The sequence below is a fragment of the Rhodopirellula bahusiensis genome (assembly GCF_002727185.1).
Classification (GTDB): Bacteria; Planctomycetota; Planctomycetia; order Pirellulales; family Pirellulaceae; genus Rhodopirellula; species Rhodopirellula bahusiensis.
In genome coordinates, this window is record NZ_NIZW01000008.1 from 115,344 (window position 1) to 230,686 (window position 115,343).

106 protein-coding genes and 1 tRNA gene (2 of these 107 cut by a window edge) are annotated in these 115,343 nt (G+C 55.3%); 59 read left to right on the forward strand and 48 right to left on the reverse strand.

The window, feature by feature from the left end:
• On the forward strand, window positions 1-193 hold the final stretch of the coding sequence (locus CEE69_RS11705; RefSeq protein WP_099260823.1) for a hypothetical protein. It extends 503 nt beyond the left edge of the window; 193 of the gene's 696 nt are visible here — the last part of the coding sequence; the start codon falls outside the window, past its left edge; it ends in the stop codon at window positions 191-193.
• A 315-nt stretch (window positions 194-508) separates the two neighbouring features.
• Window positions 509-1,522 (forward strand): DUF1559 domain-containing protein, encoded by a 1,014-nt coding sequence (locus tag CEE69_RS11710; RefSeq protein WP_099261005.1) that lies wholly within the window; start codon window positions 509-511, stop codon window positions 1,520-1,522.
• A 109-nt stretch (window positions 1,523-1,631) separates the two neighbouring features.
• Here the strand turns inward: CEE69_RS11710 and rpe are convergent, their stop codons facing one another.
• From rpe to CEE69_RS11725, 3 genes are all read right to left on the reverse strand, one after another.
• Window positions 1,632-2,282 (reverse strand): ribulose-phosphate 3-epimerase, encoded by a 651-nt coding sequence (rpe, locus tag CEE69_RS11715; protein WP_008671132.1) that lies wholly within the window; start codon window positions 2,280-2,282, stop codon window positions 1,632-1,634.
• Window positions 2,279-2,491 (reverse strand): hypothetical protein, encoded by a 213-nt coding sequence (locus CEE69_RS11720; protein WP_099260824.1) that lies wholly within the window; start codon window positions 2,489-2,491, stop codon window positions 2,279-2,281. The genes rpe and CEE69_RS11720 overlap by 4 nt, the downstream gene beginning before the upstream one ends.
• 64 nt (window positions 2,492-2,555) lie before the next feature.
• Window positions 2,556-3,527: a cation diffusion facilitator family transporter gene (locus CEE69_RS11725; protein WP_099260825.1), complete on the reverse strand. Its 972-nt coding sequence runs from the start codon at window positions 3,525-3,527 to the stop codon at window positions 2,556-2,558.
• A gap of 329 nt (window positions 3,528-3,856) precedes the next feature.
• On the opposite strand from CEE69_RS11725, the gene CEE69_RS11730 reads away from it, so the two are divergent.
• A complete protein-coding gene (locus CEE69_RS11730; RefSeq protein ID WP_233215157.1) occupies window positions 3,857-5,014 on the forward strand; it encodes a tetratricopeptide repeat protein in 1,158 nt (385 codons plus the stop codon).
• A gap of 29 nt (window positions 5,015-5,043) precedes the next feature.
• On the opposite strand, the gene CEE69_RS11735 is transcribed toward CEE69_RS11730, so the two are convergent.
• The 4 genes from CEE69_RS11735 to CEE69_RS33475 form a co-directional block, all read right to left on the reverse strand.
• Window positions 5,044-5,325 (reverse strand): hypothetical protein, encoded by a 282-nt coding sequence (locus CEE69_RS11735; RefSeq protein ID WP_099260826.1) that lies wholly within the window; start codon window positions 5,323-5,325, stop codon window positions 5,044-5,046.
• 60 nt (window positions 5,326-5,385) lie between these two features.
• A complete protein-coding gene (locus CEE69_RS11740) occupies window positions 5,386-6,057 on the reverse strand; it encodes a carbonic anhydrase (RefSeq protein ID WP_099260827.1) in 672 nt (223 codons plus the stop codon).
• Window positions 6,058-6,093: 36 nt separating this feature from the next.
• On the reverse strand, window positions 6,094-7,662 hold the full coding sequence (locus tag CEE69_RS11745) for a SulP family inorganic anion transporter (protein WP_099260828.1): 1,569 nt from the start codon (window positions 7,660-7,662) through the stop codon (window positions 6,094-6,096).
• 249 nt (window positions 7,663-7,911) lie between these two features.
• Window positions 7,912-8,034 (reverse strand): hypothetical protein, encoded by a 123-nt coding sequence (locus CEE69_RS33475; RefSeq protein WP_261341339.1) that lies wholly within the window; start codon window positions 8,032-8,034, stop codon window positions 7,912-7,914.
• Window positions 8,035-8,422: 388 nt separating this feature from the next.
• Here CEE69_RS33475 and CEE69_RS32495 point away from each other — a divergent pair, with 388 nt between their 5' ends.
• The 12 genes from CEE69_RS32495 (at window position 8,423) to CEE69_RS11800 (ending at window position 24,217) form a co-directional block, all read left to right on the forward strand.
• Window positions 8,423-8,563, forward strand: coding sequence for a hypothetical protein (locus tag CEE69_RS32495; RefSeq protein WP_158231001.1), 141 nt, complete (start codon window positions 8,423-8,425; stop codon window positions 8,561-8,563).
• 55 nt (window positions 8,564-8,618) lie between these two features.
• Window positions 8,619-8,753: a hypothetical protein gene (locus CEE69_RS33480; protein WP_008663239.1), complete on the forward strand. Its 135-nt coding sequence runs from the start codon at window positions 8,619-8,621 to the stop codon at window positions 8,751-8,753.
• A gap of 341 nt (window positions 8,754-9,094) precedes the next feature.
• Entirely contained in the window at window positions 9,095-9,760 is a 666-nt protein-coding gene (locus tag CEE69_RS11755; protein ID WP_233215158.1) for a hypothetical protein, read from the forward strand.
• 319 nt (window positions 9,761-10,079) lie between these two features.
• Window positions 10,080-11,633, forward strand: a complete 1,554-nt coding sequence (locus CEE69_RS11760; RefSeq protein ID WP_008663242.1) for a TolC family protein — start codon at window positions 10,080-10,082, stop codon at window positions 11,631-11,633.
• 275 nt (window positions 11,634-11,908) lie between these two features.
• The gene (locus tag CEE69_RS33155) at window positions 11,909-12,280 is read left to right on the forward strand and encodes a hypothetical protein (RefSeq protein WP_008663244.1); all 372 of its coding nucleotides are present in this window, start codon (window positions 11,909-11,911) and stop codon (window positions 12,278-12,280) included.
• A 188-nt stretch (window positions 12,281-12,468) separates the two neighbouring features.
• On the forward strand, window positions 12,469-14,043 hold the full coding sequence (locus tag CEE69_RS11770; protein WP_099260831.1) for an efflux RND transporter periplasmic adaptor subunit: 1,575 nt from the start codon (window positions 12,469-12,471) through the stop codon (window positions 14,041-14,043).
• Between the two features lie 40 nt (window positions 14,044-14,083).
• On the forward strand, window positions 14,084-17,461 hold the full coding sequence (locus CEE69_RS11775) for an efflux RND transporter permease subunit (RefSeq protein WP_099260832.1): 3,378 nt from the start codon (window positions 14,084-14,086) through the stop codon (window positions 17,459-17,461).
• A 131-nt stretch (window positions 17,462-17,592) separates the two neighbouring features.
• The gene (locus tag CEE69_RS11780; protein WP_099261007.1) at window positions 17,593-17,937 is read left to right on the forward strand and encodes a hypothetical protein; all 345 of its coding nucleotides are present in this window, start codon (window positions 17,593-17,595) and stop codon (window positions 17,935-17,937) included.
• A gap of 93 nt (window positions 17,938-18,030) precedes the next feature.
• The gene (locus tag CEE69_RS11785; protein WP_099260833.1) at window positions 18,031-18,555 is read left to right on the forward strand and encodes a hypothetical protein; all 525 of its coding nucleotides are present in this window, start codon (window positions 18,031-18,033) and stop codon (window positions 18,553-18,555) included.
• A 204-nt stretch (window positions 18,556-18,759) separates the two neighbouring features.
• The gene (locus CEE69_RS11790) at window positions 18,760-20,289 is read left to right on the forward strand and encodes an efflux RND transporter periplasmic adaptor subunit (protein WP_099261008.1); all 1,530 of its coding nucleotides are present in this window, start codon (window positions 18,760-18,762) and stop codon (window positions 20,287-20,289) included.
• A 6-nt stretch (window positions 20,290-20,295) separates the two neighbouring features.
• The gene (locus CEE69_RS11795) at window positions 20,296-23,445 is read left to right on the forward strand and encodes an efflux RND transporter permease subunit (protein WP_099260834.1); all 3,150 of its coding nucleotides are present in this window, start codon (window positions 20,296-20,298) and stop codon (window positions 23,443-23,445) included.
• Window positions 23,446-23,455: 10 nt separating this feature from the next.
• The gene (locus CEE69_RS11800) at window positions 23,456-24,217 is read left to right on the forward strand and encodes a methyltransferase family protein (protein ID WP_099260835.1); all 762 of its coding nucleotides are present in this window, start codon (window positions 23,456-23,458) and stop codon (window positions 24,215-24,217) included.
• A gap of 98 nt (window positions 24,218-24,315) precedes the next feature.
• Here CEE69_RS11800 and CEE69_RS11805 read toward each other — a convergent pair whose 3' ends face one another.
• The gene (locus CEE69_RS11805; protein WP_099260836.1) at window positions 24,316-24,687 is read right to left on the reverse strand and encodes a hypothetical protein; all 372 of its coding nucleotides are present in this window, start codon (window positions 24,685-24,687) and stop codon (window positions 24,316-24,318) included.
• Window positions 24,688-25,445: 758 nt separating this feature from the next.
• On the opposite strand from CEE69_RS11805, the gene CEE69_RS11815 reads away from it, so the two are divergent.
• From CEE69_RS11815 to CEE69_RS11845, 7 genes are all read left to right on the forward strand, one after another.
• Window positions 25,446-26,057, forward strand: coding sequence for a carbon storage regulator (locus tag CEE69_RS11815; protein ID WP_099260838.1), 612 nt, complete (start codon window positions 25,446-25,448; stop codon window positions 26,055-26,057).
• Window positions 26,057-27,523 (forward strand): PP2C family protein-serine/threonine phosphatase, encoded by a 1,467-nt coding sequence (locus CEE69_RS11820; protein ID WP_099260839.1) that lies wholly within the window; start codon window positions 26,057-26,059, stop codon window positions 27,521-27,523. The genes CEE69_RS11815 and CEE69_RS11820 overlap by 1 nt, the downstream gene beginning before the upstream one ends.
• On the forward strand, window positions 27,520-27,723 hold the full coding sequence (locus CEE69_RS11825) for a BON domain-containing protein (protein ID WP_099260840.1): 204 nt from the start codon (window positions 27,520-27,522) through the stop codon (window positions 27,721-27,723). The genes CEE69_RS11820 and CEE69_RS11825 overlap by 4 nt, the downstream gene beginning before the upstream one ends.
• A 26-nt stretch (window positions 27,724-27,749) precedes the next feature.
• Window positions 27,750-28,190 carry a universal stress protein gene (locus CEE69_RS11830; protein ID WP_099260841.1) on the forward strand — a complete coding sequence of 147 codons (441 nt, stop codon included), beginning with the start codon at window positions 27,750-27,752 and terminating at the stop codon, window positions 28,188-28,190.
• Window positions 28,187-29,794, forward strand: a complete 1,608-nt coding sequence (locus tag CEE69_RS11835; protein ID WP_099260842.1) for a cation:proton antiporter — start codon at window positions 28,187-28,189, stop codon at window positions 29,792-29,794. The genes CEE69_RS11830 and CEE69_RS11835 overlap by 4 nt, the downstream gene beginning before the upstream one ends.
• A gap of 121 nt (window positions 29,795-29,915) precedes the next feature.
• Window positions 29,916-31,349, forward strand: coding sequence for a trypsin-like peptidase domain-containing protein (locus CEE69_RS11840; protein WP_099260843.1), 1,434 nt, complete (start codon window positions 29,916-29,918; stop codon window positions 31,347-31,349).
• Complete coding sequence (locus CEE69_RS11845) at window positions 31,342-33,816, forward strand: heavy metal translocating P-type ATPase (RefSeq protein WP_099260844.1); 2,475 nt, start codon at window positions 31,342-31,344, stop codon at window positions 33,814-33,816. The genes CEE69_RS11840 and CEE69_RS11845 overlap by 8 nt, the downstream gene beginning before the upstream one ends.
• A 14-nt stretch (window positions 33,817-33,830) precedes the next feature.
• On the opposite strand, the gene CEE69_RS11850 is transcribed toward CEE69_RS11845, so the two are convergent.
• Window positions 33,831-34,307, reverse strand: a complete 477-nt coding sequence (locus CEE69_RS11850) for a DUF305 domain-containing protein (RefSeq protein WP_099261009.1) — start codon at window positions 34,305-34,307, stop codon at window positions 33,831-33,833.
• Between the two features lie 210 nt (window positions 34,308-34,517).
• On the opposite strand from CEE69_RS11850, the gene CEE69_RS11855 reads away from it, so the two are divergent.
• Entirely contained in the window at window positions 34,518-35,069 is a 552-nt protein-coding gene (locus CEE69_RS11855; protein ID WP_099260845.1) for an RNA polymerase sigma factor, read from the forward strand.
• A 66-nt stretch (window positions 35,070-35,135) separates the two neighbouring features.
• Entirely contained in the window at window positions 35,136-35,816 is a 681-nt protein-coding gene (locus CEE69_RS11860) for a hypothetical protein (protein ID WP_099260846.1), read from the forward strand.
• Window positions 35,817-35,822: 6 nt separating this feature from the next.
• On the opposite strand, the gene CEE69_RS11865 is transcribed toward CEE69_RS11860, so the two are convergent.
• Together CEE69_RS11865 and CEE69_RS11870 are read right to left on the reverse strand one after the other, a co-directional pair.
• Complete coding sequence (locus tag CEE69_RS11865) at window positions 35,823-37,214, reverse strand: hypothetical protein (RefSeq protein ID WP_099260847.1); 1,392 nt, start codon at window positions 37,212-37,214, stop codon at window positions 35,823-35,825.
• A 95-nt stretch (window positions 37,215-37,309) separates the two neighbouring features.
• Entirely contained in the window at window positions 37,310-38,869 is a 1,560-nt protein-coding gene (locus tag CEE69_RS11870) for a TolC family protein (protein WP_449314203.1), read from the reverse strand.
• Between the two features lie 280 nt (window positions 38,870-39,149).
• Between CEE69_RS11870 and CEE69_RS32825 the strand changes: the two genes are divergently transcribed.
• The 7 genes from CEE69_RS32825 (at window position 39,150) to CEE69_RS11910 (ending at window position 48,756) form a co-directional block, all read left to right on the forward strand.
• Complete coding sequence (locus CEE69_RS32825) at window positions 39,150-39,704, forward strand: hypothetical protein (protein ID WP_233215159.1); 555 nt, start codon at window positions 39,150-39,152, stop codon at window positions 39,702-39,704.
• A 277-nt stretch (window positions 39,705-39,981) separates the two neighbouring features.
• Window positions 39,982-42,117, forward strand: a complete 2,136-nt coding sequence (locus tag CEE69_RS11885; RefSeq protein WP_099261010.1) for an efflux RND transporter periplasmic adaptor subunit — start codon at window positions 39,982-39,984, stop codon at window positions 42,115-42,117.
• Window positions 42,114-42,632 (forward strand): four helix bundle protein, encoded by a 519-nt coding sequence (locus CEE69_RS11890; protein ID WP_099260850.1) that lies wholly within the window; start codon window positions 42,114-42,116, stop codon window positions 42,630-42,632. The genes CEE69_RS11885 and CEE69_RS11890 overlap by 4 nt, the downstream gene beginning before the upstream one ends.
• Window positions 42,625-46,173, forward strand: coding sequence for an efflux RND transporter permease subunit (locus CEE69_RS11895; protein ID WP_099260851.1), 3,549 nt, complete (start codon window positions 42,625-42,627; stop codon window positions 46,171-46,173). Before CEE69_RS11890 ends, CEE69_RS11895 begins: the two co-directional genes overlap by 8 nt.
• Before the next feature lie 114 nt (window positions 46,174-46,287).
• Window positions 46,288-47,667, forward strand: a complete 1,380-nt coding sequence (locus CEE69_RS33160; protein ID WP_233215160.1) for a hypothetical protein — start codon at window positions 46,288-46,290, stop codon at window positions 47,665-47,667.
• 134 nt (window positions 47,668-47,801) lie between these two features.
• Entirely contained in the window at window positions 47,802-48,077 is a 276-nt protein-coding gene (locus CEE69_RS11905) for a hypothetical protein (RefSeq protein WP_143549204.1), read from the forward strand.
• 19 nt (window positions 48,078-48,096) lie between these two features.
• Window positions 48,097-48,756 (forward strand): GNAT family N-acetyltransferase, encoded by a 660-nt coding sequence (locus CEE69_RS11910; RefSeq protein WP_099260853.1) that lies wholly within the window; start codon window positions 48,097-48,099, stop codon window positions 48,754-48,756.
• Window positions 48,757-48,832: 76 nt separating this feature from the next.
• On the opposite strand, the gene CEE69_RS11915 is transcribed toward CEE69_RS11910, so the two are convergent.
• Complete coding sequence (locus tag CEE69_RS11915; RefSeq protein ID WP_233215161.1) at window positions 48,833-49,969, reverse strand: mercuric transporter MerT family protein; 1,137 nt, start codon at window positions 49,967-49,969, stop codon at window positions 48,833-48,835.
• A gap of 225 nt (window positions 49,970-50,194) precedes the next feature.
• On the opposite strand from CEE69_RS11915, the gene CEE69_RS11920 reads away from it, so the two are divergent.
• On the forward strand, window positions 50,195-50,599 hold the full coding sequence (locus CEE69_RS11920) for a MerR family transcriptional regulator (RefSeq protein ID WP_099260854.1): 405 nt from the start codon (window positions 50,195-50,197) through the stop codon (window positions 50,597-50,599).
• Window positions 50,600-50,607: 8 nt separating this feature from the next.
• On the opposite strand, the gene CEE69_RS11925 is transcribed toward CEE69_RS11920, so the two are convergent.
• The 3 genes from CEE69_RS11925 to CEE69_RS11935 all read right to left on the reverse strand — a co-directional run bounded on the left by CEE69_RS11925 (window position 50,608) and on the right by CEE69_RS11935 (window position 53,105).
• Window positions 50,608-52,083 (reverse strand): PP2C family protein-serine/threonine phosphatase, encoded by a 1,476-nt coding sequence (locus CEE69_RS11925; RefSeq protein ID WP_099260855.1) that lies wholly within the window; start codon window positions 52,081-52,083, stop codon window positions 50,608-50,610.
• Between the two features lie 175 nt (window positions 52,084-52,258).
• Window positions 52,259-52,639 (reverse strand): hypothetical protein, encoded by a 381-nt coding sequence (locus CEE69_RS11930; RefSeq protein ID WP_233215162.1) that lies wholly within the window; start codon window positions 52,637-52,639, stop codon window positions 52,259-52,261.
• Between the two features lie 187 nt (window positions 52,640-52,826).
• A complete protein-coding gene (locus CEE69_RS11935; RefSeq protein WP_099260856.1) occupies window positions 52,827-53,105 on the reverse strand; it encodes a metal-sensitive transcriptional regulator in 279 nt (92 codons plus the stop codon).
• A gap of 174 nt (window positions 53,106-53,279) precedes the next feature.
• Between CEE69_RS11935 and CEE69_RS11940 the strand changes: the two genes are divergently transcribed.
• Window positions 53,280-53,975, forward strand: coding sequence for a VIT1/CCC1 transporter family protein (locus tag CEE69_RS11940; protein WP_099260857.1), 696 nt, complete (start codon window positions 53,280-53,282; stop codon window positions 53,973-53,975).
• Between the two features lie 34 nt (window positions 53,976-54,009).
• Here CEE69_RS11940 and CEE69_RS11945 read toward each other — a convergent pair whose 3' ends face one another.
• From CEE69_RS11945 to CEE69_RS11955, 3 genes are all read right to left on the reverse strand, one after another.
• Complete coding sequence (locus tag CEE69_RS11945; RefSeq protein WP_099260858.1) at window positions 54,010-55,527, reverse strand: copper oxidase; 1,518 nt, start codon at window positions 55,525-55,527, stop codon at window positions 54,010-54,012.
• Window positions 55,528-55,581: 54 nt separating this feature from the next.
• Entirely contained in the window at window positions 55,582-57,036 is a 1,455-nt protein-coding gene (locus CEE69_RS11950; protein ID WP_099260859.1) for a TolC family protein, read from the reverse strand.
• Window positions 57,037-57,243: 207 nt separating this feature from the next.
• The gene (locus CEE69_RS11955) at window positions 57,244-59,691 is read right to left on the reverse strand and encodes a heavy metal translocating P-type ATPase (RefSeq protein ID WP_099260860.1); all 2,448 of its coding nucleotides are present in this window, start codon (window positions 59,689-59,691) and stop codon (window positions 57,244-57,246) included.
• Between the two features lie 117 nt (window positions 59,692-59,808).
• On the opposite strand from CEE69_RS11955, the gene CEE69_RS11960 reads away from it, so the two are divergent.
• Window positions 59,809-60,141: a ferredoxin gene (locus tag CEE69_RS11960; protein WP_099260861.1), complete on the forward strand. Its 333-nt coding sequence runs from the start codon at window positions 59,809-59,811 to the stop codon at window positions 60,139-60,141.
• 541 nt (window positions 60,142-60,682) lie between these two features.
• Here CEE69_RS11960 and CEE69_RS11970 read toward each other — a convergent pair.
• Both CEE69_RS11970 and CEE69_RS11975 read right to left on the reverse strand, forming a co-directional pair.
• Complete coding sequence (locus tag CEE69_RS11970; protein WP_099260863.1) at window positions 60,683-61,897, reverse strand: aminotransferase class V-fold PLP-dependent enzyme; 1,215 nt, start codon at window positions 61,895-61,897, stop codon at window positions 60,683-60,685.
• Between the two features lie 39 nt (window positions 61,898-61,936).
• Complete coding sequence (locus tag CEE69_RS11975) at window positions 61,937-62,854, reverse strand: hypothetical protein (protein WP_143549205.1); 918 nt, start codon at window positions 62,852-62,854, stop codon at window positions 61,937-61,939.
• Window positions 62,855-63,409: 555 nt separating this feature from the next.
• Between CEE69_RS11975 and CEE69_RS33485 the strand changes: the two genes are divergently transcribed.
• Window positions 63,410-63,997 carry a JAB domain-containing protein gene (locus tag CEE69_RS33485; RefSeq protein WP_261341341.1) on the forward strand — a complete coding sequence of 196 codons (588 nt, stop codon included), beginning with the start codon at window positions 63,410-63,412 and terminating at the stop codon, window positions 63,995-63,997.
• 81 nt (window positions 63,998-64,078) lie between these two features.
• Here the strand turns inward: CEE69_RS33485 and CEE69_RS32500 are convergent, their stop codons facing one another.
• From CEE69_RS32500 to CEE69_RS12050, 15 genes are all read right to left on the reverse strand, one after another.
• Window positions 64,079-64,249 carry a hypothetical protein gene (locus CEE69_RS32500; RefSeq protein WP_158231002.1) on the reverse strand — a complete coding sequence of 57 codons (171 nt, stop codon included), beginning with the start codon at window positions 64,247-64,249 and terminating at the stop codon, window positions 64,079-64,081.
• On the reverse strand, window positions 64,227-64,460 hold the full coding sequence (locus tag CEE69_RS11990) for a hypothetical protein (RefSeq protein WP_099260867.1): 234 nt from the start codon (window positions 64,458-64,460) through the stop codon (window positions 64,227-64,229). The genes CEE69_RS32500 and CEE69_RS11990 overlap by 23 nt, the downstream gene beginning before the upstream one ends.
• Before the next feature lie 164 nt (window positions 64,461-64,624).
• A complete protein-coding gene (locus tag CEE69_RS11995) occupies window positions 64,625-65,716 on the reverse strand; it encodes a DUF4062 domain-containing protein (protein WP_099260868.1) in 1,092 nt (363 codons plus the stop codon).
• 92 nt (window positions 65,717-65,808) lie between these two features.
• A complete protein-coding gene (locus tag CEE69_RS12000; protein WP_099260869.1) occupies window positions 65,809-69,234 on the reverse strand; it encodes a class I SAM-dependent DNA methyltransferase in 3,426 nt (1,141 codons plus the stop codon).
• A gap of 269 nt (window positions 69,235-69,503) precedes the next feature.
• Complete coding sequence (locus CEE69_RS12005; RefSeq protein WP_099260870.1) at window positions 69,504-70,109, reverse strand: HNH endonuclease signature motif containing protein; 606 nt, start codon at window positions 70,107-70,109, stop codon at window positions 69,504-69,506.
• Entirely contained in the window at window positions 70,109-72,733 is a 2,625-nt protein-coding gene (locus CEE69_RS12010; RefSeq protein ID WP_099260871.1) for an HsdM family class I SAM-dependent methyltransferase, read from the reverse strand. The genes CEE69_RS12005 and CEE69_RS12010 overlap by 1 nt, the downstream gene beginning before the upstream one ends.
• Before the next feature lie 43 nt (window positions 72,734-72,776).
• Complete coding sequence (locus CEE69_RS32505; protein ID WP_158231003.1) at window positions 72,777-72,944, reverse strand: hypothetical protein; 168 nt, start codon at window positions 72,942-72,944, stop codon at window positions 72,777-72,779.
• A gap of 721 nt (window positions 72,945-73,665) precedes the next feature.
• Window positions 73,666-73,998 carry a hypothetical protein gene (locus CEE69_RS12015; RefSeq protein ID WP_199169856.1) on the reverse strand — a complete coding sequence of 111 codons (333 nt, stop codon included), beginning with the start codon at window positions 73,996-73,998 and terminating at the stop codon, window positions 73,666-73,668.
• An 81-nt stretch (window positions 73,999-74,079) separates the two neighbouring features.
• Window positions 74,080-74,466 carry a hypothetical protein gene (locus CEE69_RS12020; protein WP_233215164.1) on the reverse strand — a complete coding sequence of 129 codons (387 nt, stop codon included), beginning with the start codon at window positions 74,464-74,466 and terminating at the stop codon, window positions 74,080-74,082.
• Window positions 74,467-74,535: 69 nt separating this feature from the next.
• Window positions 74,536-74,871 (reverse strand): YkgJ family cysteine cluster protein, encoded by a 336-nt coding sequence (locus CEE69_RS12025; RefSeq protein ID WP_099260873.1) that lies wholly within the window; start codon window positions 74,869-74,871, stop codon window positions 74,536-74,538.
• Between the two features lie 3 nt (window positions 74,872-74,874).
• The gene (locus CEE69_RS12030) at window positions 74,875-75,894 is read right to left on the reverse strand and encodes a DUF932 domain-containing protein (protein WP_099260874.1); all 1,020 of its coding nucleotides are present in this window, start codon (window positions 75,892-75,894) and stop codon (window positions 74,875-74,877) included.
• A 321-nt stretch (window positions 75,895-76,215) separates the two neighbouring features.
• Window positions 76,216-77,544: a hypothetical protein gene (locus CEE69_RS12035; RefSeq protein ID WP_099260875.1), complete on the reverse strand. Its 1,329-nt coding sequence runs from the start codon at window positions 77,542-77,544 to the stop codon at window positions 76,216-76,218.
• 6 nt (window positions 77,545-77,550) lie between these two features.
• Window positions 77,551-78,177 (reverse strand): protein-disulfide reductase DsbD domain-containing protein, encoded by a 627-nt coding sequence (locus CEE69_RS33645; RefSeq protein ID WP_099260876.1) that lies wholly within the window; start codon window positions 78,175-78,177, stop codon window positions 77,551-77,553.
• A gap of 308 nt (window positions 78,178-78,485) precedes the next feature.
• Window positions 78,486-78,854: a DUF6573 family protein gene (locus tag CEE69_RS12045; protein WP_099260877.1), complete on the reverse strand. Its 369-nt coding sequence runs from the start codon at window positions 78,852-78,854 to the stop codon at window positions 78,486-78,488.
• 12 nt (window positions 78,855-78,866) lie between these two features.
• Window positions 78,867-79,229 (reverse strand): hypothetical protein, encoded by a 363-nt coding sequence (locus CEE69_RS12050; RefSeq protein WP_099260878.1) that lies wholly within the window; start codon window positions 79,227-79,229, stop codon window positions 78,867-78,869.
• A 452-nt stretch (window positions 79,230-79,681) separates the two neighbouring features.
• Between CEE69_RS12050 and CEE69_RS12055 the strand changes: the two genes are divergently transcribed.
• Window positions 79,682-80,521, forward strand: coding sequence for a hypothetical protein (locus tag CEE69_RS12055; RefSeq protein WP_143549206.1), 840 nt, complete (start codon window positions 79,682-79,684; stop codon window positions 80,519-80,521).
• A 14-nt stretch (window positions 80,522-80,535) separates the two neighbouring features.
• Here CEE69_RS12055 and CEE69_RS12060 read toward each other — a convergent pair whose 3' ends face one another.
• Together CEE69_RS12060 and CEE69_RS12065 are read right to left on the reverse strand one after the other, a co-directional pair.
• Window positions 80,536-80,865, reverse strand: a complete 330-nt coding sequence (locus CEE69_RS12060) for a hypothetical protein (protein WP_099260880.1) — start codon at window positions 80,863-80,865, stop codon at window positions 80,536-80,538.
• Complete coding sequence (locus CEE69_RS12065) at window positions 80,850-81,587, reverse strand: ParA family protein (RefSeq protein ID WP_158231004.1); 738 nt, start codon at window positions 81,585-81,587, stop codon at window positions 80,850-80,852. The genes CEE69_RS12060 and CEE69_RS12065 overlap by 16 nt, the downstream gene beginning before the upstream one ends.
• A gap of 220 nt (window positions 81,588-81,807) precedes the next feature.
• Here CEE69_RS12065 and CEE69_RS12070 point away from each other — a divergent pair, with 220 nt between their 5' ends.
• From CEE69_RS12070 to CEE69_RS31985, 3 genes are all read left to right on the forward strand, one after another.
• A complete protein-coding gene (locus tag CEE69_RS12070) occupies window positions 81,808-83,079 on the forward strand; it encodes a hypothetical protein (protein ID WP_099260882.1) in 1,272 nt (423 codons plus the stop codon).
• A gap of 1,856 nt (window positions 83,080-84,935) precedes the next feature.
• A complete protein-coding gene (locus CEE69_RS12075) occupies window positions 84,936-85,700 on the forward strand; it encodes a hypothetical protein (protein ID WP_099260883.1) in 765 nt (254 codons plus the stop codon).
• 344 nt (window positions 85,701-86,044) lie between these two features.
• Entirely contained in the window at window positions 86,045-86,248 is a 204-nt protein-coding gene (locus CEE69_RS31985; protein WP_143549207.1) for a hypothetical protein, read from the forward strand.
• Here CEE69_RS31985 and CEE69_RS12085 read toward each other — a convergent pair whose 3' ends face one another.
• Both CEE69_RS12085 and CEE69_RS12090 read right to left on the reverse strand, forming a co-directional pair.
• Window positions 86,249-87,220, reverse strand: coding sequence for a tyrosine-type recombinase/integrase (locus tag CEE69_RS12085; protein WP_099260885.1), 972 nt, complete (start codon window positions 87,218-87,220; stop codon window positions 86,249-86,251). It lies immediately after the preceding gene.
• 119 nt (window positions 87,221-87,339) lie between these two features.
• Window positions 87,340-87,900, reverse strand: a complete 561-nt coding sequence (locus CEE69_RS12090; protein WP_099260886.1) for a hypothetical protein — start codon at window positions 87,898-87,900, stop codon at window positions 87,340-87,342.
• 897 nt (window positions 87,901-88,797) lie between these two features.
• Here CEE69_RS12090 and CEE69_RS31990 point away from each other — a divergent pair.
• The 3 genes from CEE69_RS31990 to CEE69_RS31995 all read left to right on the forward strand — a co-directional run bounded on the left by CEE69_RS31990 (window position 88,798) and on the right by CEE69_RS31995 (window position 91,935).
• On the forward strand, window positions 88,798-89,439 hold the full coding sequence (locus CEE69_RS31990; RefSeq protein WP_158231005.1) for a vWA domain-containing protein: 642 nt from the start codon (window positions 88,798-88,800) through the stop codon (window positions 89,437-89,439).
• 19 nt (window positions 89,440-89,458) lie between these two features.
• On the forward strand, window positions 89,459-90,295 hold the full coding sequence (locus CEE69_RS12095; RefSeq protein ID WP_158231006.1) for a protein phosphatase 2C domain-containing protein: 837 nt from the start codon (window positions 89,459-89,461) through the stop codon (window positions 90,293-90,295).
• Window positions 90,296-91,503: 1,208 nt separating this feature from the next.
• A complete protein-coding gene (locus CEE69_RS31995) occupies window positions 91,504-91,935 on the forward strand; it encodes a hypothetical protein (protein ID WP_143549209.1) in 432 nt (143 codons plus the stop codon).
• Here the strand turns inward: CEE69_RS31995 and CEE69_RS12105 are convergent.
• Entirely contained in the window at window positions 91,924-92,217 is a 294-nt protein-coding gene (locus CEE69_RS12105; protein WP_099260889.1) for a hypothetical protein, read from the reverse strand. The genes CEE69_RS31995 and CEE69_RS12105 overlap by 12 nt on opposite strands.
• Before the next feature lie 456 nt (window positions 92,218-92,673).
• Between CEE69_RS12105 and CEE69_RS33650 the strand changes: the two genes are divergently transcribed.
• Window positions 92,674-93,390 (forward strand): DNA-primase RepB domain-containing protein, encoded by a 717-nt coding sequence (locus CEE69_RS33650; RefSeq protein ID WP_390179972.1) that lies wholly within the window; start codon window positions 92,674-92,676, stop codon window positions 93,388-93,390.
• Window positions 93,391-93,443: 53 nt separating this feature from the next.
• On the opposite strand, the gene CEE69_RS12115 is transcribed toward CEE69_RS33650, so the two are convergent.
• Window positions 93,444-94,805 (reverse strand): hypothetical protein, encoded by a 1,362-nt coding sequence (locus CEE69_RS12115; protein WP_099260891.1) that lies wholly within the window; start codon window positions 94,803-94,805, stop codon window positions 93,444-93,446.
• Between the two features lie 108 nt (window positions 94,806-94,913).
• On the opposite strand from CEE69_RS12115, the gene CEE69_RS12120 reads away from it, so the two are divergent.
• On the forward strand, window positions 94,914-95,906 hold the full coding sequence (locus tag CEE69_RS12120; RefSeq protein ID WP_099260892.1) for a serine/threonine protein kinase: 993 nt from the start codon (window positions 94,914-94,916) through the stop codon (window positions 95,904-95,906).
• Here the strand turns inward: CEE69_RS12120 and CEE69_RS12125 are convergent.
• Window positions 95,901-96,908 (reverse strand): CRISPR-associated protein Cas4, encoded by a 1,008-nt coding sequence (locus tag CEE69_RS12125; protein WP_099260893.1) that lies wholly within the window; start codon window positions 96,906-96,908, stop codon window positions 95,901-95,903. The genes CEE69_RS12120 and CEE69_RS12125 overlap by 6 nt on opposite strands.
• The gene (locus CEE69_RS12130; protein WP_158231009.1) at window positions 96,905-97,969 is read right to left on the reverse strand and encodes a protein kinase domain-containing protein; all 1,065 of its coding nucleotides are present in this window, start codon (window positions 97,967-97,969) and stop codon (window positions 96,905-96,907) included. Before CEE69_RS12130 ends, CEE69_RS12125 begins: the two co-directional genes overlap by 4 nt.
• Before the next feature lie 147 nt (window positions 97,970-98,116).
• Here CEE69_RS12130 and CEE69_RS12135 point away from each other — a divergent pair, with 147 nt between their 5' ends.
• The 9 genes from CEE69_RS12135 (at window position 98,117) to CEE69_RS12175 (ending at window position 105,617) form a co-directional block, all read left to right on the forward strand.
• Window positions 98,117-98,506: a hypothetical protein gene (locus CEE69_RS12135; protein WP_099260895.1), complete on the forward strand. Its 390-nt coding sequence runs from the start codon at window positions 98,117-98,119 to the stop codon at window positions 98,504-98,506.
• 24 nt (window positions 98,507-98,530) lie between these two features.
• The gene (locus CEE69_RS12140) at window positions 98,531-99,133 is read left to right on the forward strand and encodes a hypothetical protein (RefSeq protein WP_099260896.1); all 603 of its coding nucleotides are present in this window, start codon (window positions 98,531-98,533) and stop codon (window positions 99,131-99,133) included.
• Window positions 99,134-99,135: 2 nt separating this feature from the next.
• Entirely contained in the window at window positions 99,136-99,900 is a 765-nt protein-coding gene (locus CEE69_RS12145) for a hypothetical protein (RefSeq protein ID WP_099260897.1), read from the forward strand.
• Window positions 99,901-99,904: 4 nt separating this feature from the next.
• Window positions 99,905-102,670, forward strand: a complete 2,766-nt coding sequence (locus CEE69_RS12150) for a TraM recognition domain-containing protein (protein ID WP_099260898.1) — start codon at window positions 99,905-99,907, stop codon at window positions 102,668-102,670.
• A gap of 68 nt (window positions 102,671-102,738) precedes the next feature.
• On the forward strand, window positions 102,739-103,065 hold the full coding sequence (locus CEE69_RS12155; RefSeq protein ID WP_099260899.1) for a hypothetical protein: 327 nt from the start codon (window positions 102,739-102,741) through the stop codon (window positions 103,063-103,065).
• 443 nt (window positions 103,066-103,508) lie between these two features.
• Window positions 103,509-103,733 carry a hypothetical protein gene (locus CEE69_RS12160; RefSeq protein ID WP_233215165.1) on the forward strand — a complete coding sequence of 75 codons (225 nt, stop codon included), beginning with the start codon at window positions 103,509-103,511 and terminating at the stop codon, window positions 103,731-103,733.
• Between the two features lie 85 nt (window positions 103,734-103,818).
• Window positions 103,819-104,169, forward strand: coding sequence for a hypothetical protein (locus CEE69_RS12165; RefSeq protein ID WP_099260901.1), 351 nt, complete (start codon window positions 103,819-103,821; stop codon window positions 104,167-104,169).
• A 26-nt stretch (window positions 104,170-104,195) separates the two neighbouring features.
• Window positions 104,196-105,182: an MT-A70 family methyltransferase gene (locus CEE69_RS12170; RefSeq protein WP_158231010.1), complete on the forward strand. Its 987-nt coding sequence runs from the start codon at window positions 104,196-104,198 to the stop codon at window positions 105,180-105,182.
• Window positions 105,183-105,377: 195 nt separating this feature from the next.
• A complete protein-coding gene (locus tag CEE69_RS12175; RefSeq protein WP_233215166.1) occupies window positions 105,378-105,617 on the forward strand; it encodes a hypothetical protein in 240 nt (79 codons plus the stop codon).
• Here CEE69_RS12175 and CEE69_RS12180 read toward each other — a convergent pair whose 3' ends face one another.
• Entirely contained in the window at window positions 105,618-106,064 is a 447-nt protein-coding gene (locus CEE69_RS12180; RefSeq protein ID WP_099260904.1) for a hypothetical protein, read from the reverse strand.
• A 260-nt stretch (window positions 106,065-106,324) separates the two neighbouring features.
• Here CEE69_RS12180 and CEE69_RS12185 point away from each other — a divergent pair, with 260 nt between their 5' ends.
• Window positions 106,325-106,606, forward strand: coding sequence for a DUF1580 domain-containing protein (locus CEE69_RS12185; protein ID WP_099260905.1), 282 nt, complete (start codon window positions 106,325-106,327; stop codon window positions 106,604-106,606).
• A 46-nt stretch (window positions 106,607-106,652) separates the two neighbouring features.
• Here the strand turns inward: CEE69_RS12185 and CEE69_RS12190 are convergent, their stop codons facing one another.
• Both CEE69_RS12190 and CEE69_RS12195 read right to left on the reverse strand, forming a co-directional pair.
• Complete coding sequence (locus tag CEE69_RS12190) at window positions 106,653-107,927, reverse strand: tyrosine-type recombinase/integrase (RefSeq protein WP_099260906.1); 1,275 nt, start codon at window positions 107,925-107,927, stop codon at window positions 106,653-106,655.
• A gap of 150 nt (window positions 107,928-108,077) precedes the next feature.
• Window positions 108,078-108,151 (reverse strand) — tRNA-Met (locus CEE69_RS12195).
• Window positions 108,152-108,379: 228 nt separating this feature from the next.
• On the opposite strand from CEE69_RS12195, the gene CEE69_RS12205 reads away from it, so the two are divergent.
• The 4 genes from CEE69_RS12205 (at window position 108,380) to CEE69_RS12225 (ending at window position 113,679) form a co-directional block, all read left to right on the forward strand.
• Window positions 108,380-110,269: a prenyltransferase/squalene oxidase repeat-containing protein gene (locus tag CEE69_RS12205; protein WP_261341340.1), complete on the forward strand. Its 1,890-nt coding sequence runs from the start codon at window positions 108,380-108,382 to the stop codon at window positions 110,267-110,269.
• A 278-nt stretch (window positions 110,270-110,547) separates the two neighbouring features.
• Entirely contained in the window at window positions 110,548-111,591 is a 1,044-nt protein-coding gene (locus CEE69_RS12215; RefSeq protein WP_099260909.1) for an ABC transporter ATP-binding protein, read from the forward strand.
• 2 nt (window positions 111,592-111,593) lie between these two features.
• Window positions 111,594-113,048 (forward strand): ABC transporter permease, encoded by a 1,455-nt coding sequence (locus tag CEE69_RS12220; RefSeq protein WP_099260910.1) that lies wholly within the window; start codon window positions 111,594-111,596, stop codon window positions 113,046-113,048.
• Window positions 113,049-113,244: 196 nt separating this feature from the next.
• Entirely contained in the window at window positions 113,245-113,679 is a 435-nt protein-coding gene (locus CEE69_RS12225; RefSeq protein WP_099260911.1) for a hypothetical protein, read from the forward strand.
• A 93-nt stretch (window positions 113,680-113,772) separates the two neighbouring features.
• On the opposite strand, the gene CEE69_RS12230 is transcribed toward CEE69_RS12225, so the two are convergent.
• Window positions 113,773-114,030 carry a hypothetical protein gene (locus CEE69_RS12230; protein ID WP_099260912.1) on the reverse strand — a complete coding sequence of 86 codons (258 nt, stop codon included), beginning with the start codon at window positions 114,028-114,030 and terminating at the stop codon, window positions 113,773-113,775.
• Window positions 114,031-114,042: 12 nt separating this feature from the next.
• Window positions 114,043-114,282 carry a hypothetical protein gene (locus CEE69_RS12235; protein WP_099260913.1) on the reverse strand — a complete coding sequence of 80 codons (240 nt, stop codon included), beginning with the start codon at window positions 114,280-114,282 and terminating at the stop codon, window positions 114,043-114,045.
• 73 nt (window positions 114,283-114,355) lie between these two features.
• Between CEE69_RS12235 and CEE69_RS12240 the strand changes: the two genes are divergently transcribed.
• Window positions 114,356-115,343, forward strand: partial view of a prenyltransferase/squalene oxidase repeat-containing protein gene (locus tag CEE69_RS12240; protein ID WP_099260914.1) — the 5' portion only. 266 nt of this gene lie beyond the right edge of the window; only the first 988 of its 1,254 coding nucleotides appear in the window; the start codon lies at window positions 114,356-114,358; its stop codon lies off the right edge, out of view.

Consider the following 115,343-nt stretch of genomic DNA (forward strand, 5'->3'; position numbering starts at 1 on the left):
CGAGAAGCAAATGATTGAAACGTTGAAGAAGCTCGGGGCCGAAGTTCAAGTGGACCAACACGACGGTCATTCGGATATCGCGTTCCGAGCACCGACCTGGCGTGACGTCCACTTGGCCGACCACGCCGCGGCCGATCAGTTGATAGGTTGGCTGAAGCAACAAGGCTTTGAAACCCAGCACGAAGATCACTAAACGCGAGTTTTGTGGGCCGACGAAACGAGGGGGAAGAGAAAAAGTCTTGTCCCTCGTTTCTGGAGCATGATGATGCCCGCATTGCTGAAGCTAACCGTTTGCCGGATGAGAATTCTGGCAGGTTCGTTTCTGTCGCCCTTGCGACAACCACTCGAATCGGTACAATTCAGCAAGTTGAGATTGATTCTCAATACCAACTAAATAGTAGCCAGCCAGGTCGAGTCTCACCGAAGGCAGTCTGATCCCAGCCAGCAAAAACGTTGTGTCACCGGAAACTAACCGTCTGCACCCTCACGTTTGCTGGATTTCCTCAAAATGAAACTCGCCCAAGTCTCACGCCGCCGAAGCGGCTTTACCCTAGTTGAATTACTAGTTGTCATCGCGATCATTGGCATCTTGGTCGGATTGCTGTTGCCGGCCGTCCAGGCTGCTCGCGAGGCGGCCCGTAGGATGAGTTGCTCCAACAATTTGAAGCAAGTCAGCCTGGCCATGCACAATTATCACGTCGCTTTCAATCAATTTCCTTCTGGTGGTCTGTACCGGACGGATCAACCGAGTGATTCGTGGTCGTTCCAAGCACGTCTTCTTCCTTACCTGGAACAATCTGGCCTGACTGATCTGATCGACTGGACCGTGCCTTACGGGACACAAGGGGAGGTCGCGGGAGTCAGGGTTCCCACCTACCTTTGTCCCAGCGAAGTCAACGACCAATCGCGACCTTCCCCGAAGCCCACTGACCCGGACTTCGCTTACTATCCAATGAATTACGTCGTCAACATGGGCGAGTGGTTCATTTATGATCCGGTTAGCAAACGTTCGGGAACCGGGCTCGTTTATCCAAACAGCAAAACGGGATTTCGAGATGTGCTTGACGGCACCAGCAACACGCTTGCCCTGGCGGAAGTCAAGGCGTTCAATCCTTACCTTCGTGATGGCTTAACTCCGTCGGCGCTTGGCGAAGCGACCCCCACGCTGCCCCAAGCGGTCGTCGCCTATGGCGGTAACTTCAAGATGAACTCGGGACACACTGAATGGATCGATTCGCGTATCCACCAAAGCGGGTTCACAACGACTTTCGGTCCCAACACCAAGCTGTTGTATAACTCGGCAGGGGCGGAGTATGACGTTGATTTTAACTCTTCCCGCGAGGGCAAGACGATTACAGAACCGACCTACGCCGCCGTGACGGCACGGAGCTATCACCCCGGCGGCGTGCCGGCCAGCTTGGTGGACGGATCGGTTCAATTTTTTACAGATTCAATCGACCTAACGATCTGGCACGCATTGGGCACACGAGGTGGCCACGAAGTAATTCCATCAGATCAATGAACGCGGTTCATGGCTTCACTGTTGCCAGGAATCTCGGTTTGAAAAGTAGTACTCAGTTCACGAGGTGATTGGATGTTCTGACGACTGTCTTGCCTTTCAAAACGTGGCTCTAGTGTAGATCGCGGACCGACTCCGCGATGCCCTTGCCCGTCGCGTAGATCGCCGAGCCCGCGACGAGAAGATTGGCACCGGAGTTGATCGCATTTGCCGCGGTATTGGCGTTGATTCCTCCATCGACCATCAATTGACAACTCAATTCCTCGCGTTCGATTCGTTGGCGCAGACGCTCCAGTTTGGGAAGCGTTTCAGGTAGAAATTTCTGGCCACCGAAGCCGGGATTGACGGTCATGATCAAAACAACATCCAACAGCGGAAGCACCTCGTCGATCACCATCGGCGATGTCGCCGGATTGATTGCCACACCGACGTCGCAACCGGTCAAACGCACTGAATCAATCGTACGGTGCAAGTGCCAGTCGGCTTCCGCGTGGACGATTAACCGCGATGCACCGGCGCTCGCGAATGACTTGGTGAACTGATTGCCATCGGTGACCATCAAATGAACGTCGATCGGCAACTGAGTCGTTCTTCGTACCACGCGAACCACCTCGGGACTGAAACCGAGACTCGCCACGAAATGGCCATCCATCACATCGACGTGAAAGCGATCCACGCCCGCCGCTTCCGCTTGACGCACTTGGTCCGCCAGCGACGCCATGTCGGCGGAGAGAATTGAGGCCGCGATTTGGAATGATTTCATGGCGACTGGGTTTCACCGATACTTTGCCACCTTTCGGTGTGGCGTAACCAGGGGCACAGCGCGAACGCGACGTAGGCGAGCATCAGCAGGACGAAGGATGCAAGCCATAGATTGCGCTCTTTGGCACGCAAAGTCGATAACAGATACCAGATGAAGAAATACCATACGATCGCTTCAAGAATACCAATCAATAGATGCCAAGTTGTCATTTGCTATCTCTCCTGATTTCGAGGTGTGTCACAGCTGATATTGAGCTGTCTCCACTCTCCAGTGTTAATCTTGACGACTTGCGGCACCGGCGATGACGGCGGTCTCGCCATCGTCGCAAGTGTGAGCGGTATACTCGAATTCAAGTGTCGAGTGATTGATTTCAAAATCGTGCGCCAATCTTTCCTTGATCCGTTGCTTAATTTCATGGAACTGTTCAATGCTTTCACGATCAATCACGATGTGAGCTTCCAGTGCTCGGTTTTGCTCGTCGAGTTCCCAGACGTGCAGATGATGCAGTCCCTCGACGCCCTCGAGTTTCTCGACTTCGTCAACTAAGTCTTGAACATCTAAATCGACAGGCGTCCCTTCCATCAAGATTCGCATTGCTTTGGGCAGCATTGCGTAGACTTGATAAAGAATATAGGCCGACAGGATCAGCGTCAGAACGGGATCGACCCAATTCCATTGCAACCAGATGATCGCCCCGGCACCGATCAGTACGGCGACTGACCCTGCCGCATCGACGATGTTGTGGACAAATGCAGCCCGCACATTGAGCGACCCTTTGCTCATCGCCCACAATAGCAAGGCGGTTCCGACATCAATGACCAACGCCAAGATGGAAGCGGCCGCCATCAACCAGCCTGTGATCTCTTCGGGCTCAAAGAACCTGCGAATACCTTCGTAGACCAGATACAATCCGATCACAGCAAGCAATGTCAGGTTAATGACCGCGCCGAGAAGTTCGGCACGACGATATCCGAACGTGAATCGCTCCGTGGCTTCTTTCTTGGAGATTTTGCGGGCGATGTACGCGATCAGCAGTGCGTTGGCATCGTTAAAATTGTGGGCCGCATCCGATAACAGAGCGACACTGCCGGAAAAAATGCCAGCGATCACTTCTCCCACAGTTAGAATGTGATTGATGATCACGGCCCAAATCAGCCGCAGGTCGCTCACTCCAGCCAAGTCGTCGCTACGGGTTAGCCCATGGATGTGGCCACCCTCGTCGTGTTGTTGTTTGTGTTCGCTCATCGTTCATGGTGGACGAGTGTCGCCCATGCCCTTTGGCTTTTTGCGGATTTGCTGACGACGTTCTCAACGCCGATACTCGAGGAAATTTGAGCAAGTTTCGTGCCTCTTCAGGCAAATGGGTTTCCTCGCCTCGGTCAAACGGTCCGAGATATGCTCATTGATGGCTCAGCTAGCTAACGATTGCTAATCAAAATCCGCGACACGACCTGTGGATGTTGGTATCATGGAGGTTGAGCGACTTTAAGCGAATGCACTGGAAAAATTTATAGGTGGCCGCATTCAGTCCTGACTCCCGATCACGGAACACCGAAAGCACAAGGAACATCGCCATGACTTTGATTCATCTATCAACCCAAGCTTCGCTTGCGTTTGCTGCGTCCTTAGTGTTGGTGCTTGCTGGAACCGGCAGCGTGCAGGCCCAGCATGGCCATCACGGCGGGGGGCATGGCGGTGGTCATGGCATTGGCCACGGAGGGGGTCACAGCTTTGGACATGGCGGTCATGGCATTGGCCACAGTTTCGGACATGGACATGTTGGCCATGGCATTGGTCACAGCATCGGCCACGGAATCGGTCTTAGCATCGGGCATGGAATTGGACACAGTCTTGGTCACTCAGACGGGCACTACGGCGGACACGTCAGTCACTACTCCGGTCATCACGGAATTGGCCATTCCGGGATCGGGCATTCCTTCTATCCGCACATCGACGTCTATGCTCCGCCTTACTATTCCGGTTACGGCTATTCATCCGTTGGTTCGGCGCATGTCCACACCCCTTATTACGACTACTACACCCAATCGCCATCGACCGTGGTCCCGTCGGTCATCGCTCCGCCAAGTGTTGTGGCAAGCACGCCGAGCACGACGACTTATTCCGTGGCGAAGCCTGCCATTTCACTCGATTCAAATGACGCGGTTACAAGCGTCGGTTCCACTGAAAGTCGGGACAACGCGTATCGTTCGCAAGCCGAAGAAGCGTTCCGAAAATCCAACTACGGTGAAGCGGTGCGGTTAGCTAATCATGCTCTGGTTGAATCACCAAATGATGGAAAGCTGATGCTGCTGTTGGCTCAAGGATTGTTCGCCGTCGGGGACTATCAGGGTGCGGCCGGTGCGATTCATCGAGCGGCGTCGATGCTGAATCCCGAGGACTGGGGCTACGTCGTCGAAAACTATGGCAAGTACTATCAGGGCAACGGATTCGTTGACCAGATGAAGCGGCTGGAGAGCTTCCTCAAAGCAAATCCTGAAGCCGGTTACGCACGCTTCTTGCGCGGTTACCAATTCGGTTACCTTGGGCAAACGGATGTCGCCATCCGCGATCTGAATCGTGCTTTGGAACTCGAGAGCCGCGACCAATTGGCTGCCGAACTCGTCAGCCGATTCGGCGGCACACCGATCACAAATGCTCCTGAGCCTGCAGGATCGCGAAATAAGCCAATCCAGATGGATGGACCGCCACCATCTCTGTCATCGGGCGTGTGATCTCACCGTGCGATCGGGGTAACCGGCTGTCAGTGGCAGCAACCGTCGTTGCAACCACCGCCCGCGCCAGCGACGCGATCCGAAGGGCTGATGACCGGCGGCGGCAGGGTTGAGCCGTCGACGGCGGTGGTTTGATAGGAAGGTTCATAGGATGCGTTAGAAACCGACTGATCCAGGTAGGCTTGGTATTCAGCGGTTTCGACAGGCTTCTTGGAACGCCACGGCAAGGTCGAGCAACCGGCGCTGGATGCAAGCATCGCGACGGCCAACAACAGCGGCGCGGTTCTGATCAGTTTTGGTGTGTAGTTCATTTTGGATTCCGTTGGCGGTTGGAAATTGAGTTCTGGATAGTTGAATGAAAAGGCTTGTGGTCAAGCCGCTGCTTTTACTGATGCTGAAAGATCGCCTTCGGTGCGAGTGATGGGGATGAAAGCGGCATGTTGGGGACTGTAAGTTTCGACACGGCCACTCGCGAAATGATAGACCCAGCCGTGGATGGCAAGTCGTCGTTCCTTCACCGCGAGGGCGACCGTAGGGTGTGTCGCTAGGTTGGCCATTTGCACAAGCACGTTTTCCTCGACCACCGCCTGAAGGCGTTGCGTGGGGTCTTCGATTCCGTCTCGATCCAATTCCGCGAGACAGTATTCGATATTGAGGGTTGCCAAATGACGCCGCATTGCAGGCAACCGGTGTAGTTGGCTTGGTCGCATGACCGCTTGCATTGCTCCGCAGTACGAATGGCCACAGATGATCGCATTGCGGACCTTCAACACCTCCATGGCATACTCGATGGTTGCCGCTGCCGCACGATCATCGCTTGTTCCGTCCACACCGTGGTGCGGAACGAGGTTGCCGGCATTGCGCAGAACGAACAGGTCGCCAGGATCGGACTGAGTCACCAGACTCGGAACGACGTGGGAGTCCGAACAGGTGATCAACAGCGTCCGAGGCTGTTGACCGGAACGAAGCCGCCCGAAAAGGATTCGATGGCTTGGAAATATCTCGTCTTGAAATCGGTACACGCCGTCGACGATCTTTTGCATCAGATTCTCCTGAAGATAAATTGGTAAGAGGTTCGGCTACGCCGCGATGCGACGACGCAAATGCTTGTCGCTTTCGGAATCGACCTTGGTTGATTCGCTAATGCCATGTACCTGAGCGTGCAGGGTGCCCCAGTCGATGATCAACGTGCCGCCGGTTTGCTCGTGTCGCTGTGCAAACGACATCAGCAGGTCCATGCAGGCGTGGTCGATGTGGTCGAGTTGCTCGAAATCCACATGGACTTCTTCTCCGGGCGAGATGCGGTCGAGGGATGACGCCAGGACGGGCAGACGAAGAAACGTTGCCGCTCCACTGAGGTGCAGAAGGCAATAATCGCCTTCGCCATGAACAATGAGTGCATTTAGGTGCGAAAAGCGGATCAGCAATTTGGCGACAGACAATGCAATTCCGACGATCACACCTGTCAACAGATCAGTGGCAATGATCGTGCACAGCGTGGCGGCATAGACGCCGACTTCACTCCATCCGTAACTTTTCAGTCGCTTGATCTCTTGCACGTTGATCAGTTTGAATCCGGTGTAGACCAAGATTGCGGCAAGCCCGGCGGTGGGAATCAAGCGAACCATGGAACCCAACGCGACGACAAAGACGAGCAACCATGCTCCGTGCAAAATCGCCGACGATCGAGTTTGTCCACCGGATTCGACGTTGGCACTGCTGCGAACGATGACGCCCGTCATCGGCAATGCACCCAGTGCGCCACAGACAATGTTGCCAATGCCCTGAGCGACGAGTTCACGGTCGTAATCGGTCTTCACCTCCGGTTTCATTTTCTCCACGGCCGCTGCACACAACAACGTTTCGGCGCTAGCAACAATGGCGATTAAAACACCCGCTTGCAGCAATACGTTGAGCGGTACGGATTGAAGCAGTTCGAGCGATGGAAGATGAATCGCGCTGCTCAGTGAATCTGGCATTTGCACACGAGCGACGGGCAGTCCCATCGTTCCAGCCATCACCGCCGCGACCACGATGGCAATCAGCGGTGCGGGAACCAATGCGAAACGTCCTTTGGCAAGCGTTTTCCATGCCATCAGACACGCGATCGCCATCACACCAATGCCTGCGGCGGCGTTTCGTTCGACCAGCGCGCCGTAGGCCGCAGCGGGAATCGAGGCGAGATTGGCTAGCCCGATTTGTTTGGGCGAATCATCTAACATGACGTGGAATTGGCTCGAAACGATCAGCACACCAACGCCGGCGAGCATGCCATGAATCACCGCCGGTGAAACGGCTCGGAACCACCGTCCCAGCCGTAGTGCTCCGGCGATCAACTGCAACGTTCCCGCGATCAAGACAACCGCTCCGAGAGCAAGCAGGCCGTGTTCATTGACCACTTGATAGACGATCACGGTAAGCCCCGCCGCCGGACCACTGACTTGCAGCGGAGCACCCGCGAACCAGCCGACGACAAGGCCGCCGACGATGCCGGTGATCAATCCAGCAGCGACGGGGACCCCCGAGGCGATCGCGATTCCCATGCACAGCGGCAAGGCGACCAGGAAGACAACGATCGAAGCCAGAAAGTCCTGCTTCGGTGACTTGATGATGGATGACCAATAGGTCGCCCGATGAAAATTGGTCATGTGATTTGTTTTGTGAGAGAAGAGCTTGGCGATTTGTTAAAGTGGTAAAGGGACCAACCGACCGCCAGCACTCCGTTGCTTGGAGCACACGGCGTCCTGGCCGCCAACGATCGGCTGGTCCACTGGGGAATCGAGCCACTGGCGAATTGAGCTGCCGGGGAATCGAGCTGCCGGGGAATCGAGCTGCCGGGGAATCGAGATCGGGCGTGCCGTTTGATGGACAAGCCCAACTCGCTCGTGATGCAACCGCTAGTGACTGTGTCCGGCGTGGCTTCCCCCGCCACCACCTCCTCCGGCGGTTGATGCGCATCCGACGGACGTGACAACGGCCAAGACGGCCACCAACATCAAACTAAAAAGCAACTTGGTCATATCGAGAATCCTTTCTTTCGATTTGGAATTACAAAACTGAAACGGTGATAGTCCGTGGCGGAGTTGCCACGTTATCGGTGATTGCTTGGAGCGCAGCGAGATACGCAATATGCGGTTCACGATACGCTCGCTTCGTGTGAACCGATGCCGGGGCGGGCAGGTTCAATTATCAAAGCGCATGAATCAGCAGTCTTGTTGACCACTGGTTGATTGACGCGACAGAAGGCTCAGAGAGCGGCGTTCAAATCAGAAAACGCGAGAGAGTGGCGCAGCGTTGCTGCGCCGTTTTGGCGTGCGTCAAAGGCGAAGGCTGCGTCCGCATGGACGAACCATTGAAATTTGATGACGGAAGCAGCGTCGCTGATAACGCCGTGACACGCTCAGTCGCTTGGCGAACGACGATTTGATCGCCGCTGTTGATGGCTTGTTCATTCCGCTGATCGCACTGGCACTGACATGGGGAATGTTCGTCGCAGTGACAACCGAAAAGAGCAATCCCACATTCACGCTCGGCGCCCATCTCACTTGAGCGCTGTGGGCGACTGTTGTGACAGCAATCTGATCCCTTCGTTGAGTCGCACTCGGTGACCAGTGCACCGCATCCACACTGGCTTTCGCCGGCGACCGTTGTGCAGGGGCAGATTGGGACCAACGATGTCGGCATCGCAAACATCGCCACCATCAGCCACATCATGGCTGTGCGAGCGATTCGTTTGTGAGGCCTTTTCAACATGAAGAAGCTTCTTGTTGTTTCGTGGGTAGGAAGCAGGAAGCGTTTCAGGGTTGATCGGCATGGATGGCACGCTGGAACAGTCTTTTTGACGATGCCAACGCAGAATTTAATGAACTACGCAATCGACGAATCCCGCGTCAAGGCTTGAGCTGCTGCCTCCCGGCAAAATCTGTACGCCGGACGAATCCAATCCATCTCGGATTGTGGCTTAGTTGCAGGCCGCCGCTCGGGTGGGTACGCTGGGTAGTGCGGGGGGGAGAGACATTGCGCCGCGGAATTGCATTCGACCCCGCTTACACCTTTTACACCTTTCAGGGAGTCGATCAGATGAAATGTTTCTCAATGGCAATGGGGTTGGTGATGGCGTTTTTGGGATCGTCCCAAGCTAGCGCTCAGTGGGTTGTTCCTCACACCACGTCGCATGGGCACAACGTTCAACACACCACCACCCACAACGACAACGTTCGACACCAGGGGCACGTCGACGCGGTTCCTCACACGACAACGCACGTCGATCGAGTTCAACACACGCAGACACATCTTGATCATGTCACACCGCATGGCAGTCACCCCATCGCTACCCAGTCGTACCCGACCCAGCGATATTACTCGGCACGCCCGGTGATTCAGCAGGGCACGGTGATTCAGCAAGGCTATAAGCAGCCAAGCTATCCTCAAGGTCAGTACATTCAGCAGCAAGGTTATGTCCAGCAGGGTTATCCACAGCAGCGGATTGTCTATCCCAGTCAGGGCCAAACGCACATTCACAATGGCGTGCAACAGTCTGGATACGTTCAACCTTACCAGTCATTCCGCCCTAGTTATCAGCAGCCGCACCTGCATACTCAGACCCACACCGATCAGATTCCTCACACCACAACGCACACCGATTATCGGCAGCACGGTGGACACATCGACGCGACGCCTCACACAACGACGCATGTTGATGCAGTCCCTCACACGACGACTCACGTCCACGGCGGCCATCACTGAGCCGATCGACGGCAGCGGTTCGCCGACTGCTCGCTGTTGGGCGATTGCAAGGGATCGGAACGGAATCCGACCTGCGCCCCTCCATCCGGTCTTGCGACTGGTGCAATCCTCATGACCGGTACTTGGTTATAGCGTCCGATGTCGGATTGGGACGATTCTGCTTGAAATTCGGTAGTTGCGGAACCGATGGGTACCGCAGGCTGGTCGTTTTATCTATTTCAAGGAGGAATACTCGGTGACCAATACACGACCATTTCGTACCAGGGCAACCCGCGGCAGGGCAATCTCTACCACAGCGGAGCGGGCTAGGCGTCTGCTGTTGTTGTCCGCATTGGGCTTCACGACCGGCTGTCAGTCTCTTGGGCAACATATCGCTGCGACCCCGAATCTGCACCAAGCGACCGATGCGACCGCAGTGGCAGTTGCGACCAGCGAGCTGCAGCCCCCGGTCCAGCAGCCTCCACATCAAAAACCGCCCGTCCAAACCGTTGCATATACCGAGATCGACACTGAAAGCATTGGCGGTGACGGAGAAGATAGCAACGAGGACGATACGCCGATGTCTCTGCGTGATGCGATGTCGCTTGAGGACTCCGGGACGGCAACAGTGGCTGAACCCATCTTTTTGGACAGCCCGGTCGTAGATTTCGGCCAATCCGCGGGAATGACGCTGGAGCAATTCGAGTCGCTTGCCCTTCAAAACAACCCGACGATTGCGGAGCTGGTTGCGACCACGCAGAAAGCGGCTGGATATCGCACCCAGGTGAGCCTGCGAGCCAATCCGAGCATCGGATACCAAGCGAATCAACTCGCCGATCAGGGAACCGACCAGCACACGTTTTTCATTTCACAAACGATCGTTACGGCCAACAAGTTGGCGCTCAATCGCAGCGTGCTGAATGAATCCATGCGTGCTCAACTGTTTCACTTGGAAGCCCAGAAATACCGAGTTGCCACGGATATTCGCGTTAAGTTTTACGACGCTCTAGCGGCACAGCGTCGCGTGCAATTGGTCGAAAAGTTTCAATCCGTATCGGACCAAGGGCTAGAATTCGCTGAATTGCGGAAAAAGGCCGAAGAAGGCTCTCAGCTGGATGTCGTGCAAGCCAAAGTGCTGAAGAACGAAATCGACTTGCAATTGCGTCAAGCCAAAGTGCGATTTAATGCCGCTTGGCGTGAGTTGGTGGCATTCGCCGGAACACCGCAGATGGCACCAACCGATCTGCAAGGTGAGTTGCCACGAAACGAAACGCCGATGGATTGGAATAGCGTCGCGGCCAACATTGTCGTTTCCAACCCCGAGTACCAAGCAGCCCAGGCGCGGGTGACTCGGGCCAGAGCGTTGATTTGTCGCCACGAAGTTCAGCCGATTCCCAACTTGGATGTCTCGTTGGGTAGTGGTTATGATAACGGGACCAACAACGGCTTGATCAATTTTCAAATTGGTGCACCGATTCCGGTGTTCAACAAGAACCAGGGAAACATCTCTGCGGCCCGAGCAGAATATGTTCGCGCGTCGCGTGAAGTCGAGCGAATTGAAAACGCGATCAAGGCACGGCTGGCGACTGCCGCCGGAGACTTCGACGCCTCCCTGGCCGCCGTCGATCAGTATGCCAGTGATATTCTTCCCAACGCGCAAGAAGGGCTCGATCTGGCGGAGATTGCCTACAAAGCTGGCGAAACCGATTATGTCCAGGTACTGATTGCCCAGCGGACGTATTTTGAGACCAACCTGCAATACATCTCCGCCCAAGCATTGCTCGGCCAAGCCCGTGCCCGCATCGACGGCTATGTCCTGACAGGTGCGTTGGACGCCGTCCCCGACAACAGCGGCGATGACAGCCTACGGGGCTTAACGTTCAGTCAACAGTAGCCCGTTGGCCGTCTGCTTCGACGAGCGACTGTGGTCGCTAAGCCGGAGGCTTGGGAAGTTCAGCGAAAATTTTCCGCCGTCACCTGATCGGTATGGACCTTTTCGCTGTAAGATCCGATAATACCAGAAATCTCACTCTAGAAAGGCTTTTTGTGTCCGCCGTTTGTCGTCTCACCACCGTCGCCGCATTGCTGCTGCACCTGATTTTCGGGTGTTCGCTGCATCACGCTGTTGCTTGTGGGAGCCATGACCATAGCGGTTGCGATCATGCGTGCGTGAGCACCGATCTACCAAGTGTCCAGCCGAGTCATTGCTGTGGTCACGACGACGATTGCTCGGGCGAGGACGAGACGCTCGAAGCTGATAAAAATGCCAGCCAATTGGTGGCTCCGTGTTGTGCTTGCGAGTCACAGCCTTGTGATGGAAACCATCCGGGGTGCCACGGCGAAGTCGAATGCAGCTTTGTGACTTCGAGTGATGTTGTCTTCATCATCGACGCAACGTTGGTTGCGTTTGTGACCTACGAGCACGATTCGACGATGAGTTTGGTCAGGTCGCTCGCGGCCCGTCGATTGCATCAGCGATCGGCAAATGTTGCGACGGACTCGCTCTCCCACTGTGCTTCTCTTTGCACGTGGATCATTTGAATCGGGGAAGTAGGGAATGAGAAATAGGGAATAGGGAAACCGTTCTCGAACTCAACTCATTCCATCTTTTTTCCTCGACCATCCTTTTTAATGAATGAATCGCGGACCACGCTGCGCGCATTGCAACTCGCACTCGCGTAGCAAGTTCTCCATTCCTCATTCCCAATTCCCCATTGCAGGGTCCCCTCATGTCCAAATTGAAAAATTGGCTACAGCGTTTGCTTGGCCCTGTGTTGACGGTCTTCGCGATTGCATTCGCCATCGTCGTCGGTGGGTTTGCCTTCACCGACTTTCCGCAAAAGTTGGGGCTGGTGGCAGCGTCCGAAGAAGCCGGTCATGAAGGACACGACCATAGCGAAGGTGGTCACGACGATCACTCAGGACATGACCATGGCGAAGGCGTTCATGATGACCACGAGGGGCATGACCATGGGCACGAAGGCCACGACGAATCAAATTCGATCGAACTCAGTGCTCAAGCTCGTGCGAACTTAAAACTCACGACGCAAGCCGTCTCTGTCGGTCAGTTCAATGAATACATCGAAGTGCCTGCAGCAGTAGCCGACTGGCCTGGGCGAACACACGTCGCAATCACTTCACCCCTGACCGGTGTGATCAACGCGATCAACGTGTCGCGAGGCGAGTTGCTCAAAAGCGGTCGGCCATTGTTCACCCTGCGGTTGACCCACCAGGATCTTGTCGAAACTCAAGAACAGTTTTTAGCCTCATTAGGCGAACTGGATGTCGAAAAGCGCGAGATCACTCGGCTAACTTCCCTTTCCGGGACGGGGGCCATTGCCGGAAAGACCCTGCTCACGCGTGAATATGAGCGTGACAAGTTGATGGCCAACTTGGGTGCGGCAAAGCAATCCATGCTGTTGCACGGTTTAACCGAAAGCCAAGTTCAGAGTATCGAGCAAACGCGAGAACTGATCCGCGAGGTCACGATTTTTGCCCCCACGCTTCATGCCGATCGGTCACTTCATCACGACTCGCTGCATGAGGCGTCGCCCCAATGGCCATCGGCGAACGCTCAATCGCAGAATCGGACAGTATCGACCAGTGCAAAATTCGCTTCCATGCAGCCCCCGCCAACGGCTCATCCGGCACATATCGACGCAGAGTTCCTGGTAACCCAATTGGATGTCAGCCGAGGTGAATCGGTCCAGGCGGGCCAGAAACTCGGGCAACTTTCTGACTACAGTCAAATTTTAATCGAAGGACACGCCTACCAACGAGACGGTCTCGCTTTGCAGGAAGCGTCGCAAAGCGGAGCAGAGCTGCAGGCCGTCATCGAATCGCGAAAAGGTAAGCCCGAACTCATCAAAGGTTTAAAAATCGTCTACATCGGCAACGAGGTCGATCGCGTTTCGCGGGCTTTACCATTCTATGTTTCGTTGACCAATGAGGTCGAGCGGTCAGAAGAGATTGGTGGCCAGCAGTATGTCAGTTGGCGCTACAAACCTGGCCAACGGTTGCAGGTTCGTGTTCCGGTGGCTGGTTTTGACAATGCGATCGTTGTCCCCAAGGAAGCAGTGGCCGAGGAAGGTCCCGAGCGATTTGTGTTTGTTGAAAACAATGACCACTTTGATCGTGTCGCGGTTGAAGTTCTAGCGTCGGACTCCCTCAACGTCGCCATCAAAAACGATGGCCAAGTTTGGCCGGGACAGTCGATCGCCGTCAGCGGCGCGCACCAGTTGCAAATGGCGCTGAAGAATAAGTCTGGCGGTGCCATTGATCCCCACGCAGGGCACAACCACTGAGTTGTTCGCTTCGCCAAACCAAAACTACTGAGGGATCAAAATGTTAGACAGAATCATTCAATTTTCGTTGAACAATCGCCTGATTGTTCTCGCGGTCGCGGCCATCATGCTCGGTGTGGGGGCGTGGCAGTCGTTGCAGTTGCCGATTGACGTGTTCCCGAACTTGAACCGTCCGCGCGTGGTGGTGATGACCGAAGCGCCTGGAATGGCTCCTGAGGAGGTCGAGGCGCTGATCACCTTTCCTCTGGAGACCGCTTTCAATGGAGCTAGCGGCGTCGAAGCGGTGCGTAGCAGTAGCGGTATCGGATTGTCCGTGATCTACGTGGAGTTCGCTTGGAATACCGACATCTACAACGATCGTCAGATCGTCAATGAACGGTTACAGCTTGCCTCGGAGAATCTGCCTGATGGTGTGAAGCCGACGCTCGCGCCGATCTCGTCGATCATGGGCCAGATTCTGATGTACGGCATGTGGAGTGAAGGCGATGTGACCGAACCGATGGAAGTTCGCACGCTCGCGGACTGGGCTGTGCGTCAACGCTTGCTGACGATTCCTGGTGTCTCGCAAGTCTTCACGATGGGCGGTGGGCGGATGCAGTATCAAGTGCTGGTTGATCCGGATGCACTGCGAAACTTTGGCATTTCGATGGATGAAGTCCACCGAGCCGTCTCGCGGTCAAACTTGAACGCGACCGGCGGATATCTTGACGAACGCGGTGCGAACGAGTTGTTGGTCCGAGGGTTGGGGCGAATCAGCAGCCTTGAAGACCTGCGTCAGGTCACGATCACGATGCGCGAAGGTCGTCCGATCACCCTGGCCGATATCGCGAAAGTCATCGAAGGCCCGCAAGTCATGCGAGGTGACTCGTCGACCTTCCTGCGAACCGAAGATGGTACGGTCGAAGGTGGGCCAGCCGTCGTTTTGACCATCAACAAACAGCCTGGCAGTGACACACGTGCGGTCGACACCGCGATCGCCGCAGCATTGGAAGAACTGAAAGTTTCGTTGCCAGACGATATTCGGATCGCCAACGTTTACTCGCAGCGTTCGTTCATCGACAGAGCAATCGAAAACGTCATTGAAGCTCTCGCCGATGGGGGTGTGCTGGTTCTGGTCATTTTGTTCCTGTTCTTGCTGAACTTCCGCACCACGTTCATCACGCTGACGGCGATTCCGCTTTCGATCATTTCCACTGCTTGCGTATTCGCTGCGTTCGGATTGTCAATCAACACGATGACGCTTGGTGGCCTTGCGGTCGCAATCGGAGAATTGGTTGATGATGCGATCGTTGACGTTGAGAACATCTTCCGGCGGTTAAAAGAAAATCGCCATGCGGAATATCCGCGACCGGTGCTGCGAGTCGTCTACGAAGCCAGCATCGAAGTACGAAGTAGCGTGGTGTACGGAACGGCAATCGTGGTGCTCGTCTTCATTCCACTTTTCGCACTCGAAGGAATGGAAGGCAAGCTGTTCGTGCCGCTTGCGATGGGCTATGTCGTTTCGCTAGTCGCCTCACTGGGCGTTTCATTGACGGTCACACCCGTGCTGGCGTCGTTGTTGCTTGTCGGCAAAAAGGTCTGGCGGTTTGTCGTTCCAGTTTTGGCGTCAGGCATCGCCGCACTCACCATGTACTGGGTCGTGCCGCGAGCGATTCACATTTTGCATTTGCCATTTGAAATGCCCGGTGATCCGTTTTGGTGGACGATCGCTTTGACGCCCGCGGTGTGGGTGCTGCTGCTGGTAACGGAATGGATGCTCGGCGGCGAGGAGGCCGAAGAGGGGCGTTTGCTTGAGGGCCTAAAGGGACTTGCGGGACTCGCTATCGGATTCAGCACGCGATTCGCCGGCCCTGTTCTTGGCGTGGCTGCCGTGATGGTCGCGTTCGCCGTATTTGCGGTGACACAACTGGAGAGTGATTTTCTGCCGCCGTTCAACGAGGGAGCCGTTCAGGTGAACGCTCTGCTCGCGCCGGGAACTTCGTTGGCCACCAGCAACAAGATCGGCGTCACCGTGCAAGAGCGATTGATGGAGATTGAGTCGGTCAAGTCGGTCGCTCGCCGAACGGGTCGAGCCGAGCTAGACGAGCACGCTGAAGGCGTTAACGTGACCGAGTTGTTCCTGGAAATGGAAGACGATGCCGATCGCGAGAAGACGCTCGAAACAATTCGCGAGACGATGGAGGATATTCCTGGCGTCGTCTCCAGCACCGAGCAACCGCTCGCGCACTTGATTAGCCACATGATCTCGGGCGTCAAAGCCCAAATCGGCATCAAACTCTTCGGTGACGATTTGGACGTGTTACGGAACAAAGCCGAAGAGATGAAGCAACGCATCGCCGGTGTCGAGGGATTGACCGACGTCGTCATTGAACAACAGACCAATATTCCGCAGCTTCGTATCGAACTCAATCGTGCGGCGCTGAACCAGAACGGTTTGCAGCCTGCTGACGTAATGGAGTTGGTCGAAACAGCGATGAACGGGACGGTCGTCAGCCAAGTGCTGCTGGGTCAGCGAACCTTTGACCTGATGGTCCGCATGGACGAACCGTATCGCGAAGATGTCAGCAAGCTCAAACGTCTCGCGGTCCCGCTTCCCGACGGCGGGATGGTGCCGCTCGATTCGGTCGCCAATATCTATGAAAGCGGCGGTCCAAACATGATCAAGCGAGAACAGGTTCGTCGCCGGATCGTGCTGCAAGCCAACGTTTCCGATCGCGGGGTCGTCGACGCCGTGGGAGACATTAAAACCGAACTCGCCGATATGGAATTGCCGCCTGGTTATTTTCTCGAATACGGCGGACAGTTTGAGAGCCAACAATCAGCTTCGCGTCGTTTGTTGATTCTTTCGTGCGTTGCGCTGCTGGGTATGTTCCTGGTGTTATACACGCTATTTGGTAACGTCAATTTCTCTATGCAAGTCTTGGTTGCGCTGCCAACTGCGTTCATTGGAGCGGTCGCGGCGCTGGTCATCACGGATCAAAACCTGACGGTCGCGGCGATGGTCGGCTTTATCTCACTATGCGGGATTGCTAGTCGTAACGGCATCTTGTTGCTCAATCACTACATCCATTTGGTCGAGCACGAGGGTGAATCATGGACTCGCGAAATGGTTCGCCGAGCGGGTCAAGAACGGATGGCTCCGGTGCTGATGACCGCACTGACGTCTGGCATCGGTTTGTTGCCGCTGGCACTCGCGGCGGGCGAACCCGGTAAAGAGATTTTGTACCCCATCGCGACCGTGATCGTCGGCGGTTTGCTGACCAGCACACTGGCAGAATTCTTCGTCCGACCTGCCTTATTCTGGACGATCGGTCAAGGTGCCGGAAAGCAAATCGTTCGCGACCACTTGGAAGGGTTGGAGAGTACGGAATCCACCACCACCGTCCACAAACCTGCCGAACCGGTGGTCGCGACATGAAAGATTAAACACTGATACGAGGAACGGTTCCTCGTGATTGCCCGCTTCAATGGGCAAATTGGTTTGCCGTTTCGGTGCGTTGCCGAAACGATGGTTGTTTGTTTCGAGAAGACTCCCACGGAGGAATGTCAATGTTGAATGTACGGATACTTGCAGTCGCGGCTTTGGTCGGATCGGTCGCGATGGGCAGCATGTTGGTTCACGCTAACGAGCCAAACGCTGCGGCAAAAGAACTGGTCGAATACCGTTTGGAAAAGTGGAAAACGACGCATGCCGAAGGTGACCAGGGCGACAAACTGGTCAAAACGCTGAAGACGCTTCGCTGCGAAGTGAAGGTCGGCTCGCACGGCGGTCACACCGACGTTAATTACCGCTGCCCGAAGTGGCAGCAGTTGGCTCTGAAGAGTCATAACGAAGCCCACCAATGGGAGAGCTGGTTGAAGAAGCACGGCTTCGAGACCAAGCACGCTCATTAAGAAATGGGGAACCGGGAATGGGGGACAGGAAACTTCGTCCTATCCCCCGTTCCATTCCTCATTCCCAATTCCTCATTCCCAATTAAGAAGAAAATGAAAACTCATCTACTCACGCTGGCCCTCGCTTGCACTACCTTCGTCGGCTGCTCGGAAAAAGACGTTCAAGTCTCTGAAGCGCCGGAATCATCCGAACCGATCGTGATGGATGAGTTGCCGCCGATGATGGACATGGGCGGACATCCCGAACACGGACCACACGGCGGTGAACTGGTCGAACTCGGCAAAGAAGCGTTTCACATCGAAATGATGCACGGCACCGGTGCGGTGGCGCTCTATGTGCTCGATGGCTCCGCAACCAAAGCGGTCGCGATCGAAGCCGAAAAACTAACCGTCAGCCTGAAGCATGACGGCGAGGTGAAATCGTTCGAGCTTCCCGCCGACCCGCAGGCCGAAGACGAATCCGGAAAATCTTCGCGTTTTACATCCACCAGCGCCGAGATGGACCAGTGGATGGAAGCCGGAGCCGAGGGAGCCGTCATCTTGCAGATCAACGGCAAGTCGTTCACAGGGAAGATTTCGCACGACCATGACCACGATCACGAAGGGCACAGCCATTAGGCAATAGGGAATAGGCGGCTCGGATTCTTCATTCCTCATTTCCCCAGTTGATTGCGGTGTGTCACCGTGATCGGCAAGGTTCCCGGCCTCGGATACGACTAGCCTCGCGAGGCCGGGAACCGCTTTTTGAATTGCTTCTACTATTTTCGACGAAAAGGAATTCGATCGACACCATAAAAACCGTTACCCGAATTGTTTGCCATCATGAACAAGAAACTGTCTCCCAACTGGACCCTCATCGGAGCCTGCCTCGCATCTGCGGTGTTAACCGGTGGCGCTGTCTATTTTAGCGTCCCTTATTGGTCCAGTGGATCAGTGGCTCAGGAGCAGGACTCTACCGGTGAAGGCGATGGGCATGGTCATGAAGACGGAGAAGAAGAAGGTCACGAAGGGGAAGGTGAGGAAGCCGTTGTCTCGCTGCCAAAAGAAATGTGGGAAGCCTCGAAGTTGGAGGTTGAACCGGCCACGCGGCAAACCGTCAACATCCAAACGTGGGCAACTGGCAAGCTGACGCTCAATGAAGACCGCAGTGCCAACATCTATTCCATCACCGAAGGGCGGGCACATGAAGTCCCGGTGAACCTTGGCGACCGTGTCGAGGAAGGGCAGACCTTGGCGATTATTGACAGTCGTGAAGTCGGCACGGCAAAACTAGAACTGTACCAAGCTCGGTTGCAGCAAAAGTTTGCCAAACAAGCCAATGATTTTTCCCAACAGGTGAAAACGAATGCCTTGCAGTTGATTGAGGCGCTCGACCGTAACGCGTCGGCCGAGGAGATCGAAAAGACACTTGGTGATAAGCCGATCGGAAAATATCGGGAACAATTGCTCGGCGCCTACACGACCCTTGTGCAGGCACAAGCAGATTTTGATCGGATCGAGCCCATTGCCAACACCGGTGCAATCGCTGGCAAACAACTGATCGAAGCCAGGGCGAATCTGAACACCGCGAAAGCAAGTTTCAATGCGGTTCTCGAACAACTGCGATTTGCCGTTCCGCAAGATGCCCTCGAGGCGGAGCAGGCGGTCCAACAAGCTCAACAAGCGGTTGAAGTCGCAAAGGCAAAACTGAATATCCTCGGTTACGAAGATGCCGAGCTTGAAGACATTCAGCCAGACCAAAAGGGGGGACACATCTCGCACTACGAAGTCGTCGCCCCCTTCGCGGGATCCATTATCGCCAAGAATGTGGTGCTGGCCGAACGCGTTGGAACTGACACCGAGATGTTCCGCTTGGCCGATTTGTCAACCGTTTGGGTGCAAGCTGACATCTATCAAAAAGACCTGCCCGCGATCGCGCAGCTTGGTGACACGTTGACTTTTCGCGCACCGACGGCGAGCGATGGTTCACTGCACACGCACACCGCGAAGATTTTTTACCGTGGCGACGTGCTTGATCCAGACACCCGGACGCTGCGTCTTCAGGCAGTTGCCGGCAACGAAGACCGGCACCTGAAGCCCGGAATGTTTGTCGAGATCGAAATACCGTCTCAGGATTCACAGAATATCCTGGCGATCCCCGAGTCGGCGATTCAAGAGATCGAGGATAAGAAGGTTGTTTTTGTTCAGCATAGTGAAACTGAGTTTCGTAAAGTGCCAGTTGTCACTGGGACATTGTCCGACGGCATCATCGAAATCCGCAAAGGATTGAAGGTTGGCGACAAAGTTGTCACCTCGGGCGGATTCGCATTGAAGTCGGAACTGATGAAGGGAGAGATCGGCCACGGTCACTAATTCATCATGATCAATCGCATCATTGACATCTCCCTGAACAATCGCATCGTCATCCTGCTGGGTGTCGTCTTGCTTGTCGTTGCCGGCATCTATTCGATGCTCCGGCTGCCAGTAGACGCGGTGCCTGACTTGACGAATGTGCAAGTCCAAGTACTGACCACTTCGCCGGCGCTCGGTCCGGTTGAAATGGAACAGTTTGTGACCTTCCCGGTCGAAACCGCGATGAGTGGCATTCCCAAGGTCACCGAGATTCGCAGTGTCACCCGCTTCGGCCTTTCCAATGTGACGGTGGTCTTCGAGGAAGGTACGGATATCTATTGGGCCAGGCAACTCGTCGGTGAAAGGTTGACCCAAGCACGCGCTGAAATCCCTTCCGACATCGGCGTGCCCACCATGGGGCCGATCGCGACGGGCATGGGTGAGATTTACCAGTTCGAGGTTCGCGCCAAAGAGGGTTACGACTACAGCCTCCAAGATTTGCGAACGATACTCGACTGGAACGTTGCGTTTCAATTGCGCGGTGTTCCGGGCGTCATCGAAGTCAACACGTTCGGCGGTGAACTGAAAACCTACGAGGTCCAAATCGACCCTAACGCGATGCTGAACTATGGCATCGCGTTGCAGCAGGTCTTCGATGCTTTGGACCGCAACAATGCCAACGCCGGTGGCGGGTACATCCAGCATTATGAAGAACAACGACTGATCCGCGCCGAGGGCTTGGTCGAATCACTCGATGATATCGCCAACATCGTTTTGGACAGCCGTGAGGATGGCACACCGATCCTCATTCGCGACATTGGCGAAGTGCAGTTTGCGCCGCTACTGCGACAAGGCTACGTCACGCGGGATGGACGTGGCGAAGCCGTCGTCGGAATTGTCATGATGCTGATCGGTGAGAATTCGCGGGTGGTCGTCGAGGACGTCAAGGCGGAAGTCGCCGAGATACAAAAGTCTCTACCCGAAGGTGTCTACATCGACCCATTCTACGACCGCACGGAGTTGGTCCAGCGAGCCGTCGATACGGTGGTGGAGAACGTCAGCGGCGGAGCGATCCTGGTCATCATCATGTTGTTCTTGCTCGTTGGCGACTGGCGGGCCGGTTTGATCGTCGCTTCGGCAATTCCGTTGTCGGCCTTGTTCACCTTCATGGCGATGAAATACTTCGGTGTATCGGCCAACCTGCTCAGCTTGGGCGCACTGGACTTCGGCATCATCGTCGATGGGTCCGTGGTGATGGTCGAGAACGTAATTCGACAGGTCGGATTGGCCAAGCAACGAAATCCCGATCTGCAAAAGGCACCGTTGAATGTATTCCGCGAAGCCAGCCATGAAGTTGCCCGACCGATCCTGTTCGCCGGTGCGATCGTGATCATCGTGTTCATTCCGATCCTGTCGCTGCAAGGTATTGAGGGGAAGATGTTCGGCCCGATGGCGTTCAGCTTCATGTCGGCATTGGTCGGTGCGTTGATCGTCTCTTTGACCGTGATGCCCGTGCTCGCGTCGTTGTTCTTGGCGCGTAAGTTCACGCAAAAAGACCCATTTTTGATTCGATGGGCCAAACGTGGATACGAACCTCTGTTACGTCGCAGCATGAAGCATCCCGTGGCGATTGTCTGTATCGCAACCGCGTCGCTGGCAATCGGCATCTTGATCGCAAGCCGCTTTGGGGCTGAATTCGTTCCGAAGCTGGACGAAGGTGACATGGCGATTCAGGCCGTCCGGCTTCCGAGTGTTTCACTGGAACGTTCGATCGAGATGACCACGGACATCGAACAAACCTTGCTGGACGAATTCGGCGAGGAGGTTAAATCGGTCGTGTCAAAAACCGGGCGTCCCGAGATTGCGACCGATCCGATGGGCGTTGAAGCGAGCGACATTTTTGTGATCATGAAACCGCGGGAGGAGTGGCGGTACGAAGACAAGCAGGAATTGATTTCTGCGATGAGCGAAGCGCTCAACAAACGCATCCCCGGAAACAACTTCAGCTTTACACAGCCGATCGAACTGCGTGTTCAGGAATTACTTTCGGGCGTCCGCAGTGACATCGGCATCAGTCTGTACGGTGACGATCTTGAAACCCTACAAAGAATCGGCAACGAGATCGCGGGGGTTGTTTCCCAGGTCCCCGGCGCGGCAGATGTGCAGCCCGAGCAAACGGGAGGCTTGCCGTACATTCAAGTGAAGATTCTGCGTGACCAGATCGCTCGCTACGGCATCAATGCCGGCGACGTGCTCGACGCGGTCGCAACGATTGGCGGCAAAGATGCGGGCGAGGTTTTTGAAGGTCAAAAGCGGTTCCCGCTGATGGTCCGGCTGGCACCCAGGTATCGCGAGGATTTGGAGTCGCTCAAGAAGATACGCATCGCCGATAAGAGCGGCCGACAAATCCCACTGGAGCAACTTGCCGAAATCACGGTTGGTCCGGGGATCGCCCAAATCAGTCGCGATGAAATCCAACGTCGGTTCCTGGTGCAGGTCAATGTGCGTGGTCGCGACCTGGCCAGTTTCGTGGGTGAAGCCCAAGCGGCAGTTGAATCGCAAGTTGAACTTCCACCGGGTTACCGAGTGACTTGGGGCGGACAATTCAAGAACTTGCAGGACGCGGTCGGTCGACTGTCCATCGCTGTTCCTTTGGCGTTGTTTCTGATTGGATCACTACTCTACCTGACGTTCAATTCAGTGAAATTGGCGTTGCTGATTTTCTTGAACGTGCCCATTGCCACCGTCGGCGGCATCTTGGCGTTATGGATACGCGACATGCCGTTCTCCATTTCTGCCGGCGTCGGTTTCATTGCCTTGTTTGGTATCGCGGTGATGAACGGTGTCGTTCTGATCGAACACATCCGCGCACTTCGAGAGCGCGGCCAGGGAATCGACGATTCTGTATTTACCGGTGCCGTCGATCGACTGCGTCCCGTCCTGATGACCGCGACCACGGACGCTCTTGGTTTCTTGCCGATGGCGTTCTCCACCAGTAGCGGTGCCGAAGTGCAACGACCGCTGGCGACTGTCGTCATCGGCGGGGTGATCACGTCTAGCCTACTAACCTTGATCGTCCTGCCGTCGATCTACCATTGGTTCGAGCCGAAGGAAGAAGGCAACGAGGTTGACGAGGAAGTAACGAACAACGACCAATCTGAAGAGACAGCCTCCTAGAGCCCAATCCATGCCCCTCATTGAAGAATTTGAACGATCAGGAATTTGGCTATTCCGCTGGCGTAGCTACCTTCCATTCGTGTTCCTACCGCTAATTTTTGTTGCTGCCGTACGCTACCCAGTGATCGAGGCCCATCCGAATCTGCATCTGGCTTGGGGCATTTTCAGCGTGGGAGTTTCGTTGCTTGGTTTGTTCGTGCGCTGTCATACGGTCGGACATGCCGCCGACGGCACGTCGGGACGAAACACGAAGCAGCAGATCGCCGAATCGCTGAATACGTCTGGATTCTACTCGGTGCTGCGACACCCGCTGTATCTAGGCAACTTCCTGGTTGCCTTGGGGATCGTGCTGCATTCCCTGGCACCTTGGCTCGTCGCAATCTACGTGATGTCGTTCGCATTGTATTACGAGCGGATCATGTTCACGGAAGAAGCATTTCTTCGGCAGAAGTTTGGAAGCGATTTCATTCGATGGTCGAGCAGAACACCGGCATTCATTCCGCGACTCAAGCGGTGGCGGAGCGCGGAACTGCCCATGAATTGGCCCAAGGTGATCCGCGCCGAATCAGCCGCCGTTGCCGTCATTGCTGTAGCCTTTCCGGGCGTGGAACTGCTCATGCACCGAGTCCAGCAGGGCAAAGTCGCCGTTGAAACCTCGTGGTATTTCATTTTCGCTGCGGGTGTAGTGTTGTACGGTATCGCCCGCTACATGAAACGCCGGTATCGACGATACAACTCACGCAAGCTCGGACCACGGGAGGCGATAACGTGATTGAAATGCAAACCCAAAGAAATTGGGAAGCAGACGAACGACGCCCGCTTCCCATTCTCACATTCTCAGTCGGCAATCTTCAATCGACAGTATTCAACCTAGTGGTGTCCGCCGACGCCGAGGTGCAGGCGCCCGACATCAAGATGGACACCGCCGTGACCACGGTAGGCTGGTTGGTACGAACGATAACTCGGGGCGTAGTGACTGCCGTAAGCCGAACCGTAAGAGGGAGTCGCGTTGTAGCGGCGCGCGATTCCGTGCCCAGTAATTGCGTGCCCACCGTAGTAACCTCGGCCACCGGTGTAGCCGTGTCCGTAACTGGAGTGGCCTCCGCCATGACCCACGTAGCCGTGGCCGCCGTTGTAGACGTGACCACCGCCGTGATGCACGTCAGCAGCGCTCGCTTCGGCAGATGGAATCAGGAATGTCAGGGCGGCACCCGCGAAGGCGATCATCAAAAAGCGTTTCATGGTTCAAATCCGTTAGGAGGAGAGGGGAGGGAACGCTTGTTTGATAACGCAGGTGGCGTGCCAAAGCGTGATACCTCGCTAAAACACGGTCTTTATGCGTTTTTCGGCAGAACCAACCTGACGAAGTGTATTCAATGTGATCTACGAGTGCCGTCATTTTGGTGTCATCCTTTCGCGTCTTTGTGCCCAAGGGTGGTGATCCGATGAGCGGACAAGGCAATGTTCGGCGGGCGCGAAGCGGACGGATGCTCCATGGAATCGTGGTGTGTCTAACCGTCACGATGGTTCTCGCTACGGCGCTGACTAGTCCCCTGTGCCATTGCCGGTGTGATGACATACCAGTTGCCGCTACAGGATGTTGCCAATCCACTTTGACCGCGACGTGCTGCGGTTGCCACTGCCTGACGTCGACGACGGTGAATGTTGAGAGGTCGACACCTTGCGTCCCATGTTCCTGCTGTCACAACAGTTCGCCCGTTTATGCAGAGTCCGTCGCATCGCTGAGACCAGTTGAGCCACCAGCGCAATACTTTCGTTTGCCGCCCAGGCAACGCGTGACAGTTGTCTTGTCTCGCCAACCGAAGCAACGCAATGCGTTCCGGTTTGAAACATCCCCGAAGCTGTGTTCGCGGCTGTGTCGTTTTTTGATCTGAGTGACCCGCTCGATTGAGAAACTCGTCACGTCGCCCGGAATTGATTCCGGCATCACAACATTCACGGCGGAATGGTCCCGCCAACGCTTCAAGGATTTTCAAACCATGTTGGTACTTTCCAGAAAAATCGGTCAGTCGATCTGTTTGCCCGGTTCCGATACAACAATCACCATCGCTAAAGCGACTCGCAATCGCGTGAGTTTAGCGATCGACGCCCCTCGCGAGATTGCGGTTTCGCGAGGCGAGCTTTCGTCGCCCGACGATGAAGATACGGTCGTCGAAGAAGACATCGCCACTTTATGGCGCCCGAAGCCCAAGTCGCGTGCAGCGCAGACCGCTCCAACGCGTGCATGCACGCCTGAACCTGCGAATATCCTGGTGGCCATCACCAATGCCGATGAGCGCCGTCGCTATGCCGACGCCTTTCGCTCGGCGGGTTACCGTGCAAGCGAGGCGACCGATGGATTGTCATGTTTGTCAGCACTTCGATCGGACCTGTTCGACATGTTGGTCATCGACCAACACTTGATATGGGGCAGCGGAGACGGGGTCATTGAGGTCATGCACCACGACACGTCGATGGAGCAGATTCCCGTGGTGCTGCTGAATTTTCCTTCGCCAAACGAATCAACTGGGCGTGACCCCAACGGCCAGCGAGAGTTGCGTTGCGACGAGGTTGTTTACATCGTGCAACGACGTCTTGCTGGAAGCGTTTGATGACTGACAACACGACCAAAGATCGCCGCCGCTCTTATCCGACGGTGACGCTGTTGTTGTTGGCTGTCAACGTGCCGCTGGCCGTTCTCGTCGCACTCCTGCTGGTGACTGATTACCGGCGGGAGATGCGGCGTGCGACGGATGCCCGGAGCATCACGCTTAGTGATGAAGCAAGCGTGATTGGCAACGCGTTGTTGCGTTTAAGTGAACCCGATGACGCCGTAGCCATCACGACGTTTCTTGAAAGCACTTGCGCAGAAACCGCTGGACCGAATACGCCGGGACACTGGATCGACGTGCGGTGGAATGGCAAGCGACTGCACACCCATACTGGCCCTGACAGCGAACAGAATACTGCCCCGGAGATCGGTCGGGTACAAGACGCGATCGTCGGTCGATTCTCGTCTGGTGACTTGCGAGTTGCTGTAACCGAACGGGCCGCTGAGATTCGACGCAGTGCGAGAGGGGAAACACTCATGCACCTCAGCGGCATCCTGGGGCTGGCATCACTCGCGGCCATCATCGTTGATGTCGTCTTGGTCCGGCTAATCGCCAACCCCACAAAGCGACTGACCGAAACGGTTGAGCAACTCCAGTCAATCCAATTCGAGATGGAACCGCTTTCGTTTCGCAGCCGTGAACTGAACGACCTGAGTTTTCAGATTGCCCAGATGGCGGAATCGCTGCGCCATGCGGAAGCCGACCGAAGCGGTGCGATGAGACGTGCTCGTGACATTCAAAACCACCTGCTGCCGCGGCGTATTTGTGTTCCCGGGCTAGCGTTCGCAACTCATTTCCAGCCGGCCGAAGATGTTGCCGGCGATATCTACGGGGTGATGCCGATGCGAGACAAGTCGTGGTTGATCTACATCGCGGATTTGGTCGGCCACGGCATTCCCGCTGCGATCAGCGCGGCGGTTTTGAAGATGGTTATCGACTCGGCCGCCAATGGGACGACCGACCCGGGCCACATCATGAATCGCGTCAATCGGATACTGCCGCGATACCTCTCTGACAGTGAATTTGCGACCGCGGCAATCCTGCGCTGGAATCCTGAAAAGGCTGAACTGTCTTGCGCCAGTGCGGGGCATGAACCGATTTTGCTGAGGACGCAGCAACGTTTGGTCACACTCAGCGCGACTGGCATTCCGCTGGGCATCGACCCTTCGGCTTGTTGGACAACGAGCCATCACAACTTGGTTCCCGGCGACCGACTGCTCTTGGCCACCGACGGGGTTGCGGAAACGCACAGCCCCGAAGACCGACAGTTCGGCCGATCACGACTGGCGGAAATGTTTAGCAACAGCCACTCGCGTGACATCGAAGACTTTGCCGCTCATTTGGATTTGGAAATTGCGTTACATCGAGCCACCGCGCCGATTGAGGACGATGTCACCTTCTTGATCGCCGAATGCCGCCGCATCGACGCAAACCAGCAACATTGTCCGGAGAAGACTCAGACATGAAGGAACAACTGCATCAAAAGGTAGAACGAATCGTCCATCGGTTTGGTTTCGCAAACGTCCGCGTTTCCAACGGCAAGGCAGGACAAATCACGTTGTCCGGTAATGTTGGCGACATCAACGACCGCGCGCTGCTGGTCGCGGTCGCCCGCACGACGCCCGGCGTCCGGGACGTTCGTAGCGAGATAACAGTAACTAAGTAGCGAAGATCATCGTAAAGGAGAAAACCATGTTTAAGAAAATGCTGTACACGACGGACTTTTCAGACGATTCACGCCGCGCTTTGGCGTTAGCCAGTGCGCTCGCGGCAAAGCATCAAGCCAAACTAATCATTGTTCATGTCGCCGAAACGACCGTGCCTGTCACTGTCCTGCCACCGGCCGGCGCTACGGCGGCATTGCCACCCGTTGTTCCAACTCAAGACGAGCTTTTAGAAAAACTCAGTGAATTTGTACCAGATGACCCAATCGTGGCTTACGAACACGCACTGCTTCGCGGTGTCGCCGGTGAAGAAATTGTCGCCTTTGGAAGAGACACTGCGATTGATCTGATCGTGATGTCGACCCACGGCCGCAGCGGACTCGAGCGATTCCTGCTTGGCAGCGTGGCGGAATATGTCGTTCGTCACGCAAGTTGCCCCGTGCTGACTTGCAATGCAGAGGTTCAATGATCCACCGCAACTGCGATCGAATCGTTGTCCGTTCACTGGCCACTGTGTTTGCATGCCTGTGTGTCCTCGGCGTCTACGGCATCGCCAGCGGCCAACAACCGCGAACCACGTCGCAATTGCCGGTGGTCGACTCGAATGCGAACGAAATCAAGGAATCCCGTGTCCATGAACCGGCGGAGCACGAGCTTCCATTTTCACCGATCATTCTTGAGTTGGGGGTCGTGATTGTCGTAGCCGCGACCGGACGCTGGGTTGCTGAACGAGTTGGTCAGTCCCCGGTACTGGGAGAACTGGTAGTAGGAATTGTTTTGGGAAACATTGGCGTCTGGCTGAGCATTCCTTTCTTTGTTCTTGTGATGAATCTGGGAGACGCCATCACATTGTTGAACGAAGTCTGGCTGAGTGGCGAGTCGGTTCAAGCGGCTGCGAATCACCTCTTTGCCGTGAATGCTGCGGACCAGCGCGGCGGTACGAGCCGTTTACTGGAAATCATGACTGGGCCAGAAGGTCCACGCTATGTCGCGATGGGATTTGCGATTTGGTTGTTTTCGGAGTTGGGCGTCCTGTTGCTTTTGTTTTTGGTGGGACTGGAATCACAAGTCAACGAGTTGATGCAAGTCGGCGGCCGCGCCCTGTCGGTAGCCGTCGCTGGCGTCGTTGCGCCGTTCGTGTTTGGCTATTTTGTGAGTCAGTGGCTTCTACCAACGGCGGAAATGTCCGTTCATTTGTTTCTTGCGGCGACTCTTTGTGCCACCAGTGTCGGCATCACGGCACGCGTCTTCCGTGACTCCGGGAAGTTGCAGTCACGCGAGGCGAAGGTCATCCTCGGAGCCGCGGTCATCGACGACATACTCGGTTTGATCATTTTGACGGTCGTTGTCGGAATCGCTACGACCGGGAAATTCAGCTTGTGGAAGGTCAGCCAAGTCAGCATTCTGTCATTTGTGTTTCTCGCAGCCACCATTCTATTCGGCGGGAAGCTTGTCGGATGGATGATTCCACGCTTCACCGCAATGGGCGAACGACAAATTAAATTGCTCTTCCCACTGTCGCTGGCGTTTTTCATGTCGTGGATAGCAAACGCAATCGAACTCGCTCCGATCGTCGGCGCCTTCGCAGCGGGTTTGATTTTACGGGAAGATCAGTTTCGCTCCGATTCACGTCACACCATAGAAGACTTGGTTTCACCACTGGAAAAACTGTTCGCGCCGGTTTTCTTCGTCTTGATGGGGATGCAGGTCGATGTTCGGTCGATGACATCGCCCTCGACGCTGTGGTTGGCATTGATCCTCAGTGTGATTGCGATCGCCGGAAAACTAATCTGCGGCGTCGTGGCCGGACGTGGGATCAATCGTTGGGCGGTCGGAATCGGAATGATTCCCAGAGGCGAGGTGGGGTTGATTTTCGCCAGTATCGGCAAGGGACTTGGCGTCGTTAGCGGCTCAACGTTTTCAGCGATTGTGGCAATGGTGATCGCCACCACCGTAGTAACACCAATCTTCCTTAAATGGTCGCTTGCTAAAACAAACGATGACCATCACGACGAGTCGGCTCATGACGAGAAAACGGAACATCGCGATCAAGCCACCCAAGAAACGATGTGAATCCCACGACGTTGTCGACGCATTTGCTGACATTCGCTGTTTTCCAAGAACTCACAAGAAATCCAATACGATGCATACAACCAACCAGTCAAAGAAACATTTTGCCCCTTCGATTCTCTGCATGTTTTGTTTGCTTTTAACCTCCCATCTGGGCGCGGTAGAGCCGATGCCGCTGGACAGTGAAGTCGAGCGACTGTCCGCGAATCAACTTTCCCGTGTTGTTCGCGAGTTGGTCACGGAAGCATCACCGGGAATTGTGACGGTTTATGCTTTGCGCGGTCCACGCATGACTCCTGCGTGGCGGCTGCGAGAAGCGACCAAGCAACTGCGGAAACACCCCGAGTATTCTCATCAGCACGCCTCGCCTTCGTTCGAGTCGCCCGACGATCAAGGCTCCGGTCTTGTGATGGATACCGAAGGCTATGTGTTGACGTGTAACCATGTTGTCGAAGGTGCCAACGCGGTCTTTGTGCGAACCGCGGATGGTCGCAAAATTCACGCCACGAAGGTTGTCGGCGACCCGGTGACCGATCTAGCCGTGATTCAACTCGGCGACACCGATCAGTTGACACCCGTTCGCTTCGGCGACTCCGATCGTCTTCGTGTCGGAGATTGGGTCGTCTCGTTGGCTTCGCCCTATGATCTCCAGCAATCAGTCAGTGTGGGCATTGTGAGTTCGACGAATCGGTGGCTATCGAGTTCTCCAGTACCGATGATCCAGAATGATGCGTCAACGAACCCGGGAAGCTCGGGCGGGGCTTTGTTGAACCTTCGCGGCGAAGTCGTCGGCATCATGGAAGGTTGCCTGAGTACAACGCGAGAGTTCCAAGGAATCGGACTCGCGACGCCCGTGAACGTCGCGCGAGAGATCGCCAACGAACTGAAGAGCCGTGGCTTTATCCAGAGAGGCCATTTCGGCTTTGATACTCAGCCCTTGTCCGCTGACATGGCAACGCTGCTCGAGTTGTCGGCTGATGCTGGCATCTATGTAAAGCATGTTTATCCCGGTTCCCCCGCCAACGTCGCCGGATTGCGAGTGGGCGATATCATTGTCAGTTTTGATGACAAAGAGATTGACCAATCATTCGACCCACAGACATTCACCGCTGATTCCACGCCCGGCAAGCGACATCATTTTGAAGTAGTTCGTGATGGTAAAACCATTCAAATCAAAGCGGTGATGCAACAGGAGCAGCCCTCTATCGACGAACCCAGAATCCCGATCGACGCTGCGGCAGAGGATACATTTGAGCACTTTGACAAAGCATTCGGGCTTGGACTGGCAAACCTCAGTGAAGAACTGATTCAGGAATTGAATCTACTGCCGAATACCCATGGCGTCTTAATCACCTACGTTGCGATGGAAAGCGCTGCTTACCGTGAAGGCTTGGCGGCGGGCATGGGAATTGCCCGCGTGAACGATCATGCCATTACCAACCTCGAAGAATACCGTGATCGCATGTCCAAGCCTCGGCTTCCCAACCGAGCGTTGTTCCTAATTCAAACAGGCACCGACACGCACCTTGTCCTCCTGAACAACGAAAAAGATGAATAAACAAAAGATTGAAATGAGCGTGTTGTTGCCATCGGTGACCGACGCGAACGATCTCTGTGTCGAGCGGCTGACCAATTTGCTTGTCTCGAGAGCGGGGATCGACGAGGCTCACGTGACGCAGGCGACAGGCGATAATCCGCAGAGCATTTGCATCCACTACGATAGCGATGTCGTTTCCACCGGCGACGTCAGGGCACTGGCAAAGCGAACCGGAGCGCAACTGGACCAACGCTACGGACATTGGCTTGGCACGTCGGACGCCATGCACGCCCGTCGAGCATCGGCCATTGAATCGAGGCTCTCAGGAATCGACGGGGTACTCGAAGCGGTCGTTGCGCCGGATGGTGCCGTCCGCGTCGAATACGATCGGCAGCAAACGTCCGAAGAAGCCATCGAAAAAGCGTTCGGGCAGTGGGCGGCAAACTCGAGCGTCGTCGCCGAGGATCATGCGGATCACAAGCACGACGAAGAAGGTCACGAGGACGATCACGACCATGCCGGGCATGGCCACGCGCACGGCGGCATCTTCGGGCCGAAGTCAGAGTTGATCTTTGCGATCCTCTGCGGCACATTCCTGTTGGTCGGTTGGCTAATCGAAACGTTCACCGAATGGAACGAATGGATTTCGCTGGGTTGCTTCCTCGCCGCCTACGTCTTCGGCGGCTATTACACCGTCACCGAAGCGATCGAGAAAATCCGAGCCGGCAAGTTTGAGATCGACTTCCTGATGATTGTGGCTGCCGCCGGTGCTGCGTCGCTGGGAGCGTGGGCCGAGGGTGCGTTGCTGCTGTTCCTGTTCAGCATCGGTCACGCCTTAGAAGGCTACGCGATGGGGCGAGCCAAACGTGCCATCGAAGCCTTATCGGAACTGGCCCCGAAAACCGCACGAGTTCGACGCGATGGCAACGAATCTGAAATCCCCGTCGAAGAGCTGGTCGTTGGCGACATCGTCATCATCAAACCGGACGAACGAGTCCCGGCGGACGGTTTCGTGACCGCCGGAGAGTCCAGCATCAACCAAGCACCGATCACTGGCGAGAGTGTCCCCGTGGACAAGCAACCGGTCGACGACGTTGCCGCTGCCGCATCTGATCCAGAATCGCTTCCGCCGGAGCATCGTGCATTCGCGGGAACGATCAATCAATCCGGCTCGCTCGAAATCCAAGTCACCAAACTCGCATCCGAAAACACGCTGGCTCGCGTCGTCACGATGGTCAGCGAAGCGGAAACGCGGGTGTCGCCAACGCAGAAGTTCACCAAGAAGTTCGAGCGATACTTTGTCCCGTCGGTCATTGCCGGTGTCGTACTGTTGATGTTCGCACCGCTCGTCATCGACGAAACCTTCAGCGAATCGTTCTATCGAGCGATGGCGGTTCTGGTCGCCGCCAGCCCATGTGCGTTGGCGATCGCAACACCCAGTGCGGTGTTAAGCGGCGTCGCCCGAGCGGCACGCGGCGGAATACTTGTCAAAGGTGGCGGACCACTGGAAAGCCTCGGCAGTCTCGACTCGATTGCGTTTGACAAAACCGGAACACTCACCGAAGGCGAACCCAAAGTCACCGACGTTCGCACCGCTGACGGTGTCGATGAAGCCGAACTGTTGAGAACAGCAATCGCCGTCGAAGACCTCAGCAAGCATCCGCTTGCTAAAGCGGTCGTTCGCGACGGAAAAGAGAGATTGGGAGACGGGGAGTCTGGGAGTGGGGGAGCGATTCCTGATGCGACTGATTTGCAGAGTATCACCGGTCGCGGCATTCAAGCGACGGTCGAAGGAGACATTGTTCACATTGGCAAAGACGATCTGTTCGCCGAAGTCGACGGGCCACCGCTGCCAGACAGCGTACGCGAGATTGTCGAATCGCTGGAAGAGAACGGACGCACAACGATGATCGTCCGGCGCGGTGATCGTTACCTCGGCGTGATCGGTTTGATGGACACACCCCGTGAAGCCTCCAAGCGAACGATCTCGCGGCTTCGCGAGCTCGGCATCGAGCGGATGATTATGATTTCGGGCGACAACCGAAAGGTCGCCAATGCGGTCGCGAAGGAAGTGGGTCTCGACGAAGCCCGCGGCGACTTAATGCCCGACGATAAGGTCAATGAAATTAAGAAGCTGCAGAGTGAAGGCGGCGTCGCAATGGTCGGAGACGGAGTCAACGACGCCCCGGCGATGGCATCCGCTTCCGTCGGTATCGCGATGGGAGCCGCCGGAAGCGACGTGGCTCTTGAAACTGCTGATGTTGCCTTGATGGCTGACAATCTCGACCACTTACCGCTGGCCATCGGCCTCAGCCGCGCCACACGCCGCATCATCCGTCAAAACCTCTGGATGAGTCTCGGCATGGTCGCGTTCCTCGTCCCCGCCACCATCCTCGGCCTGAACATCGGCCCCGCGGTTGCACTTCACGAAGGCAGCACGCTCGTCGTCGTTTTCAACGCATTGCGACTATTGGCATACAAACAATAGAGGTCATTCGCGAGTCAATGTTTCAATGCCAATGCATTCGTTTCTTCGTTTTCCAAGTCCGCAATCAGTCGTTGCATCTCCGCGATCTCCTTCTTTTGGGTTTGGATGATTTGGTCGGCCAGTTCGCGGACTCGAGGGTCGGTGATTTCGGCTCGTTCGCTGGTCAGGATCGCGATCGAGTGGTGTGGGATCATGGCTTTCATCCACGAGACATCTTCAACGGTCTCCTGGCTGCGTACGAGGTACAGCGAACCAGCGAAGACGGCGACGCTGGTAGCGAAAATGGCCACGTTGGTCTTCCTACTCTTATACATGCCGAGCATGAACGACAACATAATCATTGCCATCGTCGCTCCCATGACGAGTGCCATGTAGAAGCGAGTCTCGCTCCAGTAGACGTGGTCGATCGCGTAGGTGTTCAAATACATCAACAACAGCATGACTGCGGTCGAAGTGGCGATCATCGCTCCAAAAAGTCGGTAGTTGGACATGCCGTTTTCCTTGCTCTGTTTGTGATTCGAGTGCCCAAACGAATTTGCAAATACGGAGCCGAGGTATCCGAATGCCAGGAGAAATATCAAATTCCAACGCGAAGTCGCGATGGCCAGTGTGATGCGCGACCGCATTGGTCGGAAATCGCCGTGGCACGCCGAACGCAAAGGCCGCTAGTACCCCCCTCGGGTATCGGTGCAATCTGACAAATGGAGCATCGCAGTGAGAGCAATGACAAAGAGCCAATCGACGACGCAACGGTCAAGGGCGGTGCGGGCGGCGATCGCGCTGCGCTCCGCCAGATTTACGAGGCCACTGCGGATCGCGTCTTCCGCTTAATGGTGCGGATGGTCGGTCAACAGGACGCCGATGACTTAACGCAGCAAACGTTTGTTCGAGCGTTCACGAAGCTCGATCAATTCAGTGGCGAGTCGAAGTTTGAGACGTGGCTGTATCGACTGGCCACCAACGAAGCTTTGCAGCATTTGCGCCGTGAGAAACACCGGCGGACCAAAGAACTAGTGGTCGAGCCGACCGCTGACCAAACCGACCACGTCGAGCAAGACGAACGAGTCGCGATGGTACGAACTGCCCTCGATCAACTCGATCCGGAACTACGGGCGATCTTCACGCTCAAAGAAGAGAGCGGTTTGTCGTACCAAGAAATCGCCGCCACGCTCGGCATCCCCGAAGGCACGGTCGGTTCGAGGCTCAATCGGGCGCGGCGGGAATTGAGAAGATTGATTGGCAAAGGACGATGATTTGCGCGCCCGAAAACTCTCGTCGGTGTGCCTGCACTTAAACGCAACCGTTTACCTAGGAGAAGCATGTCAGAATCAAAGCAGAGTCGTGGAATCAACTGGTCGGCCATTTCAGCGATCGCCGCCATTGCAGCGGTCGTCATTGGGGTTCGGTACAACGCCAAACAACTGGAGCTTTCGACGAGTCAGCTCAGTCAACAACGTCAGCAATTTGAGGCTCAGTTGGAAAGACAGATGAAGCCTTTTGTCGCATTCGATCGGGTGACATTTAGCTTCCCAATTGAATCATCGGATGTTCAGAACAGACGTTTTGATTTCATCCGCAAGGATGGGATGGTGGTTGATCAGATACCGATCCCCTCGCTGACGAATTATGGACCTGGTCCAGCGCTGCACGTCGAAGTCAGTTACGAAGGGACAGTCAAGACACTTTCACCGACCGCTCCCATGCACCTGCTGCCACAGCAGCAGGCTCGATACTTTGCAATCCCAGGTGCAATCAACGATGCGAGTGATCCTAAGCGGTCCACGAAGGAGAGCGTGTTGATCCGCTGTCGCGACTCGCGGGGCCGCCAGCACCAGACGGAGCAGGAATACACCTGCAGCGTCGATATCGAGAACAAAACGATTCAGTTTCAGTTCGGGACGATCACAACGCTTCCGATCGACTTCACGATGCCCGAATACTCCCGATTCAGCTCGTGGTCGGCACCCGATGTGAAGCCGACCTACGATCTGACACCATGAATTGAATCATCGCCAGCCGAGCGGATCATCTTCTTCCGTGTAGCGACCGAACGGATCACGCAGTTGATCGGGGCGTTCCTGGCTCCGTGACGTTGCCGCTACGACGACAATTCGGTCAGCTTCAAGTGTTTGTCGAACGATCTCTTTTAGACAGTCCGTTTGGGCTGATGAAGATCCGAACCATCCAGATCGGACCATGTTGCAAAATTCAGTGTTGTTCAAAGAACGAGGTTTGCTTTCCCAATCAATTCGCAGGCCGCCTTTTGGGCCTTTCGATGCGGGGGCTGCAGCAAAAGCATTCCACAAACCGAGTGGAATGTAGAAACCGGAGGCCATGCTGTTGTCCAGAGAACTCTTTTGTTTCGCCTCACAGAACTTCAGAAACAGCGTCTCTCCGCCCAGACGGTAGCTTGCAATGGATGGCTCAGCGTCCTCCAATCTTCGCAGCATCGTTGCTGCTTCATTCATCCGCTCCACTTCCCCTGCGTAATTCTTGTCGCTGTTGGGGTAGTAAGTCGGTTTGCCATCTCCTTTAGCGGATAGCCTTTTGTACTGGACCATTACGAACGATTCATGGACATGACTGAAATAGATCAAGTCCACGCCGAGCGTGTGTTCGAGCGGTTGATGATTGCAGTTGATAATCGAGAGCGTCTCACCGGTGTCGTTGGACACATCAACACGACTCGTAATGTAGGGTTTGATGAAGTTAAAACCCGGAAACGACATTGCATCCAAATTGATCTGCGAGTCTTCACGAACGTTGTAGTGTGACAATCGGTTTAGAAAGCTGGTTGCCGCTTGTTGTGCCGGTGTGGTGCCACGCAGAATATCTTTCCGCAGACGCAATCCGCCAAATATCTCGAGCGACGTTACCACTGCGTCACGCTCGATGTCGGCAATGCCGCCTTCGGCTTGGCTGCGAATGGAGGCGAGTTCAGCTATCAGCGATTGAATGCCGGGCATTCCCGCCCGCAAGCTCTGCGACACGCCTTGAAGTGCCCCAAGCAAGGCTTCTGATGTCTTCTCGGGCAATCGGGTCGCCTCACCGAAGTTTGTGTCGACCTTGTTGCGAAATCGCCCGTCCAATCGTTCAAGAACAACCTCAACGTCAGTCCGACCCGTTTCCACAACGCCGCTGACTTTCAATTGCTTCTTTCCCGTTGCGATCCACTTGCCGAGCTGGGACACACCGACGAAGTCGATGCTTAGCTCGGGGCCATCATCGCTTAGTCTGCTTTCATCGTCCTGTAGCGATACCAAGCAGATTTGATTCGTCTGTGGTGCCACGTCTGCTACAGATACGACCGCTGTAAACTCGCCCCGATCTTCGATTGCTTGCTTGATGCTTTCCGCATCACCGCCTCGAAATTTCAGCCATATCAATTCATTCTTCATGTGATTTTCCTCTTGTAAGGGTTTGATTTACCTTAAAAGAGTTCGCTTCGCAGGATTCTCGCAGCAAATTGCCAAAATACTTTTTGGCCCGCAAATTACCGCGATTCCGTCGTATATGGGCAGCCGACCGTTCGATCCAATTGAGCGATCGTGCCGGCCAGTGTGGCGTCGATGCGGGCGAGTTGGGTCTCGAACATTAACAGCTCGCGGTAGGTTTCGATCAGCGTGAAAAAGTCCGTCCGTTTGCCTCGGTAGTCGGCGATCGAAAGTTTTAGTGTGTCTTCTGTTCGCGGAATGATGCGATCTTCGTAGATGTTGCGTTGCTCGACCAACGCGTCGGCTTGAACGATCAGGCGGCGAATCTTGCCGTATAGTTCGTCGCGCTCGGCTTCTAGTCGGCGAGTCGTGCTGCTGCGACGATGAGCGGCTTCGCGGATTCCGGCGTTGATCTTCTCTCGCCAAATTGGCAACGTTGTACCGAAACTGACGCTGAGTTGATCGTTTCCGTTGGCCACTGGGCTAAGAACGTCATGGTTGTCGCTGACCAATCCCCAATTCAACCCGACACTGAAGTCTGGATACTGCTGCAAGCAAGCCAATCGCTCTTTGTCGCGATCGCGTTGGATTTCCCATGCGAGGCCACGTAGCTTCGGATTGCACCGCTCGGCCAACGCGATCAACTCTTCAATTTGCTGGGGCGTGTCAGTGATGCCTAGTTCATTTGTCGTTTCGGGAAGTATGCCGACGGGTTGCTGTAGCAACGTAGCGAGGTCGGCTTGGGCAACCAACTTTTGCCGAGCGAGCGTGATGAGTTGTTCGTCGAGTCGATCGGTTTCGAGTTGGGCACGCAACACGTCTTGTTGCGAACCGCCACTGCGATAACGCGCCTCTGCAACGTCGGTCAGGTCGGCGACAAGGTCTTTGGTTTCCTCGACGATGTCGATCGCGCGGGTTGCGAACCAGACTTCGTAATAGGCGAGACGAACAGACTCGGTGATCTCGCGAGCAATCGCGTCAACTTCCGTTTGGGCGATTTGCACTTCGCGGCTGGCTATGACCGCTTTGGTTTTCAGCTTGTCAGGAAACGGCACCATCTGGTTGACCGACATCTGGTTAGCTACCCGGCCGGCCGCGGTTTGGATGGCGTTGTCGTGCAAAGGCCAGAAGGTGTTGTTGAATGTCGGGTCGGGCAAGGCTTTGGCTTGCGGGATGACATTGGTTGCCGCAGCGACACGTTGTCTGGCGGCGAGGATTTTGGGGTGACGTGCGAGGGCAGTGCCTATGAAATACTCGACCGGCTGGCCAGTTGGGGAGTTGGGAGAAGGGGAGTCTGGGAGATCGGGAGTCTCGGAATTGTCATTTGTCTTGTCATCTTCATCGCTCTCCGTGTCTACTTGTCTCCCCCTCTCCGTGCCTTCCTCCTGCTCGTCTTCTTTCTCCCCACTCCCACCTTCAAACTCCCCATCTTCTTCCTTGGGCGGATCGAGTTGCAGAAAGTCTCCGAAACTTCGTTTGCTGTCTTCCTGGGGTGGCTGGGCGAAGACGGCGGGCGATGCGATCACCACTCCGTCGTTGTAGCCGACGGGCTGTATGGAAGCAGTTTCGGGATCGCTAAGGACTTGCTGCCAATCGACGTCGCTGTTCGCGCCCGACATCGGGGTGGAAGCGGCGACCGGAGCGGTGACTTTTGCTACCTGAACGCCGCGTTGGGAGGCACAACCGGACGCCGACGCGGCAACCAATGCTGCTAGCAGCAATCGTTTGGCGTGGGTCGTTCTGGGTCTCAAAGAATGCCGATCCATGGCGTTCAGGTCCTATTGAGCTATAAATGAGCTGTTAAAGTTTGCCTAGCCGATTAATTCCTATTGAACTCTTCGGCAAAATTTCCGATACAGTTCATATACCGGGCATGGGTATCCTTTTCGGAAGGTCACAGTGAGTAACTCCCCCCTAATTCGCACCGCCGTTAATCTTTGTCTGATCGCTGCAATGGTGATTCAGCCGATGACGCTGGTGGCTGCGCAGGGAACATGTGCTCAAGGTCAGTGCTGCGGGGCCGAAACGGTCTGCCACGCTTGCAAATGTTGTGAAGTGAAAACGGACGGCGATCTGTGCGGTTGCTGTAACGGCAACGAAGAAGAGGCCGGCAGTTGCTGCGCGAAGAAAGGCGAACAATCAAAGCATGACGACCTGTTCGGTGAAATTTCCGATGTCGTTCCCGAGCCACCGAAATCCGTCGACGAGAAATTAGTTCAAGACCAAGTTGCGTTGTCATCGTGCATGTGTGGTATTCGATCAGAACCGCTAGCACCGGCACCACATCGCGTACCTGTCCCTCAGGTTCGTGATTTGGTCGTGATTGCGTACTTGGATCACGTTGCATCCGAGGCTGGACTTTCAATTCGTCCAGATCAACTGATGTCACGATTGCCGATCGGCGATCACTCACCGCGTTTCGCTCAGCGGTTTCTTTGCATCTGGCGCATTTAGCGTCGTCTCGATAGGAGAGCTGCGCGCTCGTAGCTCCTCGTTTTCAAGTTGGCTTTCATGCGAATGATGCTGCGCGCTCGTTCCGTATGAAGTCATTCCAGATGCATTCCCTACGCGATCTGATCGCGTCACCAAAACAATGAACCGGTCACAGCCTGGAGGCGATGACTGGTCGATCATGCGATCCCCTCCGTCGCATCGTCGGCCAGTCACCTCTTGAGCTGACGTTCGTGGATGGAACCACAAAAGCGTGCCGGAAAACGCCGCGAGAACTGTCATGAATCAGGACGAACCAATCAAACCCGATGAAGCCGACGTTGACGACCAGGTCAGCAGCGTGGATGCGGATGCGTCGACCGATAGCGAGCCAGTGGAAACGGTGGTCGAGGAAACGCCCGCACCTATTGAAGCCAAACCGGCCGCACCGCAAAGTGATGGCGGGATGAAGTGGCTGGTGCACACGGGTGTGCAAGCCGCAACGGTTGTCGTTGTCGCTGGTCTTGTGTTTTTCTTGCTCGGGGTCGCCCAGCGGACTGAGTGGTTGACCGCGGATGGTTTTTCCGGCGGACAAGGTGATGTCGTCACAGAAACGGGCGGCGGCGAAGACAAACGATACATCTGCCCGATGATGTGTACGCCACCGTCGACCGAACCGGGTCGCTGCCCCGTCTGTGCGATGGAACTGGTCGAAGCAACTGGAGGTGGAGGCGGCGACGGCATCTCGGTCACGATTGAAGCATCCGCCCGGCGATTGGTCGGTATTCGAACCGCGATGTCAAAGATGGGTGAAGTCAATCGCACCATTCACACGATCGGCTCGATCGACTACGACGAAAGCCAACTTTCGACCATCAGTGCCTACATCGACGGGCGTTTGGAAAAGATGTACGCGAACTACGCCGGCGTGAAAGTCAATGAAGGCGACGACCTGGCGTTGATCTACAGCCCACAGCTCTACACCGCACAAACCGAGTTCATCACCAGCATGAACAACGGCGGCAAGATTGGTCGGTTCCAAATGGACAATGGCGATCTGAACAAGATGGCTCGCGAAAATTTGGCAGAGTTGGGAATGACTCAATCGCAGATCGACCAACTTGCGAAGTCCGGCAAGGCGATGTCACGCATCCGCATCAAGTCACCGCAAAGCGGAACGGTGATCGAGAAGTCAGCCGTTGAAGGAGACTACGTGAAAACGGGACACAAGCTTTACCGCGTCGCCGACCTTAGCAGTGTGTGGTTGATGCTTGATCTGTTTCCCGACGACGCATCGGCAGTTCGTTTTGGCCAACAAGTGGAAGCGGAAATTCAGTCGGTGCCGGGCGAAGTATTCACGGGCCGCGTCGCTTTCATTGACCCGACGGTGGACCCGAAGACCCGAACGGTACGCGTCCGTGTCGAGATCATGAACTTCGACGGCAAACTGCGACCCGGCGACTACGCCACTGCTCGGGTGACTGTGCCGGCGATCCCAATGGACCAAGTTTACGATCCGGCACTGGCGAACAAATACATCAGCCCGATGCACCCGCAAGTCATCCGCGACGAACGCGGTAAGTGTCCGCTTTGTGATATGGATTTGGTGCCAACGTCGCAACTCGGGTTCGCATCAGAACCTTTGCCGATGCAGCAAGTTGTGACCGTCCCACGTGACGCGGTGTTGCTGGCGGGTGAAAACAGCGTAATTTATGTCGAAACCGAACCGGGGCGTTTCGAGATCCGCCGAGTGACCGTTGGACCGATGAATCGGCAAGAAGCGGTAATCGTCGAAGGGCTGGCGGCTGGCGAAACGATCGCGACGGGCGGCAATTTCTTGATCGACTCGCAAATGCAGCTCGCCGGAAACCCATCGTTGATGGACCCAAAGAAGGCACCGAGCTATTCACCGGGACCACTAGAGCTTCCAGAGACAAGACCCGTCATGCTGGCCAGCGACGCGGGCAAGACGCTCGATCGAACCTACGACGCCTACTTTGAAATCCAATGTGCGATGGCGGCGGACCAAACGCCTCCGCCCGTCGCACTGAACACGCTGATCGAAGGGCTCCGTGAGTTGGAAATGTCGACCAGTGTTCCCGACGAAGCTCAACGCCGGTTCGCGACCGCTCGCCGCGCGGCGTCCCGCATGGACGGTTCGTTGGAAACGGCACGCGAAGCGTATCGCGGCGTCAGTCACGCGATGTTGCGGGCGGCCACGGTGGCTCGCGGGCCGAAGACGGCAGTGAAGTTAACGCACTATTACTGCCCGATGGTTCCCGGAGGCGGTGGTGACTGGATGCAGCCCGGCGGCGATTTGCAGAACCCGTATTGGGGCAGTGAGATGCTGACGTGCGGGGAGTTAGTTAAGGAGATGGGAGTTGGGAGTGGGGAGAAGCAGGTTGCTGCTGGTGGGGCATTGGGAGATTTGAAATGAGTGAGCAGATTAAGACGCATCGCGATTTGATCGTTTGTCAGAAGTCGTTTGTGGCGGGGAAGCGAATTTTTGAGTTGTCGAAAGCATTTCCTCGTGAGGAGATGTATTCGTTGACGGATCAGATGCGACGATCATCAAGAAGCGTGAGTGCCAACATTGCGGAGGCTTGGCGTAAGCGTCGATATGAAAAGCATTTTTGTAGCACGCTGAACATCGCCGAGGCGGAAGCCGCCGAGACGCAGGTCTGGATCGAGTACGCATCCGTGCATGGATACCTCGACGCGGAAACGACGAAACAGGCAATCGAGTTCTACGACGAAATTTTGCGAATGATCGTCGCGATGATTTACGGCTCCTCAAAGTGGTGCGTCGATTTTAAGTTGGGAGTGAAGGGGTCGGGAGTGAAGGAGAGCGGAGAAAATTACATCATCGAGAACGATTGTCCTGTGCTCGATCAACAACTTCTCCTAGCTCCCACCTCCCCTACTCTCACCTCGGAGCGAAGCGATGCTTAACCTAATCATTCGCTTTTGTGTCAAAGAGCCTTGGCTGGTCGTCTTGCTGACCATTGGTCTAAGCGTCGCCGGTTGGGTCAGTTTTAAGTCGATTCCGATCGACGCGATTCCTAACATCGGCGAGAACCAAGTTATCGTTTTGACGCCTTGGCCAGGGCGATCGCCAAAGGACATCGAAGACCAAGTCACCTATCCGCTGAGCGTTTCGTTGCTCGCTGTTCCCGGTGCGGAATCAGTGCGTGGCAAGAGCATGTTCGGCTACAGCTTTGTTCAGGTCACTTTCAAAGACGAAATTGACTTCTATTGGGCACGCAGTCGAGTTTCTGAGCAACTCGGAAGTGCGGCCTCGCAGTTGCCCGATGGCGTCGTCCCGCAACTTGGACCAGACGCCACCGGATTGGGGCAGGTTTACTACTACACGCTTCAGCCACCCGAGGAAGGTATGGGGCTGGCCGAACTTCGCAGTCTGCAAGACTTCGTTGTGAAGTACGAGTTGCAGGCGGTCGAAGGGGTCAGCGAGGTCGCGTCGATCGGCGGTTACGTTCGCCAATACCAAATCGAAGTCGACCCCGACAAGCTTCGCTTTCACGACGTGTCACTCGACAAACTGGCGATGGCGATCAAGGGCTCGAACATGGACGTCGGTGCCAAGACCGTCGAAACGACGGGCATGGAGTTCATCGTCCGCAGCAAAGGCTTCCTCGGCAGCGATGGCGACAAAGACAAGGCGGTCGAGGACATCGAGGACACTGTCATCATGCAACGTGACGGCGTGCCGGTTCGTGTTCGCGACATTGGCAGCGTGCAGATCGGGCCGGACTTTCGCCGCGGTGCGTTGGACTACAACGGAGCCGAAGCGGTCGGCGGTGTGGTGGTAATGCGATACGGCGAAAACCCGCGAGTCGTCATCGACCGGGTGAAAGAAAAGATTGCCGCGATCACACCGTCGCTCGGGGGCGTGACGATTCATGGCGTCTACGATCGCAGCGGCTTAATCGACGAGACGATGGCGACGCTGACGCATGCGTTGCGTGACGAGATCATCATCACGGCGATCATCATTCTGTTGTTCTTGTTGCACATTCGCAGCAGCTTCGTCGTCGCGATCTGTTTGCCGGCAGCAGTGCTGATGTCGTTCATTGCGATGCGTGTGGTCGGCGTCGGTGCGAACATCATGTCGCTGGCGGGGATTGCGATCGCGATCGGCACGATGGTCGACATGGCGATCATTGTTTCGGAGAACATTTACCAGCATCTTTCGGATTGGGAATCTGGCAGCGACGAGGCTCGCATCAAACAACCTCGTACGGAAGTCGTCTACGAGGCAACGGTTGAAGTCGCACCGGCCGTCGTGACCGCCGTGGCGACAACCATTGTCAGTTTCTTGCCAGTCTTCTTTTTGACCGGCCGCGATTACAAACTGTTCTCCCCGCTGGCTTACACCAAGACATTTGCGATTGCTGCAGCGATGATCGCGGCCGTCACGATTGTGCCCGCCTTGTGTCGATTGATGTTGCGGAGCAGCGTGAGTCGAAAATCGACCGCGCTGGTTGCCGCGTTGTCGCTCTCCGGATTGCTCGGTGCCGCGTCCCATTTCTTGTGGGGGTCACGACTCGCAGAGCGATTCGGCTTGGATACTTGGATTGTGACCGTGATCGCGGCCACGATTGGGTTCATTGGCGGTTGGCAATTGCTGCGAGAGCGGATTCGGCCGATCGAAGAGATTCCTTCCAGCCGCTTCGTTCGCTGGATTTACGCAGCCCGATTGCGACACGCCCTGAACCACAAAGCGTTCGCGCTTTCGTTTCCGTTGATGCTGTTGATCATCGGCGTGGGTGCCTACGTCGGAATGCCAACCGTGCTCCGTCCGGTCGAAAAGTTCGCGAACCTGTTCGGTGCCGATCTGAATGACTTTCCCGGCTACGTCGATGCCAAGCATGTTTTTACGGGGTTGCAGAGCGACGACTGGATCGCGCTCGACGAAGGAAGCTGGTTCTATATGCCGACGCTGTACCCGGCAGCCAGTTTTTCGCAAGCGATGCAAGTGTTGCAGACGCAAGATGTTTTGATCGGCCAAATTCCCGAAGTCAAAGACGTGCTGGGCAAGATCGGTCGCGTCGAATCGGCACTCGACCCCGCGCCGGCCGCGATGGTCGAAACCTATGTGATGCTCAAACCCGAAAGCGAGTGGCGAGAAGGCGTCTCGGCTCGCGACGTGTGGGACGAAATCAACCGCGTCGCAACACTTCCCGGTGTCACGCCTGCGTCGGCCCTACAGCCGATCGAGGGCCGCATCGTGATGTTGCAGTCTGGCATCAAGGCACCGATGGCCATTCGTGTTTACGGCAACGAACTCGATGAGTTGGCTGACGCGGCCATGAATGTTTCGGCTGAATTGAAAAAGTCGCCACTGATCAACGCCGGCACCGTCAATCCCGATATTGTGCTTGGCAAACCCTACGTCGAGTTCACCGTCGACCGCGAAGCGGCATCGCGATACGGGATGAGTTCGTCGATGGTGAACCAAGTCATCGAGACCGCACTGGGCGGGATGAACTTAATCAAGACCGTTGAAGGACGTGAGCGTTATCCAGTGCGTCTCCGTTACGACCGCGACCTCCGCGAACAGATCGACGGCCTGAAACGTTTGCCCGTCGTCACGCACTCGGGGGCCGTTGTGCCATTGGAAGAACTCGCAACACTGGAAACGACTTGGGGGCCGGGTGCAATCAACAGCGAAAACGGTCGACTCGTCGCTCACGTTTCGTTCATGACCAACGGCAGCAAGGGCGATCTGGAATCAGTCTCCGCGATCGAAGAACAACTCCGCGAAGCTCAGTCGCTGCCGCCGTCTGATCCGAATCGGTTGTCGCTTCCTGCCGGCTATTCGCTTGAAGCCGTCGGTAGCTTCCGAAATCAGATCGAAGCCAACCAGCGTTTGATGTGGATCATTCCGTTGGTCATCGGCATCAATTTGCTATTGATCTACATGGAGTTTCGCAACTTCTCGATTTCGTTGGCCGTATTCTCCGGTATCCCAGTCGCCTTCGCTGGCGGCATGATTGCGGTTGCCACGATGGGCGTGGAACTGAATACGGCGGTGTGGGTTGGCTTCATCGCTTTGTTCGGATTGGCCGTCGACGATGGCGTGGTGATGGCGACTTACATTCACCAACTGTTGAAGAAACGCAAAGTCGAAACAGTCGACGACATTCGCAACACAGTCTACGAAGCCGGACTCAAACGCATTCGTCCCTGCATGATGACGACGGTCACGACGCTGGCCGCATTGATTCCCGTGCTGATCGCAACAGGCCGCGGCGCTGACGTGGCTCGAGCCATGGCGATTCCCGTGTTCGGCGGCATGCTGGCCGAACCGTTCACGTCGTTCATTGTGCCGACGCTCTATTGCGGCTATCTCGAATTGAAAATGCGTTTCGGATTTCAAGACGAGCTTTTTGATGATGCAGTGGAGGTGGGAGAGAGGAGTGAAGGAGATCCTCGGTGGCTACCTTCGCCTTCACTCCCAACTCCCACCTGATTTTTCCGTTAGCCCGTGAAGGAATTCACGACTCAGGCATCCAATCAACCAACCTCACTAAGATCGACGGACCCAACGGATGGAGTCCCGAAACTTTAACAACGGAGTTCACTTATGAAACGAACACTTATCATCACCGTTTTCTCACTCGCGATGTCCGCATCGAGCGTATTTGGGCAGACGATCCAATCGCAGCACAATCACGCTGGTCACAACCACGCGATGCCCGGCATGACGCAGGCTCGCGAAGCGACGCAAGCAGGGCCGCATGGCGGCAGTTTGAAACAAACCGGCAACCTGCAAATCGAAACGATTGTTTCACAAGGCGGGCTGAAAATGTTCGTCTACGACCGCGCTGGTCAGCCGGTAACAGTTGACCGGGGACGCGGTGCCGTTTCAGTACGAGTCGAAGGCAATGCGAAACGCTATCGCTACGACCTTTTGCCCGATGGCAAAGGAGCGTTGACCGCTCCTGTGAACTTGTCGCAAATCGCTGGTCGACAGATTGACGTCGATGTGCAATTGGTCGGTATTGCGGCCAGCACAATCTCTTTCAACGAAGTCGCCACCGTTCCGGCCAGCGAGCAACAACTGGCGGCCGCGGCGATCGCACGACAAAAAATCTGCCCCGTCAGCGGAAAGCCGCTCGGCAGCATGGGTGATCCCGTCGCAGTCGATGTCAACGGACAGAAGCTCTACGTTTGCTGTGCGGGCTGTGTGGGCGCGGTCAAGTCGGACCCGGCTAAGTATGCCGCCGGTCGCCCGCAAATCACGGTCACCACAGCGACCCAAGCCGATGCAGCAGCCATTGCCGCCCAGAAGGTTTGTCCCGTGATGGATGAACCGCTCGGTGGTATGGGGACACCGATCAAGGTGATGGTTGGTGACAAGCCGATCTATCTGTGCTGCAAGGGATGCATCAAAAAGATTCAGGCCGAGCCAGCGAAGTATTTGGCGATGGTTTATGGCAACGGCACGCAAGCCAGTGCCCAGCCTGCTGCCACGACGACGGCAAAAATTACCGTCTCAACATCAACCCAAGCCGACGCAGCGGCCATTGCGGCCCAGAAGACCTGCCCCGTCATGGATGAACCACTTGGTGGCATGGGTACACCGATCAAGGTGATGGTCGGCGATAAGCCGATCTACCTGTGCTGCAAAGGATGCATCAAAAAGATTCAGGCAGAGCCAGCGAAGTATTTGGCGATGGTTTACGGCAGCAGTAATCAAGCGTCCGTTCCCGCAGGTACCGAACAAGTTCGGGAAGGCATATTCAAGGTTGTTTCTGCCGATGCGCCGTTTATCGCGGCCCAAAAGAGATGCCCTGTGATGGACGAACCGCTTGATGCGATGGGTGGGCCATACAAAGTCAATGCGGATGGAAAGGCGATCTACATCTGTTGCCCTGGATGCGCGAAGAAGATTGCGGCCGAGCCGCAAAAGTGGTTGGCTGTTCTGAAGTCTCAAGGAGTCGATGCTCCATTGATTCGTTAATCAACTCGGGAGCGAGAACTGCTCGCTTTCGATCTGACTCACGCGGGGGCGGTGTCGCGGCTGATTCACGCAAGTGATGACGTAACCACGCCGTCCCTGCCTTTTTGTTTTCAACTCACGACAAGGACGTCGTCATGAAATCGGTATGGAAATATTGCGTTACCGCAGCGATCGTTTTGCCCCTCTCGCTATCCGCCGGATGCCAATCGCTGCCCTGGGTGGGCAATCGAAAAGACGAACCGGCAATGACCGCTCAGCAGTACGCCGAGCAAGCTGCCGCCAACATTCAATACGACACGGCGATTGATTTCGACACTGACTACCAACCGCCCGCAGCAGATTCGTTCACAACCGCTCCCACTTCAGTTTCGCAGCGTCCCTCATCGGGCGGCGGAAGCTGTTGCCACTAACGCAGGAGCACGTTCTACCATGAAGTCTCAATCCACACGCTCGATACGTTGGTTGGCGTATCGAGTGTTCCGGCGTTTTGCGATCGCAAATGTCTGTCATTTCTATCAGTCGCCGATCGACACGATGCCGCGAACGCCGACGCCTGACAGCTACACGATTGGTTCGTGTCCATCCAAACGGCTACGAGAACACGCATCCGAGTTGGATTACGCAATCCCAGAGCGGGACTTGGAAATGCTGGACGCGGGCGCAGCCAAATGCTTTGCAGCCTTTCAAGCCGAGTCACTCGCCGGGTTCGCTTGGGTCGCCTTCGGAAACATACCCGGTGACATGAACCACGACGGCAAGCCCGAAACTGGTCTGCCAATCCAACTCTCCGACGAAGCCGCTTTCATATTCCAAGTCTTGGTGCTTCCTGCCTACCGAGGACGACGACTGTATGCGGCGATCTTGAGCAGGATGGCCGACGAATTGCAACGCGACGGCATTCGACACCTGGTGCTGACTACCGAAGGATCGAACCACAACGCCCTGCGAGCGGTCGAGCGAATGCAATTCCAAAAAGTCGGCCAAGCATCGTTCTTTCGCGTCGGCCCACTCAGTCGAGCAACCTACCCGACGCTTCCAAGAGATGCTGGATTCACACTCGGACGATATATCGGCGACGACACCGAATGAAGTGCGGCCTTAAACGCTGAGAACAGAGCTGCCCAATGGCATGGTGACTTCGGATAGTCAGAATTCAGTGTTCGCTCTACTTTTCGAGAGACAGCTGTTTACCTTTGAAGCCGGCAAGCTTGATTGCCTCCAGGACTTCTATTTCTGGCACGGCGCAGCAAGTTTCTGTGCCGACCGTGGCTTCCCGTGCCTCATAATTGACATTTACTGCTACGATTCCCGGCACTGTCTTGATAGCTTCGGCGAGGATGCTTGAGCATCCTTCGCACGTCATTCCTTCAATTTTGAATATCGCCTGATTCATGCTTTCGGACAGACCTTCATCGTCTCCCGCTCTCAAAAACACACCCACGTAGCTTGGGAAGAAGAGAAAGGCTACCGCCAGCACCGTCACTCCCCATAGCATGACTTTGTTCAAGGCCATCATGCTAAAGCGGTGTTTGCCAGTCGGAGCACAACAGTCTTCCGCCTTCGCACTTTCCGTGGGGCAGCAGTCGTGTCCCGCTTCGGCTGACGCTATCTTCGGACGGTAGGTGAAGTAGAAAGCTGCTCCGAGAAATCCAAACGTGACAACCATGAACAGCGGGCGATACGTTTCAAGCGTTGCGGCGATCCCGGCCCCAGACACGCCAACTGCCAGCATAAGCAGCGGCAGCCAGCAGCACGCCGAGGCCATGATTGCGGAAACGATAGTACCAATCTTCGCGATCACCTCACCACGGCCTGTCGAGGACTGCACCGTTGATGCGAGTGTCACCGTCGAGTCATTCATCCGCATTTCTTCTTGAGCGATTGCAATACCTTTCGTCACGCTCCCCAGACAGCACGAACCGCTCGGATTCGACGTCTCACAGTGACAGCCGGGGTCTTTCATTCTCGCCCGGATGTCATCTAGAGCGTCGGAGCGGTTCTTCGTGCCAAGTTCTTCTTTGATGCTGCCGACCGAATGGCCGAAGCAGTAGCAAAGTAGGCGCTCGCCGCTGGATTCCTTCACACCGACCGAAACTTTCAGTTGCGACTTCGTGAACTGCCTGTCTCCTTGCTCGGTGAAGTACACCACGTCGCAATTCTGCGATGGGCAAAACCGCCAGCCGGTGTCCTCTTTGATGGATGCGCAGCCTGCGCCTTCGGTAGCACAACAGGATTGACTATCTGTTACGTACTGTTCGGCCAACTCGTCATCGAGCAACGCGCCGATGGTTGATGTGCTCACTCGTCTAGCTTTGTATCCACAGGACGGACACTCAACCCTCGTCGTTGTTTCTTCCCGCTTGTTCATCACACCGTTGCTCCGTGTTTGTGTTTGCCGCATGGGCGACATTTCTGTATTATCGAGGTTGCACCTAGGTGCAAGGTCAAGAGGGGATTTGGATTTCTTCCATTTTCCCCGCGAAAGCCAACGTTTCGCCGGTATGGAACCGTCCCGTGGAGAATAGAAATGAGCAAGCGCCTGACAATCAGCGAGCTAGCGAAAGCCGCTGATATCCCAACAACGACCCTGCGATACTACGAACGTATCCGTCTCGTTGAACCTGAGGACCGTAGTGGCGGGAACTACCGACTCTATAGTGATCACTCGATCAGAAAGCTGAAGTTCATCCGCGCAGCCCAGGCGATCGGATTCACTCTCGAAGACGTAAGATATTTGCTTGCCAATGAAGATGAAGGCACACCGACCTGCGGCAACGTGACGGAGCTGATCGAAACGCGATTGTTAGATATCGAAGAACGTCTCAAAGACCTGAAGCATGTGCGAAGCGTGTTGAAGTCAGCGCTGAGTCAGTGTAGCCAGCAGGGAAAACTAGATTGTTGCCAGGTGATTGCTCAATTGAAAAGCGGTTGACTTTTTGCCTAGTCGAGCGGGCGATCCACTTCAACGACTGGAATCTGAGCCACCAACAGCGTGGTGTCATCGAATGCCTTGCGCCCCTTGCGGAACGTTTCGATGGACGACTCAAACGCTTCAACCAGTTCCCGAGCGTTACTGCGTTTGGCGGTGTTCATCAACTGCTCAATCCGCTCCGTTCCGTACTGTTCTTCACTCGGGTCAAACGCTTCGGTCACTCCGTCGCTAACAATGACTAAACGCGCCGCATCACCGAGCTGGATTGTTTCTTCGTTGTATTGGGTATCCTCTTCGACACCCAAGATCAGATCGCCCACATTCAATCGCACTGGTGTTTCGCGTCCAATTTGCAAGAACGGGAACTCATGGCCTGCATTGGCGTAGGTCAGTTGTCCTTTTTTTGGGTCAACGACCAGTAGCGTCATCGTCGCAAAGTGTCCCATCATCACGTATTCGCAGTATCGTTCGTTGACATCCGTCAAAATGTGGGCAGGGCTGGACGATTTCTTTGCCGCTTCCGACACAAACGCCTTCAACAATGTCGCCGCCATCGCGGCCGGCACGCCGTGTCCCGATACGTCCGCGACGCAGAGTAGATATTGCCCATCGGACAATGGAATCACGTCGTAGTAGTCACCGCCAACATCGTCGGCCGGCTCGAACAACTCGGCGACGTCGATTCCAACCAATCCATTCACCGTCGGCCGTAAGTTCTGTTGAATTTGACGTGCCTTTTCCATGTGAACGCGATGGTCGCGCTGAGCGTGATCCAGAGCCTCAGTCATCGAATTGATCTGATCAGCCAGATAACTCAGTTCTCGACAGCTTCGAGTACGTGCAATCACGCTTAGGTCTCCGGCGGCAACACTCCGCAGCGCCGAAACGAAACCTTGGATTGGTTTGGCGATCAATTGCCGTAATACAGCACTGACCACGAAGGCCGTAATCCCTCCCAGCAATAGGACTCCGAACATTTGGATCAACAACGAGCGGCGTGTTGCGCCCACAACGGCTGAACGTTTCTCTGAAATGTAGACAGTCCCCGCTGGTCCAGTGAAAGACCCGACAACGAGCGCGCCGGTAGCGTTTGATCTGGAGAGGGTTGAATCAGCAGCAGACCGCATTGCCAAGAACATTTCGTCGGAAGCATGCCCATGCGAGACAGCTTGGTACGGAAGCCCTCGCCAATCCGCAGCAATATGGTGACCGGGCGAATCGTCAGTATTCATTCGAGCGCAGACGTTGTCGACCAGATTTTGAATCGCCTCGCCGCCGTGAGGTTCAGCGACCAACAGCGATTCGTACATCGTTTTCGCTTCTTCGGTCAACGCGATTTGCTTCTCGTTCAAATGCCGATCCATCCGCACTCGGTAGTCAACGACAAGAAACAGAACGACAAACCCAAAGAGAATTGCATTGACGAGAACAAGTAGTTGTCGGCTGATCGGCAACTGATGCCATCGGTGTTTGAATGTGTCCATCGGCCTAGCTGGGAGTCTGGGAGGACGGGAGGACGGGGGAGACCGACTGCAGCGAGTCTCCCTGACTCCCCATCTTTCGGTTGGAGCAGCCGACATCGACATGCACTGATTTGGGAACAGAAACATCTTCATTTTTGAATTGGTCTGGCTTCGCAAGTCGAAGCAGAGACAACTGCTAAATCTGAAGACGAATGTGCCAATCAATCAGAGAGCTGGGACGAACCAACGAGACCGACCGCACGAGTGCGACCGACTCCGTCCTCCAGTCAATCCGTAAGAAGTCACTGCGGTCCAAACCGCGAGGCGTCAGATCGTTGGTGGAAGTTCTCGGCGGCAGCCAAACCGTTAATTCACACGAAGCCATCGCGGGACATTCGTGCAAAGGATCACTGTCGCAGCAGCCGTGCCCGACCGGCTGCGGTTGGCAGCACGCATGAGGGCAAGGCTTCGCGTCGTTTGATCCTGCTCGGGCGGCCGGCGAGGACGCCAACAGCACCGCGATCACTGCAAAAGCAGCAAACAATCGAGCGGCAGCATTGGTGTGACGACGGTTCATGGCGGACAGTTCCAAAAGCTTTCAAAGGACTCCCACTAAGGGAATCTCTTCTTTGATGCTCTTTGGATGCACGGCCCCGACGTTTCTTCACGACTTTTTGAAAAAAGATGGGGAGTCTGGAAGGAGGGAGTCAGGGCTGCAGTCAAGGTCTTCACTCCTTCACTCCCCGTCTCCCAATCTTCTTCCCTCACTCGCCGTACTTCCGAAAGACTGTCATCAGCTCTTCGATCTTTTTGTCACGGTCCTTGGCACTGCCACTCTTGATCGCCTCGCTGACGCAGGATCGGATGTGCTGCTCTAGGACGATCTGGCCGACTTTGTTGAGTGCTCCCGTCGCGGCGGACAACTGCATCAGGATATCGACACAGTATTCCTCATCCTCGATCATACGACCAACCGCTTCGACTTGTCCGATGACACGTCGAAGTCGGTTGTTGAGCTTCTTCTTTTCTTCGTCTGAGAGCATTTTATTTCAGTAACGCGGCTCCGGGGAGCTGTCGAACCACAGATAGTGAGACCATTGTAGCTGGTGACGGGGCCATCCGGCGTCCCGCCCAAGAGCTCTTTGCTAGGATGTCATAGTCTACGGTGCCGTACCCCAATCGTCGATCAGGACCGCAAGCAAACTAGGCCTTTACCAATGCTTCACCACCAAGAACTTCATCGCACCGATCGCATCGGTTGGCTAAGAGCCGCCGTGCTGGGCGCTAACGATGGCATTCTCTCCGTTGGCAGCGTTTTAATCGGAGTGGCATCGGCATCAACGGATCGACACAACATTTTGCTCGCCGGAGTAGCAGCACTTACTGCAGGCGCAATGTCCATGGCCGCAGGCGAATACGTTTCGGTTAGTTCACAATCGGACACGGAAAATGCTGATCGTCGGAGAGAAGAAGAAGAGCTACGCGACAGCCCTGAGAGTGAATTGGATGAACTGACACAGATATACGTCCAGCGAGGGCTGGATGAGGCGTTGGCAAGGCAAGTCGCGATCAAGCTGACAGAAAAAGATGCAATCGGTACACACCTGCGTGACGAACTTGGCATCAGCGAGCACCTTTCCGCCAGACCGCTGCAAGCGGCATGGACGTCTGCACTTTCGTTCGCGATCGGAGCCGCATTGCCAGTCGTCGTTGCATTGCTCTCACCCGCGAAGGGTCTCATCATCGCAGTCGCAGCTTCGACCTTGCTCTTCCTTGGAATTCTTGGAGGAGTATCGGCTGGGGTCGGTGGAGCTTCGGTCGTTCGGGGGACATTGCGAGTTGCATTCTGGGGTGCCGCCGCGATGGGTGCAAGCTCCTTGATCGGCTGGATTTTTGGTGTCAGCGTCGGGTAGTGCTTATACGCCAACGGGCCGCCCTCGATCAATCTTACATCTTCATTCCGGGCATCATCCTCTTGCCGGAACTGTACTTGGAAATATCGCCGAATCGCTTCACGATCTCGGTAAAGACCTCACCCGGTTCCACAGGTTCGTCGGTTTCCATCACCTTGTTGTATAAATCCTCGGGCATCACTCGCAGCGTCGTCATCAGACCCATCACGGCCATTTCAGCCATTGGACGCATGCCCATCATCTCGCGACGCGAGCCAATCTTCTGCATCATCGCATCGGACATGTTCATGCCCTTCATCTCTTGCGGGTAACCAGGCGTCCCAAAACCAGGGTCTTGGCGAGTCGAATCAACAGCGGGTCTGGAATCTAGGTTGGCGAGGTAATCGTCCACCGAGGTGTTCTTTCGCATCCGCGGCCCGACCTGCTCGGTCATGTGGTTCATCATGTGATGAACCATGTGGCAATGGAACATCCAGTCGCCGGGATTGTTCGCGATGAATTCAAAGTCGGTCGCCTGTGCAATGCCTACCAGTTCGGTGTTTCGAGGAATCCAAGCGGAATGCGGCGTCCGGGCACCTTCGCGACCGGTTAGCCAAAACGTGTGACCGTGAAGGTGGATCGGATGATGTTGCATCGGTGCAAAATTCATGATCCGAACTCGCACACGTTCACCGTGTTTGACGACGAGCGGAGTTGTATAGGGACCGCTGCGTCCGTTGATCGTGTGCCAGTTCCAATCCATCTTCCAACTGTCGGCGATATTTTGCGAGCTGTCGATGAAGAAGTTCTGAAAGATCAAACCGAAGTCACGGTCCACCGGCGGATCAAATACCTTCTTGGGATGGACAATGAACCAGCCCACCATTCCAAATGCTTCCTGCATCGGCACATGCGAATGGTAAAAAAAGGTGCCTTCTTCGTGGACGTCGAACTCGTAAACGAAAGTTTCGCCTGGCTTGATTGGTTCTTGGCAAAGCTCCGACGCACCATCCCACTGAACCGGAAGTTCCAAACCGTGCCAATGCACATACGTATCTTCGGGTAGTTCGTTGGTAACAACAAACCGAACTCGATCTCCCTGGGTGACTTCGATTGTCGGCCCCGGCATGCTGCCGTTGTAGCCGTACACGTTCATCTCATAGCCGGGTAGAAACTCTCGCTTGACCGCCATTGGGACAAGCTGAAACTCTTTCACTCCGCCAACCAATTTGTAGGGAAGCTTGTCCAAGTCAGGAGCTTCAAAAGGAGCCGGACCATCAGACGCCGGTCGAAAACCAGGCATCATTTTGCCAAGGTAATAGTCGCTGTTGGGATCGTTGCCGCGTGACGGCTTGAATCGCGAATACCCGTCGTATTCAGCCTGAACTTCCGAGCCGACTGGCATTTGGGTAGGTGCGTGCTCGCCATGCTGGTGCGAGGACATTCCTTTCATGTCCATTTGCATCGGTTCTTGGGCCTGCGAGCTCCGGCCCAGCAGGTTCCCCACGACCCCCGTTGCGGCGGCCAGCGATCCGGCGGTTAAGAAGCGTCGGCGGTCTTCAGTGTTTGACATTAATTTACTCTTGTGGAATTTGTGGTGATGTCGGCGATTGGCGAGACAGTGCTGTTATCTCGGTTTCGCGACCGCATCAATGTGCCCCGGTGGAACGGGGCCTTCAGCAGCCAGCAAACCGCCATCAAGCAGGAAACCGTTGATCATCGTTTCCTGTTGGCGAACGTGCTTGAACTGATCAATCTGTTCCATTCTGGCTTGAAAATAATCACGCTGGCCCTCTAGCACCTCCGGCCAAGCAACCCGGTTGTCCTTGTAGCTGACAAGCAACTGTCGATAAGCCGCCCTCAGCTCGGGAATCACCACTCGATCGTACTCCGTGGCGTGTTGCAAAGCGGTAGCATAGGTTCGATAAGCTGACGCCAGTCGCTCTTTGAGATGCAATTCCACGCGCTGAATCTCGAATTGCTGCCGTCGCAAGTCTTGGCAAGCCTGACGAATCGTTCCTTGGTTTCGATCGTAGATCGGCAACTCGATTTGAACGCCCGCGTTGTAAACGTCGTCGCCATTGCTGAAGTTGTAACCTGGGCCGCCCTGGATTGTGATATCTGGAATCCACTCGACCTGCTCTCGACGGACGGTGGTTTGATCCACACGTAATTTTGCTCGTGCGGCCAACACTTCTGGACTTTCCAAAATCAAGCGAGAGAGAACACTGTCGAATGACTCCAACGCATCGCTCGGACGCAACTCACCCTCAGTCGGGCCAATGGAAAGCGGTACGCCGACGATGGCGGACAGTCGCCGCAGAGCATCGCGATACTCATTTTCAGTCGTCATGCGTTCCAAACGCTGCTTTTGCAGCATGACGTTGGCGCGTCGAACCGCCGTCAAATTTGCTTGCCCCTGGTTGTACTGTTCGCGAGTCGTCACGGCACCGTCTTCAGCCGATTTCTCAATCTCTCTCTTGAGTTCGAGTCGCATGGAAGCCGCCAGTGCCTCAATGAACTGAACTTCGACGGCGTTCGTGACGCGATACGTCTGCGCAATGGCGAGGTGTTCGGAAACATGCGCGCGCTGTCGGTATTTCAATCGACTCAATTGCAGCTTGCCAGCAGTTACGAAACGCTGAGAAACCTCGAAACCCTGGAATTCCCCCGCACTTCCGTCGCTACCTATCTTCTCGCCGACGTACATCAAGACAGGGTTGGGATACAGTCCTGCCTGCAACGCCTTGGACGTTTCCGACGAAACGTGCAATCTCGCTTGCTGGATGGTTGGATTGTTTCCTGCCGCTAGGGCCAGGACGGTTTCGAGCGTATAGATCTCGACAGTAGCGTTGTCCGCGTTGTCATACGCCGTGTCGAAATCAGCAAATCCACTTGGCATGTCCGGCAAAGGCGGCAAGTCGCTCTCGGGAAGAACGTGGTCGTCGACACCGCCAAGTGACTCTGTCATCGACCGATCCATGCTCATCATCTGCCCCATCGAGGCGTCCTGAGCAACTGCCGTTTGATAAGTCGTTGTTGCCGTCAATGCGATCAACACGTGAAGTAGTCTTCGTTTCATTGATTCCGAATCCTTGGAATGATGCCGAGCTGTAGCTGAACTTTCGGCAACATACCCATGCAGGGTATAGAATCGAATGGTCTAAGTCGTCGTGCAATTGGATTGCTTTCCGCTTGTAACGATTAGGCAATATCTACTTGCTGCCAGAAGGCGTCCAGATTTTACGATGACGCTGGCCGAGATTCTTGGCGAATGCCGCTGCAATAATCAAGTGAGCTTGGTTGCCCGCAATCTCAACGCATTCGCAATCACCGACACACTGCTAAAACTCATCGCTGCTGCTGCAATCATGGGGCTGAGCAACACGCCGAAAATCGGATACAGCAACCCAGCCGCGACCGGGATTCCCAGGGTGTTGTAGATGAAAGCGAAAAACAAGTTCTGACGAATGTTGCTCATCGTTTTGCGACTCAAGTTTGCCGCCGCAGCCACACCGCGAAGATCGCCACCGACAAGCGTGACACCGGCGGACTCAATCGCAACGCCCGTCCCCGTACCCATTGCGATGCCAACGTTCGCTTCGGCTAGTGCAGGAGCGTCGTTGATCCCATCGCCACACATCGCAATTGTCTTGCCTTCCTGCTTTAGCTTGCGAACGAAGTCATGCTTTTCCTCGGGCGAAACCCCAGCATGAAATTCGTCGATGCCCAGTTTCGACGCGACGGCTTTCGCGGTCGGTTCGGCATCGCCGGTCAACATCACCACTCTCAACCCCAGATCATGCAACGTCTTTAGCGCTGCAGGTGTGCTTTGCTTGATCGGGTCAGTGATGGCGAGAATTGCCGCCAGCTTGTTGTCGATCGCCACGAACACAACCGTCGCACCTTCGACCTGATGCGATCCCGCTTTGTCTCGCCCCGCATCAACGCCCTCGATGCCTTGTTCGTCCAACAAGTCAGCCTTGCCAATCAACACATCATGATCATCGACGCGAGCGCGAACGCCACCACCGGTGATACTATTGAATTCACTCGCCTCCACAAGTTGCAGCTCATCCGCCTTCGCTCGGCGAACGACCGCCTGAGCCAACGGATGCTCGCTCTGTGCTTCGACCGCCGCAGCCAACGTCAACACATCGTTCTCATTCCAGTCGCCAAACGTTTCGACACCCGTCACTTCCGGTCGTCCCTGCGTCAGTGTGCCTGTCTTGTCGACGACAATCGTGTCAACCTTCTCCATGACTTCGAGAACTTCAGCGTTCTTGATCAGCACGCCTTCCTTGGCACCGCGGCCAACGCCGACCATCACCGACATAGGCGTTGCCAGCCCTAACGCACACGGGCAAGCAATGATCAACACCGCAACGGCCGCTACGAACGCATGAGCCAGTTGCGGCTCCGGACCAAACACAGCCCAGCCGATGAACGCGAGAATCGAACAGACGATTACCGCCGGCACAAAGTAACGAGCGACCACATCGACGAGTTTCTGAATTGGCGCGCGACTTCGCTGAGCATCCGCAACCATTTGCACGATGCGGTTCAGAACCGTGTCACCGCCAACACCGACAGCTTCCATGACGAGCGCACCAGTCTGGTTCAATGTCCCGCCCGTGATTTCGTCACCTTCCACCTTCTTCACCGGCATCGGCTCGCCCGTCAACATTGACTCATCGACGCTGCCCGACCCGCTAAGAACTTTCCCATCGACCGGAACTTTCTCGCCAGGTCGTACTCGCAGCCGATCGCCCTTGTGGACTGAATCGAGCGAGACATCTTCCTCGCCATCGTCCGTGATTCGGTGTGCCGTCTCGGGCGCAAGCTTCATGAGCTCGCGAATCGCTCCGCCGGTCTGCTGTCGTGCTCGCAGTTCCAATACTTGCCCGAGCAACACCAACGTGATGATCACTGCCGCCGCTTCAAAATAGAGAGGTGGAACACCGTTCTCGAAGAAGGCTTCTGGAATCACACCAGGAAGCAGCACGACAACCAAACTGAACAGATACGCCGCCAATGTTCCCACGGCGATCAACGAGAACATGTTCAAGTTCATCGTGCGAAACGACTTGGCTCCGCGAACCAACAAGGGCCATCCGCACCAGAACACAACTGGCGTCGCCAGAGCTAACTGCACCCAGCCGAACACCGTCTGGCTCATCCAATCCGCGACCCGCAATCCGACCATCGGCCCCATCGCGATCACCAGCAATGGCACCGACAACGCGACGCCAACCCAAAAGCGACGCTTCATGTCGGCGTACTGATTGTCTTCACCCTCATCATCCAACGAGACGACCTTCGGCTCCAAGTCCATCCCGCATATCGGACAATCGCCTGGTCCAACCTGCTCGATTTCAGGGTGCATCGGGCATGTGTAGATCGCCGTCGGGTCTGCGGGCACATCGCTCGCCTTGGTCGATGAGTGACCACTGCAGCACGAAGACGTGTCCGAGGTTTTCTCGATCTGTACCGCTGCGCCGCCACCGCAACAAGACGAACCGGTTGATGCCTCTTTCTGTGATCGCTTCGCCAGCACCCCCGCAGGATCATCTTGGAACTTTTTCAGACATCCGTCGCTGCAAAAAACGTAGTTCTTGCCACCAAACTCAGCCGATCGTGGACTATCCGCCGAAACGGTCATTCCACAAACCGGGTCGATCTGCGTTGACGGATCGGCGACCGGCAAGGACGTCTCGTGTTTCTTATCGTGGTCCATGATTTCTCCTGGCTGTCAAAAAGTCATTCTCCAATATACCCCATAGTGGTATGCAAGTTGCATACCGCTAATGCAGCGGCAACGGGGCCGCAACAACAATTTCTAAAGGAGAAACGAATGAGTACCGCAACCGCATCCATGAAAGAGTGCATCGAAAACTGCCAAGAGTGCCAAACGACCTGTGCTGACATGCTGACTAGTCATTGCCTATCCGAAGGTGGCGACCACGTCGAGCAAACGCACGTCAAACTGATGCTCGATTGCATCGCTGCTTGCGCAGCCTGCGTCGACTTCATGAGCCGCAACAGCGATCACCATGCGCACTACTGCAAAGCTTGCGCAGCGATTTGCAAGGCCTGCGCCGACAGCTGTAAGAAGGTCGGCAATATGGACAAGTGCGTCGAGTGCTGCCGTAAATGCCACGAAAGCTGTTCGTCGATGGCGGCGTAACACCAACCAAAATCTGAAAACGATCGAGTAGGTGAGTCAGCGGTCGCACCGCTGGCTCACCCTACTCGATAACGAAGCCTACCTAGCTCGCTACGACATGGCCGTGATTGTTCAAAACGAAATCTCCATCGCGTTCGCAAACGCCTGCGATGCGCGAATAGACAAAAACTCTCGATCGACCTGATGTGATACGTCGCCAACGTACCCTACGGGGTGACGGAATTCCTGTTTCTCGACCTGATGCTCTACGGACGCGCCGAGAGCCGCCTCCGGCGGTATTGCCACCGCCCGAGTCCTCACCCTGATTTTTGGTAGTTGGGGGAAACTGAATCATCGCTAACAAATGGGTTTAGTCCAGCCAGAGATTGAGGCTTCTCGTCCTAAAACTGAGAAGCCGTTAATCGTGTTGCACGGAAGCTGTTCAGAAGAACGGCCCTCGATGGAGCGTCATTGAACCGCTGGCTCGGGAAGAACGAGCGGATTTGTTTCCTGGATGATTCACACTTTCGCACTGGGTCGCGCATCGTATTGACAAGCTTGTTCATCCGCATTGATCTAGCGCGAATTGGATTTTCTGCAACTCCTCCGTTTCTAAGATGCGTTTTGGCATCGACATCCGTAGGATGCCACCGTCGTAGCATGAGGCTGCAATCGCATGTTCGGCCAGTTGGCGTCTCAGACGGTCTCCACGAGACCTCTCTCGCGGCCTTTTCCGTGGGTGTATCGTCAGGATTCCACTATGAAAATCCTTGCCCCCGCTTTGGGGCGTCCATCCATTCCTGCAGGCGACTGCAAGAACGCGTGATTGGTTCACGGCTTGGTCTCGCCAGTGTTGATGCCTTACTTCGCTTGAGGACGGAAAGTCTTCGAGGGCTGCTCGGAAGGAAAGCAGTGGCGAAACGTTGACTGTCTCAGAATATTGGTTGCTTATTGATCGTTCCGAAGCGGATACGAATCGACAGAGTGAATCGTCGATTTGGTTCGCTCGATCGCCGGCGTTGAAGCATCGACTCAAGTAGTCTCGTGATCGGGTACGACCGTAGATGGCAATTCCTAGCGGATGGCCAGACCGTAACCACTTGTGTCCGCCTGCGATGAAGATGTCGCATACGTCATGAACATCGATTTTCGGAAGATGACCCAGCGCTTGTGCTCCGTCGATCAGTACAAACCGCGGTGACTCTTCTTCGCTAATCGCCGCAACGATCTGCTTGACAGGCAGCTTGACGCCCAAGTTGTCGACCAACGGCAGGAAGATTCCATCGCAACTTTGCTGTTTGTAGTGCTCTGCGATTTCGCTGACGATGCGTTCGCTCGACATGCGATGGCGGCTCAGTTCATTCCGACACGAGAATACTGTGTATCGCTGATGGGCACGCGCCGCGGTGTCGGCAACCTCTGCTTGATAGGCTGGCCAGTTGAGGTCAGTCACCAGGACGTTCCGGCAGAGTCGATACATCGCCGACGCCGCCGTTCGCATCAACAGTGTTGATCGGCTCGCAATCGCAACTTCGTGCCCGCTCGGCGCATCGGCAGCCACAAGCACTTTCTTCTTTAGCTCCGCGATGCCGCGCCAGCATCCCAGGCCGGGAAAGCGTTCAATCCATGAATCGGGAGCTGCTTCGATGCCTTTGGCGAGGAAGCGATCTGTGTACAGGCTGGACGGTTGTTCGGCAGTGAGCCGAGTGAAGTCGACTTGCGTTTCGAGGGCACTCGGCGAGGTCTGTCCAAGCCGGGCCGTGTCAAGATACAGCACGCCTGTGAATGTCCAGTGAGTACAACCGTTTACGCGATCCTACTCGTCCAGCGGCCAGTGATCCAGTAGTTCGCCATACGGCGTGGCGTAAACCTGCAATCGCTTCCACCGAGCTTCCGCCTCCTCAACGGCGGTGATGCCGAATCGCAGCAGGAATGATTTTGTTCGAGAATGTTCGTCGACTTGCTGAAATCCGACGGCGCGGCTGCCATAAATCCCGAGATCGGCAAGCAAATCAGGCTCATTTTGAAGTTGCGATTCACGTACCAATGCGATCCAGATGCCACTGATGTGCTGCTGATGAAGCCACTGGCGGACTTTCGGAGCCGGCAAATCGGCGTCGGAAGGCCAGTCCGCGTCACGAACAATTGCGATCCGCTCGACGTTGATCTGCTCTTTCTCGTGCAATTCGATATTGAGGGCAAGACTTCGGCGACCAGGCTCATCTTGCCAGTAGGAATCCGTCGACAACCAGCTAACGGATCGGTAGAGGAAAAGCCCAGGGCTACGAAGCAGTTGTTCGTAAACGATTCGCCAAGTTTCCGTTTCCCGAAACTCAATCTCACCCTGCGATACGGAATCTACCTCCTGCATCAACGCTTTTAGACGCTCCAGCGCAACCTCACGATAAATCGGATCAGTCTGCCAGCTAATCCGCAGCAACGATCGACTAAGCTCCCGGTATTGCTCGAAAACCTCGGGATCGCGCGCTAATCGTAGCGGCGTCTCCATCAACGACGGTTCGGACACGCCAGTTTCATTTCGCATCGCTTGGTAAACAAGCCAACCGACAGCGACCAGAATCGAGGACAACGCCAGGCAAAGCAGAAGTCGCTCTAAGCCTGGGGTGTCAGCGACCTCAGTCACTCCCCAAACGCTCGCACCGGCAATGATCCCGATCGTGGGAATCGACCATAGCCCTTTCGGCGAGACTGATGAAGGTTTGCGAGAAGTCATTCTCCGACGCTATGACAAAAACGAAGAAACCGCAAGTCTTGCGTGATAACTCGCGCGTCCGCGTTAGCAGACTTTCAGCAACGCATTGGTTTCTGCTATTGCCGCCCAGCTTTCGGAAACGCCACTTGGGCGTGAATTTCCCTTTGGCGGTCTGAGCCGATCAAGGCGGGGAAGCGGTTCGGGAACACGAACAAGACAGACGTTCCCTCGGCCCGAGTGCTTGCGCGTGTTCAACGAATGTGATACGAAATTGGTCGGGAATCTCTCGATTTCCTGAAGGCGTTTGGTCAAGCATTTCTCGACCGACGACTTTGTTGCAACTTGGAAGCTACTCGCGATCAAAGCCATCATCGCGATCCAACAATTCGTTCTTTTCCGACTACGCCTTGCGCTACAGTTTCGAGCAGACGAAATCACTATCGATACGGCTTGGCTACAAGGGCCGCGCCGTAACCGATAGCGTCCATCAGAAAGGTTGAACCTACGGTTTTCTATCCCTTTCCGCCACCTGCTGTAGGCGCACAAGCGATGAAGAAAACGAATCCGGCCAAGCCAATGAGTGGTGGCTGTTCAGAAATCGCAAACCCGACATCATTGAAGAATGCGGTGCAGTTGCTCTTGCTGTTTGACCCAGAAAACGCCCCCTCTGTTTCACTGTGTTCGCCGACACGACAAAGTGTCCGTCCAACCTTAGAACCAAGGCAGTACGCATCTGTCAAAAGGGTTTCGCTAGTATTCGAGAGATCACTGCGGGGAAGGCCATGTCTGACAAGTACGCAAGAGGCGATGGCGTTCTTCAGGGATTACTGGAATGACAATCCTGCAAACGATCAAGAACAGTTTGTGGTAGCGTGCCTCGATACGAAGCATCGCGTTCAATGCGTTGTTGTGGTCACCATCGGAACGTTAGACGCCTCGCTGGTCCATCCACGGGAAGTGTTCAAACCCGCGTTCATCGAAGGCTCTTCCGCCGTGGTGTTGTCACACAATCATCCTTCAGGAAACACAACGCCAAGTCGCGAAGATCACGAGGTCACTAATCGATTGACGGAAGTTGGAAAGCTGCTCGGGATCACCGTTCTCGATCACATCATCTACGGTGACGGCACAGGAGAGGTTTTGTCGATCCGCGAATGCAATTAAGGTTGCATGGGTCATCCTGCGATTGATAAGCGTTTTGAAGCCTTTTTGGAAAGTTGGCTTAAATCACTTTCCTCCTTTTCTTTAGTACAGCTTCATCCGGCAACTCAATTGAATCCTCATTTTGTGACCGCCAACGCTCCGCAGAAACTCGCCTTCCAACAGCGCAGCGAACTTGGCGGAGAACAACGTCTGATCGGGCTCCAAGTCCGCCGCAGTATCGTTTTCCGATTCAGCCGGCTTCTTTTGCGGCATGGAAGGGAGTCGTTCCAATACGAGCGTTGTCGAGTAAAACCTGGACGGCCTCCGGCAGCGCCCGATGATAGTCCTCGGCAGTCACGGTTTCGGAATCCCCAGCCGCCGCCTGTGCCAATCGCTGAAGTTCTTCAGCAAAAACGGACTTCCAATGGACCGCCAACAGGGCCGCATCTCGTGAAATTCGCTGGTTTTTCGTGGCCACTGACATCACACCCCTCCATGGGCAGGTCGCTGGATCGTCGGTTTCTTCCTTCGCGATTATTCAGATTCCAGCAATCGGCCGCAAGTCACATTGGGGGGGGCGAAGTCTGTGCCTGACGGTTCGATACGAATGATCGGCACAATGAATTTGCACTCGTTGACCAAGCAATCTCACTCATCTGATTCAGGTTCGGCGAATTCAAGCCAATCATGTTCACGTAGAGTCTTGCGTGACTTGTCATTTAGTCGCACGGCGGACGTACCGCCGTCACTGGCAACCAGTTCCAGTGCTTCAAGCTGTCCCAGCGCATCCACTTTCTCGCGGACAACGGGAATCGTCAACTTGCCTCCCAAAAACGAATCTTCGACAATCGAACTGACATCTACATAGTCGTACTCCCCTTTTTGCAATGACTCAATTCGGCGGAGAAGCAAAATGTGCCAGAGTTCATCGGCTGCGCCATATCCTTCACGAGTCAAACGGAAAACTTCTCGTTTGTACCCGAGGTCTTCGGCAAATCCACATTGCTCAAGCTGCTCCAAGCCGCCTTCCCACTTTGCCTCCGAACGCTCGTCACCCGTATTGGTAAAGCAGATACCACCGGCTGAAAGTTCGTGACCGGCGCGCATGCGAGACAAGCTGATCCGACTACGTTCGGCTACTGATGCGACGGCAAGAATCGAACATGCTTCCGGGAGTAGCGTTACTTCGCGGCGTTCTGGCTCAGTGGCCGTCACCGCAAACTCGTTGCCTTCGAGAATCGCATTCATCGCCAAATCGAGTTGCTGACGGAACAGACGGGCGAACTCCTCCGTTTCCGTGTACTGAAGATACAGTCCGTCCGACTTCACACTATCCTTAAACGAGCGAACCGCCTGGACCTGCTCTAAATCAGCCGCGTTTGGAATGGGCCGGTCGCAGAAGAACAACAGAACTTTGTCGTCGCCTTTACTTTCCGAGAACTCATGAATTTCTTGGACCGTTCCTGACAAGTCTTTCGCAGTGGGTGTTCCTAATCGCGACCAGAGGATTGCCACGAGCAGGTCGCAGCGTTCCAACAACTGCCCGTTAATCAAGTCTTGTGGATGTCCACCTTGTACGGCACGCGAGTGCGTTTCAACACGAATCGGCTCGACGATAACGGATCGCGGCAGTGAATGTACGGCGTTCCATTCCTGAATGACTCGGCAAGCCTCTTCACGTTCAACGTGAACATCGCCTGGACTGGCAATGAAGACGCGGACAATGATTCCGTTTTGCATGAATATTTATTGGTAAGCAGATTTCAGTTTGTGAAGTGTCGGATCAGTAAATAGTCTCTCGCGAATTGTAATTCGCCCGCTGCCTTGATTTACTAATAAGCCGCGAAGCGACCGTCCTCAAGCTGGCGGACGTTGCCGACCGCGGCGAGGGTTTCGAGTAGTTCGGCGACGTCATCCTTCTTGGCGCGGGTGTAGTAGGCAGCGATCTGTTTGACGTCGGCTGGGGCGGCGTGTCGTTGTAATGCGGCTTGAATTGCGACCATGCGGTCGGGGAGCGTTTTGGGCCAGGGTTGTTTCTTGACCTTTGCGGCGGCTTTCTTGGCGGGTTTGGCCTTTTCGTCCGCGCCGTCCAGCGTCGTTTGCGTTGCACCGTCGGGGTTTTGGAATTCGGGGCGGAGCCAGCGGACGATGCCTCGGCTTTCCTCTTCGGATCGCTCATGATTCAGGTCGACGAGCCGCTGCAAAATCTCTTCGTCGGCGAGATCGTGGGGCCAGCCATAGGCGTCGAACACCGCAGCGTCGAGGTCGTCGTGAATCTGACGCAGTACCGAGACGAGTCCTTGTTCGTGGATCGTTTGCTCTTTGTTGGTCAGCGCGTCGCCTGCCCGCAATTTCTCCAGCACGTTGTACATTCCGGTCATGGTGAGCGTCGGATGTTGTTCCTGCTGCCGCTTGCGATGGGCGTCGAGTTGCTCGGCGAGTTCGCCGATGCGTTGCTTGGTGGCGTCAGCGTCACCGACGAGTGGATACGGGAACGGATCGAAACACGTCGCGTTTCTCCATCTCAGGTCATTGCCAACACCAAGTCTTGAGCCAGCAACCCTTGCCCAAAGGACGTGAATCCTAGAATTTAGCACGCCTAAGTCAAATGCCTTGTCGCTCGCGATCACAAAAAGTGAGTGATCGGGAACATAGTCGCCCGGCAAGAAAAGGAAGTAGCGATGCTTTGACGTCTCGAGGGTGACAATATATCGGTCGAGTCCTCGGATGCCCTCTCGAAGTGATTTTCTTGGTTCACCGAATATCCACCAATTTCTCTTGTACGTTTCACGTTTGTTTTCGTCTCGCAATGGCTTAACGTGGTCGACCACTCTTTGCACCAAGCTCGGATACTCCGACGTTGCAGAAGCCAAATCTGTGCCGTAAAAGTCGATTGCGAATCGCCGTTGCGAAATCTGAGAAAGCTCGCGTCCGTTGGAATAGCGTTTTATGGGAGGTGGCAGATCATCAACAGAAAACCCAAGTTCAACGACTTCCTCCGCCGAAATTCGGAAGTCACCGACGAGCGTCATTCCCATGAAAGACAGGCCTTTGTTGCTTTCCAGCTTTGTTGCGTTGCCAACATTTGCGCCAATTCGCAAATCAGGCGTGATTATTCCAGACTGTGTTGACAATTCAACGACATCGAGACCGTCCTCATTAGTACTCTCACAAACGATAGCTTCCCGAATCCCATCGACGTCAACGGAATCGACGACAGTCATCGCAATACGAACTTGTGCACCGCTCGCAGAGTCAACCCACGGATGGTCGGGTACGGCGTATCGAATGGTAAGTGGCGACTTCGATGCCAAGAATGGCTTGATGACTGCTCGGTTTGAGGATTGGCTGATGCTGTTCGTCGTGATGAATCCAAAAGCATTGACAGGATCGGCGGTTAGTAGCTGCGCTGCGTGATGCCACCAGTACATGACATAGTCGACGTTCTCGGAGAGGTCGTCGAATGTTGCTCTCAATGCTTGAGTATATCCATCGCCGAGCGCGAAACGCATGCGTTTGTTGCCAATGAACGGCGGATTACCAACGATGTAATCCGTCTCCGGCCACTCAGCCTTTTTTGGATTGATGTATCGCAACTCTTGAACTCGGGCGTCTTCGTCGGGGACTTCTTCGCCGGTGACGGGGTTTGGTTTGGTCGTGCGACCGTCCCAACGAGTAACCGGGTTGCCTTCGTCGTCGGTGACCAGCTCGATGCTGTCCCAATCCAACACGGCGTCGCGGCATTCGATGTTTTGATAATCTTTCAAAATCGGCTCGGGCGGGGCGACCTCGTTACGTGTACGGCGATGCCATTGAATAAAACCAATCCACAACACCAACTCTGCCAGCGCCGCGGCGCGCGGGTTGATCTCGATGCCCAGAAACTGATGCGGGTCGATCGTAATGCCGGGCAACACATGGTCGCCGAAGCTGGCCATCGCTGAAACGACTTCGCCTTCGAGCCGTTTCATCAACTCCATCGACACGTACAGGAAGTTGCCGCTGCCGCAGGCCGGGTCGAGCACGCGCGTCTCGCACAATTTGCCGTGGAATTCACGCAGCAACTTAACGGCGTCTTTGCGTTTACCGTCCTCGTCCAACTGGATGGCGGCGGCGTAGGTCGCGTCCCATTGTTCTCGCAGTGGCTCGATAATCGTTGGCATCACCAAACGTTCAACGTAGGCACGCGGCGTATAGTGGGCACCCAGCTTGTGTCGTTCGACGGGATCGAGGGCGCGTTCGAGCAGTGTGCCGAAAATCGCGGGCTCGACCAGGTCCCACTTGTGCTTCGCCGCTTCGACCAGCAATTCGACTTGGTCTTTGGTCAGCGTGAGCGCTGTTTTGTCTTTGAAAAACTTGCCGTTGAAATGACGAATCTTCTCTCGCAAGATCGTGCTGAACTTCCCTTCGTCCATCGCTTCCCACAGCGACTCGACCATTGGCTTGAAGTTATCGGGCTCGAATCGCAGGCTGAGCAATAACTCAGTGAACGACTCTTTGCGAATCAGTTCGACGTCTTCGGCGAACATGGTGAACAGGCATCGCATCAAAAAGCCGGCGACAACTTCGGCATCATGTTCCGCTTCGAGGCTCTTGGCCAGCTTTGCCAGTCGCGTTGCAATGTCACGCGTCACATCGGCGGCGTGCTTGGTGGGGTCGAGCGAATGCGGATCAGTCCACAATGCTCGCAGAACGTCGCGGGTCTTTTCGTCTCGCAGACGCAGTAGTGGGATACGGAACGATCGCGGATCAGGGAACGGAACGTAGTTCTTTCCCGTGCCGGTGAAATCAGCGTACAGGTCGAAGCAGAATCCAACATCAACAACGACGAGGAACGGGGGCCACTCATCAGGTATAGCTTCGGCGTAACCCTTGGCTTGCTTGCGAGCAGCCTGCATCGCACGATCCCAAGCAGCGGTCCCTCGCTTTGCTGTTCCAACGAGCTTTTTGGCCGTCTTGGTAACGGTCGCCAACGCCTCGGCTTGCTCGGCAGCTTTGCGTTCGCTGCCCTGTTTGGACTCCAGCACAAAGCAGCCGGCGCGAAACAGGTCAACGCGGCCTTGGCTGACGCTGCCGTCACCGTTATTGAACTCGACGGCTTTCTCGAACACGTACCGATTCGACGCGGCATCCGGCTTCGTCGGGTCGGGCTGCGCAACCTCCAGCAGATCGCAAAGCTCTTTCAAAAACGATTGTGAGTTCGCCAGCTCGGCACCGCCCGAATCCTTCCATCGGTTGACAAATTCATCTGGCGTCATCACGTGCCCGTTTTCAGCTAGCAGTCGTTCATGTTGTTACTTTCCAGGGCGACCTACTGGACAATCGTGATAAGAAACGCTCCTGTCGCCGACAGCTGGCCATTGTAGCGACGCTGATCTGCCTTGCCCCCTCCCCAAAGAACGCTCACAACATCGGCGTTCGCTTCACTGGTCGGTGGAACTGATGAAGCTTCGACGCAACGCTTCTGTTAAGTTGGGGAGATACAATTTTGAAGGCGTGACCAGACGTGTCACGGCAGGCTTGTAGCTTAGTAGACGCGTGGAAGTCGCCCCTGTTCGCGTTGTGCGAAGAAGCAATCATCGACGCTTTCTGGCATCGTGTTTGACGGAGGTTCTAGCTTCGGCGGACGCAAATCATCCAAGTCACTCGGGAATCCCATGTACTCGTCATAAAGTTCGGCGTCCGTCGCTTGCAACCACCGCAGTGTTCGCATCCACCGACCGCGAGCGTCGACTCGCTTTTCTGCATTCAGCGCCATTGAGTCGCAGAGTTTGACTCCATGTTCGTTCTGTGCAGCAACCGCCCCGGTTTCTGTGATTTTCAGACACTCACCGAAGGTGATTTGGCATGGGTCGGGAATCCCGACGATGTTGGTCTTCGCACGATTGCAGCGCCTACAGGCGTAAACCAGGTTGTCGTAGACGCATGTGAGTGCTGGATCGACGGACACTGGCGTGAAGTGATCAATGTTGAACGCGATGTCGTCTGGGTTCCAGCGTTCTCGGTGAAGGCAATAAACACAACGAAACAAAAACTCGTCCCGGAGCCAGGGACGAAAACTCTCGTAATTTTTGTAGCCCATCGGACCATGTCGACGCGAATGAGGCAGGGCGGGGTATTCAAAACCGTGCATCAACTTTCGCCACCCGATTTACCAGACCGCGATAAGATCATTTCTTCGAGCCGTTCGAGTTCTCTGGTCGGAGTCGGCGTCTCTCGATCCAGGTAGAGTTCGGCGTACGCCTGTAGGCTTTCCAGTTCAGTTCGCTCATGCGGACTGATTGTTCCAGCGATCTTCTTGTCGATCAGTACTCCACGTCGACCGTTTGTTGATGGCCAATCGGCTTCGTATTTGACGAAGTCACTGAAACGAACAACTCCACCAAGTTCCTGCGGAAGCAAATCGGCTTGGCAGAACGGAACGCCGAGTCTTTCCCAACCATCGAATAGCGAAAGAAGTTTGTGTTCCAGATCAACAGGTAAGTCATATCGCGCCAACACGGCGGCATCTACGCGAGCAAGGAGCTGTTGCATTTCATCCGCAGGACAGCCACTCTCAGCCGCTGTAAAATAAGTTCTGACTGCGTCGTCTAGTTCTGGGAAAATTTCGCCTTCGGGCACTGGAAGCTTTCGCATCACTCCCACGATATTGTCCCGCTTTCCTAGATGCGAAAAAGCGAAGGCGTTTGCCACTGGCGAATTCAAGATTCCCCACAGCGACTCAAGAGAAAATTGGTTTGAACGCACCGTAATGAATCGGCTGGTGACCGGATGCCCTATTGAGTCGATCAATGCCTTTAACCGCCATGGTCCTCGGCTTACGGGAGCGTAGTTCAATAAAATTTGCGGCACTCCGGTTGTTGTACCAGTTAGAGCTCGTCGGATTAGAGAGTCGTCCAAACTCATCCAAAACGACTTTGGAAGGCTCGTTGTGTCGATGTCGTCCGGCTCGAATCGGATGAAGCCTTGCTCCGACGCGGGGAATTCCGACGACGAATAGGTTATTGCATTCTCTGGAAGTGTCACACCTTTATATTGGAGTCCTTGACCAAGACTCGCCCGCTCATCAAGAAGTGAGTGTTTCGAGAAGTAGTCCCAAACCTCCTCTAAATCAGGAACTCGCATTTCCCAATCATCAGCTTCGACGAAGCGTGACTGGGATACCACTCTCGCGTTTGCGACTTGATACGACGAGCGAAAGTCATCCATCTGCCATTCACGTACCTTTTGGTAGCGAACCGAATTGCTTGCCTTCGTCGACGCGCCGACGCAACGACCAATCAAGACGGTCGATTCAACATCGGCGAAGCTGAACACATTGTCTGCAAACAGAGAAATCTCTCGAAGCTCGAACCGTTCCAGCAAAACCCTTCGGGCCTCGCTCGCAAACTTGGCGTGCAATACAGACTGCGGCATGACAAACCCAAAAACGCTGCCGGGCTGCATCGCTTCCAAGGCTCTTTTCAGCATCTCAGCAGCTTTATTGCTGATAGTAGGCGACGCATCCTTCGCCTGATAATGCTGCGATTCGCTTTCCGAGAAATTTTCAAAAGGTGGGTTTGCCAGAAGAATCGTATTCGTCTTGGATTGTGTCTCCAACGCGTCCGTCAGAAACATGTCCTCTGCCTTCAAGTCCCATCCGTCAGGATTGGGAAGATCGGTTAGCGTCAACGCAAGACGAGCAAGTTCGAGAGCGAAGTGGTCCTTGTCGATGCCATGGATTCGCTTGCGGAGGTATTGGCGACGCCGTCCCGGTGTTGCTTTGGACGCTGGAAGTAGTTCGGTCAACAATCGCATTGCTGACACGAGGAATGCCGCGTGTCCGCACGCCGGCTCAAACACGCTTCGCTGTGCTTCTGGGATTTCCTCGATCCAGTCGGACAGATTGCCAACGATGTAGTCCACTAGATAGGAAGGCGTACTGTGCGTCCCCAATTCGGAACGCGTTGCTTTCGATATCAGCGTGTTCTCATAAACGTGCGCGAGCGATTCCGTTGTGGTTAAGGACAAATTACTAAAACGCACCAGCTCTTCGGCGACCTGCGAAAGGGCTTCGCGTTGAAGATTCGACCCGATTGTGATGGAAGGCGTCCCATAGTGCCTGGCCAACGTCGAGAAGGTATTGTCAACATCAGGCAAATCGAGATCAGTAAATGTTGAGACGCTCTTGTCTCGCAGGATTCTCGCTGAAAGAAGCCAGAAGACCGACTTCAAGAGCCAATGTCCCTGCTCGGCTGAGATGACGTTCCAGCCCAGGCGAGATTTGGTTGATGTAACACTACGTTCGATGAATTGTTCTAAAGCATTGCCAACTTCCTCTTCGACCAATGGCATCAAACCGATGTCGACGAAGCTCAACTGAAATTCTTTGCGGAATCGCCCCCAGGTCTTTGCACGATAAATCGCATCCGGAGAAAAATCGTCTCGTCGGTCATCGAAAAACTGTTCGACGGTATCTTCGTGGACAGAATCTACCCAAGTCGGCGATTCCGCTCCTTGTCGCCACCATTGAAGCGAGTCGCCAGCACATACGAACACGAGCGGAGCGCCAGTCGGACGACACTGCTGGACTTCGGATTTAGGATCGCCTTTCGTTTGCAGGACAGCGACGCAGGAGCTACGCGCATCGAGCGGAAGTTGAGAGAAGCCAACAAGAGGATTGACCGTTTGTCCTTCGCTGAATTGGTAATCAGAACGCAACAAGTCACTACGATAGCCACAGTCAAGCAAGTGCGATTTGATCTTGCTGATTTTCATCGGTTACCAATGCCCGTTCGTTTTGCGCCTGGACGATCCATATCTATGCGCACTTGCTCTCGGCATCGCCTTCTCCATTCGCCGTATCGGCATACCGTTTCAACTGGACCTCAAGTAGATGGGCTGCGACTTGCATCGGGCTGATCTTACGCTGCGCGGTACTCAGCTCGATCGCCAAATCCTGAAGCAGTTCAGCAGTCTCTTCGCTCATCGGCAATTTTCCGTGCTGATTCCATGTTGGATCGGAAGGGCGACCGGGCCTTGCTCCCTTACTCGGTTTCAAGCGACTGCTTAATGACTTCGCAAGCAGTGCGTGCTGTCGACGACGCAGACCACTAGAGGCCCCCAATTTGACACGTTTGGTCACGCTTGAATCCTCAATCGCGTTGATTTACTCAGTTTACGAGCATTCTAGCAATCGACTTTCTGCTCCGAAAGTAGACGGGGGTTGCAGATGCGGTCGGCGGCTTGCGAGTGGTTAGCTTGCTTCGTTCAGAACCGGAAGCGGTGCGGTTCTGAACTACCTTTGGCTGATGATGCCGGATTCAGGGGTACAGCGCGACCGGACAGCGAGTTTCAACTCGTTCGTTAGTTTTAGTGGGTGAATCGGTTCACACTGCCAAGAATTTCTGTAGGCCCACTATTCCCGCCGATCGCACGGGCCGTCTTGTCTTCGCGATTCGCAAAGGCCGTCGGGTTCGTGTGAGTGATCGAGGACGCTTGGAAAAACCGTGTCGTTGCCGTACCGCTTCCAAGTGACGCAGCGCGTCAGTTGGGGCGTCGGCAAGAGTTCGTTCGTGCCTGATGATTAGAAAGAACACGTCGGTGTTCTGGTGGTGGCCAGCGGTCGTCAAACCTGGGTTCAAAATCTGCAAACCGGAGCCACCTGAGAGGAAGGAAACGACAGGTTCACACAAATGGACCAGCGGAGGCTAGAACGGGACGTTTCCGTCGTCGTGATCCTCGTCATGGTTGGAACGGCCTTTGCCATTACCGTTGGATTCACCGTTTCCGTTTCCGTTCCGGGCTTCGGTGTAAATCCAGGTGTGGCATCGGTCCATCACTTTGCCAACGAGCAGCAAGTCTTCCCGACCGAATGACGTTGAGTCTTTCCACTCGCCGTCGTCGGTTCGGTAAAGCCGACTGATCGTCACATTGTGACGGACACCGTTGTCCGTTTCGTTCTCCCAGATCGCCGCACGGATTCGACCAAGTCGAAATTCTTGCGTCGGGCGGGTCGTCTTGTTGGCTTGTTTGGTAGCCATGTTGGTTGTCTCCGAATAGAGAATGGATGAAAGGAAAGAATCGGCTTGTCGAGAATTCGACTGGCCGGATACCAAACGTCGCTACTGACGTTGGCTGCATGGGAAGCAAATGCCGAGAAAGTTCTCGGATGTGGACGCAGGCATGTACTGAATTCGCGTCCAGCCTTTGTGCTTTGCCTCGTAGAACGTGTTTGGCCCTTCGACGTTGCATTGGGCACACGTCAGCGTGAATGCGACGCGTGCCGGAATGCCGTCGGGATCGTCCAATACCGCTTCAGCACGTTTCATGGCATAGATCGCCGCTGCTTTCGCAACTGCCGCATGCCACTCGCTGCCGAGTTCCGGTGTGTCAGACGTCTTCGGTGGGAATCCGCCACGATCCAGCCAATCGAGCAATGCTTCAGCCAGCTCTGTCACGTCGCGCCAGCTTCGCCTTGCCCACTCTTCGAGCAACGAATTCCAAGTCACTTGCGGGTCCATGGTTGAGCCATAGCTCCCTCCTTTCAGTAAGAGTAAAGAGCGAACCAATTCCAACACTCACGCTTTCGTGAGGGACATCGGCTCGAGACGTGAAATGCCAGCGTCAAGCCGACACTGTTGACAATCGTCGCTGCCCGCTTCGTAGAGCACGCAAACCGACGGGCGCGTCGTGTAGATTCCACACCGATTGTCGTCGCGAAGAAAGACGCACCCGCCATTGCTGACGCAATTCAGGTAGCCAATCTCGCCATCGAAACCCGGTTCGCGAAGCGGAATCATCTGCTCCGCAATCCGCGGGTTCCTGAGTATGTCGATTTCGTAGATATCGACCAACTTGCTGCGGCAACACGCACCGCATCCGTCACACTCATACTGCGTGTTCAATGTCGACATTGTTCATGCCGCCATCGACAGCAGACCGCCGATCTTGGCATCGAGCGCCGTTCGATCTCCGGCAAAATCCACCTTCTGGGACAGCTTGGTGAGCGCATCGACCATCGCGAAAATGGTAAAGGCACCCTGCGTCCGAGCGATCCCCATCGCATCCTTGATTAGATGTCGCGGAATCTTTTCGGCCGTCAACACCTTCGTGACCTCGTCGGCGTCATCACCAAGCCTCTCTGTCATTGCCTTCTTGATCATCGCGGCGAACGAGTCTTTGCGTTGATCGCGAACGGTGACCAGATTGTCCAGCATGATACGAATCTCTTGCAAAGCATCACGAACGTTGGCGGTGTGCTTGCGAGTGAATTCGATCACTTCGGTTGCATCCCAAACGATGTGGTTCTGGCAGACACGCTGAAACCAGAATGTCTGGATGCCAATGCTTCGGCGTCCGACCTCGCTGTTCCAGATGAAAAAGCCCGGCGCGAACGCCTGTCCTTCGATCTCGGCCCATCCGGTCGGGTCAATCAGGAATGCGAACATGTCCTGTTCTCCGCAATACAGTCCGGTGCTGACATCATCCATCGCCTTTTGCGGCGGGGTAAAGAACGACGCATACTCGTTGACCACGTCCAGCAATTCGACGTTCCAGAGCCGCGTGTAGGCAACACCGTGAACGCTACGAATCTGCTTTTCAGTCGTCAGGAGCTGCATCGGCTTTTCCGCCTGCGGCAGGGTTTCCTCAAACACCTTGCTGGCCGTCTTCCGGGACAGCCGGTTGACCGTGTCTTTCCCAACGCCCGCCGTGCGGCATAGCTGCGAGAACGACCAATCGTTCAACCGGTATTCGGAACCCTCGCCGTTGCAGATCGTTAGATCATGCGTCAGCGAGATGTCTTGCGGGAGTTCCCAGAGGTCCGTTGATTGTTCACGCGAACGCGAACACTCGGCGTACAGGCTGTCGAACGAGTCGAAGCATTCGTCGGGCGTCCGTCGAAACAGTTCCTCATTTGCTTTTGTCAGAGTAGCCATCGCTACAAGTCTCCGAGTGGGAGTCAAGAATCATTGCTCAACCAACGCGGTCGAACCGCCGATTACCACGCGCAGCGGCAATCGACGGAACGACCGAGACAGCTCGGAAGCTCGTAACGAATGGGGCTCACTAAGAAAACCTTCAAGACCGCCGGCCTCTCTTGGCGACCTGGCGTGAAGCCCGATCGACGCAAGAGGCGGCATTGATGTCTACAGATATTTGGCTTCGATAAGGAACAATTCTGCTGCTGACACTGGTTCCCTATCACGCTCGTCAAGAAATGTCACGCATCGAAAGCGATCTTTTTTGATGGCTGGCGTCTAATTCCGGTCCATTCGATCAGCCCCACGCAACTGCAGGGTGGGTGTGGCACGTTTCTTGGCCAACGGGTCGACGTACCACCGATAGTGGCCAAAGTCGGTCGCAAAGAGATAGGGCTTGTTTTCTTTGTGCCATTCCTGCCAGTCGTCTGCGGTACCGCTACTTGGACCGTCTGGCACGTAGCGTGCAAGCAACCGTGCTGCTCGATCGACGGTATCCTTGTCGTCTGCCGACAAGCCTTCGATCGTGGACTCTAGGAATCGGGGGTCGTCAAAGCCCATCTGAATTTCAAGCAAATCCTCGTCGATGGTCAACTTGCTTTCTGGATCAGTCGTCAAGTAAGGCGTTTGCGATTCGGCCCACGCTGCCATGGCGTCGGCATTGCCCTGTGACTCAATGGTTTGCCACAGTTCCGGCGTCACCATTCTTTCCACCCAACTCGCTCGATCGGGATTCTTGAGCCAAGACGCAACAGTCGAGCGTGGTCGGGCACGTGGTCCGACGAAGACTGACGGCGTGATCGCGATGGGGCGATCTTCGCTGAAATTACTGATGTAGGCGATCGCGTTGAGAAGCATTCGGTTGCCGGTATCATTCATCTCGGCCGGTGATTGCTCGAAACCGAAATGCATCAAGTTGCCCTGTCGCCAGATCGCCGCGGCGGTTGGCGTTTTATGATTGACTCCGCCGCAGAAAAATTCGACGTCGGGATAAACGTCGAATGCAGTCGAATACGTACACCATCCGGCTTTCCAGTTCTTCTCGTGCTCATCGACGACGGGGATCACCTCGATCGACTTTTCGTCCATGTCATCTTGGAATGACGACGGCGTGTCGATTTCGATGGTCGCAGTGCGGTCAATTGGAAAGGGTGACTCAAAGATGGGATGTGATTTCAGGTCGTACGCCACCGGATCGAGACAGGTGCAGCCTGAGCCGCCGCGAAGTTGCCAGGCGCACGCCAAATTGAGCCCTGCACTCCCCAGCAAGACGGTCGGTCGTCCCCAGTCCTTGCGCATCCCAAGCGGTGACGTATCCGTGCGTTCCATTCGGGCACTGCCACTTTGGGGCCAGTCCAGCAACACCACGTCAAACTTTTCGGCATCCGCTGGTTTGAACGCATCACGATCCACTGACTCGATCACCGCGACGTGTGGCTTCAAAAACTCGACGAACTCGTCGGCTCGCTCTGAACCGACGTAGATGACGCGCAGGCCTTTGAGCTCCTTGGCGATTGACGATGGTGGAGCGAGGATCGCGGCAATAACAACGAGCAAAAACGCTACCGCGAAAGACCGAGGAAACGAACTGATGGACGGGCGATTCATCGTAGATCATCTCTCTAACAAAGGAGTTGACTGACTGACCACAATTGGAAGTTCGATGGTGCAGGATTCGGGCGGAAGGCAAACGAGGTCGTTGCACGCCTGAAATTGGACTTTGATTGTCACGCGATAATTCGCTGCTTGCAATTCTGAAAATCGGATCGGAAGCGAGGCGGAAAGCGAATCGCGATGAATTGGTTTTCCGTCAGCCGTGTCGCTGGTCTCTGGGATTGATGCTGGACCGATGGTCAGAGACTGATCGTCAGTTGAACCCTCGATCGAAAATGGCGTGAACGGCCCTGGCGAAGGCAAGTCGCCATAGATATGGAATCCGGGAGCAATCTTCGTCTCGACAAGAACGGAGACAACCTCATTCGAGACAACGTCCTGTCTGGGAAACGAAGCCGAAACGGTGACCTCGCCCGATTCACTTTGCACACTTACCGGCTGTCCATGCGAGATCGTCCAACTTGTGACGACGATATTCGGATGGTCCCCGACCGGTACGTCCTCGGCATTGCGGTCACAACCCGACAAGGCCATACCGAGAACCGGAGACAGCAAACAGCAGACAACGGCCCCGCGACGCCTCGTCGCGATTCCATTCCTACGCGTGGTGAGAATTCGCCGATCCATGAGTCGCCTCTACGAGTGTGTTCAGTCGAGATTCTACCCTTGTGAGCGCCAGGTCGCTTGGCATCGCCTGCTTGCTGGGCCATGAAATATCGACCGGTGCGAACTCACGATCTGCGCACGGTTGCCCCTGCTTTGTTTTACTTCTGGCGTTTGCGCATGGATTTCGTCGGGAGTCCGTGATTCGCGTGGTTTTCTGATGATTTGGGTGGCAATTGCGATGGCAATCGGTGGGACGCGTCCGATTGCCATCTTTCTTGATGATATCGGTGAGGATGCGACCGGCATGTGGCCGGTCGCATGATGGGGGTTTAGTCTTCGTTAGGTAGCAGAATCGTAAGAACGGGACGTTCATCGTCGCCTGGTCCGACAATGGCCTTGAGTTTGACGAGTTCGGCTGGCTTGCCTTCTTCGTTGGCAACGTACAGTTCAAACATCATCTGCGGTTCTGCGTTCTTGCTTTGCAGTATGGCGTAGCGAAGCATCCAAAGGATGTCCCAGAGTCGTCCGCTTTCGTCTTGGCACGTGATTCCATCTGGAACGCGAACATACTCAGCCCAAACGGCGTCCGTCACGACCGTGTGTAATGACAACCCTGCTTCCTTGGCCGTCTTCGTGACGTCGATCAGGACTCCGTCCGCGATTGCTTGTTCTCTTGTGTAAACGAATATGTAGTTCATGGTGCTAATCTCCTAGTCGCAAAAGTTCTCAATGAAGGACGCCGCAATCTGCGACCAATTCACGTCATCCAGTGCCGAGCCGAGTAGGTCGGTATAGACCGACGCTTCCTGAAGCGGTGATTCGTCGTGTGTGGCTTCCTTCAGTTGTTCTGCAAGGCTGATGCGCGCTGCCTCCGATTCTGTCCACAGCCCACTGATCACATTGTCCATTGACCATGCGCCGCGAACGGTCGAACGTGTTCGGTCTCTCCAGTAGTGATACGAGCCCGAATCGTTTGTTAACCAAACTTCAACGCACCAAGTCGCATAGTTCTCCCAGCCTTGGTATGTCGTCGACGAATCGGCGTTGTCTTCTCGTTTTGTGTCCTTTTGCATTTCGAGTTACCTAGCAAGTGTCGGGATTTCCGACGATTTTTCCGTACAACCCACCTCGCATTTTTTGTCCTTGGGGTGGGTCTCTCGCCCATCGACAGACCCACCCCAGGGACAAAAAAAGAAACTCGGCCTGCGGAGCGATCGGCGGGAGGCGAAGCGCGGCAAGGTCCGTGACAGGTTGAGGAGGGGCGGCGGCGCGGTGGCGGGCCTGGCACGGACATTGCAAGTGGAGCCGACCAGAGATTGCGGAGCAGGCCGTCGATAGCCGGGGAGGAGTGGGGCAGGCGGGTGTTGGGTTGTGTGGGGCAAGTGGTTGGAGCAGCCCAGTCTAAGCGTTCAATTCTTCGTTGGACCCCAAGAACGGACTTGTGCTAATGTCGAACTTGATTCGACCTAGCAATGTTACGAATCGGACCGGTCGCATCGTGCGATCGGTCCACTTTTCCCCGCCCATGAAAAGAGAAATCACGACGTCGAAGGAACCCGGGTTTGTTGTCAGCACCTATGGCGAGATGACTCGCTTTGTTGAAGCGTTCGCCGAGGGACACTTGAATCTGTTAATTGTTCTTGGTGAACCGGGGCTCGCCAAGAGTCAGACGGTTCGAAGCGTGATGGCGAACGCTTGCTGGATCGAAGGCAACGCAACGGCGTTCGGTGTCTACTCGCAAGCCTGGAATCATCGTGACCAAGTGATTGTGCTCGACGACGTCGATAGCCTCTATTCGGATCGCAACGCGGTTCGATTGCTCAAGACACTTTGCCAGACGGACCCGGTCAAGCGAGTCTCTTGGCAAACTGCATCCGCTGCCCTCGATAAACAGGGCATTCCACGGGCGTTCGAGACCACGAGCCGGGTCGTGATCATTGCCAACGAATGGAAGACTCTAGATAAGAATGTCGCCGCCGTGCAGGATCGCGGTCACGTGATTCGGTTCCAACCCTCGGCCAGCGAAGTGCATCAACAGGTCCGTAGCTGGTTCAACGACGATGAAATCTACGACTGGTTCGGCAGGCACCTCTCGCTTGTTATCAATCCGTCCATGCGTCAATACGTTCGCGCATCTGAACTGAAAGCAGCAGGACTCGATTGGCGATCCATGTTGTTGCAGGAAACACTGCCAGCGACTACGAGTTTGGTTGCCAAGCTAAAGTCGGACGTTCGTTGGTCGACGGAGTCCGAACGGGTCCAGGAGTTTGTCCGACTCGGTGGTGGATGTCGAGCAACGTACTTCAATCATGCCAAGCGGCTTCGCGGTCGCATGAACGCCGACGTGAGTCGAGAAAGCGCTTAGACTCTTAGACCGAACTAACGGTTGCGTTTGCGATAATCGACGAGTGCCCGCTCGACCAATTCGCCCAGTTGGCACCGCGCGTCCCAGGACCAATCTCGGTATTCCGCCATCAGTTCGGTGTCGATTCGGAGCGTTGCTTTTTCTTTTGGTGCTCGGTTTGTGGAATTTACCCCCGGCGGGCGTCCCAGCCGGGCACGTTGGCGACGGGACTTCTTCGCCCGACCAGCCGATTCCTGTTTCGGTTTCTCTGGCGGCTCCTGGGCTGGGGCGACCGACGGTGTGCTGATGTACCCGCCCAGGACGTTGGCGATTCCAGGAAGTGGCTTGCTCACACGGCCAGCCATTCAGCGATTCTGTCAGCAACTGCGTCATAATCTTCCATCGCGGACGATGATCGAAGCCGATGGATGCTGCCGGCGGTCGTTGCGTACACGATCCTTGCATCGGAACGAATGGTACCTAACACGCTGTATTGACTCGCTAATTCATCCACAACTTGCGACGTAATGCTGCGGCGGCGATGACTGTTCGTCACGATCGCACCGATCGTTTGCAGCTCAGGATTCACGTACTGACGCAAAAGGTCGACGGTCTGACCAAGATGGACCAGGGTCTGTAGCTCGAAGCCACCCGGTTGTACGACGACACAGATTCCCTGAGCAGCGCTCAACGCAGCAACCGAGAGAACCCCAAGCGAGGGCGGGCAGTCGATCAAGACAACGCCTTCGTCAGATAGTTCGGTGTTTCGCAGGGCGGTCCGCAATACGAACTCTCGGGATGTCGAAGTGAGAAGTTCCGATTCGGCCCGCAAGAGTTGCAGGTTGCTTGGTGAAATGGTCAATGATTCCGCGACCTTGATGACTTCCAGTCGAGACTGATCTCGCAGGCAATCGAAGAGCCGGCTATTACTGCCGTCGATTCCGAATGCCGCTGTCAGATCAGCCTGCGGGTCCATGTCGATCAGGTGAACCGGGATTCCGCGACGACTGAGTAGCACACCGAGCGCCGCGGTGGACGTTGTCTTGGCGGTCCCGCCTTTCTGGTTGGTGATTGCGATGATCTTCATGTGAATAGCCGTACCACGACAGTCAATCATCCGTCACGGACTTTCTGGCATTCGGGTGATTCAAGCATTCAGGCAATGCCGCTTTTCGGTAATGCCAGCCTTTCCAGAATTCCAGCAATGACGGCATTCTGGCATCCATGTCATCGGGATTCCCACACGAAAATGCTCGCGCCACGACAGCTTGCGTGGTACGGTCGACTGGTAAGAATCACCGAGGGTTATGGCCACAGCAAAATCACCAAAACAAACCACCAAGTGCTCGACATTGCGAGCAGCCGTCGGACAGTTGACGCTGATTGAGCACTGCTTGTGTCCGCTTGATGCACGGGCATCGCTGCGAGAGAACTTCGTTCACAAGACAAGTTACGGCTACTCGAAAGACAAAAAGCGCAAGCAAGCATCGGTCCGCGTGACTTGCCCCGGCGGATTGTCGACGGAAGATGAGTTCTTTCTGTGGGGCCTTCTCTCACTGACGCTGTCACAACCCAAGCCAACGCCGAACTTTTTCGCGACACGACACTACTGCTTGAAGCAGCTTGGCAAGATCGACACGCGGCGTCGTGGCGGCCGGCAATACCAACAACTCGCGGAATCACTGGAACGGCTGTCGCTGGTTTCCTACCGAAACGATGCGTTTTATGACCCGCTTCGGGGAGAGCATCGTCGGGTCAGTTTCGGTTTTCTGAGCTACAGTTTGCCGATAGACGGCGATTCATCACGAGTGTGGCAAATTTCCTGGGACCCGATCTTTTTCGAGTATTGCCTGGCGGCATGCAGCGTGCTGGCATTCGATTTCGAGGTGTATACAGAGCTAGACCCAGCGAGTCGGCGCCTGTTCCTATTGCTCCACAAGTTGTTTTGGAGGTATCGCACGACGCCGGCGATCGACATCCGGGAATTGGGCACCAACGTACTTGGTTTTTCCGACTCGCTGCGAACATCCGAAATCAAGGTGCGAATCGCAAAGCTCGCCGAGCGGCTGCGTATTCATAACATCATCGCCGGTGAAGCGGATTTCCAAAAGCGCGCGAAGGGTGAGTTCACCGTTCGATTTTCAAAAGGCAAGTTCTTCGGAAGGAAGGTTGCCCGGCCCGCGTCCAATCGAATCGAATCTCCACTCGCTGAACCGCTCCGCTCAATCGGATTCGGCGATCATGAGTGCCAGCGAATCTTGCACAAGTTTGATGAGCATTTGATTCAGCAATGGTCCGACGTGACGCTGGCCGCCGTCGAACACAAGGGCCGCTCATTTTTCAAGCGTAGCCCGCAAGCCTTCTTCATGCACAACGTCCAACATGCCTCCCAGGGAACGAGAACCCCACCGGACTGGTGGCTCGACCTGCGAAAACGAGAATCGCTCGCTAACGCCAATCTAGGCAGCCCTGAATCGGAGCGACCTCCCAACGCAAAGCCATCGAGTGTCTCCAACGTGCTGGCCGAAGTCATTGAATCCGGCTTGGTGCCGGCATTGGACAAAACCGCTGTGAAGTGAGTGGAATTCAACTCAATTCCAGAATCGACTCCTTTGTTTTCGAGGTACTTTGTAAACAGGTACTTTGGCCCTTGCAGGCGGCAGGCACCTCGCGACGGAAATCCCAATCTTTTTGGCAACTTGCGATGGTTCATTAGACATGCGATCCGCAAAAGAGTGACGCAAGCGACACGTGGCGAGCGCGGAAACGTGACGCAGCCGACACGTCCGATTTCCCGAAACGTGACGCAAGCGACACGCACTTAGTTCGATGCACGATAGGCAGCCCCAACTAGATGATCGGGGACTAGAAGTACGCTAGCGTCCGGCTTGCGGGACTAACAACCTCGTGATCGTCAGAATACGAACAACGTTTCTGTTCGATGGCATGGGTCGGGAACAACCCGGAACGTTGGCTTCATCAGCCGACTGAAGGGGACGGGAGTCGCTATCCGTCACGTTCTTCCGCGTAGAGCGCAGTGCCTGGAGATCGGGCTTGCTGTGATCGACGAGGGCTTCATGGATTAAATCCTTGGCATGATGCCGAGACACAACCCCATGATTCGACTCGATTTCTTTTCAAACTTAATAGTGAAAGAGGGCGACCGTGGAAAACCTGTCGGCTCGGACGTTCCGAACTGATAGGCCGTGGTCAATCAAAGGCTGCGTGTTTGCAGCGAGGTTGCGGGTTGGTGATCCAGTCCGTTGCCTCCGGGTGAGTTGCGATCTCTCGTGAGAGAACGCAACAAATCCCGCCGAAGGGGTTCGTGAGCTAGCTGACTGAGAGTTCAATCTCAGCAGTGCGGTCGACAACAACTGTTGTCGATCAGCTTCGTTCAACTTCGCTGGCGTGGGGAGTCATGAACGGGTAACGCCCGTCATGCCGAGGGTCTAGCGGCCTTCGGGTATCCAGTCAAAACCTGGAACGCGAAAAGCTCAACCATGAAAGGCGTGAGAACGCTTGCCAGTTAGTCTCGAAGAAGACGGTGCCGAACTGTGAAAAGGCACAGCGGATGGGTAAGGAAAGGCTTCTTGTTTCGCTTTCCTGAAATCAACTTCCGAGCAATCGGATGTTGGAAACTATGCTCGGGCGGGAGTCTGAGACATACCACTGTGTCCGGTCGGTAACACGACGTAGCGACGTGAGCTTCGAGATGATGATGGCTACGAAACGGGGAAGGGGCTGCGTGTGCGGGGTTAGCTCTCGCTGGCAATTTGCCAACACGTGGTTCTGGGAGTGTGTCCTGAGTAGAAATCCGGCGGGAGCCGGAGCGGTTTTCTGGGCGAAGGCTCAGACGCGTCGGGATGAGGTCCGAACGCGCACGGCAAGGCAGTCGTAAATTGCTGTCCAATCAATACCGAACGAAAGTTGCGGTAAATCACCTCGGACAGTTGAACCGTTTGCCGTATCAAGGGTGATGCTTTGATGCACATGGCAATGACGAAAGGGACGACGCGGTTTTTCGTACGAAAGACCCATGCTGTCGATGCCGGCTTTGCAATCGGGCAAAGTCGGTTTCTTGGAAGAGGACCTGAATGTGGCTTCACGCGAGAATCTCGGGAGAGATCACCGCCTGTGGCGACGTACTGACGACCAACGCTACCCGTGCGAGTAGCGTTGGTCGAAGGTTCTTGAAATGCAACGAAGAGGTATTAACCAACTGTAACGAAGAAACAGGGCTTCGCAGACGCGGGAGCTACTTCGCCAGTTGAGTGTGCCCGGCAAAGCAGGATGCGGAGCCGGCTGCACACGCCTCGGGATTTGCACCACGTTCTAGAGGAGGATTTCGATCGAGCGACGATTGGCTTTTCGAGGAGATTTGTGCCACAAACAAACTCCTCATCTTCTTGTCAAGAATCAAAGCGTCGGAGCAGTAATGACGTCTTGGAAGTATCGCTACGTCGCGGCCAGCATCGACGGTTTCATTGAACAACTTGTTCGATACGTAAACACAGGTCACTACTTTTACGTCACTGGAATAATCCCGGACGGAAAGAATCCTGAGTCGATTGATGCGAAACTGATTGAGCGCTACGGAATCGATTGCAAGCGTTGGGAGAGGTCACGCCGCAAACAAGCCGGCTTCGCGTCGGTTCACTATCTTCGCTACGAGCGGCAGTTCATTCTCGTCGCAACTCATGGTCAACACGCGTTCTTCGAGTCTCATTCTGCCGATCAGTTGCGTGATTGTCGTCGCGTGGGAATTCAGTTCGGCGGGTACTCGGTTCGCCGCTCGGCCTGCGGTCGGACTGGCAAATGGCATACCCTGGTCAGGATCGACAAATGCACCGCAACAGCGCTACGTGCCCATCTGCTTGAACTGGCGTTGAGGCGGAGAAAAGATCAGCTCGAAGACGAGTTCCGCAGCGTTTGCTTCCAGCCTTACCGCCCGGTCCGAGAGCAATTGTTAACCATCCTGAGAGCAGTGAATCGAAAGCGCAAGGCGGCGGGTTTCGCGGCACTCGATTACAAGTGCATCCCGGTTCGTCGCAGGATTACCAAGCCGTTTGGTCAAGAATTGGTGGTCGACGATGCGAACAACAGTCTCTATTCGGCAAGCACTTCGGAGAGCGGATCGACCACTTCCGGCAAGATACGACCGACGTCGTCCGCGAGTGCCTGCAAGAGCGTGAAAGCCTGAGCATGGTTTCCGCTCGAAAGTTCCATCGAGATCACCGACGCGAACCGAACATCGAGCACGGCCCAAAAGCAGACATCACCGGCTCGGTTCCGACGCTCGATGCGTCGGCGCAGGAACTTGATCGTGTGAGTGTCCTCGGCATGAAGGCACTCAAGATTCCCAGAGTTGGCGATTCCTACGTAAGCGTTGCGCATTCAATCCGTGTACCACGAATTGATTCCCAATGAAAAGCATCGTTTTCAATCGCTCACAATTAGCTCGGTGGTGACCGAGACGGAGTGAACCGGTGTTCCGTGTGTTCGCGATGGTTGCGTTCAAGGCGAAACTGTGGCAACGATAGCGACATGAATCAGTCAAGAAAAGGAATACCGATTGTCCAGACCACTCGTGCCTGGCGAGATAACTTGAGTGGATACGTGATGAAACCTGAATCAAGCAGGATGCGAATGTGCTTCATGGTCACCGTCGGCGCGGTCATTGCCGCAGTGATCGACTATCGGCTGTTCGATCAATCAATTTTCAGCGCAGTCGCTGAGATGATCCGGTAGTCAGTAGCTCGCGAAGAAAGACGCACTCTTCTCTGGATTGTGGCCGCGACGGTCATACAGCTTAGTTGTCGATGGGTCCGCGTGTCCGACGTCCCGCTGGACATCTTCCAGATTCGCGCCATTGTCGAGCGCTGTCGTGATAAACGTCGCGCGCATCGAGTGGGCGGAGAATCCAGCCGGCAGTTTCAAGCCACGGCTGTACTTCTTCAGGATACGGTTGACGGCGTCCGGGTGTAACGCACGATTTAGAGGCCCACCCTTTCCGTTGCCACGAAACGGCCTAAACATCGCCGTCTCGGTCTGATTCTCGTGGCCTGTGGCCCGTAGGTAGTCTCGGATTCGGTTGGCCACCTGCGGATGGATGGCCACCGATTCACAAGCCCCACCTTTACGATTGACCCAAATCGAATCCAGCCCGCGATTCTGATGAAGATCGCGGACTAGCAAACGGGCGATCTCAGCCCGCCGAAGACCGACCTGCAATCCGATGGCCAGAATCGCTCGGTCTCGCATTCCTTGGATTGTGTGCGGTGACGGAGCATCTAGCAATTGCCGAGCTTGACGCTGGGAAAATGCAAGCGTCTTTCCCTGGTTGCGGCTTACTCGCGGGCGCTCGACATCACGCACGGGATTGATCGGAACCACGCTATGTTGAACGAGGTGCTTGTAGAGACTTGATAGAGCGGCAAGCCGACGTCGAATCGTCGAAGCCTTCAATTGTTGGTACTCGCGCATGTGCGATTCCCAAGCGATGACGGGTCGGTGATCGACTCGGTGTAGCTGTTCGGATGCAGTGATGCCCGCGAATTTCATGAAATCTTCCACGTCTCGCCGGTAGGCAGTTCGGGTTCGCCGGCTCTTGAGTTTGGCGAGCCACACGCTTTCCTCCGGGATCGCCGCAAGCGAATCGAGCACGGACGCCGATACTTCGGCCTCGATAGTGGTAGGAAAACAATCAGGTTTCGTGGTCACGGGCGATCTCGATCAATGCACGATAATCCGGTTTATCGCGTGCTTCACGTTCTCACAACTTAGACTTATTCGCAACGCATAAACTGGACCGGTCGCACGAGGCGACCGGTCCGTTTGGGCTACTTCTCGTTCAGTTCATCCAACGGCTCGATTCCCATCGCTTCACGCTGCAAATCGGTGGGCTCTTGTTTCAACACTTCGGAAACCGTTTGCCAAAGTTGCTTGACTTGTTTCGGCGATGTTGCGAGCCAAACGGTGTCGAGCAATTCTTCCTTCTCTTCACGCAACTTCAGAATCCGCTTGCCAATTTCGTTTCCGGCTAGCAGCTCCGTTTCCATCAAGGCAGCGCGTCGATTGACTGCCGCTTGAATTTCGTAGTCTCCAAACGAATGGACGTTCTTGGTAAGCGACTCAACGTCTACGCCTTGAATCTTCGCAAGCACCTGCTTGAGAATGTTACGACGTTCAATATCAAGAGTTTCCCGTTGCGTTCCGAGTGACTTGATTTCTTTCACCAAATGTGCAATGCCCAGCGACTCCAACGCCTGGTCGTTCGCTTCTTTGCGAATCTTCTCCAGAAAGTTCGGGTTCTCTGCTGCGCAGATCGCCTCAATCGCTTGGTCAATCTTGCGAATGATTCGTTCTTTCCAATGTTCCTTTTCTCTTACGGTAATGGCCATGGTCTTGGCTCCTGTTCTTTCTACGTTTCAACATTACATCAGCCGTTCAAACTGGCTGAATCGAATCGGAAACCCAAATCAACAACATGCTTCCTGTTGAGTGGGCCTCCTACAGCCGTCCCTGGCGAGGCCCACGCAATAGGAAGCATAGAAAAAGGACAGCAACACTTCGGAGCCGCAGCCGGCCGGTGGGTGTTAGGTGGACGCAGTGAGCGAGTGTCCAGGTGGAGAGCGAAGCGGACCTGGACTCTCGTGGAGCGGAGCGAACAGGTGGAGCCGGATGCGGCGGAGAAGGGTTGCTTCCTCAGCCGGGGATGACGCGAGCCTTTCGGCGAGCTTCAGTGGTGGGGTCGTGGGATAAAGGTGGCCACCTCCGGCAACGACGTTTGAGTTGATCGGCTTACCGCCCCGGTTTTGGGTGGATACTCCATTTTTTTGGGCAAGATTCGTCGAACAACAACCCCAGTGAGTGGTCTCGCCAATCTCAAGTTCCTCACAGCGTTCTACTGGCGAGTACAATCTGGTCATTTGGCCTAGTCGATTTGCAAACCGCAATGCGACTCCGACCAACGTTGCCAATCACATCGACACGAGCATCACAGCACTTGGTCCGGAGCAGCATCGTCTGCGAATCCGTTCCGCTCATGGACGCCACCGCATCCCTCGACAACTTCAAGAGGTATAGAGATGTCACGAAATCGTTCTGACAAATACGATGAATCCGTCGATTCCTCGACCGTCGTACGGCCCGAAGACTTAGTCGAAATTGATTACGACTCGATCTTCCACGCGCCGATTCCGCTTCCAAAGTATGCAGGCCGTGTTGACCCGAACAAGCGGCAAGCCAGGGGCTTCAGTCCGCAGCTAGTGATACTCGCTGTCGACGATAGCCGTTCAATGTCGCATGACGGAAAGGCCGAGGCCGCAACGAACGCCGTCAAAGACATGCTTGCTGAAATGGTGGTGCAATGCGACGGAAGTTCTGATTTTGATGTGGTGGTGTTTTCGTTCGGCACGTACGTCAACTACGACAAAGAAACTTTCGGTGTGCCCATCCTTGATTTCCCTGCCGACTCGATTGACTTTGCCGGGACGTCAGATCGCACGAAGTACTACCGAGCACTTTGGACGATTGAGGCCGTGCTACAGCACTACGAGAAGAACTATCTCCGCTTCCATGAGATGCCGAAGGCACACCCGGTTCCGCTTGTGATTTTTATGTCGGATGGATTCGACAAAGCGAAGAATCATGACCCTATTCCTATCGCCGATCGCATCAAAACGATGAAACTGTCCATCGGCGCGCCGCCACTTATTCTAACGGTCGGAATAGAATTTGGCGGCGATCAGCCTGACGTCAACTTGTTGAAGCGTTTGGCGAGCATTGACGACGAATCAAACCGACCTGCGTACTTCGATGTATCGAATGCATCCATGTTGGCACAGTTCCTGTCGAAGGCAGCGAGTTCTGGATCATCTACTGCCGCTGAAATCTTCCGGGCCGTCGGCGATCTCGAGCGAAAACGACGGCCGCGTTAGGAAGGGCCTGCGAACTAAGATGGAAAGTCCTCTACTTGAAAGTTTGTCTGACACGATTTCCGCCAACAGCGATGCTTTGGCCGAGCGTGGAACCGTTCTGGAATCACCCGGCTTTCTTGAAACGGGCAAGTCGGTGCTCTCAGTCGCGTCCGATCACGGAAACAAGGAAACCAATCGCGACTCTTTCCTCGCGTTCGTTCCCCTTGGCGACGGCGATATCAAGTGGGCGGTCGCTATCGCGGATGGCGTCAGCGCATCGTTCGAGTCAAAGCTGGGCAGCCGACTAGCTTGCTACGCGTCCGTTGCTGCGCTCGTCCGGACCGAGGACCAGAAGCAACGCAGCCCAATCTCGGAGTGTGCTGAAACATTTCTCGCAATTGGCGAACGCATATTGGGTGACGCTCGCCTTTGTCGCCCAGATCAAGTGCCGGAAAGCCATTGGACTCGATTCGTTCAAGCAGGCCGACTCTTTCAGACGACGGTGATGATCGCTTGGCAGGCTGGCGATCAGATTTTCTTGGACGGTATCGGTGATGGTGGATTTGTTCGCGACTTTGATCGCGGATGCGTTCCGATGATGTATCTTCCATCAAGTTCGGGCCCAGTGACCTGCTTGGGAGCAATGACAAATGTTGTCGAGCCCCAATATCGCCACCAGTTCGCTTCAGCGAATCAGCTCTACTTATTCACCGATGGTGTGACCGGTTCGATTGAGCGCGATTGTTCGCAGGCGATCGACGTCATGCGTCGCTGTGTCGATCGCGACCGATGCACAGTGGCGACTGACTTACTCCAGTTTTCGATTCGATCTGGTGCTAGTGACGACAATCAGACGCTGGCAGTGATCTCGCCATGACGGACTGGGTTGATGTAAGTAAACGGCAGCTCCAAGAGCTGTATGGCACAGTTTGGGAACTCGATGGTTGGCCTTTGTCTTTTGGCGAAGTCGCAGGCGGTGGGGAAGCGTCGGTTTGTGAAATGTCTGGCGAATCTGGCGAGACGGTTGCCTACCTTCGTTTCATTCAGCCTCACCGCACGTCACCAGCTCGCATTCATCGAACCGAATGGTTAATTGGTCAACATGTTCTTCAAGAGTCTGAACTATTCCGCGGGCTTCCTCATGCTTGGGTAACGACTCAGCAATACGGTCGTCCGAGCGGTTGCGATTTCGATTTCATCGCTACGTTTCATGACGCGGTGCCAGGCCAGACTTGGAGAAGTGTAAAGTGGGCTTTTCACGGGAGAGTAGATGCCGTTCACGGACTACCGACACCAATAAATAGAGTTCGAGCAGCCAAGAATCTAGTCGCGACGTTGGCGGCTTTTGAGGAGATTGGCACGAAAGGTTTCGTCCATGGCGATTTGACCGACCGCAATTTGATTTTGGATGCAAGGACCGGAAAGGTCAACTTGATCGACTTCGACGCATTCGTTTACCAAACATCACCAACGCTAGATGACCCTCGCATCTCGATCGGTGATGGAGGCGTCACAGGAATGTCAGGTTATTGCCCTAAAGACCTGGAAGAATGTCTCGATGAGCATGCTTTTGCCTATTCCGATCGGCGCGCCCGCGACATGCTCCTTCTCGAACTACTTGCGTTTTCGGAAAACGATCCCCCCGCGGATGCCCCGGGAAGTTGGCAACAACGCAATACAACGTTGACCTCCGTGAAACCGTTGGCCGAACAACTTGGACTACCGCACCTGCTAGATACAAGTGTTTTCGATTGTCCCGAATCAGATCGCCCAACGAGTTGCCAACTCGCGCGGGCTTTGGGCCTCGCCATCCCCAAAATCGCGGAGCCCCACGCTAACGTCGCTGATCCTTTGCAAGATCGCCCAGTAGCGATGCCGAATTTTGAAACGAATCAGTATCCAGACGGCAGCGTCTCCGAACCGATCCTTCCGCGAGAAAAGAGGAAAAAGCGGAGCCGGAGCAACGCGTCGCCTCGACAGCCGCAGCCCGACCCCTGGGAGTACATTTCATCATTTGCCCGCGAAAACGGCCCGGCGGTTGTACAACACCTACCAGCTTTTGCTGGAAGGTTCGCTTTGTGCTTCATGCCACTCTTGTTCGCGTACCATTTCCTGTTCGTCGGATTTCTTCTAGCGTTCCAGCCAATGGAGCCGGTCTATGAATCACTGCACCACGGTCCACTCAACGCGATGTTGTACGCGACCACAATCATCGCAAGCCTTGTCGCATCCGCTCGGCTGATGACGAGTGATTCGCAGTTCCAACGACTCACTAGCGACCCAATCTTGTCGAGCGTCTTGCTTGGCGCGAAGGGCGGTGCGATTGTGATGCACCTCTTTCTTTTCGCAGCGACGTTGTTCGCCTTCGTCTTGGTGGCAGCCGTGAGATTGTTTCATGATGGAGACGCGGTGCCATCGACCGTACCCGAGGCCATTGGCTGGCCGCTGTCGCTGGTCCTACTGATCAGCACGTTTCTCGGCACCGCGCGTTTCGTGAAATGGTGGCTATGGCGATGAGCCATTTTGCCTGGCGTGTTCCCAGTCGGCTTGCCGTGCCGCGTTGACCCAGTCGTCGGCCATGATTGCCAGCCGGGCCGCGACCAGCAGGTCTCGCTCGTCCAGCCGACTGGTGGTGCGATAGTTTTCACCATCCTTCCAAGTTCGCGTGATCTCTGTGGAATATCGCGTTCCCTTTTCCGTTTGATTTGGCCAGATGGTCAATGTCAAGCGACCATGACGTTGCGTCATTGCCGGGCGGTTGGTTTCGTCTTGTACTTGGTGTGCCTCTTGCGTTTGCATTACTGTTACCTCGCTGATGGCGATGCAGTTGACAATGCTGACTCAATAGCACGGTTTTGGATCGATTGTCCACTGATTGCGTCAGCAATCCAACTTTGATTTGTTCAGCGTTTTCGTGGTAAATCTGACAGCCAAGTCATGAGGGGACCGAGCAGAAGGGACAAACATGCCGGAGTCTCGCGAATCGACGTTTGCGACACGCCGGTGATGGTCAACGGTTTTCAAAGAGGTTTTCAATATGAGGCGACTATGTCTAACACTTCTCGTCTGAACGATGCAGCTCTCCTTTGTTCCATGCTGTTTCGAGCCGGGGAAATAATCGAGGTCCGACCGATCGAAATTTGGACCGATGGCGATTCAGGTAAACGGAAGTCGCGAGTGTTGCGAAGCGAGCGTAGGTGGCTTGCAAAAGACGGATTCGTTGAACAGCTTCGCTATCTGGATAGGCTGAACACGATGCACAACGCCAACATCTTTTTTGGCGTGAACCCAAGGGTTGCCCACGGTCGTGGTCGCAAAACGGATGTCGTAAAGACTCGGTGCCTTTGGGCAGACATGGACAACGTAACGTCGGAAGTAGCAAAATGGCGTTGCGAAGAGACTGGGGTTCCTCACCCGAGCATTATCGTCGATAGCGGAAACGGCAATCACCTCTACTGGCTACTGGATCAGACGCTCGATATTTCGTTGCCGTTCGATCGGGACTTGCTTGAAGCGAGACTTAGACGGCTTTACAAGCAACTCGGTTGTGACGCGACGTGTGACGCAAACCGACTACTGCGGCTTCCAGGGTTCTTGAATGTAAAGAACGCTCGCAATGGCGCTCAGCCCACTCGATGCTCGTTGCGAGTCTGCAATCCGGATTGTCGCTTTGCTATCGAATCGTTTCCCCCACATGTTAAACGACAGTCGCCCCAATCGTTGCAGGACGGGAGAGTACGGAGGACGTTCGCAAATCAACCGCGAACAACTGATCCGCTGACTCAGCGTCTAGCAGTAACCACGGACGATCGAAGCAAGCGGGACTTCGCGATAGTATGCTCGCTCTTGCGCGCTGGGTACGGCAAGGAAGAGATTCGGCAAGCGGTCGCATCTCAGAGCAAATTTGCGGATCGCGGCGATTCCTACTTTGAGACGACGTTTCGCAATGCATTGATTGCTATTCAGTCGTAGATGCCAGTGTCGCGGTGCGGGCTGGTTTTTCAACCATCATCGGCTCGCCATTCCTACGGTGCCAGCATGTTCTTGTCTACCATCAATTCGCCGTACTTTTGCAGCAAATCTTGGGCTCGCTCGATCGTGGGATGTTTCCGCTGCCAATCCCCAGCACCCCCGACGTAACGTGGGAACGCACCATGTTCCCGATCGTTGTAGCGGTTTCCGGTAGTCAAATAGTAGAGATTCTGCCTCGATTCAACTGTATCCTCCAGTAGTCCGGCGGACCTCAACTTCGAGAGCGATACCGGACCATATGTTGCATCCGATCGCCAACCCCGCGATCCGGGCTGAGTGCGACCATGGCTGATGAACGGTTTTAGCAGTGAGGTGATCTGTCCAAGGTCGCGATTAAATTCCGACTCCAGTACGGCCAAGCGTGCCCTTCGCTGTCGCTCTGCTCCCTCAGCTTCCGCCATTCGCTTCAGCTTGGCTTGCGTCTCCGCCAACTCAGCAGTTTGGCTGTCGAGCACTGCCAAATCAATCTCTCGCCTGATGCGAGCTTGTTCCATCTCCTTCGCTGTAATTCGATCTACCATCTCCGCGTCGGCCGCTCGTTTGGCATCTGCGACTGTTTCAATTCGTGCAGCGATTCGCCGTTGCCTGAATTGTTCGATAGCGTCGGCGAGTGTTTGATCTGCAGGTGCAAGACTTAAAGCCAGTCGACCAATGGCATTGGCATCTTCCCGCCTCGAAGCGACAAGTGCTAGTGCTGTTTCCACCTCCTCCGTCAAAGCTCCGATCGCTTCATCAAAATCACGCGACGGCTCGTAGGAGGCATCGCTCGCAAGGGAATCCACAACTTTGGAAAGCGCGATGTATCGATCGCGAAAGCTGTTCAGTTCGGATTCCGTCGGCATGTCGCGATCGAGCACTGCGGCGAACCGTTCGACAAGTGCTTCATCCGACGCAATTTGGTGCCCCATTTCGCTACCAATCATTTCGGGCGAATACTTGACCCAATTGTTGTGTTCAAGTAGCAGTAGGTCGAGCGATTCAAATAGTTTGTCGCGTCGAAGGACAATCCGCATGTTTGACGAACTGCGAATCGCCAAGTGTTCCTCTTGCCGCACCTTCGTCGTATCCGAAACAGGTTGCTTCCTCGCTGCGACAACTCCGTCAGGCGTTGCTCGTTCCACATAAGTTTCATCGGATGGATCGTGGGACGCAGATGCCGCGCTTGCATCACGACTGGGCGGCGATGTCGTTTCCAGCATCAAGCGGATGGCAAAGGCCCCGATCCCCATAACGGTCAATGCAGCCACACCCGCAAACACAGCTCGCGGACCGTCGACTGGAGGGGATTCTTTTTCCGCGTCGAGACTCTTGATGTCGTGCTGATCGTCGTCAGCCGGAGGAAAATGCTCAGCCACGGGGCGCGGACACTCGCAAAGAAGGGAAAATGGAATCGGGATTAAGATAGGGATATTCTAGACGAACCCGATTCCTGTTCCAAATCCTTGATTCCCCCGATAAGAGTCTTGCGTCGTCCGCCCGAAACCATTCGTTGTCGAAACCGCAGCTATGACGTTCAAGACACGGTTCGCTTGCGTGGTCGCCACTACTGGGTGACCGCCTCTTTGGGCAATCGAGGGCGACGCAAGATGCAGGTTTTCGACCCTGCGTCACACGACTTACGTGTCATTCACGTTCTGCCAGATTCGGCACACACCAAGCAGCAGCTTCGAGTATTGCGCCGCGCGAACCGATTCCAGGGTTTTACGCAAATCATCGACGTCGATAAACGCGACGACTCCACATGGGTTCTCACCGACTGGATTCACGGAGAATCACTGGCCCAGCATTTGGGGCACGCCCGCACTCAACGCAACCACTGGCCCACGGCTCACATGAGCTGGACGCTTTTCGCCGGCTTTGCACACAGCTTGTGTCAGTTCCATGATTTCGCGAATTGCGTCCACGGCGACATCAAGCCAGCGAACTTAGTCTTGCAATCTCAGCCCAAGCGACTGCGAGCAATTGACTTTGGAAGCGCATGGGACGAAACGATCGCGAAACGTCGTGCAACTGGCGACGGGAACACGGTCGGATATGCCGCCCCAGAATTACAATCGAATCAGCAGGTCACCGTTCGATCGGATCAGTTTTCGTTGTCGATCGTTCTCTTCGAAATGCTGACGGGTGAACTGCCGTTTCAAGGAATGGGCGGTAGAGCGGGATGGGCCGAATACAAAAAAGGATTCGAGCGTGCTTACGAAGCACCGAGCGCGAAGTCGAATCAACGCCGACAACTTCCCAGGCGAGCGTGGCGAGTCATTGACGATGTGGTGCGAGAAGGCCTATCGCTCGATCCGGATGGTCGGTTCGCAACATCAAACGCATGGCGCGACGCCATCGACCATGTCACGCAGGTACTGCGACAAGCCGAATCCGCTTCGCGTTTTGAGTCGACGATTGCAGACGTTGCTGATAGGTGCGTCGTTTTTTTCGAACGCAAAGAACGCCCATCATGACGGCTCAGCAAGGTCTGCAAACTTACGCGTCGGTGGTGTGTGCCAGCGAAATCGATCACCACACTTCGAGTGCCAATACTTACCGGCGACCTTTACGGTTAACGGCGGCAGCGGCTGTCCTTCCGAATAGGTTTCCGACCGATTCATGACGTAGCGGTGCGGCAATCCAAAGAAGCACTTATCACAGAGCGATTGCCGAGTCGGAGGCTCTGGTGCCCGGCGACTATCAATGAGCTGCCTAAAGTCCGCGATCACGGTTTTCAACTCTGCTTGACCCAAAGCACTGGCCGGAACGGCTTTCGCCTTAAGACTATTTGGCAAGAGTACCAAGCCATATGGCGTTTCGTAGTGTGTATTGACTTCAATCAGATAGCGATACGCAGCAAGCCTCAAGATGTGATTGGTGTGAATGGTCTCGGAGTCACCTCGCATCCGCAGAACTGGAATCCAGTGGTCGCCACGCACTAGCACAACCCATGGCTTGCCGTGGAGGTTCAACAGTTCTTCATCGTCGAACTTAGGCGGGCTTCGCGGCTGATATCCCGCTGCCCGCAGTTCCCACCAATGAATCGACACCGGCTCTTCGCTCGTGAATTCCGGCTCGCGTGGCTTGGTTCCCAACGCCTCACGCCGGCGGCGTACAAGCATCACGATCAGGTATAGAACACCAAGACTTGCCAGAAAGGCTGAGCCGAAAACCCACCAACCGAAGCCTACCGCACCAGGCTTTGCGAGCAGCGTCGCCAACAACACCCAGCCAAGAGCGACCCCCGTCGCGACGATAACACCGACGAGCACGATGGTCACGACCGAAATCCAGCGTTCAATCTCCGCCAAGTTGTACTTAGGCAGATAGCTCAACCGAATTTTCGGCCAGTCTTCGCCAGCTTCATCAAAAAGAGCTTCATGCGCCAACAGACCGGCACGGGGACAGTATTGATACTGTGACAACTCGTGGACGCTCAGTGACGGACTCGATGCGGCATATTGTGTCTGGTTCAACGGTCCATTGTCTCCCGTAGCGAAACAACCGTTTCAAGGATGGCCGTCATTTGCTGTGGGCGTTTCGTTCGCTGAAGTTGCGTGCAAGAGGCAAGTAGTTCAACCCAATCTTTCGATCCTGTCCAAAACTTGAGTTTGCTCAATTCCACACCGCGTTCGGGTAGGCTTCCAAGCGTTGATTGGGTCATGATTCGTCCCCAGGAATACACATCAACAGTACCATCGATCTCGCCTGCGCCAACTTCTGGGGCGCGATACGCACTCTCGGGCCACTCGTCCGCAGAAACAGTCGGATAGTCTTCGGTCAGCTTTGCCAACTCAAAATCGGTGAGGACAAGACCATTGTCGTCGTCCTTGAGCACGATCGAATTTGGGCTGAGCTCTCGCAAAATGACGTCCGCTTTGTGCGCGGCTACGATCGCTTCAGCAAGCTGCTTGCCGAAGTCATTCAGGTTGGCTGAGTCCAGAGGACCGTGGCCCAGCCGATCGTCCAAGTCCAGGCCATCGATCCATTGGTCAATCACCCACCAAGTGTCGCGGTCTTGATCTGGAAACGTCGAATAGCATGTCGGGAAATGTGAATTTGGTGCGAGCCGTTCGCAAACTGAGAGGTGTCGCGACATAGCGTGCCTCGTTCGTTCCTTGTCCTCATCGCTTCGCTCATGAAATTCGTAACGCTTCCCGCGACCACGGCGGTTCGGCTCAAATGCATGATTCATCGCAAAGACGCGATACTGCAAACCGTTGGCGATTGTGACTACCGGAGATAGTGCCTTTCCGACAATCCATTCCCCCGTGCCTAGCTCAGCTTTCGAGCCAGAGGCGATTGCTTTCGGCGTGTATTCGTCAACATCGACGATGTCTAGCATCGCCACATCAAACACATCGGCAACGAATCGCGCCGTCGATATTTGCACCGATTCGTTCCGAAAGACCTTTTTTGCTGTTCGCATCTGCGTTTCGGTGTGCTTGCAGTAGTCGCGAAGGGTCCATCCGCGACCGAGCAATAGCCGTTTCATGACGTGCGGGTTGAGTCGCACAGTGCCGTCGAGTGTCGGCATCGAATCGTCAGAATTCTGATCTCGTATCACCATCGATGGTCCCTCCGGCTGCGTGTCGAGAATGCACCCATCTAACACTCCTGAGCGCAAACGAGTTTTGGCAAGATTATGGCCACTCATTCCACCCAGTGTACCCCGGAGCGACCCGTGACTGTGCTAGAAACCTTCCGCGACGTGTTGAAACAACGGATGCAAGCCTTCCTTTGGCGGAGCGTGGCGTCTGATGTTGAAGCCGACACGATTCTTCAAGACGTGGCAAATCTTGAGCGACTCGAGCAGCAAGCAAAACGTTACGAGGCGGAGGGCAACCCTAATCTTGCGGCGCTCCTTCGCCAACGGGCCGCGATGATGAGTATGGATGCACCAGGTGGCTCGATCACGCAAGCACTGGAATCAGTCGGCGGTGCGGCCTCATCGACCGGCTTGCTGGCGGATGGGCGCGACGACAAGGAAAAGCCCGAAGAAACGGCGGTCAAGCCGGCGACGCGTCGACGCAGCCGAAAGCGTCCGTCTGATCAAGCATCCTGCGGTGAGTAAGTGGCAGTGTGCCGGAAACCCGAAATGGACTTGCTCTCAGTACTGACAAGCAAGCTTCGCGTTGCATCACAACAGCAATTGTCGATGGCTGATGCAGGTTGGAATGAGCGAATGGTCCGAATGTTGGTGAGCCGAAGGCTGCTTGCCTCAGCAAGATTCACCATCGCCGTCATCGATGCCGGCGACGAACCATTCGTGCAATGGCAGCCAGGTCAATCAGCACCCGACAGCGGCTCCATCGCGTACTTGGGCAGACGCCGTTTGAGCCAATCACAACGAAAGAGTCAGACAGTTGTGTGGGCGACCGAACGAGCGGCGGCCTTGGTCGGAGGCATCGGAGGGAAGCTGCGCCAACCTTGGCAAGTATCTCACGACTTGGGCGTCGCGTCGATCTATTTCCACCTTCGACGCACTGCTGAGCACGCGGCGAGTCAGTGGATTAGCGAAGATATTTACCGCCGCGATATCGCAAGAACGACGACTGAAAAAATCGCCGACGCGTTCTTGATGTCTGAGTCTGAGAAACCTCAGTTGGCAATCGAACTGGTCGGAGACTATTCGGCCGCTCGTCTACGTGACTTTCATCAGTTTTGGTCGAATCGGGGAGTCGCTTACGAGTGGCGGTAGACATGACCAAGAACAAATCCTCGATCCGACTGACGCGACGTGACTACGGAATACTCCGGGATGCAGCGAAGTATGGCATGGTTGTACCCGAGCTGTTGCAGGCTCAGCGTTTCGCCGGGCAGAAGCCCGCAGCGGTCCAGTCAACATTGCGAAGGCTTTACGGACACCCTCCCGAGTATCGGTTTCTCCGTCCCGAGAAGCTCGACGCGAAACGAGTGTACTACCGACTCACTTCCCGAGGTTGTCGGCAGATCGGAGTGTCGCGTGATGCGTCGCGGAAGCTCGGAATGCAAGCGGTCGCCGAACGGTATGCGACGACTTGGTTCATCTCGGCTGATTTGGCCGGTGGACGATCTTTGCTTGACCCCAAGGAATTTCCCGAGCAGTTTCCGAACATTCGTGAGCGACTGCCCAAGAAGCGGTTTCATACAGAGCAGGTCGGACAGACCGTTCGACTTGGCTACTTCGTCACCGACCTCAGAACTGACGTTCGTCGACTCGTGCGTCAGAGCTCCACCGTCATGCGGAGGTTTATAGAACGTCGATGGTTCGATGACTACCTGCGCCACGATCGGTTCGTCTTCACCGTCTTGACGTTCAACGAATCTAAAGCCGTCGAAATCGACACGAAGTTGCGGCTGACGTTTCAACAGCAATTGTCGCGGCCGCTCCAGTCGATCGGGCTACAACCGGCTGGTACGGAAAGCATCGCCGTGCGAGTCCTCGTCGTCCCCGGTCTCGACACATTGATTCCCGAACCAAGATAGGACCATGCCTTACCGCGACATCGAGCCAACTTGGCACAACTCCAAGGACAAATACGACGTATTGGATTGGGCGAATATTCCGCCGTTCACGTGCGATATGAACTATCGCCTTCCGCAACAGCATGGAGTTTCCGGCTTCTTTCAATGTGCCCGAATGATGTTGATCGCTTCCGTAGCAACGGTCGCAGTTCAATTCACATTGAAACTCGGAATCGCGTCGGCGTTCTTGGGTACTGCGTCAACGACGTTTGTCGTGATTGTCGCCGCAATTGTTTTCTGCTTTCCGGTTGATCCAGAATACCGGCGTTGGCAGGATCGTCTAGCCTCGGCCGCCGGAGCATTCTTGATTTGGGGCTTCCTGGCATTCGTCGCATTGGTTAATTCGGCAGGCGAGGCAACGGTTGCCACGTTTGTTGTTGGCACACTTTGCATCTCATTCTTTGCAGATCGCATCGCAACCCACCACCTGCACTGGGCCAGCGCCAACCCGCTCGTCGATCGGAAAACGATGACAAGCTGGCGACGGGATTGGCGAGCGCGGTGGACCGGGTTCAGCGACAAGTTGCCGTCAAACCAGTGCGAGACGGCAACGGCACGTGCCGCGTTCTCTCTGATTCTGAAACTGCGCAAGATGTATCCGCTCGGCTTCCTGACGGTCGTAGTCGTCTTGCTGTGTGCGGTATCCGTAGCTTCAAAGATGAATCACGCCGACTTCGGGAACCGGAATGGAATCCTCGTATTCCTTGCGTCGCTGGTGGGACTATCTGCCGTATCCGCTGCCTATTGTGTGCTGATGCCAGATTCCCCCAAGGCATTCCTTAGCGCGGTTGGCGGCGCTTACGAGTACGGAGGCTCAGGTCCTACGCCGGCTTGGGTATTTCACAGTCCACTGGGAAGTCGAGTTACACGCCGGCTGATGATTTCGGTCATCACTGCAACGATAGTGTCGGTGTATTCGGCACTCGCGTTTTCGGCGTTTTCCTCTCATTCGCCCGAGACCCTCAACGCGATCGTTGGACTTCTTGGTTTCACGTTGGTCCTACCCGCGATTGGCGGCCCCGCAATTCTGATCCTCGGCAGCTTCGTTGCAGCCGCACCCACGATCGTTGCTCATCATCGCGCGCTCAATCGTGTTGGTGCTGTCGAACACCACCGAGACTGGAGCGAATTGGATGGCTACATCCAGCGCGTACAAAACAGTCGAAATTCGATCGAGCGACGGCACAACATTGTAGGAATTCACGCAACGGGAAAGTATCCGATTCTCGCGGACACGGACTTGCAATTCGAGCACCAACACGTACTGGGCCCGACTGGTGTCGGTAAGACGGCCCTGTCGCTAACAACAGACGTGATTCAAGCGATTAGACGCGGTGATGGGCCATCCATCATCATCGATTGCAAAGGAGATCGCGCTCTGTTTGAAACTGCGAGACTGGAAGCAGAGCGAGCGGGACGAACGTTCAAATGGTTTACCAACAAACCGGGACGCTCGACCTATCTGTTCAATCCGTTGGCGCACCTCAATGATCCCCAATTCACGCTTCCAGAGATTCTTGGAGTCATTCTACAATCGTTGAACCTGTACCACGGTGACGACTACGCCAGAGCCTACTTCGGAAAGGAAGTGCGAACGCTCCTGCGGGATGCCTATCTCGCCACCATGCCGGACGAGCAGAGCCGGCGTGGAATTGGTGGTGGCCGACGCTTTCGCCGCGAGGGAAAGATTGAATCATTCTGGGACTTGGACGACGTCCTCAAGGAGTTGGCGGCCAATAGCCGGCAGTACGAAGCAGCAAAGCATCTTTCCATGATCGTTCAATCGCTATGTGACTTCGAGCAACTCAGTCTCACTCCGTCGCGCGATCCGAACGAAACGGCCATCGAGCATGCGATTTCGATGCCGGAAGCCATCGAAGAAAAGCAGGTTCTGTACTTCTACTTGGTTGGCTCGCTTGACGTTGCGTCTGTTGGCGAGCTGGCGCGACTTGCACTGTTCGCTGCTAATGCCGCGGCGATCAAGTACCGTGACCGGACAAACGAGAAGCCACGCATCCAATTTATCGCGGACGAAGCTCAATGCCTCGTCGCGAAAAACATCGAGACTGTGCTTCAGCAAGCCCGTGACGCGGGAATCGCGTTCACTTTTGCGCACCAATCGCTAAGCCAACTGAAGCTACCCGGCGGCGTGGATTTAACGCAGCAGGTGCTGAACTCGACTTGTATCAAACGCTACCACGCGGCGCGTGACCCCGCATCGCAGAAGTATATTTCGGATATCTCTGGGACGACGACCTACTATTCGCGGAAATGGAAACAGTTCAAGAAACGAATTGATGCGGGAATTGTTAGTTCGAGGTACGCCTGCACCGATCCAGATGGGGTCATGCGAATCGACATTTCGGAACATGTGGGACCCAGACTGGAGCCGGAGGACATTCGCGACATCAATCGCGACATTAACAAGAGCATTGCGATCTTTGAGCGAAACTCAGGCTATTCGCAGTACTGTGGAGCATTTCCGATGGTTACCGAGTGGCCAGTCTCGATGCGAGAGCACGTCAAGAGAAGTCGAGCCGCATGGCCTGAAAATCAAGGCGAGACTATTTCAATCGGTGGAGCGTGGCCCGGTGGGAACGAGAATACGATTGCACCCACAACGCACCCAGAGATCGATCTGACCGTCGACCCCGCCAATTTGGACGAAGCGTTACGAAAAATCCATCAGAAGCTGACTGGAGATGATTCTCGCGACGAGAATGCAACCTAAAGACACTCGCCGGTGCCGTCCGTTTCGAGTGAAATGAGAGAAACCAACAAGAGTTGCGAGCTTCAGATATGACGATCTATCACCTTCTGCTCGGCCTGTTCATTCTGTACCTAGTTGTACGGAAGATACAAAAGCGAGCGTATCATCATCCCGAAAATGAGGGTTTGCAGACTTGGAAACGCATCGCGACCGGTCTGCTCACCATCGCGTTCTACGCATACATGTGCGTCGTGCTACCGTCATTTTTCAATCGATTCACGCGCAGCGAATCGGAGTCTCTGCCGAACGAAGACAGCACAACAGCCGTGGACGCTCCGTCCGGCGAAAATCCACCACCACGAACTATCAGCGATTTTCTTTTACCTCCGCTACCGTCCTGGAGTGATAAACACTGACGGCTTGAAAGCCATTGATTTCGATCAATGCGGAAACGTGTTTCTGCAATTGGTTTTCATAGCGACGACGTGCTCGTTGCGAATTACTACCGACGCTTCGCAGTCTAACGACTGGGCAATGAACCGTGGTTCATCGCTTGCGATCGGTGGGACAAAAGACTCTTCGGAGTCTTTTGTTTTTTCGACACTGGTGCGTTCGCACCGGTTGTCGTCGGTGGCGTTGGCCCTCCCGAATCTTTGATTTGCCTCGTGTTAGGCGAATGACAGATTTGCAAACTGTCCAAGACTAGCCGTGGCTAGCTTGGACCATTGAAAAGGAGAGCCAGCGTATGGCAACAAAAAGAGAAAATGAAACTTTCACCATGTGGACGCATATCGAGAATGGCAGACACATGCCTCGAAGGATTCATCGGATGGAAATCGTCGTCAATGGTCGAACTCACATGATTGAAGGTGACAACCTTCCTGATGTGATGGTCACTGACTGCGGACAAGCGAGAAAGGGAACGCACCTTGCGACTCTATTGCTAAACCCGAAGAAAAAAGAAGTTTTCGTTCCAAGCCTGGCACAGCCCTGGCCGCTGGGGCGCGACTTTTTGCACATCCTCATTGGGTTTGTCGGATTCGTGATGTTTCGATTCTTCATTTTATTGCTACTGGACGTCTAACGTCCAACCTTCTGTCAGTGGTCCACCGCCACTGACAGTTTTTCCCAATTTGCAACTGCGACGGAAGGACTAACCGAAATTGGAGATGATGACCAGAGAAACGAACCAGATCGCCGAACTCGCGGCACTGATCGACGCCATTCCACGAGGATTCAGGGAACCGATCCTACTTGCAGCAATCGTCACCGTACCCCACCGCATAGGAAACGAAGACTTTGTCGTCTCGTTGCGTTCGCGGTTCGTCGACTGCCTGAACTCGTACGCTGGCGTTTCAATTTCTCCGGAATTCCGCTGCTCAGTCGAATACATCGAGATTCGAGAGGTCGTCGCGATGTTTGCCACCAGCAATTCGCTCGATTGGACGGAGTCGCTAGTCCGTCAACTGGTCCATGCGGTGGCAACTCGTGCATTGCCTGCCGAAAAAGTGAAACGTTAATGAACGAGCCAAGGGAATTATCGTTGTTGTCCACTGCGTCACGCGCGCTGTGTGAAGCAAAAACCGTCGATGAAGTGAAGGACATTCGAGATAAGGCCGAAGCGGTGAAAGCATACGCTCGCAAGGCAAAACTCGGCCACAGTATTCTCGTCGAAGCAGCGCTCGTGAAAGTGCGAGCTGAACGTAAACTAGGCTGCATTCTTTCGGAAACGGAACTTGCGAAAGCATCGCCAGGGAATCAATTTACCGTAGCCGATCACGCGACTGAAGACGGTGCTCCGACATTGGCGAGTCTCGGAATCACAAAGTCCGATTCGTCAAGGCTACAGCGGATCGCAAGGTTGCCCGAGGACGTGTTTCAGGGATATCTAAGCGAGTCAGTGGAAGCAGAAAGAGAGCCAACCACTGCCGGGCTGCTGAAGCTGGCGAAGCGACAAAGCAAGCCGTCGGAAGATGCGACTCAAACGTACGGCGAGAAACCGGCGGGTTCCGAAGGACTGTCCACAGTTTCCCTGCACGAGATCATCAACAGCGGCACGAAGTTTGGCACCATTCTGGCTGAACCACTTTTCTTGCAACGGCGATCGGTCACCGACGTCACTATACCGATTGCAGCGCCAGCCTTGGACGACCTCTGCTCGATGCCCGTATCAGCGATCGCGTCCGATAACGCTCATCTCCACCTTTGGTCCCACGCCGAGATGCTACTGGATGCTTTGGACGTGTTGGAAGCATGGGGATTTGAGTATCGGTCTTGCTTTGTTTGGGTGGAAACGACTGAGGCGGAAGAGTGCGATTTCTGGCAATCTCAATGCCGCTTTTTGCTGTTGGGCTACAAAGGAAACCCGTCGTTCGGTGAAACAACCTGCCGCAACTGGCTGAAGTTAAACCCGCAACAACGAGACTCACGCCACGCGACAATTCGCAAGTTGGTCCAGAAAGTCAGTCCCGGCCCCTACATGCAACTGTTCGTTCCAGAGGCCGCCGATGGCTGGACAACCGCCGCACATTGATGAGCATGAACTCCTCAATTGGCACAAGGCAAACTGCAACTCCTGCACGCACGAGAGGTATGCGCCGTTCCGCCCACTTCGCTGTACGTCCTGTGGCGGCAGAAACGATGAATCGTCACCCCAGCTCCCACGTTGGATCGAGCTGGCTTCACCATCTAGCACGGACGCATCAAAACCATGCGGAAAAACTACATCATGAACACACCCGCCCACACCATTCGATTCGGACTCATCAAAGCCAGTATCTGGCGGAACCAAACCAAATCAGGTGAAAGACACTCCGTATCGATCGTTCGACTGTACAAGAACGGCGACGTTTGGAAAGAGTCAACACGATTCGGAAGAGACGACTTGCCGCTGATTGCGAAAGTCTCCGACAAGGCGCATACCTGGATTTACGAGAACAACGGCAGGAACGGGGAAGCCATCGAATAGCTACTCCTTCCACGGCTTCCGCTCATCCTCGAAGAGTTGACTTGCGTTTTCCCGCAGCTGACTGGTCCAAAGTGTGACTTCCGAAGGCTCCCTTCCGTGCTTAAACGCAAGTTCTTCAACTGGTACGCCGGAAAGGGCTTCAATCGCGATCAACGCCTTAGCCTCCGCGCTGATAATTTCGATTCGCACACCGTTTTCATAAGTAATCCTAGTGGGTACCCCGGGATCCGGAATCCAGCTTTCTGGGTGACCGGTGTCAACCGATCCCGAATCACTGGTAACCGCTGCTAAATCAGGATAGTCCGGTTCGGATTCCCCCGGCATCGGGATGTTAGTCCCTTGTGCGACGCCTTCCGTTTCATTGGATGCATCTTCGCAGCCAGCGAGGAGCAAGAAGCCGAGAAGATGTAGTCCGATAATCCAGGGAAATCTCGTAGGAGTATTCATGGCGACTTTGGATGTTTGAATGTGCAGGGAAAGGGCTTCCAAGTTTAACCAGTTTCGACTCGATTTTCAGCAAACCGATTCTCACACACCCTTCGGTACGTGTACGGGCTTTCTCTCGCACAGATGATGCTCATGCAGGACCGCTCGTATCCAGAATGCACCATTTCGACACTCAACCGTCCGTTCGAGGGCTGAGACACTTGAGGAAATGTCAATCCCTGCGTGATATGAGACGAAGTTATGATAACAGGAGGAAGGTAATGGCCATCGATGTTGAACGCGAGCGATCAATACCGCTAGCGGATGTCGCTAGTTTCGTTCCCAAGCGGAATGGAAAAAAAGTCCACTACTCAACAATCTACCGCTGGGCAACAAAGGGCGTACGTGGACGTATCCTCGAATCTGTCATGGCCGGCGGGATTCGGTACACGACGGTCGAGGCGGTACATCGTTTTCTCGCAGCGAAACCGCAAGCACGTCAATCGCAGCAGGACGATGAAACCGACGCCATCGACGAAGCACTTCGAAGAGCCGGCGTCTGAACATTGGACCGAATTTCGCTGTGTGACAGTGCTGCTCCGGAAATTACTATCCTACCTGCCGCATGACTTCAATTGCTTTGTTTAGATCTAGCTCAGCATAGATTTCAGTAGTACTGGTCGATCCGTGGCCGTCGACGGCTCGTGCAGCATCGATACCGAACAGCTTGCGAATCTCCGTCGATGCGGTGTGGCGGATTCGATTCGGCGACCACTGTTCAATGTCCTGCTTTTTGCAAACGCGATGGATCGCTCGGCGATAACTTGCTGTGACGTAGCGGTCACCAGCCTTTCGTTTTGGCGATGCGACCCGGTTCGTTCCCGGTCGATTGCCTGTGGATGCCCTGGTCCGACGCCGCTTGGTGGCCGCCTCACGGCGTCGTCGTTCAGCTTCGGCTGGTGAGAAACAGAATTCACCGTCCTGGCGGTCCATGTAGGGCTTCAGAATCTTGATTGCACGAGGCCCAATCGCGATGACGCGGTCTTTCTCAAAGTGCTCCGTTTTGTGCTCCGACGGCCGGTAGACCCAGACATCGCCGCTGCAATCTATTTCTGATGGAGACATCGAGCAGACTTCGCCCGGACGTGCGCTTGTGAAACGTTGAATGCGAACCATATCGGCGACGACATCTGGCAAAAACTTCAAGGTTTCATCGAGGACTTCATCTGCAACAGGAACAACGGGAGCAGTCTCGCGCGCCCGTGTTCGTCCTTTTTTCAAGCCGGATAGCTCTCTCAACGCCTGAGAAACGGAGCCGTCGATCAGCTCTTTGGACGCTGCCCACTTGAACATCCCACGCAGGCGATTGACCTGTTTGTTGAGGTAAGTTCGTGCCCAATCCATCTCGTCAATCATCTTCTCGCGAAGCTCATCAAGAGCGACCGGACCGAAGTCTTGCGCGAAACAGGTGCCGTGATGTCGTCGAACCACACGCAGAACATCATCGATCGCACCAGCCTCACGTGTGATCACCCCATTCTTGCGGTAATACTGGCGAGTATGCCGACGGTAGACCAAGACTAACTCGTTGATGGTCACTGGGATTCCAGTGGTGACCTTCTCACGAAGCGTCGCCGTCGTGATCGACGCCACGATTTTCTCTGGGTCGGTCTTGCAGGCGTCATCGAAATCTTCGAGCTTCGCTACCGGTCGTTCCTGATGACGCCGCTTCTCCCATTCCTTCAGCAGTTCTTGATACCGCTGGTGGCTTCTGCGTGAACCGTAGGGACCGATGTAGAGCGTTTCACCAAAGAAAGAAACGACAGCCTGTTTGGTGGATTTGTGCAGCCGATACTTCGGCGGCTGATGAAAAAGACGCGGCATGGTGGGAAGAACTTTGCGGAAGCGAGAACCGCAAAGAGGGAAGTCTTTTGGACATCCCTCTTTGCGTTCCCTGTTTGGCTTCGGCAAAGAGCCGCACTGCCTCACCGAGGCAGGTAACCTAAGACCAGGAATGGCTTGGGTTTAAGAAAGTTGCGGGAGCCGGATTCGAACCGACGACCTCGAGGTTATGAGCCTCGCGAGCTACCGGGCTGCTCCATCCCGCGGTATGTGAGACGTTGAATCGTCCGCCAAGGTTCGATTTCTATAGCGAAAATTCGCGAAAAAATCACTTCGTGGCGGCGTCGCAACGATGGAAGGACTATCGGTCACAAACTGAGATTCGTCAAGCGGCTGTTCGCATTGTTGTCGAGATTTTCGTTTTTTGGCGAGCGATTCGCTATGTTGGCCTAGACTAGTACGTTGTGCGCCGGCTCCGCCAAGTCTTTTCGAGTATGAATCTTCCCCCCAACACGACCGCCTCCGATTCGTCGGGTGCCATGGAATCCTCGGGGACGTTCTCTTCTGGCTCAACCAACTCGTCAGGGCCTCCGGTTCCGCCGCCTCCCGTCGCCGTCCCGCCACCTGCTGAGCCCGCGGTTCCGCCGAGCCCTCAGGCAAACGGAACTCCTGAAAGCAACGGTGTCCCGAAGCCGCCGCCGGCTCCTCCGCGAGCGACGTTGCCACCGGTCAATCCGCCCAGCGTTGAGGCTCCCGCCGCGCGAGCATCCAATTCAGTCAACGGAGACGTCGCCGAAAACGGATCGGTGCCAAGTCGGCCTCGTCCTGCAAAGACAACGAAACCAAAGCAGCCTCGCGTGGCCAAGGTCGCTCCGGCGGCTCAGCCCGATTTGATGGAAGCCGTCGTCACGGAAGTGCCACCCACGACTCCACCCAACTCGCGTTGGCGGACGGAAGTGCAACCAGAGGAACGGAAAGAAAAGGAATCGGAACAAGAGGATGAATTGGCTCCGGTCAAACGTTCGGTGCCAGCGTGGTTGGTCAGCATGGTGTTTCACCTGATCGTGTTGTTGGTGCTGGCGTTGTTGACCACTCCGGTTGGCGAAGGCATCGGAAGCATCGTGTTGGAGTTCGGAGAGGCGACCGAGTCAGAAAACTTTGAGCTGGAGAACGTCAGCATTGAAAGTTCGGAATCGATGGTCGATTCCACCAGCGACATGGAGAGTGAAATGGTGGTTGATACCGACATCCAGTCTCTGATGGACACGATGGAGTTGCCATCGGAAACGCTTGAGATGGTGCAGGTCGAACGCGGAATCGGTTCCGCGAGCGAGTTGGTCAAGCCGATGTTTGGTGGTCGGTCCGGCGCGACGAAGAGTGCTTTGTTGGCGGCGTACGGCGGCACCGCAGAAACGCAGAATGCGGTTGAGCGTGGATTGCTGTGGTTGGCCAAAAACCAGGAACGTTCGGGATCGTGGAGCATGGCGGGGCCCTACTCCGACGCGGCTCCGTTTTCAGAAAACCGATGTGCTGCCACCGCGATGGCGATGCTGGCATTTCAAGGTGATGGCAACACGCACCAAGTCGGCCCCTACGCAAAGAACGTCGAACTAGGTCTGAGGACTTTGTTGAAAGGCCAACGCCGCGACGGATTCTTAGCGACCAATGTTCGCGGCGATGATCAGCAAGCCTACGGGCATGCTCAAGCGACGATTGCACTGTGCGAACTGTTTGCGATGACAGAAGACTCGGCCCTTCGCGGTCCGGCACAGGCGGCGGTGGACTACTGCGTGAACGCTCAGTCAGCGGCCGGCGGTTGGCGCTATCGGCCTCGGTTGGATTCCGATTTGTCGGTCACCGGTTGGTACGTGATGGCTCTGACCAGCGCCCATTCGGCGGGATTGGAAGTCCCGTCATCGACTTTGAAAATGGCCAACACGTACTTGGATTCAGTTCAGTCTAATGGTGGCTCCTGGTACAGTTACCAACCCAATCGACCGGGGAGTTATGCGATGACGGCGGAAGGGTTGCTGTGCCGGCAGTACCTGGGTTGGCCGCACGACGAAGAGGCATTGAAGCTGGGAATCGATGACTTGGTCGCCGACGGGATGTTGGATCCGAACAACCCCAACGTTTACTACTGGTACTATGCGACGCAGGCGATCCACCACGTCGGTGGTCAGCCCTGGCGGAAATGGAACGGCGTGATGCGAGTCGAGTTGCCGCGACTGCAACTGAAACGCGGTGCCGAGGCGGGCAGTTGGTCACCTCAGGCCGATGAATGGGGCCGCCGGGCGGGACGTTTGTACGTGACGTGTTTGTCGATCTATTGCTTGGAAGTTTATTACCGGCACATGCCGCTGTACGACCAGCACGGGAAATGATTCGAAGTTCGCTTCCCATGCCCGGCCCTCACCCTCGCGTACGCCTGAATGGCGTCGCTCGACCTCTCCCCAAACTTCGTTTCGGGAGAGGTACGCCATGTGGAAATTTGCCGAAAAGCGGTATCAGAAAACTACACGACCTCTGCGTTCAGGAGACTGAATTCAACCTTGCGAGCACAGCACTTGTAGACTGCACCGCCTCCGCTGCGGGGTGAGTGGCCCGGGCATCCAGTTTGGCGTTTCGGGGCGTTGCTTGGTTTGGCTAGGATGAATCGGCGATGTTGTTTTCGGCATCGCGACTGGTCATTCGCCCACGCAGGGAAACTGGAACTTTGTCCGCTCCCGCCCCGCCGCAATCCAAGGCAGCCGTCGAATCCGCGGCCATCTCGGTCGATCGATTGAAGAAATCGTATCGTCGTGGGGGCAAGGTTCACGCCGCGCTGAACGGGATTTCGTTCCAGCTTCGACGCGGCGAACGCCTGGCTTATTTGGGGCCCAACGGTGCCGGCAAGACGACGATGATTCGTTGTTTGTCAGGTCGAGCCAAGCCGGATTCGGGCAACATCACGATGCTGGGCGAACCCATCGACGATGCCTTTGTTCGTGACTCCTTGGGGTTGGTGCCGCAAGAGATCGCTTTGTACGAAGACCTGACGACGACGGAGAACTTGGCCGCGTTTGGTCGGTTTCACGGGCTGCGCGGTCGCGTGTTGCGGAACAAGATCCAGTGGGGATTGCAGTGGACGGGGCTGGCGGATCGAGCCAACGATTTGGTCGGCACGTTTTCGGGCGGGATGAAGCGTCGTGTGAATCTGGCCTGCGGCGTGTTGCACGAACCCGAAGTGTTGTTGCTGGACGAGCCCACCGTGGGCGTGGACCCGCAGAGCCGCCAGCGGATCTTTGCAATGTTGGCGGAACTGAACACCGAAGGCACATCGGTTTTGTTGACGACCCATCACTTGGACGAAGCCGAGAGCCAGTGCGACCGGATCGTGATTGTCGATCACGGCCAAGTCGTCGCGACGGGCACGTTTGAAGAATTGGTTCGACAAACGATCGGTGGTGATCGCGAGGTGACCGTTCGCCTGGATCAGCCACTGCGGGGACACGGAAACGAACCATTGGCGGTGACCGGGTTGCAAGTGACCGCCCGGCCCGGCGAGAACGTGGTGACGACCAAGATGGCGGAAGTCGCGATGGGATTGCCACGACTGATCGATGCACTCAGCCAAGCGGAGTATGGCGTGCGAGATGTCGAGGTTCAATCGCCGACGCTGCACCACGTGTTTCTGCATCTGACCGGCCATGCACTGCGGGACTGAACATGGTCTGGAAAGTCATTGAAATTCATCTGCGTCGCTTGCGTCACAACCGCATGGAATGGTTGCTGACGTTTGTCGTTCCGATCGCGTTTTTCAGTATCTTTGCGTTGATATTTTCTCGCGGTGTGGGAGGCACGCCTCGTGTGAAGGTGGCGTTGATTCGCGATGCTGGTGCGAACTTGGATACTGATTCGGGGGCTACGTCGCTGGCGTCAATTCAGTGCGATCACGTGATTCAGACACTTCGTGAAAGCGAGGGGCTGCGGCTGGTTCAGGACAGCGGCGAAAATCCAGCGCTGGATCGAGCGGCGGGCGAAGACCTTGTGCGACGAGGTTCCGCAACGATCGCGATCGTGCTGAGTGAAGACGGCGAGGAGTTGTCGGCGGAACTGCTCAACGATGCGTCGGATCAAGTCGCCAGCCAAGTGGTTTCGGCATTGGTGATGCGAGCGATGTTGATGGCCAAGTCAGGCCAGGGCCAAGGCAACTTCGGACCGGATGGATTGCAGCGAACCAGCCCGGCGACTGCCGCGGGAACAGCAGCAGATGCAAACGCGGCCGGTGAAACAGTTGGTGTGAAACAAGCTGGGTTTGAACAGTTGGTGCAAACTGCCGCGAGCGAAAGTGCCGGCGACGATTCCAAGTTAGGAACTTTCCCGAGGCAACCGGCTTCCTTAGCGGAGAGGCGCAAGCCGCCCGGTGCCGTGATACCGGAGGGCTCGCGCACTTCCGCTACCGAAGTTGGGACGCCGGCTAAGGACGGTGCCACTGCTGGACCGAATCGCTTGTCCGCGAAAGCTTTGATGGCACCACCGGTGGTGAAGGTGGTCAACGTGATGGGCGAGAACAAATCCAATCCCGTGATCAGCGTTTACGCGGCTGGCATCGCCGTGATGTTCTTGCTGTTCGGTGCAACCAGTGGCGGCGGTGTGTTGTTGGAAGAACGCGAAAACCAAACGCTGGAACGATTGCTTTCGACGCAAATGACGATGGATCATTTGCTGCTCGGCAAGTGGTTCTATTTGACGATGCTGGGGTGCGTGCAAGTCACGGTGATGTTCGTGTGGGCTCAACTGGTGTTTGGGTTGGACTTGCTCGGCAACCTGGACGGGTTCGTGATGATGACCCTGGTCACTTCCGCTGCAGCCGCCTCGTTCGGATTGTTCCTGGCAACGTTGTGCAAGACTCGCGGGCAGCTCAACGGGTTGTCCGTGGTGGCCGTGCTGACGATGAGCGCCCTGGGCGGATCGATGGTGCCACGTTATGTGATGAGCGAAGGTTTGCGAGAAGCCGGCTTGTGGACTTTCAACGCTTGGGCACTGGATGGTTACGACAAAGTTTTCTGGCGTGAGCTGCCGCCCAGTGCGTTGCAGCCGCAGCTGACGGTGCTGATGGCGACCGCGTTTGGGCTGCTGGTGCTGGCTCGTTTGCTAGCAATTCGCTGGGAAACTTCTTGAGAACTTCGCCGTTTCCGTCGCAGGAAACGCGTGGCTTTTGCGTATCGTGATTAGTCTGTTGATTGCGGTTGGGGCTTGTTCGGCGCGTCGTTTGCTCCAAGCGAGACACCGCCTCAGGCGATTTTCACGGTGGGGATTGGGGTTGGATCCCTGCACCGTTTGCTCACGAATGCTTTGCTGCGATGGGACTTCTATCATGACCGAAAAGATCTTGACCAGGCTTCGATTGCTGCGTCGTGCATCTGCGCAAACGTCCGCTGCGGCAAACTTGGATGGCTCCGAGCAGCCTGGTGTGTTTTCGATCAACCCCAACAGCGAGTGCACTTGGAAACGGGGCGACTGGGCGATTTATCGCAAGAGTAAACGCAGCAAGGTTCCAGGGCCGCGAGCGTCCAGCGTGAAACCCAATCTGAAAGGCGAGACCTACAACTACGTCGTCCAAAAGTTTTGGATGGTCGACGAGGTCCATTCGGATGGCACGCTGACCATGCGGACGACTCGCGGGAAGACACATCGCGTGTCCGCGGATGATCCCAATCTTTCTCGGCCGAGCTGGTTCGCTCGGCTGCGATGGCGCGAGCGATTCGTCGCGATTGAATCCCAGTTTGGGAAATCGACCTACGCTGCGTGAGCGGCGAGTTGATTCAATACATCAATCGCTGAAACCTGCTGGCTTCGTTTCAGTCGCGATGACGGGCCGAAATGATGCGTCGCTAGAACGACGCTACTTGGCGATTTTCTCTAGAAGAGCGGCCACGGCGGCGGGATCGTCCGACTCACGCAGTTCTTCGATGCGAGTTTCGGGGACACCGACCTTTTCCAGGTGGCTGCACAAACGCTTCCAGACAGTTGCCCGTTTCTTTCCCTCGCTCAAGTAAAGCTCCGTGACGGCTTCTTGAGCTTTCTGCAATCCGATGGCATCCCGGTTCTGGTAGTAGTTCCGGATGATCTTTTCTTGATGCGACGTACGATTGGGAGCCATGGGCGAGCCTGCTTAGCGTTGGTTTCGTTTTTCTTCCGCACGGGCCGCTTGCAAGGCGGCTGCTTCGCGGGACAGTTTGAACTCCGGACCAGCCGGGAAGTACTGCACATCATCCTGCAAATAGTGTGGGCTCGGAAGGGTTTGGCCGTTGAGCGAAACCTGGCATCCAGTGCTGGTCGCCAACAAAGCTGCGAAAGCCAATGTGCCGATCGTTCCGCGGGTGATCCACTGCGTGTTCATCTTGTTTTCCATCGTTGTACGCCCCAACGCGTAAGGTTTTCGGACCGAGCGGCTCACGCAACGAGAGCCTGTCTGCCTGAAATCGGTGACAGAATCGTTATCGGCGGAAGAACCGGAAAACCTTGACATGATTCGAGAAAAAGCTTCGGGAGAGTTTCCCGCCGGCGGGGTTCCAATTGTCCCCACGAGTGCCACGCGAGTTCCACGCGACGAAGCAATCCGGCGTGACTCCCAGGCGACGATGGGGCACAATGGAAACATGCACACGAAACCCGGGGGTGAGACTTTGTTGTCCAACATGATTGACCGACGCCGATTCCTGCGAGCCAGTTTGGCTGGAGGAGCCGCGATTGCCGCCGGAACCGCCTCCGCACGCCCCGCCCACGCCGCCAGCCGAGCGAAGTGGGAAGAGGCGATCCAGCGTGGCCTGGAGTGGCTCAGCAGCAAGCAATCGTCCCGTGGCCAGTGGAACACGACGGTTTACCCGACGGCCATGGCGGCCTTGTCCGGGACAGCGTTGATTGGAAGCGGCAGCACGACGACCCAGGGCCCCTACGCTCGCCAAATCGCTCGGGCGTCGGATTTCCTGATCAGCAAGTCTCGAAGCAACGGCCTGATCGGCGACCCTCAGACCGATTCTCGCTACACGTACGGGCACGGTTTTTCGATGTTGTTCCTGTCCCAGGTCTTGGGCGAGGAGGGACTGCTCGATCGCCGCGAAGAGTTGGTCGATGTGTTGGCCAAAGCGGTCGAGTTCAGCGGAAATGCCCAAACCGAGGCCGGCGGCTGGGGCTACGTCTCGGCCAAAGAAGGCAACGACTTCGACGAGGGCAGCACGACAATCACCCAGGTCCAAGGTTTGCGAGGGTGTCGCAACGCGGGGATTCCGGTCAGCGGTGAAGTGATCGACAAAGCGAAGGAATACATCTATCGCTGCAAGAACCCCGATGGAGGAATCAGCTACAGCAGTCGGCAGACGGGCAGCAGTCGTCCAGCGATCACCGCCGCAGCTCTGGCGGCTCTTTACAACGCGGGTGATTACGACAGCGAACATGTGCCGGACATGTTGAAGT

Bases quoted from the DNA above. Each gene is read 5' to 3' on its own strand.
- CEE69_RS12220 (WP_099260910.1), top strand. From the start codon at position 111,594: ATGGTCTGGAAAGTCATTGAAATTCATCTGCGTCGCTTGCGTCACAAC.
- CEE69_RS33485 (WP_261341341.1), top strand. From the start codon at position 63,410: ATGAGTGGTGGCTGTTCAGAAATCGCAAACCCGACATCATTGAAGAAT.
- CEE69_RS11925 (WP_099260855.1), bottom strand. From the start codon at position 52,083: ATGGACACATTCAAACACCGATGGCATCAGTTGCCGATCAGCCGACAA.
- CEE69_RS12235 (WP_099260913.1), bottom strand. From the start codon at position 114,282: ATGGAAAACAAGATGAACACGCAGTGGATCACCCGCGGAACGATCGGC.
- CEE69_RS12155 (WP_099260899.1), top strand. From the start codon at position 102,739: ATGACGATCTATCACCTTCTGCTCGGCCTGTTCATTCTGTACCTAGTT.
- CEE69_RS11975 (WP_143549205.1), bottom strand. From the start codon at position 62,854: ATGACTTCTCGCAAACCTTCATCAGTCTCGCCGAAAGGGCTATGGTCG.
- CEE69_RS11835 (WP_099260842.1), top strand. From the start codon at position 28,187: ATGATCCACCGCAACTGCGATCGAATCGTTGTCCGTTCACTGGCCACT.
- CEE69_RS12140 (WP_099260896.1), top strand. From the start codon at position 98,531: ATGGACTTGCTCTCAGTACTGACAAGCAAGCTTCGCGTTGCATCACAA.
- CEE69_RS12075 (WP_099260883.1), top strand. From the start codon at position 84,936: ATGACGTCTTGGAAGTATCGCTACGTCGCGGCCAGCATCGACGGTTTC.
- rpe (WP_008671132.1), bottom strand. From the start codon at position 2,282: ATGAAATCATTCCAAATCGCGGCCTCAATTCTCTCCGCCGACATGGCG.
- CEE69_RS32500 (WP_158231002.1), bottom strand. From the start codon at position 64,249: ATGCCGCAAAAGAAGCCGGCTGAATCGGAAAACGATACTGCGGCGGAC.
- CEE69_RS12225 (WP_099260911.1), top strand. From the start codon at position 113,245: ATGACCGAAAAGATCTTGACCAGGCTTCGATTGCTGCGTCGTGCATCT.
- CEE69_RS12050 (WP_099260878.1), bottom strand. From the start codon at position 79,229: ATGCAAAAGGACACAAAACGAGAAGACAACGCCGATTCGTCGACGACA.
- CEE69_RS11720 (WP_099260824.1), bottom strand. From the start codon at position 2,491: ATGACAACTTGGCATCTATTGATTGGTATTCTTGAAGCGATCGTATGG.
- CEE69_RS11790 (WP_099261008.1), top strand. From the start codon at position 18,760: ATGAACAAGAAACTGTCTCCCAACTGGACCCTCATCGGAGCCTGCCTC.
- CEE69_RS11815 (WP_099260838.1), top strand. From the start codon at position 25,446: ATGTTGGTACTTTCCAGAAAAATCGGTCAGTCGATCTGTTTGCCCGGT.
- CEE69_RS11940 (WP_099260857.1), top strand. From the start codon at position 53,280: ATGCTTCACCACCAAGAACTTCATCGCACCGATCGCATCGGTTGGCTA.
- CEE69_RS12150 (WP_099260898.1), top strand. From the start codon at position 99,905: ATGCCTTACCGCGACATCGAGCCAACTTGGCACAACTCCAAGGACAAA.
- CEE69_RS11745 (WP_099260828.1), bottom strand. From the start codon at position 7,662: ATGACCAATTTTCATCGGGCGACCTATTGGTCATCCATCATCAAGTCA.
- CEE69_RS11800 (WP_099260835.1), top strand. From the start codon at position 23,456: ATGCCCCTCATTGAAGAATTTGAACGATCAGGAATTTGGCTATTCCGC.
- CEE69_RS31985 (WP_143549207.1), top strand. From the start codon at position 86,045: ATGAATCAGTCAAGAAAAGGAATACCGATTGTCCAGACCACTCGTGCC.
- CEE69_RS12095 (WP_158231006.1), top strand. From the start codon at position 89,459: ATGGAAAGTCCTCTACTTGAAAGTTTGTCTGACACGATTTCCGCCAAC.
- CEE69_RS11820 (WP_099260839.1), top strand. From the start codon at position 26,057: ATGACTGACAACACGACCAAAGATCGCCGCCGCTCTTATCCGACGGTG.
- CEE69_RS11895 (WP_099260851.1), top strand. From the start codon at position 42,625: ATGCTTAACCTAATCATTCGCTTTTGTGTCAAAGAGCCTTGGCTGGTC.
- CEE69_RS12015 (WP_199169856.1), bottom strand. From the start codon at position 73,998: ATGGCTACCAAACAAGCCAACAAGACGACCCGCCCGACGCAAGAATTT.
- CEE69_RS12205 (WP_261341340.1), top strand. From the start codon at position 108,380: ATGAATCTTCCCCCCAACACGACCGCCTCCGATTCGTCGGGTGCCATG.
- CEE69_RS33650 (WP_390179972.1), top strand. From the start codon at position 92,674: ATGCACAACGCCAACATCTTTTTTGGCGTGAACCCAAGGGTTGCCCAC.
- CEE69_RS11935 (WP_099260856.1), bottom strand. From the start codon at position 53,105: ATGCTCTCAGACGAAGAAAAGAAGAAGCTCAACAACCGACTTCGACGT.
- CEE69_RS12000 (WP_099260869.1), bottom strand. From the start codon at position 69,234: ATGACGCCAGATGAATTTGTCAACCGATGGAAGGATTCGGGCGGTGCC.
- CEE69_RS12160 (WP_233215165.1), top strand. From the start codon at position 103,509: ATGATTGAAGGTGACAACCTTCCTGATGTGATGGTCACTGACTGCGGA.
- CEE69_RS11740 (WP_099260827.1), bottom strand. From the start codon at position 6,057: ATGCAAAAGATCGTCGACGGCGTGTACCGATTTCAAGACGAGATATTT.
- CEE69_RS12175 (WP_233215166.1), top strand. From the start codon at position 105,378: ATGAACACACCCGCCCACACCATTCGATTCGGACTCATCAAAGCCAGT.
- CEE69_RS12010 (WP_099260871.1), bottom strand. From the start codon at position 72,733: ATGAAAATCAGCAAGATCAAATCGCACTTGCTTGACTGTGGCTATCGT.
- CEE69_RS11845 (WP_099260844.1), top strand. From the start codon at position 31,342: ATGAATAAACAAAAGATTGAAATGAGCGTGTTGTTGCCATCGGTGACC.
- CEE69_RS31990 (WP_158231005.1), top strand. From the start codon at position 88,798: ATGTCGCATGACGGAAAGGCCGAGGCCGCAACGAACGCCGTCAAAGAC.
- CEE69_RS11840 (WP_099260843.1), top strand. From the start codon at position 29,916: ATGTTTTGTTTGCTTTTAACCTCCCATCTGGGCGCGGTAGAGCCGATG.
- CEE69_RS12030 (WP_099260874.1), bottom strand. From the start codon at position 75,894: ATGGCTACTCTGACAAAAGCAAATGAGGAACTGTTTCGACGGACGCCC.
- CEE69_RS12105 (WP_099260889.1), bottom strand. From the start codon at position 92,217: ATGCAAACGCAAGAGGCACACCAAGTACAAGACGAAACCAACCGCCCG.
- CEE69_RS12180 (WP_099260904.1), bottom strand. From the start codon at position 106,064: ATGAATACTCCTACGAGATTTCCCTGGATTATCGGACTACATCTTCTC.
- CEE69_RS12130 (WP_158231009.1), bottom strand. From the start codon at position 97,969: ATGCCGACACTCGACGGCACTGTGCGACTCAACCCGCACGTCATGAAA.
- CEE69_RS11730 (WP_233215157.1), top strand. From the start codon at position 3,857: ATGACTTTGATTCATCTATCAACCCAAGCTTCGCTTGCGTTTGCTGCG.
- CEE69_RS11725 (WP_099260825.1), bottom strand. From the start codon at position 3,527: ATGAGCGAACACAAACAACAACACGACGAGGGTGGCCACATCCATGGG.
- CEE69_RS11870 (WP_449314203.1), bottom strand. From the start codon at position 38,869: ATGTCGGGCGCGAACAGCGACGTCGATTGGCAGCAAGTCCTTAGCGAT.
- CEE69_RS11920 (WP_099260854.1), top strand. From the start codon at position 50,195: ATGAGCAAGCGCCTGACAATCAGCGAGCTAGCGAAAGCCGCTGATATC.
- CEE69_RS11990 (WP_099260867.1), bottom strand. From the start codon at position 64,460: ATGTCAGTGGCCACGAAAAACCAGCGAATTTCACGAGATGCGGCCCTG.
- CEE69_RS11775 (WP_099260832.1), top strand. From the start codon at position 14,084: ATGTTAGACAGAATCATTCAATTTTCGTTGAACAATCGCCTGATTGTT.
- CEE69_RS11885 (WP_099261010.1), top strand. From the start codon at position 39,982: ATGAATCAGGACGAACCAATCAAACCCGATGAAGCCGACGTTGACGAC.
- CEE69_RS11795 (WP_099260834.1), top strand. From the start codon at position 20,296: ATGATCAATCGCATCATTGACATCTCCCTGAACAATCGCATCGTCATC.
- CEE69_RS11805 (WP_099260836.1), bottom strand. From the start codon at position 24,687: ATGAAACGCTTTTTGATGATCGCCTTCGCGGGTGCCGCCCTGACATTC.
- CEE69_RS11910 (WP_099260853.1), top strand. From the start codon at position 48,097: ATGAAGTCTCAATCCACACGCTCGATACGTTGGTTGGCGTATCGAGTG.
- CEE69_RS11825 (WP_099260840.1), top strand. From the start codon at position 27,520: ATGAAGGAACAACTGCATCAAAAGGTAGAACGAATCGTCCATCGGTTT.
- CEE69_RS31995 (WP_143549209.1), top strand. From the start codon at position 91,504: ATGCCACTCTTGTTCGCGTACCATTTCCTGTTCGTCGGATTTCTTCTA.
- CEE69_RS12145 (WP_099260897.1), top strand. From the start codon at position 99,136: ATGACCAAGAACAAATCCTCGATCCGACTGACGCGACGTGACTACGGA.
- CEE69_RS11710 (WP_099261005.1), top strand. From the start codon at position 509: ATGAAACTCGCCCAAGTCTCACGCCGCCGAAGCGGCTTTACCCTAGTT.
- CEE69_RS32505 (WP_158231003.1), bottom strand. From the start codon at position 72,944: ATGAGCGAAGAGACTGCTGAACTGCTTCAGGATTTGGCGATCGAGCTG.
- CEE69_RS12060 (WP_099260880.1), bottom strand. From the start codon at position 80,865: ATGGCTGGCCGTGTGAGCAAGCCACTTCCTGGAATCGCCAACGTCCTG.
- CEE69_RS12215 (WP_099260909.1), top strand. From the start codon at position 110,548: ATGTTGTTTTCGGCATCGCGACTGGTCATTCGCCCACGCAGGGAAACT.
- CEE69_RS12190 (WP_099260906.1), bottom strand. From the start codon at position 107,927: ATGCCGCGTCTTTTTCATCAGCCGCCGAAGTATCGGCTGCACAAATCC.
- CEE69_RS11890 (WP_099260850.1), top strand. From the start codon at position 42,114: ATGAGTGAGCAGATTAAGACGCATCGCGATTTGATCGTTTGTCAGAAG.
- CEE69_RS12090 (WP_099260886.1), bottom strand. From the start codon at position 87,900: ATGGCCATTACCGTAAGAGAAAAGGAACATTGGAAAGAACGAATCATT.
- CEE69_RS11955 (WP_099260860.1), bottom strand. From the start codon at position 59,691: ATGGACCACGATAAGAAACACGAGACGTCCTTGCCGGTCGCCGATCCG.
- CEE69_RS11960 (WP_099260861.1), top strand. From the start codon at position 59,809: ATGAGTACCGCAACCGCATCCATGAAAGAGTGCATCGAAAACTGCCAA.
- CEE69_RS12025 (WP_099260873.1), bottom strand. From the start codon at position 74,871: ATGTCGACATTGAACACGCAGTATGAGTGTGACGGATGCGGTGCGTGT.
- CEE69_RS12035 (WP_099260875.1), bottom strand. From the start codon at position 77,544: ATGAATCGCCCGTCCATCAGTTCGTTTCCTCGGTCTTTCGCGGTAGCG.
- CEE69_RS11770 (WP_099260831.1), top strand. From the start codon at position 12,469: ATGTCCAAATTGAAAAATTGGCTACAGCGTTTGCTTGGCCCTGTGTTG.
- CEE69_RS11995 (WP_099260868.1), bottom strand. From the start codon at position 65,716: ATGCAAAACGGAATCATTGTCCGCGTCTTCATTGCCAGTCCAGGCGAT.
- CEE69_RS12045 (WP_099260877.1), bottom strand. From the start codon at position 78,854: ATGAACTACATATTCGTTTACACAAGAGAACAAGCAATCGCGGACGGA.
- CEE69_RS33645 (WP_099260876.1), bottom strand. From the start codon at position 78,177: ATGGATCGGCGAATTCTCACCACGCGTAGGAATGGAATCGCGACGAGG.
- CEE69_RS11785 (WP_099260833.1), top strand. From the start codon at position 18,031: ATGAAAACTCATCTACTCACGCTGGCCCTCGCTTGCACTACCTTCGTC.
- CEE69_RS33475 (WP_261341339.1), bottom strand. From the start codon at position 8,034: ATGACCAAGTTGCTTTTTAGTTTGATGTTGGTGGCCGTCTTGGCCGTT.
- CEE69_RS12065 (WP_158231004.1), bottom strand. From the start codon at position 81,587: ATGAAGATCATCGCAATCACCAACCAGAAAGGCGGGACCGCCAAGACA.
- CEE69_RS11755 (WP_233215158.1), top strand. From the start codon at position 9,095: ATGAAATGTTTCTCAATGGCAATGGGGTTGGTGATGGCGTTTTTGGGA.
- CEE69_RS11860 (WP_099260846.1), top strand. From the start codon at position 35,136: ATGTCAGAATCAAAGCAGAGTCGTGGAATCAACTGGTCGGCCATTTCA.
- CEE69_RS12185 (WP_099260905.1), top strand. From the start codon at position 106,325: ATGGCCATCGATGTTGAACGCGAGCGATCAATACCGCTAGCGGATGTC.
- CEE69_RS11780 (WP_099261007.1), top strand. From the start codon at position 17,593: ATGTTGAATGTACGGATACTTGCAGTCGCGGCTTTGGTCGGATCGGTC.
- CEE69_RS11855 (WP_099260845.1), top strand. From the start codon at position 34,518: ATGGAGCATCGCAGTGAGAGCAATGACAAAGAGCCAATCGACGACGCA.
- CEE69_RS11905 (WP_143549204.1), top strand. From the start codon at position 47,802: ATGAAATCGGTATGGAAATATTGCGTTACCGCAGCGATCGTTTTGCCC.
- CEE69_RS11950 (WP_099260859.1), bottom strand. From the start codon at position 57,036: ATGAAACGAAGACTACTTCACGTGTTGATCGCATTGACGGCAACAACG.
- CEE69_RS12055 (WP_143549206.1), top strand. From the start codon at position 79,682: ATGAAAAGAGAAATCACGACGTCGAAGGAACCCGGGTTTGTTGTCAGC.
- CEE69_RS11930 (WP_233215162.1), bottom strand. From the start codon at position 52,639: ATGAACCGTCGTCACACCAATGCTGCCGCTCGATTGTTTGCTGCTTTT.
- CEE69_RS12070 (WP_099260882.1), top strand. From the start codon at position 81,808: ATGGCCACAGCAAAATCACCAAAACAAACCACCAAGTGCTCGACATTG.
- CEE69_RS33160 (WP_233215160.1), top strand. From the start codon at position 46,288: ATGAAACGAACACTTATCATCACCGTTTTCTCACTCGCGATGTCCGCA.
- CEE69_RS12230 (WP_099260912.1), bottom strand. From the start codon at position 114,030: ATGGCTCCCAATCGTACGTCGCATCAAGAAAAGATCATCCGGAACTAC.
- CEE69_RS11865 (WP_099260847.1), bottom strand. From the start codon at position 37,214: ATGAAGAATGAATTGATATGGCTGAAATTTCGAGGCGGTGATGCGGAA.
- CEE69_RS11945 (WP_099260858.1), bottom strand. From the start codon at position 55,527: ATGTCAAACACTGAAGACCGCCGACGCTTCTTAACCGCCGGATCGCTG.
- CEE69_RS12005 (WP_099260870.1), bottom strand. From the start codon at position 70,109: ATGCACGGTTTTGAATACCCCGCCCTGCCTCATTCGCGTCGACATGGT.
- CEE69_RS11735 (WP_099260826.1), bottom strand. From the start codon at position 5,325: ATGAACTACACACCAAAACTGATCAGAACCGCGCCGCTGTTGTTGGCC.
- CEE69_RS12165 (WP_099260901.1), top strand. From the start codon at position 103,819: ATGATGACCAGAGAAACGAACCAGATCGCCGAACTCGCGGCACTGATC.
- CEE69_RS11850 (WP_099261009.1), bottom strand. From the start codon at position 34,307: ATGTCCAACTACCGACTTTTTGGAGCGATGATCGCCACTTCGACCGCA.
- CEE69_RS11830 (WP_099260841.1), top strand. From the start codon at position 27,750: ATGTTTAAGAAAATGCTGTACACGACGGACTTTTCAGACGATTCACGC.